105 protein-coding genes, 1 other RNA gene, 9 pseudogenes and 1 riboswitch (1 of these 116 cut by a window edge) are annotated in these 112,329 nt (G+C 37.1%); of the genes and pseudogenes, 97 read left to right on the top strand and 18 right to left on the bottom strand.

Translation table 11 applies throughout. The features are described 5' to 3' along the window. Positions 1-133: 133 nt before the first annotated feature. From B5P37_RS11770 to ccpA, 5 genes and pseudogenes are all read left to right on the top strand, one after another. Positions 134-769: a hypothetical protein gene (locus B5P37_RS11770; RefSeq protein ID WP_085236241.1), complete on the top strand. Its 636-nt coding sequence runs from the start codon at positions 134-136 to the stop codon at positions 767-769. A 454-nt stretch (positions 770-1,223) separates the two neighbouring features. Further along, a complete protein-coding gene (gene aroA, locus B5P37_RS12240; protein ID WP_244898616.1) occupies positions 1,224-1,616 on the top strand; it encodes a chorismate mutase in 393 nt (130 codons plus the stop codon). Between the two features lie 48 nt (positions 1,617-1,664). After that, positions 1,665-1,766 (top strand): hypothetical protein, encoded by a 102-nt coding sequence (locus B5P37_RS12400; protein ID WP_244898656.1) that lies wholly within the window; start codon positions 1,665-1,667, stop codon positions 1,764-1,766. Between the two features lie 7 nt (positions 1,767-1,773). Further along, positions 1,774-2,311: pseudogene (locus tag B5P37_RS12395) on the top strand (bifunctional 3-deoxy-7-phosphoheptulonate synthase/chorismate mutase). A gap of 402 nt (positions 2,312-2,713) precedes the next feature. Next, positions 2,714-3,709, top strand: a complete 996-nt coding sequence (gene ccpA / locus B5P37_RS11760; protein ID WP_085236237.1) for a catabolite control protein A — start codon at positions 2,714-2,716, stop codon at positions 3,707-3,709. A gap of 160 nt (positions 3,710-3,869) precedes the next feature. On the opposite strand, the pseudogene B5P37_RS11755 reads toward ccpA, so the two are convergent. Both B5P37_RS11755 and B5P37_RS11750 read right to left on the bottom strand, forming a co-directional pair. Beyond that, positions 3,870-5,026: pseudogene (locus B5P37_RS11755) on the bottom strand (acetoin utilization protein AcuC). A gap of 16 nt (positions 5,027-5,042) precedes the next feature. Next, positions 5,043-5,673, bottom strand: a pseudogene (locus tag B5P37_RS11750) (GNAT family N-acetyltransferase). A gap of 164 nt (positions 5,674-5,837) precedes the next feature. On the opposite strand from B5P37_RS11750, the pseudogene acsA reads away from it, so the two are divergent. The 3 genes and pseudogenes from acsA (at position 5,838) to B5P37_RS12390 (ending at position 9,546) form a co-directional block, all read left to right on the top strand. Then, positions 5,838-7,542 (top strand): annotated as a pseudogene (gene acsA / locus B5P37_RS11745) (acetate--CoA ligase). Positions 7,543-7,828: 286 nt separating this feature from the next. Continuing rightward, positions 7,829-9,137: pseudogene (locus B5P37_RS12280) on the top strand (formate--tetrahydrofolate ligase). A gap of 61 nt (positions 9,138-9,198) precedes the next feature. Further along, entirely contained in the window at positions 9,199-9,546 is a 348-nt protein-coding gene (locus tag B5P37_RS12390; protein WP_425319117.1) for a formate--tetrahydrofolate ligase, read from the top strand. A 214-nt stretch (positions 9,547-9,760) separates the two neighbouring features. On the opposite strand, the gene B5P37_RS11735 is transcribed toward B5P37_RS12390, so the two are convergent. After that, entirely contained in the window at positions 9,761-10,666 is a 906-nt protein-coding gene (locus B5P37_RS11735) for a transglycosylase domain-containing protein (RefSeq protein WP_085236226.1), read from the bottom strand. Positions 10,667-11,016: 350 nt separating this feature from the next. Between B5P37_RS11735 and tyrS the strand changes: the two genes are divergently transcribed. From tyrS to gcvPB, 3 genes and pseudogenes are all read left to right on the top strand, one after another. Continuing rightward, a complete protein-coding gene (tyrS, locus tag B5P37_RS11730) occupies positions 11,017-12,282 on the top strand; it encodes a tyrosine--tRNA ligase (RefSeq protein WP_085238383.1) in 1,266 nt (421 codons plus the stop codon). Then, positions 12,230-13,021, top strand: a pseudogene (gene gcvPA / locus B5P37_RS11725) (aminomethyl-transferring glycine dehydrogenase subunit GcvPA); the annotation flags it as partial. The gene tyrS and the pseudogene gcvPA, both read left to right, overlap by 53 nt. Then, the gene (gene gcvPB / locus B5P37_RS11720; RefSeq protein WP_085238381.1) at positions 13,011-14,486 is read left to right on the top strand and encodes an aminomethyl-transferring glycine dehydrogenase subunit GcvPB; all 1,476 of its coding nucleotides are present in this window, start codon (positions 13,011-13,013) and stop codon (positions 14,484-14,486) included. The pseudogene gcvPA and the gene gcvPB, both read left to right, overlap by 11 nt. A gap of 173 nt (positions 14,487-14,659) precedes the next feature. On the opposite strand, the gene B5P37_RS11715 is transcribed toward gcvPB, so the two are convergent. Continuing rightward, complete coding sequence (locus B5P37_RS11715) at positions 14,660-15,046, bottom strand: rhodanese-like domain-containing protein (protein ID WP_085238380.1); 387 nt, start codon at positions 15,044-15,046, stop codon at positions 14,660-14,662. A 150-nt stretch (positions 15,047-15,196) separates the two neighbouring features. Between B5P37_RS11715 and B5P37_RS11710 the strand changes: the two genes are divergently transcribed. Continuing rightward, the gene (locus B5P37_RS11710; protein WP_085238379.1) at positions 15,197-16,027 is read left to right on the top strand and encodes a lipoate--protein ligase family protein; all 831 of its coding nucleotides are present in this window, start codon (positions 15,197-15,199) and stop codon (positions 16,025-16,027) included. Between the two features lie 248 nt (positions 16,028-16,275). Here the strand turns inward: B5P37_RS11710 and B5P37_RS11705 are convergent, their stop codons facing one another. Continuing rightward, a complete protein-coding gene (locus tag B5P37_RS11705) occupies positions 16,276-16,491 on the bottom strand; it encodes an SA1362 family protein (RefSeq protein ID WP_240622373.1) in 216 nt (71 codons plus the stop codon). Between the two features lie 25 nt (positions 16,492-16,516). Then, on the bottom strand, positions 16,517-17,116 hold the full coding sequence (locus B5P37_RS11700) for a hypothetical protein (RefSeq protein WP_085238377.1): 600 nt from the start codon (positions 17,114-17,116) through the stop codon (positions 16,517-16,519). A gap of 92 nt (positions 17,117-17,208) precedes the next feature. Between B5P37_RS11700 and B5P37_RS11695 the strand changes: the two genes are divergently transcribed. From B5P37_RS11695 to B5P37_RS11585, 21 genes are all read left to right on the top strand, one after another. Further along, on the top strand, positions 17,209-18,279 hold the full coding sequence (locus B5P37_RS11695; RefSeq protein WP_085238376.1) for a M24 family metallopeptidase: 1,071 nt from the start codon (positions 17,209-17,211) through the stop codon (positions 18,277-18,279). Positions 18,280-18,297: 18 nt separating this feature from the next. After that, positions 18,298-18,855, top strand: coding sequence for an elongation factor P (gene efp / locus B5P37_RS11690; RefSeq protein ID WP_085238375.1), 558 nt, complete (start codon positions 18,298-18,300; stop codon positions 18,853-18,855). 347 nt (positions 18,856-19,202) lie between these two features. After that, a complete protein-coding gene (gene accB, locus B5P37_RS11685) occupies positions 19,203-19,661 on the top strand; it encodes an acetyl-CoA carboxylase biotin carboxyl carrier protein (RefSeq protein WP_085238374.1) in 459 nt (152 codons plus the stop codon). A 1-nt stretch (position 19,662) separates the two neighbouring features. Next, positions 19,663-21,018, top strand: a complete 1,356-nt coding sequence (gene accC, locus B5P37_RS11680) for an acetyl-CoA carboxylase biotin carboxylase subunit (RefSeq protein WP_085238373.1) — start codon at positions 19,663-19,665, stop codon at positions 21,016-21,018. 20 nt (positions 21,019-21,038) lie between these two features. Beyond that, complete coding sequence (locus B5P37_RS11675; protein ID WP_085238372.1) at positions 21,039-21,404, top strand: Asp23/Gls24 family envelope stress response protein; 366 nt, start codon at positions 21,039-21,041, stop codon at positions 21,402-21,404. 30 nt (positions 21,405-21,434) lie between these two features. Continuing rightward, entirely contained in the window at positions 21,435-21,827 is a 393-nt protein-coding gene (gene nusB, locus B5P37_RS11670; RefSeq protein WP_085238371.1) for a transcription antitermination factor NusB, read from the top strand. Between the two features lie 8 nt (positions 21,828-21,835). Beyond that, positions 21,836-23,176 (top strand): exodeoxyribonuclease VII large subunit, encoded by a 1,341-nt coding sequence (gene xseA / locus B5P37_RS11665; RefSeq protein ID WP_085238370.1) that lies wholly within the window; start codon positions 21,836-21,838, stop codon positions 23,174-23,176. Beyond that, positions 23,166-23,390 (top strand): exodeoxyribonuclease VII small subunit, encoded by a 225-nt coding sequence (locus B5P37_RS11660; protein ID WP_085238369.1) that lies wholly within the window; start codon positions 23,166-23,168, stop codon positions 23,388-23,390. Before xseA ends, B5P37_RS11660 begins: the two co-directional genes overlap by 11 nt. Beyond that, positions 23,371-24,252 carry a polyprenyl synthetase family protein gene (locus B5P37_RS11655; RefSeq protein ID WP_085238368.1) on the top strand — a complete coding sequence of 294 codons (882 nt, stop codon included), beginning with the start codon at positions 23,371-23,373 and terminating at the stop codon, positions 24,250-24,252. The genes B5P37_RS11660 and B5P37_RS11655 overlap by 20 nt, the downstream gene beginning before the upstream one ends. Before the next feature lie 68 nt (positions 24,253-24,320). After that, positions 24,321-26,207 carry a 1-deoxy-D-xylulose-5-phosphate synthase gene (dxs, locus tag B5P37_RS11650; protein WP_085238367.1) on the top strand — a complete coding sequence of 629 codons (1,887 nt, stop codon included), beginning with the start codon at positions 24,321-24,323 and terminating at the stop codon, positions 26,205-26,207. Between the two features lie 1,161 nt (positions 26,208-27,368). Beyond that, positions 27,369-27,821, top strand: coding sequence for a transcriptional regulator AhrC/ArgR (gene ahrC, locus B5P37_RS11635; RefSeq protein ID WP_014613844.1), 453 nt, complete (start codon positions 27,369-27,371; stop codon positions 27,819-27,821). A 13-nt stretch (positions 27,822-27,834) separates the two neighbouring features. Beyond that, complete coding sequence (gene recN / locus B5P37_RS11630; RefSeq protein WP_085238365.1) at positions 27,835-29,517, top strand: DNA repair protein RecN; 1,683 nt, start codon at positions 27,835-27,837, stop codon at positions 29,515-29,517. A 6-nt stretch (positions 29,518-29,523) separates the two neighbouring features. Continuing rightward, on the top strand, positions 29,524-30,423 hold the full coding sequence (locus B5P37_RS11625; protein WP_085238364.1) for a phosphate acyltransferase: 900 nt from the start codon (positions 29,524-29,526) through the stop codon (positions 30,421-30,423). 57 nt (positions 30,424-30,480) lie between these two features. Beyond that, positions 30,481-31,536: a butyrate kinase gene (buk, locus tag B5P37_RS11620; protein ID WP_085238363.1), complete on the top strand. Its 1,056-nt coding sequence runs from the start codon at positions 30,481-30,483 to the stop codon at positions 31,534-31,536. 10 nt (positions 31,537-31,546) lie between these two features. Continuing rightward, entirely contained in the window at positions 31,547-32,965 is a 1,419-nt protein-coding gene (lpdA, locus tag B5P37_RS11615; protein WP_085238362.1) for a dihydrolipoyl dehydrogenase, read from the top strand. 21 nt (positions 32,966-32,986) lie between these two features. Further along, positions 32,987-33,985 carry a thiamine pyrophosphate-dependent dehydrogenase E1 component subunit alpha gene (locus B5P37_RS11610; protein WP_085238361.1) on the top strand — a complete coding sequence of 333 codons (999 nt, stop codon included), beginning with the start codon at positions 32,987-32,989 and terminating at the stop codon, positions 33,983-33,985. Continuing rightward, entirely contained in the window at positions 33,978-34,961 is a 984-nt protein-coding gene (locus B5P37_RS11605) for an alpha-ketoacid dehydrogenase subunit beta (RefSeq protein WP_085238360.1), read from the top strand. The genes B5P37_RS11610 and B5P37_RS11605 overlap by 8 nt, the downstream gene beginning before the upstream one ends. A 12-nt stretch (positions 34,962-34,973) precedes the next feature. Beyond that, a complete protein-coding gene (locus tag B5P37_RS11600; protein ID WP_085238359.1) occupies positions 34,974-36,272 on the top strand; it encodes a dihydrolipoamide acetyltransferase family protein in 1,299 nt (432 codons plus the stop codon). 207 nt (positions 36,273-36,479) lie between these two features. Next, positions 36,480-36,917, top strand: coding sequence for a bacilliredoxin BrxB (gene brxB / locus B5P37_RS11595; protein WP_085238358.1), 438 nt, complete (start codon positions 36,480-36,482; stop codon positions 36,915-36,917). A 10-nt stretch (positions 36,918-36,927) separates the two neighbouring features. Next, the gene (locus B5P37_RS11590) at positions 36,928-37,920 is read left to right on the top strand and encodes an aromatic acid exporter family protein (protein ID WP_085238357.1); all 993 of its coding nucleotides are present in this window, start codon (positions 36,928-36,930) and stop codon (positions 37,918-37,920) included. 158 nt (positions 37,921-38,078) lie between these two features. Continuing rightward, on the top strand, positions 38,079-39,398 hold the full coding sequence (locus tag B5P37_RS11585; protein ID WP_085238410.1) for an ISL3 family transposase: 1,320 nt from the start codon (positions 38,079-38,081) through the stop codon (positions 39,396-39,398). A 224-nt stretch (positions 39,399-39,622) separates the two neighbouring features. Here B5P37_RS11585 and prli42 read toward each other — a convergent pair whose 3' ends face one another. Further along, a complete protein-coding gene (gene prli42 / locus B5P37_RS12010; protein ID WP_420852999.1) occupies positions 39,623-39,709 on the bottom strand; it encodes a stressosome-associated protein Prli42 in 87 nt (28 codons plus the stop codon). A gap of 187 nt (positions 39,710-39,896) precedes the next feature. Here prli42 and B5P37_RS11580 point away from each other — a divergent pair, with 187 nt between their 5' ends. Then, positions 39,897-41,039: a tripeptidase T gene (locus B5P37_RS11580; RefSeq protein ID WP_085238356.1), complete on the top strand. Its 1,143-nt coding sequence runs from the start codon at positions 39,897-39,899 to the stop codon at positions 41,037-41,039. Between the two features lie 46 nt (positions 41,040-41,085). Then, positions 41,086-42,489 carry an NADP-dependent phosphogluconate dehydrogenase gene (gene gndA, locus B5P37_RS11575; RefSeq protein WP_085238355.1) on the top strand — a complete coding sequence of 468 codons (1,404 nt, stop codon included), beginning with the start codon at positions 41,086-41,088 and terminating at the stop codon, positions 42,487-42,489. Positions 42,490-42,750: 261 nt separating this feature from the next. On the opposite strand, the gene B5P37_RS11570 is transcribed toward gndA, so the two are convergent. Continuing rightward, positions 42,751-43,608, bottom strand: coding sequence for a helix-turn-helix domain-containing protein (locus tag B5P37_RS11570; protein WP_085238354.1), 858 nt, complete (start codon positions 43,606-43,608; stop codon positions 42,751-42,753). 138 nt (positions 43,609-43,746) lie between these two features. Continuing rightward, positions 43,747-45,231, bottom strand: a complete 1,485-nt coding sequence (zwf, locus tag B5P37_RS11565; protein WP_085238353.1) for a glucose-6-phosphate dehydrogenase — start codon at positions 45,229-45,231, stop codon at positions 43,747-43,749. A gap of 156 nt (positions 45,232-45,387) precedes the next feature. On the opposite strand from zwf, the gene rnz reads away from it, so the two are divergent. Beyond that, positions 45,388-46,305 (top strand): ribonuclease Z, encoded by a 918-nt coding sequence (rnz, locus tag B5P37_RS11560; RefSeq protein ID WP_085238352.1) that lies wholly within the window; start codon positions 45,388-45,390, stop codon positions 46,303-46,305. A gap of 140 nt (positions 46,306-46,445) precedes the next feature. Here rnz and proC read toward each other — a convergent pair whose 3' ends face one another. Then, the gene (gene proC, locus B5P37_RS11555) at positions 46,446-47,267 is read right to left on the bottom strand and encodes a pyrroline-5-carboxylate reductase (RefSeq protein WP_085238351.1); all 822 of its coding nucleotides are present in this window, start codon (positions 47,265-47,267) and stop codon (positions 46,446-46,448) included. 92 nt (positions 47,268-47,359) lie between these two features. On the opposite strand from proC, the gene B5P37_RS11550 reads away from it, so the two are divergent. Further along, positions 47,360-48,121 carry an SDR family NAD(P)-dependent oxidoreductase gene (locus B5P37_RS11550; RefSeq protein ID WP_085238350.1) on the top strand — a complete coding sequence of 254 codons (762 nt, stop codon included), beginning with the start codon at positions 47,360-47,362 and terminating at the stop codon, positions 48,119-48,121. Here the strand turns inward: B5P37_RS11550 and B5P37_RS11545 are convergent, their stop codons facing one another. Beyond that, a complete protein-coding gene (locus tag B5P37_RS11545; protein WP_085238349.1) occupies positions 48,122-49,033 on the bottom strand; it encodes an aldo/keto reductase in 912 nt (303 codons plus the stop codon). A gap of 83 nt (positions 49,034-49,116) precedes the next feature. On the opposite strand from B5P37_RS11545, the gene B5P37_RS11540 reads away from it, so the two are divergent. The 3 genes from B5P37_RS11540 to xerD all read left to right on the top strand — a co-directional run bounded on the left by B5P37_RS11540 (position 49,117) and on the right by xerD (position 51,146). Continuing rightward, positions 49,117-49,659: an NUDIX hydrolase gene (locus tag B5P37_RS11540; protein ID WP_085238348.1), complete on the top strand. Its 543-nt coding sequence runs from the start codon at positions 49,117-49,119 to the stop codon at positions 49,657-49,659. 104 nt (positions 49,660-49,763) lie between these two features. Further along, complete coding sequence (gene fur / locus B5P37_RS11535; protein ID WP_085238347.1) at positions 49,764-50,213, top strand: ferric iron uptake transcriptional regulator; 450 nt, start codon at positions 49,764-49,766, stop codon at positions 50,211-50,213. 45 nt (positions 50,214-50,258) lie between these two features. Continuing rightward, positions 50,259-51,146, top strand: a complete 888-nt coding sequence (xerD, locus tag B5P37_RS11530; RefSeq protein WP_085238346.1) for a site-specific tyrosine recombinase XerD — start codon at positions 50,259-50,261, stop codon at positions 51,144-51,146. Positions 51,147-51,484: 338 nt separating this feature from the next. On the opposite strand, the gene B5P37_RS11525 is transcribed toward xerD, so the two are convergent. Further along, the gene (locus B5P37_RS11525; protein WP_169710818.1) at positions 51,485-51,988 is read right to left on the bottom strand and encodes a DUF309 domain-containing protein; all 504 of its coding nucleotides are present in this window, start codon (positions 51,986-51,988) and stop codon (positions 51,485-51,487) included. Positions 51,989-52,086: 98 nt separating this feature from the next. Between B5P37_RS11525 and B5P37_RS11520 the strand changes: the two genes are divergently transcribed. The 6 genes from B5P37_RS11520 (at position 52,087) to B5P37_RS11495 (ending at position 57,608) form a co-directional block, all read left to right on the top strand. Next, entirely contained in the window at positions 52,087-52,815 is a 729-nt protein-coding gene (locus B5P37_RS11520; RefSeq protein WP_085238344.1) for a segregation and condensation protein A, read from the top strand. Continuing rightward, a complete protein-coding gene (gene scpB, locus B5P37_RS11515) occupies positions 52,805-53,347 on the top strand; it encodes an SMC-Scp complex subunit ScpB (RefSeq protein WP_085238343.1) in 543 nt (180 codons plus the stop codon). Before B5P37_RS11520 ends, scpB begins: the two co-directional genes overlap by 11 nt. Continuing rightward, the gene (locus tag B5P37_RS11510) at positions 53,348-54,085 is read left to right on the top strand and encodes a pseudouridine synthase (RefSeq protein WP_085238342.1); all 738 of its coding nucleotides are present in this window, start codon (positions 53,348-53,350) and stop codon (positions 54,083-54,085) included. 114 nt (positions 54,086-54,199) lie between these two features. Continuing rightward, complete coding sequence (locus B5P37_RS11505; protein WP_085238478.1) at positions 54,200-54,922, top strand: response regulator; 723 nt, start codon at positions 54,200-54,202, stop codon at positions 54,920-54,922. Beyond that, on the top strand, positions 54,909-56,648 hold the full coding sequence (locus B5P37_RS11500; protein WP_085238341.1) for an ATP-binding protein: 1,740 nt from the start codon (positions 54,909-54,911) through the stop codon (positions 56,646-56,648). Before B5P37_RS11505 ends, B5P37_RS11500 begins: the two co-directional genes overlap by 14 nt. A gap of 213 nt (positions 56,649-56,861) precedes the next feature. Further along, positions 56,862-56,999, top strand: a riboswitch (FMN riboswitch). A gap of 63 nt (positions 57,000-57,062) precedes the next feature. Then, positions 57,063-57,608, top strand: a complete 546-nt coding sequence (locus tag B5P37_RS11495) for an ECF transporter S component (protein ID WP_085238340.1) — start codon at positions 57,063-57,065, stop codon at positions 57,606-57,608. Positions 57,609-57,969: 361 nt separating this feature from the next. Here B5P37_RS11495 and B5P37_RS11490 read toward each other — a convergent pair whose 3' ends face one another. After that, a complete protein-coding gene (locus B5P37_RS11490; protein ID WP_014613875.1) occupies positions 57,970-58,218 on the bottom strand; it encodes a ferredoxin in 249 nt (82 codons plus the stop codon). 104 nt (positions 58,219-58,322) lie between these two features. Here B5P37_RS11490 and B5P37_RS11485 point away from each other — a divergent pair, with 104 nt between their 5' ends. The 7 genes and pseudogenes from B5P37_RS11485 to B5P37_RS11450 all read left to right on the top strand — a co-directional run bounded on the left by B5P37_RS11485 (position 58,323) and on the right by B5P37_RS11450 (position 65,937). Then, complete coding sequence (locus B5P37_RS11485; protein WP_085238339.1) at positions 58,323-59,270, top strand: helix-turn-helix domain-containing protein; 948 nt, start codon at positions 58,323-58,325, stop codon at positions 59,268-59,270. Then, the gene (locus tag B5P37_RS11480) at positions 59,263-60,639 is read left to right on the top strand and encodes a RecQ family ATP-dependent DNA helicase (RefSeq protein WP_085238338.1); all 1,377 of its coding nucleotides are present in this window, start codon (positions 59,263-59,265) and stop codon (positions 60,637-60,639) included. The genes B5P37_RS11485 and B5P37_RS11480 overlap by 8 nt, the downstream gene beginning before the upstream one ends. Positions 60,640-60,809: 170 nt before the next feature. Further along, positions 60,810-62,024 carry a LysM peptidoglycan-binding domain-containing protein gene (locus B5P37_RS11475; RefSeq protein ID WP_085238337.1) on the top strand — a complete coding sequence of 405 codons (1,215 nt, stop codon included), beginning with the start codon at positions 60,810-60,812 and terminating at the stop codon, positions 62,022-62,024. A gap of 306 nt (positions 62,025-62,330) precedes the next feature. Beyond that, positions 62,331-63,313, top strand: a pseudogene (locus B5P37_RS11470) (YpdA family putative bacillithiol disulfide reductase); the annotation flags it as partial. A 167-nt stretch (positions 63,314-63,480) separates the two neighbouring features. Further along, positions 63,481-64,338, top strand: a complete 858-nt coding sequence (locus B5P37_RS11465; RefSeq protein ID WP_085238335.1) for an Rgg/GadR/MutR family transcriptional regulator — start codon at positions 63,481-63,483, stop codon at positions 64,336-64,338. Between the two features lie 427 nt (positions 64,339-64,765). Continuing rightward, on the top strand, positions 64,766-65,122 hold the full coding sequence (locus B5P37_RS11455; protein WP_085238333.1) for an MFS transporter: 357 nt from the start codon (positions 64,766-64,768) through the stop codon (positions 65,120-65,122). Next, entirely contained in the window at positions 65,068-65,937 is an 870-nt protein-coding gene (locus B5P37_RS11450) for an MFS transporter (RefSeq protein ID WP_145951850.1), read from the top strand. The genes B5P37_RS11455 and B5P37_RS11450 overlap by 55 nt, the downstream gene beginning before the upstream one ends. Before the next feature lie 137 nt (positions 65,938-66,074). Here the strand turns inward: B5P37_RS11450 and B5P37_RS11445 are convergent, their stop codons facing one another. Beyond that, on the bottom strand, positions 66,075-67,043 hold the full coding sequence (locus B5P37_RS11445) for an asparaginase (RefSeq protein WP_085238331.1): 969 nt from the start codon (positions 67,041-67,043) through the stop codon (positions 66,075-66,077). Positions 67,044-67,116: 73 nt separating this feature from the next. Between B5P37_RS11445 and cmk the strand changes: the two genes are divergently transcribed. From cmk to B5P37_RS11320, 25 genes and pseudogenes are all read left to right on the top strand, one after another. Further along, the gene (cmk, locus tag B5P37_RS11440; RefSeq protein ID WP_085238330.1) at positions 67,117-67,776 is read left to right on the top strand and encodes a (d)CMP kinase; all 660 of its coding nucleotides are present in this window, start codon (positions 67,117-67,119) and stop codon (positions 67,774-67,776) included. 88 nt (positions 67,777-67,864) lie between these two features. Further along, positions 67,865-69,049 carry a 30S ribosomal protein S1 gene (gene rpsA / locus B5P37_RS11435; protein ID WP_085238329.1) on the top strand — a complete coding sequence of 395 codons (1,185 nt, stop codon included), beginning with the start codon at positions 67,865-67,867 and terminating at the stop codon, positions 69,047-69,049. Between the two features lie 292 nt (positions 69,050-69,341). Continuing rightward, a complete protein-coding gene (gene der, locus B5P37_RS11430; RefSeq protein WP_085238328.1) occupies positions 69,342-70,652 on the top strand; it encodes a ribosome biogenesis GTPase Der in 1,311 nt (436 codons plus the stop codon). A 15-nt stretch (positions 70,653-70,667) separates the two neighbouring features. Continuing rightward, positions 70,668-71,665 (top strand): annotated as a pseudogene (locus B5P37_RS11425) (NAD(P)H-dependent glycerol-3-phosphate dehydrogenase). Between the two features lie 172 nt (positions 71,666-71,837). Continuing rightward, the gene (locus B5P37_RS11420; RefSeq protein WP_085238327.1) at positions 71,838-72,110 is read left to right on the top strand and encodes an HU family DNA-binding protein; all 273 of its coding nucleotides are present in this window, start codon (positions 71,838-71,840) and stop codon (positions 72,108-72,110) included. Positions 72,111-72,359: 249 nt separating this feature from the next. Beyond that, positions 72,360-72,926, top strand: coding sequence for a heptaprenyl diphosphate synthase component 1 (locus B5P37_RS11415; protein ID WP_085238326.1), 567 nt, complete (start codon positions 72,360-72,362; stop codon positions 72,924-72,926). A gap of 13 nt (positions 72,927-72,939) precedes the next feature. Then, positions 72,940-73,653: a demethylmenaquinone methyltransferase gene (locus tag B5P37_RS11410; RefSeq protein ID WP_085238325.1), complete on the top strand. Its 714-nt coding sequence runs from the start codon at positions 72,940-72,942 to the stop codon at positions 73,651-73,653. Positions 73,654-73,670: 17 nt separating this feature from the next. Further along, positions 73,671-74,627 carry a polyprenyl synthetase family protein gene (locus tag B5P37_RS11405; RefSeq protein ID WP_085238324.1) on the top strand — a complete coding sequence of 319 codons (957 nt, stop codon included), beginning with the start codon at positions 73,671-73,673 and terminating at the stop codon, positions 74,625-74,627. Between the two features lie 80 nt (positions 74,628-74,707). Continuing rightward, positions 74,708-75,157: a nucleoside-diphosphate kinase gene (ndk, locus tag B5P37_RS11400; RefSeq protein WP_085238323.1), complete on the top strand. Its 450-nt coding sequence runs from the start codon at positions 74,708-74,710 to the stop codon at positions 75,155-75,157. A gap of 289 nt (positions 75,158-75,446) precedes the next feature. Then, entirely contained in the window at positions 75,447-76,616 is a 1,170-nt protein-coding gene (aroC, locus tag B5P37_RS11395; protein WP_085238477.1) for a chorismate synthase, read from the top strand. A 17-nt stretch (positions 76,617-76,633) separates the two neighbouring features. Next, positions 76,634-77,707: a 3-dehydroquinate synthase gene (gene aroB / locus B5P37_RS12075; protein WP_085238322.1), complete on the top strand. Its 1,074-nt coding sequence runs from the start codon at positions 76,634-76,636 to the stop codon at positions 77,705-77,707. Then, positions 77,708-78,997 (top strand): 3-phosphoshikimate 1-carboxyvinyltransferase, encoded by a 1,290-nt coding sequence (gene aroA / locus B5P37_RS12070; RefSeq protein ID WP_085238321.1) that lies wholly within the window; start codon positions 77,708-77,710, stop codon positions 78,995-78,997. It begins immediately after the preceding gene. A gap of 1 nt (position 78,998) precedes the next feature. Beyond that, positions 78,999-80,239, top strand: a pseudogene (locus B5P37_RS11380) (tetratricopeptide repeat protein). Between the two features lie 12 nt (positions 80,240-80,251). Then, positions 80,252-80,794, top strand: a complete 543-nt coding sequence (locus B5P37_RS11375; protein WP_085238320.1) for a YpiB family protein — start codon at positions 80,252-80,254, stop codon at positions 80,792-80,794. Positions 80,795-80,839: 45 nt separating this feature from the next. Continuing rightward, positions 80,840-81,436 (top strand): DUF1405 domain-containing protein, encoded by a 597-nt coding sequence (locus B5P37_RS11370; protein ID WP_103322049.1) that lies wholly within the window; start codon positions 80,840-80,842, stop codon positions 81,434-81,436. A gap of 38 nt (positions 81,437-81,474) precedes the next feature. After that, entirely contained in the window at positions 81,475-82,170 is a 696-nt protein-coding gene (locus B5P37_RS11365) for a zinc metallopeptidase (RefSeq protein WP_085238318.1), read from the top strand. A 347-nt stretch (positions 82,171-82,517) separates the two neighbouring features. Beyond that, positions 82,518-82,844 carry a nucleotide pyrophosphohydrolase gene (locus tag B5P37_RS11360; RefSeq protein ID WP_103322048.1) on the top strand — a complete coding sequence of 109 codons (327 nt, stop codon included), beginning with the start codon at positions 82,518-82,520 and terminating at the stop codon, positions 82,842-82,844. A gap of 15 nt (positions 82,845-82,859) precedes the next feature. Then, positions 82,860-83,984, top strand: a complete 1,125-nt coding sequence (gene bshA, locus B5P37_RS11355) for an N-acetyl-alpha-D-glucosaminyl L-malate synthase BshA (protein ID WP_085238316.1) — start codon at positions 82,860-82,862, stop codon at positions 83,982-83,984. 3 nt (positions 83,985-83,987) lie between these two features. Then, positions 83,988-85,190 (top strand): CCA tRNA nucleotidyltransferase, encoded by a 1,203-nt coding sequence (locus tag B5P37_RS11350; protein ID WP_085238315.1) that lies wholly within the window; start codon positions 83,988-83,990, stop codon positions 85,188-85,190. Beyond that, positions 85,174-86,145, top strand: coding sequence for a biotin--[acetyl-CoA-carboxylase] ligase (locus tag B5P37_RS11345; protein ID WP_085238314.1), 972 nt, complete (start codon positions 85,174-85,176; stop codon positions 86,143-86,145). Before B5P37_RS11350 ends, B5P37_RS11345 begins: the two co-directional genes overlap by 17 nt. Positions 86,146-86,170: 25 nt before the next feature. Then, complete coding sequence (locus tag B5P37_RS11340; RefSeq protein ID WP_085238313.1) at positions 86,171-88,867, top strand: helicase C-terminal domain-containing protein; 2,697 nt, start codon at positions 86,171-86,173, stop codon at positions 88,865-88,867. Between the two features lie 75 nt (positions 88,868-88,942). Further along, complete coding sequence (asnS, locus tag B5P37_RS11335; protein ID WP_085238312.1) at positions 88,943-90,235, top strand: asparagine--tRNA ligase; 1,293 nt, start codon at positions 88,943-88,945, stop codon at positions 90,233-90,235. A gap of 142 nt (positions 90,236-90,377) precedes the next feature. After that, complete coding sequence (locus B5P37_RS11330) at positions 90,378-91,067, top strand: DnaD domain-containing protein (RefSeq protein ID WP_085238311.1); 690 nt, start codon at positions 90,378-90,380, stop codon at positions 91,065-91,067. Next, positions 91,060-91,731 carry an endonuclease III gene (gene nth, locus B5P37_RS11325; RefSeq protein ID WP_085238310.1) on the top strand — a complete coding sequence of 224 codons (672 nt, stop codon included), beginning with the start codon at positions 91,060-91,062 and terminating at the stop codon, positions 91,729-91,731. The genes B5P37_RS11330 and nth overlap by 8 nt, the downstream gene beginning before the upstream one ends. Next, positions 91,728-92,066, top strand: coding sequence for a YpoC family protein (locus B5P37_RS11320; RefSeq protein WP_085238309.1), 339 nt, complete (start codon positions 91,728-91,730; stop codon positions 92,064-92,066). The genes nth and B5P37_RS11320 overlap by 4 nt, the downstream gene beginning before the upstream one ends. An 85-nt stretch (positions 92,067-92,151) precedes the next feature. Here the strand turns inward: B5P37_RS11320 and B5P37_RS11315 are convergent, their stop codons facing one another. Together B5P37_RS11315 and recU are read right to left on the bottom strand one after the other, a co-directional pair. After that, positions 92,152-94,338, bottom strand: a complete 2,187-nt coding sequence (locus B5P37_RS11315) for a transglycosylase domain-containing protein (RefSeq protein WP_085238308.1) — start codon at positions 94,336-94,338, stop codon at positions 92,152-92,154. Beyond that, complete coding sequence (gene recU / locus B5P37_RS11310; RefSeq protein WP_085238307.1) at positions 94,335-94,961, bottom strand: Holliday junction resolvase RecU; 627 nt, start codon at positions 94,959-94,961, stop codon at positions 94,335-94,337. Before recU ends, B5P37_RS11315 begins: the two co-directional genes overlap by 4 nt. A 195-nt stretch (positions 94,962-95,156) precedes the next feature. Here recU and B5P37_RS11305 point away from each other — a divergent pair, with 195 nt between their 5' ends. The 8 genes from B5P37_RS11305 to B5P37_RS11270 all read left to right on the top strand — a co-directional run bounded on the left by B5P37_RS11305 (position 95,157) and on the right by B5P37_RS11270 (position 103,736). Continuing rightward, positions 95,157-95,498 carry a DUF1798 family protein gene (locus B5P37_RS11305; protein WP_085238306.1) on the top strand — a complete coding sequence of 114 codons (342 nt, stop codon included), beginning with the start codon at positions 95,157-95,159 and terminating at the stop codon, positions 95,496-95,498. Next, complete coding sequence (locus B5P37_RS11300) at positions 95,491-96,048, top strand: SLOG family protein (RefSeq protein WP_085238305.1); 558 nt, start codon at positions 95,491-95,493, stop codon at positions 96,046-96,048. The genes B5P37_RS11305 and B5P37_RS11300 overlap by 8 nt, the downstream gene beginning before the upstream one ends. A 19-nt stretch (positions 96,049-96,067) precedes the next feature. After that, positions 96,068-96,403 (top strand): cell division regulator GpsB, encoded by a 336-nt coding sequence (gpsB, locus tag B5P37_RS11295; protein ID WP_019167624.1) that lies wholly within the window; start codon positions 96,068-96,070, stop codon positions 96,401-96,403. 40 nt (positions 96,404-96,443) lie between these two features. After that, an RNA gene (gene rnpB, locus B5P37_RS11290) (RNase P RNA component class B) lies at positions 96,444-96,830 on the top strand. A gap of 172 nt (positions 96,831-97,002) precedes the next feature. After that, complete coding sequence (locus tag B5P37_RS11285; protein WP_085238304.1) at positions 97,003-98,124, top strand: THUMP domain-containing class I SAM-dependent RNA methyltransferase; 1,122 nt, start codon at positions 97,003-97,005, stop codon at positions 98,122-98,124. A gap of 90 nt (positions 98,125-98,214) precedes the next feature. After that, on the top strand, positions 98,215-99,066 hold the full coding sequence (gene rarD, locus B5P37_RS11280; protein ID WP_240622391.1) for an EamA family transporter RarD: 852 nt from the start codon (positions 98,215-98,217) through the stop codon (positions 99,064-99,066). A 325-nt stretch (positions 99,067-99,391) separates the two neighbouring features. Then, positions 99,392-102,850 (top strand): dynamin family protein, encoded by a 3,459-nt coding sequence (locus B5P37_RS11275; RefSeq protein WP_085238302.1) that lies wholly within the window; start codon positions 99,392-99,394, stop codon positions 102,848-102,850. Positions 102,851-102,854: 4 nt separating this feature from the next. Next, positions 102,855-103,736: a 5'-3' exonuclease gene (locus B5P37_RS11270; protein WP_085238301.1), complete on the top strand. Its 882-nt coding sequence runs from the start codon at positions 102,855-102,857 to the stop codon at positions 103,734-103,736. A gap of 65 nt (positions 103,737-103,801) precedes the next feature. Here B5P37_RS11270 and B5P37_RS11265 read toward each other — a convergent pair whose 3' ends face one another. Continuing rightward, complete coding sequence (locus B5P37_RS11265) at positions 103,802-104,200, bottom strand: ribonuclease HI family protein (protein WP_085238300.1); 399 nt, start codon at positions 104,198-104,200, stop codon at positions 103,802-103,804. A 62-nt stretch (positions 104,201-104,262) separates the two neighbouring features. Next, positions 104,263-104,961 carry a queuosine precursor transporter gene (locus B5P37_RS11260; RefSeq protein WP_085238299.1) on the bottom strand — a complete coding sequence of 233 codons (699 nt, stop codon included), beginning with the start codon at positions 104,959-104,961 and terminating at the stop codon, positions 104,263-104,265. 251 nt (positions 104,962-105,212) lie between these two features. Here B5P37_RS11260 and B5P37_RS11255 point away from each other — a divergent pair, with 251 nt between their 5' ends. The 11 genes from B5P37_RS11255 to B5P37_RS11205 all read left to right on the top strand — a co-directional run. Then, positions 105,213-105,371, top strand: coding sequence for a zinc-finger domain-containing protein (locus B5P37_RS11255; RefSeq protein WP_085238476.1), 159 nt, complete (start codon positions 105,213-105,215; stop codon positions 105,369-105,371). A 33-nt stretch (positions 105,372-105,404) separates the two neighbouring features. Next, positions 105,405-106,520 (top strand): conserved virulence factor C family protein, encoded by a 1,116-nt coding sequence (locus B5P37_RS11250; RefSeq protein WP_085238298.1) that lies wholly within the window; start codon positions 105,405-105,407, stop codon positions 106,518-106,520. 23 nt (positions 106,521-106,543) lie between these two features. After that, the gene (gene brxA, locus B5P37_RS11245; protein WP_085238297.1) at positions 106,544-106,984 is read left to right on the top strand and encodes a bacilliredoxin BrxA; all 441 of its coding nucleotides are present in this window, start codon (positions 106,544-106,546) and stop codon (positions 106,982-106,984) included. A gap of 182 nt (positions 106,985-107,166) precedes the next feature. Then, positions 107,167-108,120 (top strand): thymidylate synthase, encoded by a 954-nt coding sequence (locus B5P37_RS11240; protein ID WP_085238296.1) that lies wholly within the window; start codon positions 107,167-107,169, stop codon positions 108,118-108,120. Positions 108,121-108,152: 32 nt separating this feature from the next. Further along, positions 108,153-108,632 carry a dihydrofolate reductase gene (locus B5P37_RS11235; RefSeq protein ID WP_085238295.1) on the top strand — a complete coding sequence of 160 codons (480 nt, stop codon included), beginning with the start codon at positions 108,153-108,155 and terminating at the stop codon, positions 108,630-108,632. 18 nt (positions 108,633-108,650) lie between these two features. Beyond that, entirely contained in the window at positions 108,651-109,502 is an 852-nt protein-coding gene (locus tag B5P37_RS11230; RefSeq protein ID WP_085238294.1) for a DegV family protein, read from the top strand. A 17-nt stretch (positions 109,503-109,519) separates the two neighbouring features. Beyond that, positions 109,520-110,044 (top strand): peptide-methionine (S)-S-oxide reductase MsrA, encoded by a 525-nt coding sequence (gene msrA / locus B5P37_RS11225; protein ID WP_085238293.1) that lies wholly within the window; start codon positions 109,520-109,522, stop codon positions 110,042-110,044. Next, the gene (gene msrB / locus B5P37_RS11220) at positions 110,041-110,469 is read left to right on the top strand and encodes a peptide-methionine (R)-S-oxide reductase MsrB (RefSeq protein ID WP_085238292.1); all 429 of its coding nucleotides are present in this window, start codon (positions 110,041-110,043) and stop codon (positions 110,467-110,469) included. The genes msrA and msrB overlap by 4 nt, the downstream gene beginning before the upstream one ends. 13 nt (positions 110,470-110,482) lie before the next feature. Continuing rightward, positions 110,483-110,983 (top strand): PTS sugar transporter subunit IIA, encoded by a 501-nt coding sequence (locus tag B5P37_RS11215; protein ID WP_085238291.1) that lies wholly within the window; start codon positions 110,483-110,485, stop codon positions 110,981-110,983. Then, the gene (locus B5P37_RS11210; protein WP_085238290.1) at positions 110,983-111,204 is read left to right on the top strand and encodes a YozE family protein; all 222 of its coding nucleotides are present in this window, start codon (positions 110,983-110,985) and stop codon (positions 111,202-111,204) included. The genes B5P37_RS11215 and B5P37_RS11210 overlap by 1 nt, the downstream gene beginning before the upstream one ends. A gap of 105 nt (positions 111,205-111,309) precedes the next feature. Then, positions 111,310-112,329 carry the 5' portion of a S41 family peptidase gene (locus B5P37_RS11205; RefSeq protein WP_240622389.1) on the top strand. It continues 408 nt past the right edge of the window, so only the first 1,020 of its 1,428 coding nucleotides appear in the window; its start codon is at positions 111,310-111,312; its stop codon lies off the right edge, out of view.

The raw sequence follows: 112,329 nt of genomic DNA, 5'->3' as shown, positions 1-112,329 counted from the left end.
ATACAACATTGAATGACATAGATTCAAATCGTCAATAAGTGTTGGTCAGTTTAAATAAGCTTTGAACGAAATGCACTTAAATGAGTATCATACTTGATTTAAGTGCATTTATTATAGGAGGCTATGAAGAACGATGGAAAAATATAATCGAGATTTGTATACAAAAGGATTAGAAAGCTATGAAGTTCCTCAATATGAACCAGGTTATAAACCTTTAGACTTTGTATTCGGATTTGTGGCAGGGGCAATCTTGGGAAGTGCATTAGGATTCATCTTAAAACCGAATATTGCACAATCCAAACGTACGAAAAATCAATTTTATGGACGAGAACACGCTCAGAAATTAAGAGAAGATGCAATTCGTAAAGCGGAAGCATTGAAATCAGAAGCGAGACGCATTAAAGATGAAACAGCTCAAGCATCACCTGTTGACGAAGGAACTGTTTCCGAGCATGCTGCCCAATTACGTGCAATTCGTAGTGAAGTGGACTCAGATCGTCTACAAGCGCCTTCTGTTCCGAATCAGGCGTCAAAAAACGACGAAATCAAGCAAGAACCGAGCGAAAAACAAAAAGAGGCAAATCATATAGATACGGAGCAACAGGGACATCGTCAGGCGGTTTTTGAAAATGGTGTTATCACACATGATATTGAATCACAACAACAGACTGCTCAAAAAAAGACTGAAACGACAACGGTAGACAAACAAAAGTCAGAAGATGTAAAAAAATTGAACAAAAAAGTAGGCAAACATACATTTAACGATTAAGATGCACTGAGAGACGTATGAGTAATGACATTGAGGACTTATGAGGTGACTTCATCTCATAAGTCCCAATTTTTTTGACACTTTTTAAGTACATTTTAATAGTGAACAAATGAGCGGTGTGAATGATAGGAATCTTATATATTTGATTTGAATGATAGACTTACTTGTAATGATTCATCATTTGCCATATATTAACACATATACAGATTCAAATTTGTATGTTGCATACGCGAATGAATCGTGATTTAAATCCACTCGCGCCATATGACTTTTGATGAATCTGTTTCGTCTCGTATCATCAAATAACATTAACTTAAACATATCAATCAAGTTCTGTGTTATTTTAACTCGAAAAGGGTTGAAATAACTAAATTTTACTGTTAGTATACTCAGTATCAACCTTTAAAATTTTATCGCTTTAAAGCGAGTCAGAAATCGCTGGGGGGAAATTAAGATGGTAAGTAATTTAGAATTATACAGAAAACAAATTGAAGATATTAATGATCAAATTTTAGATTTATTATCAAAACGGGGAGAGTTAGCTCAAAAAATCGGTGAGGAAAAACGTAAACAAAGTACGGTGATTTATGACCCTCAACGAGAAAAAGAAATGCTAAACACACTTATCGATAAAAATAAAGGTCCGTTTAATGATAATGTCATCAAACAATTGTTCAAAGAGATTTTCAAAGCATCCACAGACTTACAAAAATCAGATAACGAAAAACATTTATATGTCTCACGTAAATTAAAACCAGAAGATACCATGTTCAATTTGATAATGGGGGGATCATTGGTGAAGGTCAAAAACATTTGTCTTCGGCCCATGCTCAGTAGAATCATATGAACAAATCGACGCTGTTGCGCGAGATTTAAAAGCGAAAGGTGAAAATTCATTCGTGGGGGTGCATTTAAACCACGCACATCGCCTTATGATTTCCAAGGTCTCGGTGGAGAAGGTTTAAAAATATTAAAGCAAATTAAAAGATCAATATGATTTGAATGTGGTGAGTGAAATTGTTCATCCAAATGACTTCGAACTGGCTGATCAATATTTAGATGTCTTCCAGATTGGTGCACGTAATATGCAGAACTTTGAATTGCTGAAAGAGGCGGGGCGCACACGTAAACCGATTTTACTAAAACGGGCCTTTCTGCTACAATTGAAGAATTTGTATATGCAGCAGAATACATTGCTTCTGAAGGGAATCAAAATATCATTTTATGTGAGCGCGGTATTCGGACTTATGAAAAAGCCACACGTAACACACTTGATATTTCCGCAGTCCCTATTTTAAAACAAGGGACGCACTTACCTGTGATGGTCGATGTGACACATAGTACAGGTCGCAAAGATATCATGTTACCAGCGCGAAAGCGGCATTGGCTGTCGGTGCAGATGGTGTAATGGCAGAAGTGCATCCAGAGCCTGCTGTGGCGTTAAGTGACAGTGGTCAGCAAATGGATTTAAATGAATTTGATACGTTCTATAATGAACTTAAGCCACTTTCAGAAATGTATAACCAAAAACAATTGAAGTAGTACACCGTGACAGTATAAGGATAAATTGTCGTAGCAATACGATTGTTTATCCTTTTTTACACGTTGAATGATAGGAAAATCATGGACGCGCAAGCAGGGATGCACGTATACTCGCGATACATTTGAAGAAGTAGAACTTTGCATTTCATTGAAAAGAAAAACGTGACTCAGCTGGAAAGAAACGATAACAAGATGTCAATCATATGTGATTAACGATAACCAATACATAAAAAAGGCTTAAATGTAAAATGGTAACTTTGTCATTTAGAGTGATATAAATATGACAAATCCATGACAAGAAAGCGTTTTAGATTACTTAACATGTCGAATTATGATACACTTTGAAAATGATATGAAAACTGATAACAATCATAAATAAAGTGTTTTCAAGGAGGAAGAATTATGACTGTAACCATTTATGATGTTGCTCGAGAAGCAAGAGTCTCTATGGCAACGGTATCACGGGTAGTGAATGGGAATCAAAACGTAAAACCTGAAACAAGAGATAAGGTAAATGAGGTCATCAAACGATTGAATTATCGTCCTAATGCAGTAGCTCGTGGTTTAGCAAGTAAAAAAACGACTACAGTAGGTGTAATTATTCCGGATATTTCTAATATTTATTACTCACAATTGGCGCGAGGGTTAGAAGACATCGCAACAATGTATAAATATCAAACAATTATTTCAAATTCTGACGATGATCCTGAGAAAGAAAAAGAGATTTTCAACAATTTATTAAGCAAACAAGTGGATGGGATTATTTTTCTCGGCGGTACATTAACAGATGATATTAAGGCGCAAATCAGCCGCGCATCAGTTCCAGTTGTTGTATCAGGAACGAATGGTAAAGATGATGGTATTGCGTCGGTGAATATCGATTTTGTGCAAGCAAGTAAAGAAGTAACACAACAATTAGTTGAATCAGGCGCAACGAAAATTGCTTTTGTAGGTGGTGGATACTCTAAAAAAGCACAGGAAGATGTATATGAAGGTTTGAAATCCGTGCTCGAGGCGCATCAACTACCTGTAGATGATCATTTGTTATATCTTGGAAATGAAACATATAAAGATGGTTTGCGTTCATTTGAAAAATTAAGTCAATATCAACCGGATGCTGTCCTATCAATCAGTGATGAGCAAGCGATTGGAATCGTCCATGCTGCATTAGACCACGGTTTGAAAATACCGGAAGATATACAAGTCGTAAGTTTTAATAATACACGGTTAGTTGAGATGGTTAGACCACAGTTATCAAGTGTCATTCAACCGTTATATGATATTGGTGCGGTAGGGATGCGTTTATTAACGAAATATATGAATAATGAAGACATCGAAGAACCGAATGTCATACTTCCGTATCAAATTCAATACCGAGGTACAACAAGACCTTCATAATCGAGGCGCAACCAACATGTACGGGTAGCGGTATGATGAATCTCAATGGATGTCCCCCACGTTTGCAGAGCTTTTTGTCAGCGCAAGTGGGGATTTTTATGTTTTAATTGATTACATTTTAATACGAGTCATATTGATTCGTTTTGCCACGCTGAATTGATTAAAACCAGTTTAATATATTTGACGCGACTTGAAGGTTTTGTTGGCTGATTTCTGATCGCCGTGGAATGACCTGATAATCTTGAAATTGTTCTTCCCAGTATTCGGGAATAGGAACCGGGCTGTACTGTTTCCATTTGTTTAGCCATTTTTCAGGTAAACGACCTGTTAATCGTGGCTGATGTATCAAACTGAAATAAATGTGACTCCATGCTCTGGGAACAACACGCCAAATATTATAGCCGCCCCCGCCTAACATGATGACTTTTCCATTACAATATGTTTCAGCGATATCGGTTATGATATAAGGAATATCGTAAAGCGTATTTAAATTGCAACTCATATGTGTTAAAGGATCTAAGTAGTGTATATCTGAGCCAATCACACTGACAATAAAGTCTGGCTTGAAAGAATCAACGACTTGATAAAGTGTTTTAGTGAATACTTCTATAAAGGAATCATGTTCTGTATAAGGCTCAAGAGGGAGATTAATACAATAGCCAAATCCTTCTTCTGCCCCGCGTTCTGTATAGTGCCCGGATCCGGGAAAAGAAATTTACCCGTTTCATGGATGGAATAATTCATGACTTGATTAGACGTGTAGAAAGACCATTGGACACCGTCTCCATGATGTGCATCCGTATCAATATATAACACACGTTGATGATATTTTTCGTTGAGATATTTGATATAAATCGCTGCATCGTTATAAACACAAAAACCACTGGCACGTCCTTCATGTGCATGATGGAGACCACCACCTAAATGACAGCCATTGCGGAATTTTCCAGACATGATGGCATCGATTAAATTTAATCCACCTCCAATGATCGTTGCTGTACTTCTGTGTATGCGTGAAAACACGTGGGTGTCCTCATCGCCTAAACCATATTTTTGTTGTTCATCAGGGCGTAAAAGGTTTTTTTCTCCTCTTATAACTGCTTGTATATAATCATATTTATGAATCGTAGCAATCTCGTCTACTGTTGCTTGCCTAGGGACGATAATTTGGTCCTTTGAGAGAAAGCCTGTAGATAACAATAATTCAGTCGTCAATTTTACACGCATTTGATTAAACGGATGCTTATTATGGAACCGATAGCGCAACAATGAATCCGCATAGACATAGCCTGTTTCTCGTTTTAACTGATTTTTCATATGACCTCCCCCCCCTTTAGAAAAAGAAACGATTCATAAATCTTATATTATCAAACGCTTCCATTTGTTCAACTGTGATGTTTTTACCGATACGTGCCATTAAACAATTTGCAGGGTGACTCGTAATTTCTGGATCGTCAGTGGCAAATACTTCTAACCCGCCACTGGCCATCATTCGTTGCATGAGTTTTTTATATTCAAATACATCGAGTTGAGAATTTTTCAAATCCAATGCCAATAATATTCAGTCGTCATTATAATATAATCCTCTAACTCGGGACTTCTTGTGCTGACTTTGAGCAAAATGCGTCCTAATCCGAGGCCACGGTAAGCTAAACTAATTTCAATTGCCCCTAGTTCTAATAGGTAAGGGAGCTGTCCTTCAGACCATCGCTCAAGTGGGTCAGGGTATAAATATGTGACATAACCAACTATATGCTTCTCTTTTCTAATTATATAAATACGTCCTTCATCCAATGTACTAATTTCTTGTATCGCCTCGAATTGCTCAATAGGGATACGAAATGCGTCAAGACCATCATCAAAAGTCATTTCCTGTAAGTATGTTTTAGAAACAGGTCCTCAATAACAAATGTTTGCCCGTCCACTGTATAACGTTCCTTTTCATATGTTTTAACGTGTTTCATACCGCCATCCCCTTTCTCATATGATTTCACTATTTTTATTATAATGTATGACTCATGTATTTTCATCTGAATTCTGAATAAGTACAATTTTTTGAAAACAGCATACTGATAAGGTATAATAACATTAGTTTTGAAAGCGATGACAATACAAAGGGGGATTCGTGATGAAAGTCGAAGTTTACAAAGGGGAACAAGGAAACTTTAACCTCAAGATTATCAAACAACATATGACCAATTCGATTGGAAAGAAGTAGAAAAAGTCTTTTCTTGTATGAAACTGGCAAAGTCAATATGGCCTATGAATGTATTGATCGCCACGTTAAAGATGGGAAAGCAGACAAAATCGCGTTAAATTATAAAGATCAACAACGTAAAGAAAGTTATACTTTTAAAGAGATGCAGGAAAAATCAAACCAAGCAGCCAATGTACTAAAAGATAAAGCCAACGTACAAAAAGGTGACCGTGTATTTATTTTTATGCCAAGAACACCGGAGCTCTATTTTGCATTATTTGGTGTTTTAAAATTGGGAGGCATCGTTGGTCCATTATTTGAAGCATTTATGGAAAAGGCGGTGAAAGACCGTTTAGAAAATAGTGAAGCCAAAGTCATCATTACAACGAATAGTTTGCTCTCACGGATTCCTCAAGATCAGTTGCCACATTTAGAAACCATTGTCGTAGTGGATGAGACTGTTGAAGATCAGTATGTTGATTTCAATCAAGCGATGCAAACAGCCGATACTGCGTTTGATATTGAATGGCTTGGACGTGAAGACGGCTTAATTCTTCACTATACTTCTGGTTCAACTGGACAACCGAAAGGCGTGTTACATGTACAAGAAGCCATGTTATTACACTATATTTCAGGGCGGTATGTATTAGATTTTCATGAAGATGATGTCTATTGGTGTACTGCGGATCCAGGTTGGGTGACAGGAACGTCCTATGGGATTTTTGCTCCGTGGTTAAACGGGGTCACAAACTGTATCGCAGGCGGCCGATTCTCACCGGAAAACTGGTATGCGATGATCGAAGACTTTAAAGTAACGATTTGGTATACAGCACCAACTGCTTTGAGAATGTTGATGAGTGCAGGCGATGATCTCGTTGAAAAATATGATTTGACTTCATTAAGAAGCATTTTATCCGTAGGTGAACCTTTGAACCCAGAAGTGATTAAATGGCGAAAAAGGTGTATCATAAACGTGTACTCGATACATGTGGATGACTGAAACAGGTGGACATATGATCGTCAATTATCCATCTGAAGACATTAAATTAGGATCAATGGGGAAACCACTTCCAGGTATTGAAGCGGCAATTATAGATAATGAAGGTCATCGTTTACCACCGAATCGTATGGGTAACTTAGCGATTAAAAAAGGTTGGCCTTCGATGATGCGTGAAGTATGGAAAAACCCCGAAAAATATGCCTCTTATTTCATCGGTGATTGGTATGTATCAGGAGATTCGGCGTACCAAGATGAAGATGGTTATTTCTGGTTCCAAGGACGTGTCGATGATGTTATTATGACTGCAGGTGAACGTGTGGGTCCATTTGAAGTGGAATCTAAATTAGTAGAACATAAAGCCGTTGCAGAAGCAGGGGTTATTGGTAAGCCAGATCCGGTTCGTGGTGAAATCATTAAAGCGTTTATTGCGTTACGTCAAGGTTATGAGCCGACTGACGCACTTAAAGAAGAGATACGATTATTTGTAAAAGAAGGTCTTGCAGCACATGCGGCACCAAGAGAAATTGAATTTAAGAGAAATTACCTAAAACACGTTCAGGTAAGATTATGCGTCGCGTGTTAAAAGCTTGGGAGCTTGATTTGCCGACAGGTGATTTAAGCACAATGGAAGATTAATACGGCTGATAGTATACGATTTTAATCTTATCTGTTATCCCGTAACGATGCATTTACGATTGTTAATATCACAAACGAAAGGCTGAGACATTTGATGATACACGACTTTCGAAATTGTTGAAAGGTGTATCGGAGGATTGTCTCGGCCTTTTTTGTTGGATGTATACGATAATTGAGAATCAATACATAGGATAAAATGAAAGGATATAATGATTGAGCATGTTTTGTTCGACAACCTTGCACGAGTTCGTTATCATTAATAATGAGCAACGTGCTTTAACTCTAAATGTATGCGTTTACATCGCATGCGTATTATAAAACGATGAAGGGGTTGAATTTTGTGGGTCATTTAACAGATTTAGAAATTGCAAATCAAGCGACACTCAAACCAATTAAAGAAATTGCAAATAAGGCCGGTATTTCCGAAGATGCTTTAGAACCTTACGGACATTACAAGGCGAAAATTGATATTTCTAAAATTAAAACAAAAAATGGTAAGGGAAAAGTCGTCCTAGTCACTGCAATGAGTCCGACACCAGCTGGAGAAGGTAATCAACTGTGACTGTGGGATTGGCGGATGCCTTTCAACAAATTAATAAAAATGTCATGGTGGCATTACGAGAACCTGCATTAGGTCCGACATTTGGTATAAAAGGTGGGGCTACGGGTGGCGGCTATGCCCAAGTCTTACCGATGGAGGATATTAATCTCCACTTTAACGGTGATTTCCATGCCATCACGACTGCAAATAATGCATTGTCTGCGTTCATAGACAACCATATTCATCAAGGTAATGCGCTTGGAATTGATCAACGTCGTATCGAATGGAAACGGGTATTAGATATGAACGACCGTGCATTACGTCAAGTTATCGTAGGTCTAGGTGGACCGACGCAAGGCGTGCCTCGAGAAGATGGCTTCAACATCACAGTGGCTTCAGAAATTATGGCTATTTTATGTTTGAGCACAGGCATCAAAGATTTAAAGAAAGTATTGCGAAAATTACGATTGGTTATACGCGAGAACGTCAACCCGTTACTGTTAAAGACTTAGGCGTACAAGGTGCACTCGCAATGATTTTAAAAGATGCGATTAAACCAAATCTTGTCCAAACGATTGAAGGGACACCTGCACTTGTACATGGGGGACCTTTTGCGAATATTGCACATGGTTGTAATTCAATTATTGCTACAGAAACGGCACGTGATTTAGCCGATATTGTTGTGACAGAGGCAGGCTTTGGTTCTGATTTAGGTGCCGAAAAGTTCATCAATATTAAATCACGTAAAGCAGATTTCGAACCTGATGCCGTTGTGGTTGTAGCGACTATTCGTGCGCTAAAGATGCACGGAGGCGTTTCAAAAGACCATCTTAAAGAGGAAAATGTGGAAGCTTTAAAAAATGGTATAAAAAACTTAGAGCGTCACGTAAAAAATATTCGTAAGTTTGGTGTTGAACCTGTGGTCGCATTAAATGCATTCATCCACGATACAGAGGCTGAATTTGAATTTGTAAAACAGTGGGCAGAGCGCAATAATGTACGGCTATCACTGACTGAAGTTTGGGAAAAGGTGGAAAAGGCGGAACGGATTTAGCAAAAAAAGTCCTTGAAGTGATCGAAACACCGCATCAATTTAAACGTTTATACGATTTGGAATGCCACTTGAAGACAAAATCGAAAAAATAGTAAAAGAGATTTATGGTGGAAGCAAAGTCACGTTCACTACGAAAGCACAAAAACAATTAGCACAGTTTAAGGCAAACGGTTGGGATCACTATCCGGTATGTATGGCTAAAACGCAATACTCATTTACAGATGACCAAACGCGTTTAGGCGCACCGTCAGATTTTGAAATTACGATTCGTGAACTTGAAGCGAAAACAGGGGCGGGCTTCATCGTTGCATTAACAGGTGCGATTATGACCATGCCAGGATTACCTAAGCAACCTGCTGCATTAAAAATGGATGTCACTGATGATGGACACGCCATAGGTCTATTCTAGTTTATGTGATATAAAAGAATGACTGATGATTAAAAGTTATCCCATATTTTAGGGGGTTATCATCAATCGGAAGGGTGGAACGAATGCGTCGATTTCACTTTTCCGATTTTTTTATGAAAATTCAAATTTTAAGTTATTTTATATCTTGTATGTTAAAGGGTGCGATCTATAACGTGGTATCATTGCAGTTTATTCCCCATTCACCACGACTATTTTATTTGGATGGATGGTATAAATGTGAATAAATATCCTCATTCAGTGCATTGACATACGCTTGTTGACTAATCTGACCTTCTACACGCATTCGTTTTAGGACATAATGTTGTCGACGAATGGAAATTTGAACATCATCCTTACTTTTAAGTGTGCCATCTTGATTGAATGGCGTATAGACATATGGGCTTTGTAATAGACCAACGAGATACGCGGCTTCTGAAATGTTTAACGATTTGGGTGGTTTCCCAAACAGTCCATAGGAAGCAGAGGCAATACCGGTGATATTTTGACCATTCGTATCTAATCCAAAGGGGACAAGATTCAAATACGTATAGATAATTTCATCTTTTGTCAAAATATGTTCAATTCGAATCGCATACATGATTTCCTTTGCTTTACGATCATATGTGCGTTCTTGTGACAGGATTTGATTCTTTACCAGTTGCTGTGTGATGGTACTGCCACCTGTTGGAAATTGGGTGTCAAAAACATCTTGAAACATAGCTCTTAAAATGGCTTTGGGTAAAACGCCGTTATGGACGTAAAAGTCAGCGTCTTCTGAAGCAACGAGGGCTTTCGTTACATAGGGTGAGACTTCTGCTGGTCCAGCAATAAGGCTCGGTTCTTGCTCATTATAGATTGCAATTAAGTCCGCTTTTTCTGGATGAGCGACTTTCAGTTCAGGGAGGTGTGTGACCTGTTGTGTCAATGTTTCATCATCCAAAGTTTCGGATTTTGAAATAATACTCGCAAAATAGCCTAATAAAAGACCGCATAAAAACATACAGCCAATGAGAACAAAAAGAACAAATGAAGTTAATATTTGTTTAATTCTACGCATATAAAAGTCATAACGTTTAAAAAATGATGTATCATTGTTTTGAGATGATTCTTTCGATTTCATTGACCATAAACCTCCATTATTTAAACACAGTATATCACATTTCAATTTACTGAGTATGTCGGGCAAAAGAATGATTGATTTGACATTAATTTTATAAATCTATATAATGAATAGCAATTACATGATTTATTGAAATTGAGGACAAGTAGTTTGGGTGCAGATTTTAAGAGAGTCAGTGGTCGCTGTGAACTGATAATCGCGTCTTTATGAATACACCTCGTTACCATTTCAACGTTGGCGGTGAACGTATCATCGTAAAAGTCCCAAGTATGGTGGTACCGTGCAAATGATTGCGCCCTTACGTCTCATGATGTAAGTGGTGTTTTTTTATTTTTAGAGGAGGTTAAGTTATGACAAATGCATTATTAGAAGAGTTGAGTTGGAGAGGCCTAATTTATCAACAAACAGATGAAGAAGGAATAGAAGCACTCCTCAATAAAGAGGAAGTGAAAATTTACTGTGGTGCAGATCCTACAGCGGATAGTTTACACATTGGTCACTTGTTACCGTATTTAACATTACGTCGTTTCCAAAATGCGGGTCACCGTCCAATTGTTTTAATCGGTGGCGGCACAGGGATGATTGGGGATCCATCAGGTAAATCGGAAGAACGCGTATTGCAAACGGAATCGCAAATTCAAAAGAACGTGCAAGGGATTCAAAAACAAATGACGCAACTGTTTGATTTTGATGTAGAAAATGGACCGATTTTAGTCAATAACTATGATTGGTTAAGTCAAATTTCATTGATTGAATTTTTACGTGATTACGGTAAGCACGTAGGTGTGAACTATATGTTAGGGAAAGATTCAATACAGTCACGTTTAGCAACAGGTATTTCATATACGGAATTTACGTACACGATTCTTCAAGCGATCGATTTTGGTCATTTAAACCGTGTCCATGACTGTAAAATTCAAATTGGCGGATCGGATCAATGGGGAAATATTACGAGTGGTATTGAGTTAATGCGACGTATGTATGGCGTGACGGATGTTTACGGATTTACGATTCCACTTGTTACGAAAGCAGATGGTAAAAAGTTTGGTAAGTCAGAAACAGGCACAGTATGGCTTGATCCAGAAAAGACGACACCATATGAATTTTATCAATTTTGGATTAATACAAGTGACGATGATGTCATTAAATTCTTGAAATACTTTACATTTTTAAGCAAAGACGAAATTGAGGCATTGGCACAATCCGTTGAAGAAGCGCCTCACTTACGTCAAGCACAACGAACGTTAGCTGAAAATGTGACGCGTTTAATTCACGGCGAAGCGGCTTTAAATGATGCACAACGAATTTCAGAAGCATTATTTAAAGGTGATTTAAAATCATTATCTGCAGATGAGATTAGCGCAAGCTTTAAAGATGTACCACAAGTGACTGTATCGAGTGATATGACAAACTTGGTAGAGCTATTGGTAGAAGCAAAAATATCTCCATCTAAACGACAAGCGAGAGAAGATATTACTAATGGCGCGATTTATATTAATGGTGAACGTCAACAAGATTTAGATTATACACTTGTTGCGGAGGATCGTTACGACAATGCATTTAGTCGATTTAGAAGGCACAATCACAGATCTCAAAAAACTAGAAGATGCCATTGATGATAATACTGCTGCTGTTGCGGTACAATATCCAAACTTCTATGGCTCGATTGAAGATTTAGAAGCGATTCAACAATTAATCGCAAATAAAAAAGCGTTGTTTATCGTCTATGCAAACCCATTGTCTTTAGGTCTACTCACACCACCAGGTGAATTCGGTGCAGATATCGTTGTCGGAGATACACAAGTATTCGGTATCCCAACACAATTTGGAGGCCCTCATTGTGGCTACTTTGCAACAACTAAAAAATTAATGCGTAAAATCCCTGGTCGCCTCGTTGGTCAAACAACTGACAACGAAGGAAATCGCGGATTTGTTCTTACGCTACAAGCACGCGAACAACATATTCGTCGTGAAACGGCAACTTCAAATATTTGTTCTAACCAAGCGTTAAATGCGCTTGCATCATCAATTGCAATGTCAGCTCTAGGAAAACAAGGCCTTCAAGAAATTGCAATTCAAAATATGGAAAATGCAAACTATGCTAAAACACAGTTTCAACAACAAGGTTTTAGTGTGCTTGAAGGCGTTTCATTTAATGAATTCGTCGTTCATTTTAACCATCCTATTTCAGAAGTTAATCAACAATTACTTGAAGCGGGAATCATTGGTGGTTTTGACTTGAGCGTCGTTGATCCGCAATATAAAAATCATATGTTGATTGCAGTGACAGAACTTAGAACAAAAGAAGAAATTGATACATTTGTACAGAAAGCCGGTGAAATCAATGCTAAGTAAATCGAGTCCACTTATTTTTGAACGTTCAAGAAAAGGTCGCTTTGCGTATTCGTTACCAAAAAGAGAAATCGACAACGATGTAGCGAATCAATTACTTGATCCTAAATTTATTCGCAAAAACAAAGCTGAATTTCCTGAAGTCTCAGAACTTGATTTAATTCGTCATTATACGGAACTCTCAAATAAAAACTTTGGTGTCGATACCGGTTTTTATCCATTAGGATCTTGTACGATGAAATACAATCCTAAAATCAATGAGAAAGTCGCACGAATTCCTGGTTTTGCAGAAGCACATCCACTACAAGATGAAAACCAAATTCAAGGGGCTTTGGAAATCATATACAGTTTACAAGAAGAATTGAAAGAAATTACAGGCATGGATGAAATCTCTCTACAACCTGCAGCGGGTGCACATGGAGAATGGACTGCCCTTATGATTTTCAAAGCGTATCATATTCAAAACGGTGATACTGAGCGTGATGAAGTGATTGTTCCTGACTCTGCTCATGGTACGAACCCTGCTTCTGCCGCATTTGCTGGTTTTAAAGCGGTAACCGTTAAATCTAACGAAAAAGGGGAAGTCGATATTGATCACCTAAAAGAGGTAGTTAGTGAAAAAACCGCTGCCATCATGCTCACTAACCCAAATACACTGGGGATATTTGAAACAAATATTATGGAAATCCGTGATATCGTCCACGAAGCTGGCGGACTTCTGTACTATGATGGTGCAAATTTAAATGCAATTATGGATAAGGTAAGACCTGGGGACATGGGCTTTGATGCTGTCCATCTGAACTTGCACAAAACATTTACTGGTCCTCATGGTGGGGGCGGTCCAGGATCAGGACCAATCGGTGTAAAAAAAGAATTACGTGACTATTTACCAAAACCGTTAGTCGTTAAGCATGGCGATCGTTTCGAATATGATCAGCAAATCAAACATTCCATTGGACGTGTAAAACCATTCTATGGCAACTTTGGTATTTACTTACGTGCTTATACGTATATTCGTACAATGGGTTACCAAGGTTTAAAAGAAGTTTCTGAAGCTGCAGTATTAAACGCCAACTACATTAAAGCAAGATTAAAGGATACGTTTGTTATCCCATTTGATCAATATTGTAAACATGAATTTGTACTCAGTGGAACAAAGCAGAAAAAATTAGGTGTCCGCACTTTAGATATGGCTAAACGCTTACTTGATTTTGGGGTGCATCCACCGACTGTCTATTTCCCATTAATTGTTGATGAGGGAATGATGATTGAACCGACTGAAACCGAATCAAAAGAAACATTAGATTATTTTTGTGATGCGTTAATTCAAATTGCAAAAGAGGTAGAGGAAGATCCAGATAAAGTTTTAGAAGCACCACATACGACGTTGATTGATCGCCTTGATGAAACAACAGCGGCACGTCAACCGATCTTAAAATTTGAAAACTTAAAAGAAGAAAAAGAATAGCAATTGCTTAAGGACTATATATGATTTGCCATCTATTACGAATATGTGCATCATTTGTTACGCATGATGCACATATTTAAGATAGGTGGCATTTCATTTGTTTCAAATACTTAACCCCCTTAAAATATAAAAAGCTAGACACCTTATTTCCAAAGATGTACTAGCTCCATTCACTACTTTTTAGACTTTATTTTGCCTGTCCATTTTTTATAGCCGCCTTTTAACATATACAAATCTGTGTAACCTTTTTTCTTAAGTGTACGTGCTGCACGATAGCTAGCAATACCATTAGCATCCACGAGATAGATGGGTTGGTCTTTTCGTAAGCCTTGATAACGCTGACGAAACATTGTCATTGGAATATTTCTTGCACCAATAATATGACCATAATCGTAATCCGCTTTTTCTCTTAAATCTATGACTTGGGCTTTGCGAATACCCTCTTGAAATTCTTCTTGATTTAATTCTGTTACAGATTTTTTATTAATTATAAAGTTTGTAATCATCCAAACGATGACGGCAGCTAACACAATTAAAACAACTAATGTCATAGTACTCATCTTGCATCCTCCCTAAATTACCGATATTATTATTATAAGACTGATAGACTAATTTATCAAAATTTTTATGTGTGACATATGTTGATTATTTAAGGTGTTTTTATATACGGCATATGCCCAATGATATTTCATAGGGAGGCTTTACGACAAATGACTGAAACTTGGTATTTTATGAATACGGGGGAACACGATCCATTCTATAATATGGCAATGGATGAGGCATTACTCAACTTTGTATCTAGAGGTGAAATTGATCCAGTTGTAAGGTTTTATACATGGAATCCACCCACATTGTCTATAGGCTATTTTCAACGCTTAGAGAAAGAAATTGATATAGCAAAAGTAAAAGAGAAGGGTTATGGCCTTGTAAGACGTCAAACGGGGGGACGTGGCGTTTTACATGATAAAGAGTTAACATACAGTGTCATTGTTCCTGAATCTCATCCTGACATGCCTCAAACGGTGACTGAAGCGTATCGCGTCATTTCAGGAGGATTACTAGAAGGATTTAAAGCGCTAGGTTTCGATGCATACTTCTCGATACCACGCTCACAAGAAGAACGTGAAAAACTTAAACAACCGAGAAGTTCGGTTTGTTTTGATGCACCAAGCTGGTATGAACTCGTCGTTGAAGGCAAAAAAATTGCTGGAAGTGCTCAAACAAGACAAAAAGGGGTCATACTCCAACACGGTTCAATACTACAAGATGTTGACGTAGATGATTTATTTGATATGTTCATCTTTAAAAATGAAAGACTAAAATTAAAAATGAAAGAAGCGTTTGTTGACAAAGCGGTCGCTATTAATGATTTATCAGAGACAACGGTCACTTTAGAAGAAATGGAAATTGCCTTCAAGGAAGGATTTAAAAAGGCGTTAAATATTGAATTTAAACCTTTAACTTTAACTGCAGCACAACAAGATGAAGTCAAAGCCTTGGAAGAAAAATACCGTTCTGACGCTTTTTTATACCGAAAATAGTGACGGTTATTAATCATCAATCATATTACGGCGTCTTGTCGATAGACACCTCATACGACAGAAAATCACTATTTTTGTAACAGCATGTTAAAAATTAATTATCACTCAAAATGGTGAATGATATGACAAAACATAACCACGCCCTCATCAATGGCTACGAGGGCGTGGTTGTAATATGTTAATGCGACTTGATAAATGACAACGTGCACTTCCAAAGTACTGACTTCAATGTTTGGTTACAACAACCTTTATCTATATCTTTTCATTTTGTTTTTCCAAACACGCTTTTTATACTCACGTTGATCAGGTGTTAAAAAGAAAAAGAAATAGATTAAATAAATCACACCAATAATCACGGCTAAGTTAATGATAGTTTTAAAAATACTAAATAGAATGGCAACAAAATTCAGTGCGAGACCTATCAATGCAATCACCAAGATTACACCGAATATAACTTTTTGTATCATCGTCATTTTAATGACTCCCTTTTCAATTTTTATTAGTGGATTTGACATTAATGTGCTTGAGATTTTGACGTCCTTGTTGGATAAGTTGTAAATCCTTTTTTTCATAACCTTTTTTAATTTTGGATAGTGCATTTTTAATCTCTTTTTGCAATTGTTTAATCTCTTTATCTTGTGTTGTCACTGTCTTATCTTTTTTTAATTCTTTCATATTGTGGACATCATCGTCATAGCGACTCACCGCATTGTCATGATCTTCGACAATTTGATCCAGTTGATCCTGTATTTTACTACTTTTTTTATTTTCAACAACTTTTGTATCAATCTGTTGATAGTCATTAATAATCTGCGTCACGGCTGAATAATACTCTGAACTTACTTCTAAATAATTGGCCTTTTTCTGATTGGCTTTCGCTTCACTTGTATTTTCAGAGTCTTTTTTTAATGCATCCACCTGTTTTTGTTTTTTCGAATTTTCGTTTTTTAATTGTTGATTTTCCAATTTGATGTCATGGTTTTTATCGCTTAAATTTGTGCTTTTCTCTTCTAATGGCAACAAATTCTGACTTCCACAAGCGGATAATAAAATTGCTACACTTAAACTTGCAACTGTTATCTTCTTCATAATAAACCTCTAATCACACATTGTTTTTTCACTACACATGTATACATTTTAAGGTATCATGTAACTAAGTACAAATATAAGGAGGAAAAATAATGAAAAATAGACTTCAAAAAATAAGAACATTAATACACGATAAGCACCTTGATGGTATTGTTGTCTTATCCGACTTCAATCGTCGCTATTTATCAGGCTTCACAGGTACAAGTGGGGCATTATTGATTACAGAAGATAAAGCCTTACTTTTGACTGATTTTCGTTATACTGATCAAGCTGCACAACAAGCGACTGAATATGAAGTTGTTTTACAACAAGGTGATTTATACACGTCCATTTTACAACAATTTACAACACTACAATTACAGGATATCGGATTTGAAGGGCATCTCGTTGCCTATGACGCTTTTTTAAAATTAAATCAAGGTCGTCACGATTTAATTTCAATTGGACAAGCCATTGAGACGATTCGCGAAACAAAGGATGAAAGTGAAATTAAAGCGATTCAGAAAGCAGCTGACATTGTTGATCAAGCATACGAGTATATCTTAACTGTGGTGAAACCGGGTATGACAGAAAAAGAGGTAAAAGCGCATTTGGAAAGTAAAATGCTTCATTTAGGCGCTGATGACACTTCCTTTGATACGATTGTAGCATCAGGGGTAAGAGGCGCAATGCCGCACGGTGTAGCCTCTGACAAAGTGATTCATGCGGGCGAAATGGTGACGTTAGACTTTGGTGCATATTATCAAGGGTATTGTTCAGATATTACGCGTACATTTGCGGTAGGTCAGCCCTCAGAAGAAATGATAAAAATTTATAATATTGTTTTAGAAAGTCAATTAGCCGCCATCGAAGCAATACGTCCTGGCATGACATGTCGAGAAATGGATCGCCTCGCTCGAGACATCATTACTGAAGCGGGTTACGGTGAAAATTTTGGTCATTCTTTAGGACACGGTATCGGACTGGATATCCATGAGCAACCTGGACTTTCTCAAAAATCTGAGTCAGTACTCAAAGTCAATCAATGTGTGACAATCGAGCCAGGAATATATGTAGAAGGATTAGGTGGCGTACGTATTGAAGATGATATTTTAATCACAGAAAATGGGGGACAACGCTTTACTAATTCACGAAAAGACCTTATTATTTTAAAAGAAGAGTGATTCTGAGGAGGAAACTGAATGATTTCTGTAAATGATTTTAAAACAGGTTTAACAATTTCTGTCGACAATGGCATTTGGAAAGTCATTGAATTCCAACATGTGAAACCTGGTAAAGGGTCTGCGTTTGTTAGATCAAAATTACGTAATTTAAGAACGGGTGCAATTCAAGAAAAAACATTCCGCGCAGGCGAAAAAGTTGAACCTGCAATGATTGAAAATCGTCGTATGCAATATCTTTACGCAGATGGTGACAATCATATTTTTATGGATAATGAAACTTTCGAACAAACGGAACTATCAACAGATTACTTAGAATATGAATTGAAGTTCTTGAAAGCCAATATGGATGTGCATATCCAAACATACGAGGGTGAGACAATTGGTGTAGAACTACCAAAAACTGTTGAACTTGAAGTGACTGAAACTGAACCAGGTATCAAAGGGGATACAGCAACAGGTGCAACAAAATCTGCAACAGTTGAAACGGGTTATACATTAAACGTTCCTCTTTTTGTTAATGAAGGGGATACATTGGTGATCAATACAACAGACGGCAGCTATGTCTCACGTGCATAATCAAGTACAGTCATCATTTTAAATTATGCGGATTTTGCTTTTGAACAATAAAGTCAATCCGACACTTAGACTAATAGGGCAGTTATGTCCTGTTAGTCTTTCTTTTTGACAAATTGTAACTCATGACTATGAAAAAGTGCTCAAGCCTTTGGTGTGACCATGATGTGATCCGGTCTTTTAAAGCGAATGACTTCTTATTTACTTAAAACAGATTGTATTTCTCATTTTTAAAGTCGAATTTTTCCATCTATTGTCTCATGGTGTTATTTACGTATTTTCTTGAATTGCCCCATACACTCAAGTAAAATAGTAAGGTAGAAATAATCAATCATAAGGGAGTAACCAAAATGAATTTTAAAGAGATTAAAGAATTAATAGATATTCTAGACAACTCTAACCTAACTGAAATAAACATTGAAGATAAAGGGACAACGGTTAATCTTAAGAAAGAAAAAGAAATCATTACACAGCAAGTGGCTGCACCGCAAAGTGTTGCGACACAAGTCACATCAAGCCCATCGGTTCAACCTGCTGCACAAGTTGAGCTGCCGTCATCTGAGGTAGATGAAACACTTAAAACGATAACCGCTCCAATGGTCGGTACTTTCTATAAATCACCATCTCCAGAAGAAAATGCCTATGTACAAGTCGGCGACCAAATTACTGCGGATACTACCGTTTGTATTTTGGAAGCAATGAAGTTATTTAATGAAATTCAAGCAGAAGTGGCTGGTGAAATCGTTGAGGTTCTTGTTGAAGATGGACAAATGGTTGAGTATGGCCAAGTCTTATTCAAGGTGAAATAATATGAAAAAAATACTTATTGCAAACCGTGGCGAGATTGCAGTGCGCATTATCCGCGCATGTCACGAATTAGGCATCCAAACAGTAGCGATTTATTCTGAAGGCGATAAAGATGCATTACATACTCAATTAGCTGATGAAGCCTACTGCGTGGGACCTAAGCAATCAAAAGACTCGTATTTAAATATCCCAAACATCTTGTCTATTGCGACTTCTACAGGATGTGATGGCGTTCACCCAGGTTATGGTTTTCTAGCAGAAAATGCAGATTTTGCCGAATTATGTGAAGCTGTACAGTTAAAATTTATCGGTCCGAGCTATGAATCAATACAAAAGATGGGGATCAAAGACATTGCTAAAGAAGAGATGAAACGTGCAAATGTTCCGGTCGTTCCTGGAAGCGAAGGACTTGTGAATACAATTGAAGATGCCATCCAAACCGCTAATCTCATTGGTTATCCCGTCATAATAAAAGCAACTGCTGGCGGTGGAGGTAAAGGCATTCGTATTGCACGAACAGAAGAAGAATTAATCAATGGCTATAAAATGACCCAACAAGAAGCTGAAACGGCATTTGGTAATGGGGGGCTTTATTTAGAGAAGTTTATTGAAAACTTCCGTCATATAGAAATTCAAATCTTAGGTGATGAACATGGCAATGTCATTCATTTAGGTGAACGCGATTGTACGATTCAACGACGGATGCAAAAACTTGTTGAAGAAGCACCTTCACCAATATTGACTGCAGAAAAACGTGAAGAGATGGGGAACGCCGCTGTAAGAGCAGCGCAAGCAGTTCATTATTATAATGCGGGTACGATAGAGTTTATTTACGATTTGGATGAGGACCAATTTTACTTTATGGAAATGAATACACGTATTCAAGTTGAGCATCCAGTAACTGAAATGGTGACTGGAATTGATCTCGTAAAAATGCAAATCAAAGTCGCAATGGGCGAAAAATTGCCATACACGCAAAAAGATATACAAATCAACGGGCATGCGATTGAATTCCGTATTAATGCAGAAAACCCATACAAAAATTTTATGCCTTCACCAGGTAAGATTGAACAGTACCTTACACCTGGAGGCTTTGGTGTTCGCATCGACTCTGCATGCTATACAAACTATAGGATTCCACCTTATTATGATTCAATGGTTGCAAAATTGATTGTTCATCAACCTACGCGTGCCGAAGCAATCCAATTAGGATTAAGAGCATTAAATGAGTTTGTCGTCCTCGGTATTGACACAACTATTCCGTTCCATATTCGACTGTTAAATCACCCTGTCTTCAATAAAGGTTTCTTTAGCACCAAGTTTCTAGAAATTTACGATATCATGAATGAAGAAGATTAATTTGAAGGGAGGTCACATGCATGGCAAAGTCTATCGAACATTTCAATCCTAACCTTGGCAATGTTGAAATTGTACCCGAAGTTATTTCTGTCATTGCGAGCATCGCTGTATCTGAAGTAAAAGGGGTTGAGGGCGTATTCCCCGATTTCAAAAATTCAACATTAGACCGTTTGGGTCGTAAAAATTTAACAAAAGGAATCAAAATTTTAACTGAGGATAATGAAATCATTATCCATGTGTATTGCGCTTTAAATCATACTGTTAAAGTGTCAGAAACTGCTTTAAAAGTACAAAAATCCATTCATAGTGCATTAAATACGATGCTTGCACTGACGCCAAAACAAATCAATATTCATATTACGCATATTGAAATGGCAAAAAAATAATCGTAATTAAAACATGAACGGAGAATGAAAATGAGTAGAAAACAAGCACGGAGTCAGGCTTTTCAAACATTATTTCAACTTGAAATGAAGCATACAGAATTAACCATCGATGAAGCCATGAACTTCATTAAAGATGACCATCCTGATTTAGATTTCACATTTATTAAGTGGCTTGTTTCAGGTGTCAAAGATCATCAAGACGTATTGGACGAAAAAATCAGCCCTCACCTTAACGGATGGACAATTCCTCGCCTTCTTAAAACAGATCGTATCATCTTAAGAATGGCGACTTTTGAAATCGATCATAGCGAGACACCAGAGAAAGTAATCATTAATGAGGCAGTTGAGCTCGCAAAACAATTTAGTGATGATGATCATTACAAATTTATTAATGGTGTATTAGGTCAAATTAAAAGAAATTGAGTGATTGTATGGAAAAATATTTAACAATTTCTGCATTAACTAAATATATTAAATATAAATTCGATCAAGACCCTCATCTTCAAAGCGTTTATATCAAAGGCGAACTGTCTAACTTTAAACGTCATAGTAGTGGTCATTTATATTTTGCTGTTAAAGACGAAAATAGCGTCATCGCTGCAATGATGTTTAAGTCCCAAGCCGCTCAGCTTGACTTCAATCCTAAAGAAGGGGATCAAGTTTTATTAGAAGCACGTGTTTCAGTATACGAGCGTCGTGGAAATTATCAAATTTACGTTAATCAAATGCAACTCGATGGCGTTGGTAATCTCTATCAGAAATTTGAACAACTTAAAATAAAATTGACTAAAGAGGGGTACTTTGATCCTTCAAATAAGAAAAGCATTCCGAAATATCCTCAAAAAATCGCAATACTTACTGCCAATACAGGGGCAGCCATTAGAGATATCCAAAATACTTTGAATAGCCGCTATCCCCTTGCTGAACAGATTAAAATCAGTACACTCGTTCAAGGGGCACACGCTAAAAATGATATTATCGAAAAACTAAAAATCGCGGATGAATCAGGTGCAGATGTCATCATTCTTGGTCGAGGCGGCGGTTCCATTGAAGATTTATGGAATTTTAATGAAGAAGACGTTGTAAAAGCGATATATTCTTGTAAAACACCTGTCATTTCTGCTGTTGGTCATGAAACAGATACGACTTTAAGTGATTTTGTAGCAGATTTACGTGCAGCTACGCCTACACAGGCTGCGATGTTAGCGACACCTGATCAGCAAGAACTTAAACAAGTTTTACTGAAGACAAAAGTTTATTTAGATCGCTTTATCAAACAACAGTTAAAACATTTAACACAGCAATTAAAGCAATTGCAGTCTTACTATAAATTTAAACAACCAGGATTATTGTACGAACAGCAAACCCAAAAAAGAGATGATCTCGATCGCATGTTACACCAAACCATGCTCATGCGTTTACAAAATGAGAAACAACAACTCATGTTGATGCAACAACATATTCGATTACAACATTTTTATGAAAGTGTCCAGCGTCAAAAACAAAACTGCATCACTTTAAGCACACAATTAGACAAACAAATTCACCGTGTCCTAACATCCCAAAGACAGCAATTGGAGCATCGACTCCTGTCATTGGACAACTTAAGTCCGACAAAAACGATGTTAAGAGGGTATTCTATTGTGAAAAAGGATAATCATGTATTAACGAGTAGTCGTGGTGTCAAAAAAGGGGATCATATCGAAGTCACGATGAAAGATGGTACGATAGCAGCAAAAATTGAAGAAGTGAGGTGGCAAACTGATGACTGATAATCAATCGTTTGAAGAAATGATGAATGAGCTTGAAACAATCGTGAACCAACTCGATAACGATACAATATCATTAGAAAAATCATTAGAACTATATCAAAAAGGCATTGCACTCTCAAAATCATGCGAAAAAACATTGAGTGATGCAGAGAAGAAAGTTTCTCAACTAATGGATAAAGAGGCAGATGAAAGTGATGAATCAAAGTCTGAATGAGTTATTAAAACAATTTGATACACATTTGAAGCATGCGATTAAGGATACTTCATTAGGAACGCCCCTAGAAGAAAGTATGCGTTATTCCCTTGAAGCTGGAGGTAAACGAATCCGCCCATTGCTGATGTTATCAACGATTAAAATGCTAAATCATCACGTCTTACAAAGTGGATTTAACGTCGCATTGGCTTTAGAAATGATTCATACCTATTCTTTAATCCACGATGACTTGCCGGCTATGGATGATGATGATTTGAGAAGGGGCAAACCGACAAATCATACTGTATACGGTGAGTGGCTTGCAATCCTTGCTGGGGATGCATTGTTAACCAAAGCGTTTGAGGTTATCACACAGACTCCGGATATCACCGCTGATGCCAAAGTAAAATTAATTCAAAAATTAAGTCAGGCAAGTGGTCATTGCGGCATGGTCGGGGGACAAACACTAGACATGCAGAGTGAAAACCGAACAGTCCCACTTGAACAATTAGAACAGATTCATATACACAAAACAGGGGCTTTAATCCAATTTTCCATTGAAGCAGCAACGATAATGACTTCGGCATCGCCATCAACGACGAGTCAACTTATAGAATTTTCTCGTTATTTAGGTGTTATTTTTCAAATAAAAGACGATTTATTAGATATTTGCGGTGACGTCGATAAAATCGGAAAACCTGTTGGAAGTGATGCAACAAACAATAAAAGTACATACGTGACGCTGCTTGGTGTCACAGGCGCTGAACAACAGCTGCAAGAATATATTCAAAAAGCCGAAACCATTTTAAAAACGCTCTCGCACCAGTATGATACAACAGATTTAAAATGTTTGCTCGCGCTTTTTTATCAACGCCAAAGCTAGGTTTTGCCTATCTAAGTTGTAACTAAAGTGTTATAATCATTACGATATAATAGTTAAGGGTGATTTCAATGGACGTTAGAAATATACAGAATCCTTCATTCTTAAAAAGTCTTTCTGTAAAGGAACTTGAAGCATTGAGTCACGATATGCGACAATTCTTAATTCAAACTTGTGCAGTAACAGGTGGACATATTGGTGCTAATCTCGGTGTGGTTGAATTAACAATCGCTTTGCATAAGCATTTCAATAGTCCGGAAGATAAAATTATTTGGGATGTTGGCCATCAAAGCTATACCCATAAAATTTTAACAGGACGCGGTCACCAGTTTGATACGTTAAGACAGTATAAAGGGTTATGTGGATTTCCAAAATTAAGAGAATCTGAGCATGATGTGTGGGAAGCTGGACATAGTTCAACCTCCTTATCTGCTGCGATGGGCATGGCAAAAGCACGAGATATATTAGGCAAACATCATCACATTGTGCCAGTCATCGGTGACGGTGCACTAACTGGAGGAATGGCGCTTGAAGCGTTGAACAATATCGGACACGATCGAACAAACATGACGATTGTGTTAAACGACAACGAAATGAGTATCGCGCCTAATGTAGGGGCGATGCATAACATGCTCGGGCGTATTCGTATGAACCAGGGATACAACCGCCTTAAATTTGATGCAGAGGCGATGCTCAGTCGATTACCAGGGGGAAGCCGATTACGTGAATCAGCAGACCGCATTAAAGATAGTTTAAAGTACTTATTAGTGGATGGCGCTTTTTTTGAAGAGCTTGGTATTCGTTATATTGGTCCTGTTGATGGTCATAACTTTGAGGAACTAGAAAACGCTTTAACTGCAGCGGATTCAATCAACAAGCCGGTATTGATTCATGTTGTTACAAAAAAAGGGAAAGGCTATCATCCTGCTGAAAATGATAAGATTGGGACTTGGCACGGGCTAGGACCTTATAAATTGGAAACTGGTGAACAAATTAAAGGACAACCTCAGGGGCCTTCTTGGAGTCAATTGATGAGTGATGAAATACTCGGATATGCACGACAAGATCGCCGTGTGGTTGCTATTACACCTGCAATGCCTGTCGGATCAAAACTGACGAAATTCCAATCAGAGTTGCCTGAACAATTTTTTGACGTAGGTATCGCAGAACAACATGCGGTAACGATGGCTGCAGGATTAGCGGTTGAAGGGATGAAACCTTATGTTGCCATCTACTCTACATTTTTACAGCGCGCCTACGATCAAGTTTTACACGATGTTGACCGACAAAAATTAAATGTTATTTTTGGTGTAGATCGATCCGGGCTGGTCGGTGCCGATGGTGAGACGCATCAAGGTGTATTCGATGTAGGATTCTTAACGCAATTTCCTAATATGATTGTAATGATGCCTAAAGATGAAAATGAAGCAAAAGACCTGATTTACACGGCAATGCATTATGAACAAGGACCTATTGCGATTCGTTACCCTCGTGGGAATGGATTAGGTGTTGAAATCTCAGATCATCGTAAGCATATCCCTATTGGTCAGTGGGAAAATATGACATCTGGTGACGATATCGTATTAATCAGTTACGGTCCAACATTAGTCACGCTGTTAGAAGTAGCAGAAACACTATCGCAATTCGATATTCAAGCACGCGTCGTCAATGCCCGTTATATTAAACCAATGGATACAGAGTTGCTGAACGACATCGGTAAAAGTAACATTCCAATCGTAACGGTTGAAGAAAGCATGCTCAATGGCGGATTAGGTAGTCAAATTGCAAACTTTATGACAGACCATGGGTATACCAACCGTATCAAGCGTCTTGGTATCGATGATGAATATATAGAACATGGAGATGTTAACCAAATCTTAGAAGACCTCGGTTTAACACACGCACCATTAGTTCAAACAGTCCAACAGTTTTTAAAGCAAGATAAAAAACACGAGTAGCCTATGCACTCGTGTTTTTTGGCTCTTTGTCAACATCGGTTGGTGATGAAATATCGTACGAAGTGGTAAGTTTTTGTTGCTTAATACGTTTTTGATATTCACTCACATATCACCTTGAAATGATTAAAATTTATTTCTGCAGAATCGTCGTCAAATAGAGGAACTGGAATAAATGTTTAGCTGGTTTTGTGCTGATGATATTGGATGAATTTTACTAAATATAATATATAAGCAATGTATACAAATGAATTAGCCATTAACACTTGTGTAGTGCTCATATTACCAAATTTTATACTTATGATTGTCCATGATGTTATGACTAAAAATAATAATAGACATAGCCGCACATTGAAAATTTTTTCATCGTATCACGCCTGTGTTATTAGCAGAAAGTTGCTCCTCTAGTTCGTCCACCACCAACAGCGCCGCAAACAGTACCAACTCCCACGCCAGCAAGACCTAAAGTAACACTTCCTGTTACAGCACCAACTACTATGCCAGATAAGCATTTTCCTACTCCTCTAGTTTGTACAGCGCTTTATGCGTGTACACCTAAATTCCCGTCATTTTCAAAGTATATTAAAGAAATATCGTTGCTATTTTTATCTTTTCTGTACTTTGGTAAAACTTCTGTTTTGTTTGTATTGTTATCTTTTGATGATATTGTATGATGATCGACAACATTTGCATGATCGTCAGTAAATCCTATGCTCATTGTAAGGTCACTTGCTATTGCTAGTACTGCTAATCCCTTAGTCAGTTTTGTTGTACGTTTTTTAAGTTTTCCATTTTTCTCGCTCCTAATTAAGTCATTTAGTTTTTACCTATAATTTGCAAAACAACCATTTTGAAGACGATTTAATCGCTTCGTCTGAAAGGAATCATTTTTTGATAGCTGAACTAGCGATAAATACTGCGTTATTTTCATGTGTGATAACATGGATAAGCAGACTAACAAAAAGCGATTGCGATCGGTATCTATGTGATGGATTACGCTCAATTCAACTTGATATAATACGTAGATTTACAAATTAAATGTAGTGTTTGTATGTGACGCGCGCATTAATCAGTGATGCCTTTCATCGATGATAGCTTATGTGAGTAAATAGCATAAGAATATGGTAGAATTAATGTATAAATATTCGTTATGAGGTGTCAATTATGCCTAAAAAATCTGTGAGACATATAAAAATCAGAGAAATCATTTCAAATGAACAAATCGAAACACAAGATGAGTTGGTTAAAAGATTGAATGACTACGATATGAATGTGACCCAAGCCACTGTATCGCGAGACATTAAAGAGTTACAATTAATCAAAGTGCCAGCTCCGAGTGGGCAGTATATTTACAGTCTACCTAATGACCGTAGATATCATCCACTTGAAAAACTAGGCCGTTATCTGATGGATTCGTTTGTTAAAATTGATAGCGCCAATAACCTACTCGTTCTTAAAACATTGCCGGGAAATGCGCAATCTATTGGCGCAATACTGGATCAAATCGATTGGGAGGAAGTATTAGGTACGATTTGTGGTGATGATACTTGTTTGATTATTTGTAGAGATAATCCTTCAGCTGACGAAATTAAGGAAAGAATTTTCAATATGTTATAAGGATGGATGTTAGATGTTAGAAAGCCTCTCTATTAAACAATTTGCAATCATTGATACATTAGATATCCAATTTTCGGAAGGTCTTACGGTGCTCAGTGGTGAAACAGGTGCAGGAAAATCAATTATTATTGACGCAATAGGACAACTGATTGGTATGCGTGCATCTTCAGAATTTGTCCGTCATGGTGAGAAAAAAGCAATCATTGAAGGTATATTTGATATTGATGACGCAAAAGAAGCCATCCTTGAACTCAAAACATTAGGAATCGATATTAATGAAGACTTCTTAATTGTTAAAAGAGAGATTTTCAGTTCAGGTAAAAGTATTTGTCGTATCAATAATCAAACCGTAACGCTGCAAGATTTGAGGAAAGTCATGCAAGCATTATTGGACATTCATGGTCAACATGAGACACAAACATTACTCAAACAAAAATATCATGTCACATTACTTGACCGTTATGCAGATGGACAATATGCGCAAGAACTTGAAAATTATGCACATGCCTATCAACAATATCAAGATAAAATCAAAACACTTGAAGCGCTAGAATCAGAAGATCAAGCATTATTACAACGTTTAGATTTGATGAAATTTCAATATGATGAATTGAAAGAAGCACAATTAAAAGAAGGCGAGATTGAACAATTAGAAGTTGAGATAAAAAGAATTCAAAATTCCGAAAATTTAAGCTTGGCGCTTAATGCGGCATATGTCACATTAACCGATGAGCATGCGATTACAGATCGTCTCTACACCTTGAGTAATGAACTACAAACAATCGATCAAATTTTACCCAACACGTTCCAAAAATTAAAAGAAGAGGTCGATCAGTTTTATTACACTTTAGAAGATGCAAAACATCAAATCTATGAAGAAATTAATCAAACTGAATTCGATGAACAATACTTAAATACGCTCGAGTCTCGCATGAACTTGCTCAATAATCTAAAACGTAAATATGGTAAAGACATTGCTGAGCTTATGATTTACCAAGAAAAAATAGCAGATGAAATAAACAAAATCGAAAATTATGAAGAGAGCACTTCACAATTACGAGAAGAAATTCAACAATTATCGCAACAAGTTGAAAAGAACGGGAAAAATTTATCAAAAGCGCGTAGAATTGTGGCAAGACAGTTACGCGATTGCATTGTTCATGAAATACAAAATCTACAAATGAAAGATGCAAACTTAGAAATTGCATTTAGACCATACGATACACCTCAAAAAGAGGGGCTTGAAAGCATTGAGTTCCTTATTAGCCCAAATAAAGGGGAGCCTTTAAAGAGCTTGAATAAAATTGCAAGTGGTGGGGAATTATCCCGAATTATGTTGGCTTTAAAAAGCATATTTGTGCGTGCAAGAGGGCAAACCGCTATACTATTTGATGAGGTGGACTCTGGTGTATCCGGTCAAGCCGCTCAAAAAATGGCTGAAAAAATGCAAGAGATTGCCTCTGTCATTCAAGTCATTTGTATTTCACATTTACCTCAAGTGGCATCGATGAGCGATCATCATTTGTATATTTCGAAACATGAGAAAGACGATCGCACAACGACAGTCGTGCAGGAGTTGAGCGGTGATGCACGCATTAATGAAATTGCACGTATGATTTCTGGCGCAACTGTCACAGAATTAGCGAAACAAAATGCGAAAGAAATGATCGAACAAAATCAAAAGCATAAAGGATGATGACCATTGCAATTTAAAGCATTGTTTCAAGGAGTTGAATCATTGGATGGTACCATTGCATTGGTGAATGCGACAACTGAATCACTCATCAGTGTAATGGTTGAAGTCTTAAAGCGAACCAACGCGAACTTCAAATTGTATAATCATCAAGATATCACTGTATTGATTCGCACTTTTAACTTAGCACCAGAATTGTTAACGCGAATACAAGTGAATACCTTCGAAACAGAAGAAGCCGCACTCGAACGTTGTTTAGATGATTTAAAGGATAATCAGGCAGACATCTTAATGAAAGGGCAAATCACATCCGCTCAAATTTTATCAGTTGTGTTAAAGCGACATGCTCATGACAAGAAAACTTTCTTAAATCATATCGCACTTTTTGAAATTCCGTCCTATCATAAACTGCTGATGATTTCAGATGTTGCATTAAATATCGAACCAACAGAAAATGATACCAAAGCGATGATTCAAAATATCGTTCATTTTTCAAAACGACTACAGTACAATCAACTGTATGTTGCCTTACTGTCATCTGTAGAAAAGGTCAATCAAAAAATACCCTCTACTGTGAAAGCTGCACAAGTGGTACAACATTTCAAGACACATCCAATAGACGAAAATGTCTACATAGATGGTCCATTTGCATTGGATAATGCGATTGATCAGCAAAGTGCCATTCAAAAAGGGATTCAGTCAGTCGTCGCAGGACAAGCAGATGTACTCATTGTGCCTAGTATTGATGTTGGAAATGTGCTCTATAAATCATTGACATACTTTGGCCAAGCTAAGGTCGCAAGTCTCATTTTAGGCGCGCAATTTCCAATTGTTTTAACATCTAGAGCAGATCGCATCGAAAACAAAATCAATTCCATCTTAATTGCATTAAAATTAAAAGCGTGTTGAATGATATAAAAATAGTACATATCCATGTTTTAATTTGTTTTTGAAAGAAGGGATGAAATGGTCAGCGTACTTGTATTGAATTTAGGGAGTACCTCTAGTAAATATGCCATTTATGAAGATAATCAATGTAAAGTGAGTCAAAATATAAGTCATACCAAATCAGTATTGAATAGAGCTATGACAGAACAAGAAGGCTTACGTCAAGAAATAATTGAAGCTGCGATTGAAAATAGTGGGTATCAACTCAATCAAATTGATGCCGTAGCTTGTCGCGGAGGGATATTGAAACCTCTAATCGGCGGTACATATGTTGTAAATACGAGAATGTATGATGACTTAAAACAGTTCAAATATGGAACACATGCCTCTAATTTGAGTGCAATGATAGGTTATCAACTCGGACAAAAATATCATATTCCGGTTTTTACGACGGATCCAGTCGTTGTCGATGAATTGATAGATGAAGTGCGTTATACGGGAATTCCTGAAATTAAACGTCGAAGTATTTTCCATGCACTCAATCAAAAAGCCGTGGCACGCCAATACGCTAAAAAAACGAATCAATCTTATGAATCTCTTAATGTTATCGTGATTCATATGGGTGGAGGAATAAGCATTGGTGCACATGAACAAGGACGAGTCATTGATGTCAATGAAGCACTTTACGGCGAAGGCCCTATGGCAACAGATCGTGCTGGCAGCCTACCTAATGACTTGTTAATTTCTTATATGGAAACACACCAACTGTCTGTTGAAGACGTTAAATACAAATTAAGTCGTCATTCAGGACTAAAAGCGTATTTTAACACAACTGATTTAAAACAATTGATGACGCGCTATGATGAACCAGAAGTTAAAATCATTATTGATGCCATGATTGTTCAAATTGCAAAGGCGATTGGTGAACGTGCTGCTGTATTGAAGGGACAAGTCGATCAAATCATTTTTACAGGGGGAATGAGCCACAGTACGATGCTTGTGGACGCCATTGCAAAGTATATTGATTGGATTGCACCTATAACTGTTTTCCCTGGAGAACACGAAATGGACACATTAGCTGAATGCGCACAGTCCGCTTTAAAACAAGAAATCAAAATTCAGACTTATCAGTAGGAGATTGAATATGACAAAAGAAAAATATGATATCGTTATTCTTGGCGGGGGAATTGCGGGATACTCTGCCGCCATTCGTGCAAGTCAACTTGGTAAATCCGTAGCAATTGTTGAAAAATCAAAATTAGGTGGAACTTGTCTTCATCAAGGCTGTATTCCAACTAAAACGTTTCTTAAATCAGCCGAAGTATTTCAACTGATTAAAAATGCAGAAAAATATGGCGTCACTTCTGAAAATCCTGTTCTTCATTTCCAAGACGTCATGACACGTAAAAATAATATTGTTAATGCCATGTATCAAGGGGTTAAAAGCTTAATGAAGCGTCATAAAATTGACGTTTTTGAAGGTGTGGGACGTTTAATGGGGGCTTCCATATTCACACCACAAAGTGGTACGGTTTCTGTTGAGTATGAGGATGGTACTTCTGAACTACTCCCAAATGACTATGTGTTAATTGCAACCGGGTCCAAACCAATGCCACTTCCTTTTTTACCTTTTGATCATCAACAAATTTTGAGTTCAGATGACTTAATGCAGTTAGATGCATTGCCGCAATCCATCACGATTATTGGTGGCGGCGTCATTGGCTTAGAATTTGCATCTTTTTTCAGTACAGTCGGTGTTGAAGTTCATATCATCGAATCAGGTGAACGCATTTTACCGACAGAAACGGCACAAACCAGCCAGATGATTCAACAAAAGTTAGAAGAAATAGGCGTTCAATTTCACCTGAATACGCAATTACAAGAAAAAAATATCAACAAAGACGCAGATGGGGTTTCATTTAATTTGGATACCTCGTTTACTACTGAAAAAGTGCTTGTTGCAATAGGCCGGAAAGTTCAAACTGATGATTTAGGGTTAGATAATACAAAAGTGGTCAGAAATGATAGACAAGTGATTGAAACCAATGCCTACATGCAAACTGCAGATGCACATATTTATGCTGCAGGTGATGTCATTGGTCAACTTCAACTTGCTCATGTCGGTGCAAAAGAAGGCGTCACAGCAGTTGAACATATGTTTAATCAGTCACCGCTTCCTATAGATTATGATGCTATGCCAAGATGCGTTTATACGTCTCCAGAGATTGCATCCATAGGTCTCAATTCTGAAACAGCAAAAGCACGTGGAATGAATTATAAAGTTGTAAAAGCACCTTTTAAAGCGAATGGTAAAGCAATGATTACTACAGCTACAGTACCTGATGGCTATGCTGAATTATTGTTCGAAGCACCTTCAGGAACACTGCTCGGTGCCTCATTAATTGGTCCAAACGTGACAGAGCTCATTAATGAATTAAGTGTACTTCAATTTATGAATGGCTCGGCAATTGAGTTAGGCCTTTCCACACATGCCCATCCGTCAATTTCAGAACTCTTAATGGAATTAGGCTTAAAGTTTGACCAACAATCTATTCATATATAGCGATCAAGGAGGAAAATAGATATGAAAGCATATCAAAGTGTTGGACTTGAAATTGAAGATTTAAAAAAAATGTATCGTGCGATGGATTTAGGTCGAAAACTAGACGAAAGAATGTGGTTGCTCAATCGTGCTGGTAAAATTCCATTCGTTATTAGTTGTCAAGGGCAAGAAGCCACTCAAATCGGTACAGCTTATGCACTACAAAAAGGAGATATTACGTCACCTTATTATCGTGATTTAGCACTTGTGACATATCTAGGTATGACCCCATTGGAAACAATGTTATCCGCTTTCGGTAAGCGAGATGATATCAATTCTGGAGGGAAACAAATGCCGTCTCATTTTAGTAAAAAAGAAGTTGGCATTATGTCTCAAGGGTCCTCTGTTGCAACTCAAATTCTCCATGCTGTTGGCGCTTCATTAACTTTTAAAATGGATCAACGCCCACATATTGCATTAGTCACTTTAGGAGAAGGGAGCTCCAACCAAGGTGATTTTCACGAAGGGCTAAATTTTGCAGGCGTTCATGACTTACCGTTTATTTGCCTGATTGAAAATAATAAATATGCCATCTCTGTTTCTAAAGAATTTCAATACGGAGCAGAAAAGCTTTCTGATCGCGCAATCGGATATGGCATGTACGGCGAAACAATCGACGGCAATGATCCTATCGCTGTATACGGTGCGATTAAAGCCGCACGAGAACGCGCAGTTAATGGAGAGGGCGCTTCACTTATCGAAGCATTATGTACACGATTAACTGCACATTCCTCAGATGATGACGACCGTTATCGTACTGACGAAGAAAAACTTATAGATAAAGAAAATGATTGTAATTTAAAATTCAAAAATTATCTAATTGATGAATCATTGGTTGATGCCGATTGGTTTGATGCCATCGAAAAAGAGAATCAACAAATTGTTAATGAAGCAACAAAACAAGCGGAGGCATCACCATATCCAGATCCGTCCGAAACTTACTTGCATGTTTACGAAGAAGGAGGACTTCAACATGGCTAAAATCTCTTATCTTGAAGCGATTAAACAAGCGCTTGATGTCGCATTAGAAACCGATCAAAATACGATGATTCTTGGTGAAGATGTCGGCAAAAAAGGAGGCGTATTTGGTGTTACGGCTGGCCTGCAAGAAAAGTATGGCCTATATCGTGTTTTAGACACACCATTGGCGGAGTCCAATATCGTAGGTTCCGCAATTGGCGCAGCGATGATGGGGAAACGTCCCATTGCAGAAATTCAATTTGCGGAATATATTTTACCTGCTACAAATCAAATTATGAGTGAAGCAGCGAAAATGCGCTATCGCTCTAATAATGATTGGCAAGTCCCGTTAACTATTCGTGCACCTTTTGGTGGTGGAATTCATGGTGCGCTTTATCATTCCCAAAGTATCGAAAGTGTATTTGCGTCAACACCAGGTCTCACTGTTGTGATTCCATCTACACCTTATGATGCAAAGGGCTTACTTCTTGCTTCCATTGCTTCAAATGATCCTGTACTCTTTTTCGAACATAAAAAAGCGTATCGCTTATTGAAAGAGAACGTACCAGAAGGTTATTATACCGTGCCTTTAGGTCAAGCAGATGTCAAACGTGAAGGCCAAGATCTAACCGTATTTTCATATGGACTTGCTGTCAATTACTGTTTACAAGCAGCAGATTTATTAAAAGATGAGGGCATTGATGTAGAAGTGGTTGATTTGCGTACAGTATACCCGCTTGATCAAGATACGATTATTCAATGCGCCCGCAAAACAGGGAAATGTTTATTAGTGACCGAGGACAACAAAGAGGGGAGTGTCATGTCAGAAGTGGCAGCCATCATTGCTGAAAATTGCTTATTTGATTTAGATGCACCCATTATGAGATTAGCTGGCCCTGACGTACCTGCCATGCCGTTCTCACCCCCTTTAGAAGACGAATTTATGATTAACCCTGACAAAATTAAAAATAAAATACGTGAATTGGCGCATTTTTAAGGAGGTCCACAAATGGAAATCAAAATGCCAAAACTTGGAGAGAGTGTGCATGAAGGGACAATTGAACAATGGCTCGTTAAAGAAGGGGATCATGTAGAAGAATATGACCCAATCTGTGAAGTGATTACAGATAAAGTCACAGCCGAAGTCCCTTCATCTTATACAGGTACGATCACTAAACGCCTCATTGCTGAAGGTGAAACTATCGAGATAGGAACAGTGATATGTGAAATTGATGTCGATGGAGAAACAGAAACGACACCTTCAAGTGGTAACATCAGTACGTCAACTGCGACGGAATCCAATAAAAACGAAACAATAGAAGACAACACACAAACAGCACATCATACAGGGCAAACAACACCTAAAAACAATGGGCGTTATTCTCCTGTTGTATTTAAATTAGCCTCAGAACACCAAATTGACTTAACTGAAGTAACCGGTACAGGATTTGAAGGACGTGTCACAAAAAAAGATATTGAACGTTGGATTGAACAAGGGCATACACCATCCAATAAGCGTCCTCAACCGAATCAGCAAACGGAGACATCGCCACAACAAAAATCGGAAACAACACAATCGGCTTCAAAACCGACGATTTCAACTAATCAAAGAGACACGATGATTCCAATTAATGGTGTACGTCGTCAAATCGCAAATAAAATGGTTCAAAGTGTGCATGAAATTCCACATGCATGGTTATCCGTTGAAGTCGATGCGACAGAATTGACACGCACGCGACAACATTACAAAAACCAGTTTAAAGCTCAAGAAGGTTACAATTTAACCTACTTCGCTTTCTTTATCAAAGCTGTTGCTGAAGCACTTAAAAAATATCCGTTTCTCAACAGTACTTGGCAAGAAAATGAGATTGTTATACATTCAGATATCAATATTTCAATTGCCGTCGCTCATGAAAATAAATTATTCGTTCCAGTTATTCATCATGCAGATGAAAAATCAATAAAAGGTATCGCCCGTGAAATTCATGAATATGCACAAAAAGCACGTCAAAACCAATTGTCATACGAGGATATGCAAGGGGGAACTTTTACGGTAAACAATACGGGAACGTTTGGTTCAGTGAGCTCGATGGGCATTATCAATCATCCACAAGCTGCAATCCTGCAGGTGGAGTCTATCGTAAAAAGACCTGTCGTGATTGATGATATGATTGCGATTCGTGATATGGTCAATTTATGCCTTTCCATCGATCATCGCATATTAGATGGCTTCTTAGCCGGACAATTTTTAAACGAGGTGAAACAACGTATACAAAGCTATACGGTCGATCACACGCAAATTTATTAAAAATTAAAATCGGCTTTCATCTATCCACGATGGCTTAAGGACTAGGGATACGTCTTTATGATGACCTAGTCCATTTTCATAGGTGTTCTCTGTTGATTTTAAGTCATTGGCACACCGATTAATCATACAACTGCCGATTCTTTGCAGTTGTCATTAACCTTTAGTAAAATGAAATTATCTGTCAAACGATATTGGAGGAATGTTGAAATGGATTTAAATTTCGATCTTTACATGAATAATATTGTACAACAAGCACGATCAGAAATGGATCACGCTGGATATGAGCAATTGACAACTAAAGAAGAAGTCGATAATGTGTTTAAAAAACAAGGGACAACGTTAGTAATGATTAATTCAGTATGTGGTTGTGCAGGCGGTATTGCACGTCCAGCAGCGACCCATGCGCTACATTATGATAAACGCCCTGATCGCTTAGTTACAGTCTTTGCAGGACAAGACAAAGAAGCGACACAACGTGCTAGAGATTATTTTGAAGGATATGCACCATCCAGCCCTTCTTTTGCTTTGATGAAAGACGGTAAAATCACTGAAATGATAGAGAGACACCAAATAGAAGGTCATGACACTATGGATGTGATTACACAGCTCCAAAGTCTTTTTGATCGTTATTGTGACGAGAAATAAGGCGCACATGATGTTACGTATAAATCCATATCGTATCGGGTTTAGAACGATTAAAACCGCAATAGGGATGGCACTAGGTGTAATTATCGCTCAGTTATTAGGGCTAGATAATTATGCTTCTAGTGCTATTTTAGTCGTCCTTTGTATTAAAGACACTAAAATGCATTCTGTACACGCGATTGTGTCTCGTTTTATTTCTTGTTTGATTGCTATTGGCTTTGGTTGGCCGATCTTTTCACTTTTAGGTCAACACGCTTGGGTGCTCGGCTTAATCGTCCTCTTTTTTATCCCCGTCACGGTCATGATAAACATGCAAGAGGGCGTTGTAACAAGCATTGTCATCTTACTCCACTTTTTCAACGCAAGTACCATTAATGGCGCATTAGTCATGAATGAAATCATACTTATCAGCGTCGGGTTAGCTATTGCTTTTATAATGAATACCATTATGCCTAACTTGGACCGTCAATTACTGAAATATAAACGAGAAATAGAATCCCAATTCAAAAGCATTTTCTACGCATATAGTTCTGCCTGTGCCCTTCACAACAATCGCCCCGATGTTACTTTTACATCATTAGGACGTACAATACAAGAGGCGAAATCGTTAGCGTTTAAAGATGTTAAAAACCATTTTGTACGGAATGAAAATAGCTTTTATCATTATTTCGATATGAGGGAAGATCAATTAGAAATTTTAAAACGCATTAAAAATCACATCGAACATATTTCTGCAGATGATGTGATGAGTTGCCGTGTTGCACAATTATTTACAGAAATGGCTGAAAATGTGAATGAAAAAAATTATACCGCCTTACGATTACACACGTTATATCAAATTCGGCTTGAAATCGATCAACTTCCATTACCTGAAACACATGACGCATTATTAACACGTTCCAGTATGATTCAGATCTTATATGATACTGAAGAGTATTTAACGCTCAAATCTAAATTCGGTTCATTAAAAATGCATCATGAAATAGAGAAGAAAGTCCTTTGATTGTCTTTAAGAAACACCGTAAAAGTTTGGTTCTATACTTTTAACGGTTGGTGAGTTTTTCACTGGCCGTTATTTTTGTTTTAAATACAAAAATAGCACAAATACCTCTATAATTGTAAGTGACTAAACCAACAAATTAAGGAGAGATATTCGTGCCTATGTATAATGATATATCAGAAATGATTGGAATAAAAGTATCAAATTTAAAAATCACTGAATGTTTAGGTATTCAAACCTTCAAGAACGTTCAATCATTGTTTTATAAAGGGATGTTAACTTATCAACCTAAAGGTTGTGAGTGTTGTGGTATCAAGAATGAGCAACACACAGTTATTAAAAATGGCTTTCGCAGTACAAGAGTGTATATGGGGCTTATTCTTGAAAGACCTAGTTATCTTGTTTTAAAAAAGCAACGCTTCTATTGTAAAGCTTGTGGTCAAACTTTTACGGCTAAAACACCATATATAGAACCGCGTTGTACAATTTCTAATGACGTAAAACTAATGGTGACGAGAAAGCTCGCCACTGTCATATCTGAAAAAGATATAGCGAATAGTGTTTTAGTTTCACCTTCAACTGTTCATAGATATTTGAAAGACCTAGGGGAAGCAGTAAAAACACAACCTAGTGATATATTGCCCCAACATTTATCCTTTGATGAATTTAAGTCAACTAATGATGTCGACAGCTCTATGAGCTTTATATACTGTGATAGTATCACGCATGATATTATTGATATCTTGCCAGATCGACGTAAGTTCAAGTTGGAAGAATACTTTTTAAGATTCTCAAGAAAGCAACGTGAAGGAGTTAAAAGTGTTTCTATTGATATGTATCCACCATACATGTCGCTAATTCAATCATTATTTCCCAATGCAGATATTATCTTAGACCGTTTTCATATTGTTCAAGCGGTTAACCGTGAAATCAATCACAGTCGCGTTAAAACAATGAATAGTTTTAAGACTAGAGAAAAACCCAAGTACAATAAATTAAAACGGTATTGGAAGCTTTTATTAAAATCTCCAATTGAATTAGACAGAGTCCATTATCACTCGTTCAGACTTTTTAATACATGGCATAGTCAGTATAGTTTAGTACAATTCTTGTTAACTTTTGATGAAGAATTCCAATTAACGTATGAAGCAGGACATCATATTCTAGAAACTCTAAGATCAAATAACATTGAACAATTAGAGGAAGCATTACAACGTTCGAAGAGTTTAAATATTTCAAATGGACTCAAACGTGTTGTTAACACACTCATAAAATATATACCTTATATTTCAAATACGATTCAAAATCCTCATTTGACCAATGGTCCAATTGAAGGTATTAACAATAAAATAAAGCTTATTAAGCGTGTCTCTTATGGTTATAGAAATTTTTATAACTTTAGAAATAGGATTTTAATTATTTCAAGGTTATACGTGAGTGAATATAAAAAACGTACTAAGCAACAAAAAATTGCCACTTAGTACGATATTTCTTCACCAACCGACGTTGACAAAGAGCCAAAAGTTTGGATATCAACCTCAACATAAAAAGAAATGACTGTGCCTAACACTTTTGCTCAGTCATTTCTTTTTGTTTATTGTTTCGAAAACCATACTTTAAATCTTTTTTGATGCGATTTATAGTATTTCAATGAACGTTTTAATATGCCCCAATTCTTTTTTAATTACGACATACGTGTACACATTTACATATTTAATAATGGTGCGACACCTGTCAAAATCAATGCAAGTACGATGGCAACTAGCATGACGATAATTAACACTTTCCGCATTTTTTTGTTTAACACGATTTTTGCCTCCAACTCTTTCTTAAAACATATTATTTCGAATTAAACAAATTATAACATTCATTTTAACGAACGCCAAAGGTTATTTACAATATGATTAATAAGTAACCTTGTTTTGCATTCTCCTCAAATTCCGATAAAATTAATATAGAACATGTGAGAAGGTGAAATGATGATAAATAAGGAAAGATTAGTACAAACGTTTTTAGAACTCGTTCAAATTAATTCAGAAACAAGTCAGGAAGGAGAAATTCAACCCATTTTAAAAGAAAAGTTTCTCAATCTGGGCTTAACTGTCATTGAAGACGATGCAAAAGAAAAGACTGGTTTTGGAGCCAATAATTTAATTTGTACATTGGCGGCGACTCAAGATAATGCGGATAAAATATATTTTACCAGTCATATGGACACAGTTGAACCTGGTCAAAACGTTAAACCGATAATCAAAGAAGATGGCTATATTTACTCAGATGGGACGACAGTCCTCGGTGCAGATGATAAAGCAGGATTAGCTGTCATTTTTGAAGTGTTACAAGTGATTCAAGAACAACAACTCCCACATGGCCAATTACAATTCGTCATTACAGTCGGGGAAGAATCAGGGCTCGTTGGTGCAAAAGCGCTCAATCAAGCAGATTTAGATGCGGATTACGGTTTTGCGATTGATTCTGCGGTCCCTGTTGGTGATATTACCATTGGTGCACCATACCAAATGAAAGTGAATGCAACGATTCATGGCAAAAAAGCGCATGCTAGCACACCTAAAGAAGGTATCAGCGCAATCAATATTGCCGCTCATGCGATTAGTCGAATGAACCTCGGCCAAATTGATGAAGTCACAACTGCAAATATTGGGAAATTTCAAGGCGGTGGCCCGACAAATATCGTGACGGATTTAGTCCAGATTTGGGCAGAAGCACGCTCTCACGATAAAGGCAAACTCGACGCACAAGTGGATCATATGAAGAAGACATTTATGCAAGCGGCTGAATCACATGGGTGCCATGCTGAGGTTGAAACGGAATTATCTTATCCAGGTTTCCGCATTGAGACGACAGATAGGGTATACAAAGTGGCTGAACAAGCTTCAAAAGCATTGGGATTTGATATGCATGCCGATATCGGCGGTGGAGGATCAGATGGCAATATCATCAATCAATTGGGAATTCCAACAGTGATCTTAGGTGTAGGCTACGAAAAAATTCACACGACAGATGAACGCATTTCGAAACAATCCTTATATGATTTAACGCATTATATTCTTAAAATTATTGAAACGGTTTCACAAGCTAATAACAGATTTCAGACACAATAATGTGGTACAATGAAGCCATAATTTATTATAAGAGAGGTTACGTATAATGACACAACAAATCGGCGTAGTAGGTTTAGCCGTAATGGGAAAAAACCTAGCATGGAATATTGAATCACGAGGTTACAGTGTATCTGTATACAATCGTTCTGCTGACAAAACAGATTCGATGATTGAAGAATCAAAAGGGAAAAACATTGTACCGACTTATTCAATTGAAGCGTTTGTCAATTCTTTAGAAAAGCCACGTAAAATTTTATTAATGGTCAAGGCTGGAGAAGCAACTGACAAAACAATCGATAGCTTATTACCTTTATTAGATCACGACGATATTTTAATTGACGGTGGTAACACGAACTACTTAGATACGATTCGTCGAAATAAAGCATTATCAGAAAGTGGCATCAACTTTATTGGTATGGGTGTCTCTGGTGGAGAAGTCGGCGCATTAACGGGGCCATCATTAATGCCTGGTGGTCAGGAAGCTGCCTATCACAAAGTGGCAGATATTTTAGAATCTATCTCGGCTAAAGCTAAAGATGGAACACCTTGTGTCACTTACATTGGTCCAAATGGTGCAGGCCACTATGTTAAAATGGTGCATAATGGGATTGAATATGCAGACATGCAGTTAATTGCGGAAAGCTATATTATGATGAAAGATTTATTAGGCATGTCCCACAATGATATTGCTGAAACATTCCAATCATGGAATGCTGGCGAATTAGAAAGCTATCTTATTGAAATCACTGGTGATATTTTCACAAAACTTGATGAAGACGGAACGCCTCTTGTAGAAAAAATTATGGACAAAGCTGGACAAAAAGGGACAGGAAAATGGACGTCTATTAATGCATTAGAGCTTGGTGCCCCATTAACGATTGTGACAGAATCCGTTTTTGCACGCTTTATTTCTTCTTTAAAAGACCAACGTGTAAAAGCATCACAAGTTTTAAATGGTCCTACTGCGACATTCAACGGAGATAAAACGGCATTTCTTGAAAATATTCGTCGTGCATTATACATGAGTAAAATCTGTTCATATGCGCAAGGTTTCGATCAAATGAAAACAGCGAGCGAAATGAACGAGTGGCAACTTCAGTTAGGTGAACTTGCGATGATTTGGAGGGAAGGTTGTATCATCCGTGCACAATTCTTGCAAAAAATTAAAGATGCGTATGATAACAACCGTGATTTGCAAAACTTGTTATTAGATGACTATTTCAAAGGCATCGTTACAGAATATCAAAGCGCACTTCGTGAAGTTGTGGCAACAGGGGTTCAAAATGGTATCGCGCTCCCTGGATTCGCTGCAAGTATCAATTATTATGACAGTTACCGAACAGAAAACTTGCCTGCAAACTTAATTCAAGCGCAACGAGACTATTTTGGCGCGCACACTTATCAACGTAAAGATCAAGAGGGAACATTCCATACACATTGGACAAAATAAACCCCTTTATGCGAAATTGAGTTGAAGCATCGCCATTTATTGGTTATTCGTTCTCTCATACCACCGAGCATCCAATTCCGTCCTCGGTGGTTTAATCGTATTACACAATAGTAAGGAAGAGGTAACGCCTCATCTAGCGCACCTAAAAAACCAGCGAAGACGTCTTAACAACACCTTCGCTGGTTTTATGTTTGGTTACAATCAAATCCCTATTTTTAATGATACAAACAAAATAGGGCATCCATCACACGTAACCAACAGTTAATTTTCATCAATATTTACAGGAATACATAATTGCACTTTTGTAAATGCATCTTCAAAAGAAATGTCTAATGGGTAAATTTCTATGTAAAGTGCATCACGTTCAAAAGGGAGTAACAACTGTAGAGAAGTCTCAATATAATGCCATGCTTCACTTGTCACAAAATCAATTTCACCTTGAAGATTAAATAAAGCGTATTGACGATGCGCTAAATAACGATCTTCTAAATGACCTGGAAAACGTTCACTCGGAACCCCAACAAAAATCTCTAGACCCTCATCAAGTGGGCAACTAATCACAAACAACTCATGGGGTGCACGATCGTTATATCGTATCATATCCTTTAAAGTCCCATCGACTTTCAAATCTTCAAGAAAATCCGGAATAATAAAATGATTTTCTAATTCAGCTGATGGAATAAAACGTGAGCAACCAACCAGTGAAAAATCACCGAGTTCCTCTAATCGATAAGGATAGGGCTTTTGTGCGGTCGTAGATAACTTCAAATAAAGTCGTTCCTGCATTTTGAGTTGCTCTTTTTTTAATTTAGCTTGTAAAGGGGAGACCCCGTGATAATCACTAAAATCATGCGCAAATGCATTCGTGTCTGAATATTGATACCGTTTGGCGAGATCAATCAACCGATTCGCACCATGTATCAAATCTTTTGCAGCAAGCGTTAATCGTCTCGCTCTACAATATTCCTGTGGCGTTTGTCCAATGATCATCGTAAAAGATTGTTCTAAATGATAAGGAGAAATTTCAACGTACTCGCTTAACGTTTGTAAATCAAACGGTTCTAAAAGATGATCTTCAATATAAACCATTGCGCGTTGTAAATGTTTGATGACGTCCAAAATTTTCACTCCCTATAATCGTAAATCTGTTCCGTTGATCATATATCTAATTATTGATTATATAACAAAAAACAGCTAAGCGACACTAAAATATGTATCACTTAGCGATTGATTGAACGACGATGACTCACATTTGATTTATTGAATATCATTCCACCATTTAAAGCCATCACGACTTAAAAGTAAATCACTTTCTAATGGACCATTTGTACCTGAATCATAGTTTGGAAATTCTGGTTCAAAATGATCCCATGCTTCTTGAATGGAATCAACAAACTTCCAAGTTGATTTTAATTCTTCCCAATGCGTAAAGTTTGTGGCGTCACCTTTTAATACGTCATATAATAAGTTTTCGTAAGCATCTACCGTGTTCATTTTATCTTGTGCACTCATCGCATAAGACAATTGGACAGGTTCCGTTTCAATGCCTTGGACATATTTTTTTCCATTCAGATGTATCGATACACCTTCATTGGGTTGAATATTAATAACTAATAAGTTTGAATCTAAATGCTTATCTTTTTGGTAATACAAGTTCATCGCGACTTCTTTAAATTCAACGACAACTTGAATGGATTTTCGTTTCATTCTTTTACCTGTACGAATATAAAATGGAACGCCTGCCCATCTAAAGTTGTTGATTTCAACTTTTCCTGATACAAATGTAGGTGTTTTTGAGTCAGATGCAACCTTATCTTCATCACGATAAGCGCTCACTTCTTTCCCATTGATAAACCCTTGATCATATTGTCCTCGAACAAATTGATTTCTCACTTCTTCCGGTTGTAAAACATGCAATGACTTTAGTACTTTGACTTTCTCAGCACGAATATCGTCACTATTCAAACTGATTGGTGGTTCCATGGCTAACAGTGCGACCATTTGTAACATGTGATTTTGCACCATATCTTTCAATGCACCGCTCGTTTCGTAATAGCCACCACGATCTTCTACACCTAATATTTCTGATGAGGTCACTTGAATGTTGGAAATATATTTATTATTCCAAAGCGGTTCAAACATCGCATTACTAAAACGTAACACTTCAATATTTTGTACCATGTCTTTACCTAAGTAATGATCAATCCGAAAAATCTCTTCCTCTTTAAAAGAGCCTCGAATTTGTTCATTTAATTCTTCGGCCGATTTCAAGTCACTGCCAAAAGGTTTTTCAATGACCAAACGTTTGAAACCCTCTGTATCCGTTAAACCTGAAGACTTTAAATAATCTGTAACGACACCAAAAAATCGAGGCGCCATCGCTAAATAAAACACTCGGTTGCCTTCCAACGAAAATTCACGATCGAGTGACTGACTCAATTCTAATAATTTTTCGTAGCTGGCCTCATCACTGACATCATGAGGTTGATAGAAAATATGCTGCATAAATTTATCCAAATGTTTTGTATCTTGTACGTGGGCCTGAATAGAAGATTTAACTTGCGCTCTAAAATCATCGTTTGTTAATTCACGTCTTCCGATACCAATAATCGCAACTCTTTCATCTAAATTATCTTGTTGATATAAGTGAAAAAGTGATGGAAATAATTTGCGGTGACTTAAATCGCCGGTTGCACCGAATATTGTAATAAGTGCTGGGACATGATTGTTTGTCTTATTCAAGATTCAAAACCTCAATTCTTATTGTTAATTCACAGTTTTTTTATGTGTTTATTATAAATCATATCCCACATTTGGTCATATATTCTGCCTTAAACTTAAAAATTTAGCGCTTCAAAGTTCTTTTATGTTAATATAGCGCTAAAGGAGGAACGATGTATGGAAATTACATTTTTTGGTACAAGCGCCGGATTACCTACAAAGGAGCGCCATACGCAATCCATCGCATTAAAACTTGAACCGTATTCTACTGACGTATGGTTGTTTGATGTCGGAGAAGCAACGCAACATCGCATTTTACACCACTCAATTAAACTTGGCCGTGTAAGTCACATTTTCATAACACATATGCATGGCGATCATGTCTTTGGTTTGCCCGGTGTGTTGACAAGTCGTTCTTTTCAAGGTGGTGAGTCGAAACCACTGACCGTTGTCGGACCTAAAGGAATAAAAGCGTTTATTGATCAAAACCTTGCATTAACATACGCACATTTGAATTATCCGATACATATAATAGAAATCGACCAGCAACTCGATTTGGTTTTGAATCATTTCGAAGTCATGGCACGCCCACTTAATCATGGGATCCCTTGCTTTGGCTATCGTATACAAGCCCCACATACGCCAGGGACGCTCGATGTCGCGAAACTTCAAGCGATTGGCATGCCACCGGGACCATTGTATCAACAAGTCAAAGTACAAGATACATTCGAATTTAATGGTCAAATTTACGATGCCCATCTGTTTAAAGGTCCAGAGAAGAAAGGGCAGGTGATTACAATTTTTGGCGATACCAAACCGAGTCAACAAGCACTAGCATTAGCCAATCATGCCGATGTCCTCGTACATGAATCTACCTATATTGACGGTGATAAAACATTAGCAAATAGTTATCATCATAGTCATATTGACGATGTGCTGACTTTGGTGGAAGAAGCAAAGGTGAAGCATGCATTGTTAACCCATATCAGCAATCGATATACTAGAGAAGATGTCGCGCGAATTGAATCTGAAATTAAAGCCAAATCCACATTATCATTCCAGTTTGTAGAAGATTACGATTGTTATCAATTTTAATTCTCTATTATTCATAGTAGATGTCAAAGTGAAGGACCAAATTGAGGCAACAAAGCATATAAAAACAAAAGAAGTGACACCGTTTTACATCATATTTAACGGCGTGACTTCTTTTATTTTCACAAAATAAGTTTGATCATTTATGATGAGGGGTCTTCTTGATTCGCTAATTCAATACTTCTATTGACAGCCGCAGTGAGACAATCTGCAAAAATCCCTTCAATATCATACTGCGACAATGCGTTAAGTCCTGCTTGAGTAGTGCCACCTTTAGATGTAATATTTTTCCTTAATTGCTCCATACTTAAGTCCGACCGCTCAATCATTTTACTTGTTCCGATGATTAACGCTTTAATCGATTCTTCAACTTGCGATTTTTCTAAACCGAGCTGTGTGCCTGCATGAACATATTTTTCAAAAACGTGATACAAAAAAGCTGGACCGCTTCCTGTAATTGCAGTGACTTGATGTAAATGCGCTTCTTCAACTTCAATAGCCGTACCAAATGCATTGATAATTTCTAAAATTTCATCTTTTGATTGCGCCTCAAAATGAGGTGAAAAGCTCACACCTGTGACAGAATGACCGACATGCGCATTCGTATTCGGCATAATGCGCGCAATAGGTTGAGTCGTATTAATTTTTTCTTCAATATATGAGATAGGGAGGCCCGCCATAATCGAAATAAATTTATTGTTCGGTTGAATGTGATTTTTTATTCTTTCAGCTAATTGATTAAAATCATGAGGTTTCGAACCTAAGAACACATAATCCGCATCTTTTAATAATGAAGCGTCATCATAGCTGTAACGTACCCCTAAAGATTCTGCATACGACTTTAACATCTCTTCGTTTGAACGATTCGTTAAATAAATGTTTTCGGCAGGTACAATTTGCGCATTGACAATACCTGTAAAAATTGCATGCGCCATATTCCCAGAACCATAAAATACAAGCTTCATATCAGTCATCACTTCCTAAAAGTATTTTCTTAATTTATAGTAACATATAAGATGTTAACATTGATTTTGAATTTAAATGGGGGACTAAAAAAATGAAACAAGGCCATTTTTTACTCACTGGTGCAACAAGTGGATTGGGCTTTGCAATTGCTCAATCTTTATTGAACGCGCATTATACTATTACACTGATTGTCCGTGATGTAAACAAAGCGCGAGCATTATTTCCAAACCAAGACCTTCAAATCATCGAATGCGACTTAACAAATATGCATGACGTCCTTAACCTTACGCAATATTTCAATTCGGAGACACGATTCGATGGGATGATTCATTGTGCTGGTTTAGGTTACTTTAAAAGTATACTCGCACACGAACCACACGAAATTTTACAAACGTATCAAGTCAATATGATCCATTTCTCACTGTTACTCAATCAATGCGCCCCTTATTTGGTTAAAAATCCATCCATTGTTGGTATTAGTAGTCAAGCTGCATTTGCTACACAACCCTATGCTGCACATTATGGCGGAAGTAAAGCCGCGTTAAACCATATGTTGAATGCATTGCGGATCGAACAACCCCATTGGCATGTGTTAAGTGTCAATGTCGGACCTATCCGCACGCCTTTTCACGAAAAAGCGGATCCTTCAGGTCAATATGCTCAAAAAATGCGTCACATCATGCTTGATACAGATCAATTAGCTGGCCAAATCTTACAAGCGATACAACAGCGTAAATCAGAATTGAATGTCCCCAAAGTCATGCACCTACTTTTAAAACTATATCAACTGGCACCACGTTTACTGGAGAAATACGGACGTCAATTTTTCTTAGGTAAACGTAGAAAAGAATAATTACATCTCCCAATGCGCTTCATATTGTAATGCTTTCACACTTCGCTTCGCTTGATCTAATCGGTGCGTTGGCACCTCTGCTCGATATGATTGTGCGTTTTGTCGAACTTGTTCAACCGAACTTGCGCCAACAATGATCGATCCGAGAACATCAAAAGATTTTAAATACTGCATTGCAAGAGGGGTTAATGCTTCATTCATTTCTTTTAATGTAGTGACTGTAGCTGAAAGTGCATCATAGCTATAATCAAACACCCCGTTTTGAAATTTTTGTGCTAATACACGATCAGCGTTTGGGGTTAATAATCCTTTAAACACTGGACCTCGTGCAAGTAACTTCACACCGCATTGTTGAACTTCATCTAATAATGGCAATGGACGATTGTCAATCAAATTAAATTGCGACATTAACGTTTCGATTTGACTATGTTGCAAATAGTAACGAATGACGTTAGGGCGAATAGAAGAGAGGCCATACGCACGAATCACACCTTCTTGTTTTAGTTCATCAAAAGCACTAATCGTCTCATCCAGTGGATCATGGATTGTTCCACCGTGTAACATATATAAATCCAGTGTCTCTATCCCTAAACGTCGCAAAGAATTTTTTACATTTTCTTTAATGTAACGTTTAGAAGGATCCCAAAATGTTTCACCATTCTCTTTTAAATGATTCCCAACTTTAGTTCCGACGACAATATCCCCTCTATTTTGATATTTTTTTAGAGCACGGCCCACAAGTGTTTCGTTGATACCTTTATCATAAATATCAGCGGTATCAAAGTAGGTGATTCCTTCTTCGATAGCGGCATCAATGATATGCATGGCTTGTGTCTCATTCGTTCCTAAGCTCATACAACCTAATCCGAGTTCAGATATTGCTATCCCACTTTTTAATACATTTTTTTGCATGATGAAACTCCTTTCGATAGAATTCATATATATATATTTATCATAGCAAACCAAATGACGAATTGAAAAGGAGCATCATAACTATGCAATTTGAAGAAAAAACACTGTCAAAAGAATGCATTTACAAAGGGAAGATTATAGAAGTTGAAAAACATAAAGTGACTTTACCAAATGACGCCACTGCATTTCGAGAAGTCGTGAAACACCCCGGTGCCGTAGCCATTTGTGCACTCACACCTCAGCGTGAAGTGATTCTCGTCAAACAATACCGTAAAGCAATGGAGCAAGTCCTATTAGAAATCCCTGCAGGAAAGCTAGAACCTGGGGAAGATCGGGTAGAAGCAGCGATGAGAGAATTGGAGGAAGAAACCGGTTTTAAAGCTAAAAATATCACTTTAATTGGGGAAGTTTACGGGTCGCCTGGCTTTTCAGATGAGAAAATATCCATTTACTTCACTGATATGCTAGAACAAGGGACAGAAAAATTGGATGACGATGAATTTGTTGAGAAAGTATTTTATTCTATTGAAGCGGTTGAAAAAGCGATTCGTTCGCATCATATTGAAGACGCAAAGACCCTCATTGCTTTTCAATACCTATTATTACATTATAATCATTCTAAATAATAGGAGAAAAATGGTTGCTTTTTTTCTCAATTACTGGTAATTTATAACAAGTAAACCTATCAATTTGTAATAATTATAATTTTCAGTAGAGGAGTGAGGCTTCCGTGGAGGAAAGACTAAATCGCGTGAAGCAACAGTTGCAACAGTCTTCATATAAATTAACACCACAACGTGAAGCAACCGTACGGGTATTAATCGAAAATGAGGCTGACCATCTTAGTGCCGAAGATGTGTATTTAAAGGTGAAAGAAAAAGCACCAGAAATCGGATTAGCAACTGTTTATCGCACGTTAGAATTATTAGCCGATTTAAAAGTTGTTGACAAAGTGAGTTTTGGCGACGGCGTATCACGGTTCGATTTAAGAAAAGAGGGGTCAAAACATTTCCATCATCACCTTGTATGTATGGAGTGTGGTCGTGTAGATGAAATTGATGAAGATTTGCTTCCTCAAGTCGAGGAGCGTGTCGAAAACGAATTTAACTTTAAAATATTAGACCACAGACTAACATTTCATGGTATTTGCGAAACATGTCAAAAAGAGGGAAAAGGCTAACCATCCATTTTCATGAAAGCTGTGGATGAGAATTGAGGTCATCAAATGGAAGAAATACGAGATGAATATTTGCGGTTTATTCAAATAGAAAAAGGCTTATCCCAAAATACGATTGCAGCATATCGTCGAGATTTAAATCATTATTTGTCATATTTGGCCCTTCATAAGGTTACGAATTTAAATTTTGTTCATCGCCAAATGATACAAGAATGGTTTGGTCATCTTCATGATGAAGGGCGGTCTACAAAAACGATTGCACGTTTTACTTCAACGATTAGAAGTTTTCACCAATTTGCACTAAGAGAGAATTACACTTCCCATGATCCTACCGTACTGATTGAAACACCGCAATACGAACGTAAACTTCCTGATGTATTGTCCATTGCCGAAGTTGAGCAATTACTCGTCACACCAGATGAAGGAAGAATCAATGGTTACCGTGATAAAACCATGCTTGAACTGCTATATGCAACAGGCATTCGTGTGTCCGAACTGATTCATATTGAAGTTCAAGACATCAATTTAATGATGGGTTTCGTAAAAGTTTTTGGTAAAGGTAATAAAGAACGCATTATTCCGTTAGGCGAAACAGTGATTGATTGTTTAACCCATTATATGCAACATATCAGACCTCAACTGCTGAAACATACGGTCACCCATGTCCTATTTTTAAACTTGCATGGCAAACCTTTATCGAGACAAGGCGTTTGGAAAATCATTAAACAAACAGGGCTCAAAGCGGGAATCTCAAAACGGTTAACACCGCACACGTTGCGCCACTCATTTGCGACCCATTTGCTAGAAAACGGTGCCGACCTTCGCGCTGTGCAAGAAATGTTAGGCCATTCTGATATTTCCACGACACAACTTTACACACATATCACTAAAAATCAAATACGCAAAGTTTATCAAAACTTTCATCCTCGTGCCTAAATTAAGCAGTATTTTAATGGCCCATTTGAAATATACAATTCGTTTTTTCATGCGGAGGACAGAACAATGAAAACGAGACGTTGACATCCTTTCTACATTTCAAATCGTCAGATGTTAGCACATCGGCACACACAACGATCCCATGAACTTCTGGCGAGTGTCTCATTGTACGCGCCTCCCATTTCACCTTTAATGAAATCTACGCGCAGTGAAGCAAACCGGCTTCCCCCGTACCATCGTACTATAAGCCGAACGGTATCATGCGTTATGACGAATAACAACATATCATGTAACCATACGCCCTATCTTAATCCCGGCTTTCATTCTCAATAGATAACTTATTGTCGACGTTTTTCATATGCAGCCATACGTGCAGCAATAACTTCTGAACGATCTCGAAGTTGATGATGATGTAAAATGAATGGTGTTTGTACAACGTTCTGTGTCACTTCAAAATGTGGGTAATGGTGTTGAATCGTATTCATCATATTTGCGGTCAACGGTAAACAAACTGGATAAAACGGCTTTTGCTGTCCAGCATCTTGTATTAATTGGAGCAGCATCTCGAAATATATCTCAGAGTTCAACCCTAAAATTTCCCACGTCTTCTGAGGGTGTTTGATACTGATTTGATAGGCTTTTTTAAATGATTTATGTGCACCTTTAAAATTTCCCCTACGATAATGATAGCAACCCGTGGCGAGTAAAATTAAACCGACAACGGCATCTCCTTTTGAAAAGGATTGCTGCATTTTCCATGCTTCCTCTAAAATATCATGACAGAGAAAATAATGTTGTTCATAATGAAATTGGTAATAGTAGTGAAGCAAGTCCTCTTCCATTATTGAATCACTCCAATCATTTATTGTTATACATAAAACATGTTATAATATTTTTTGTTATGATGCACATTACACGCGTTATGAAATGAGGTACACCCATGTACGAAGTGAAATTAGATGCTTTTAATGGTCCACTCGACTTATTATTGCATCTTATTAATGAATTTGAAATTGATATTTATGATATTCCTATGCGTGCCTTAACCGAGCAATATATGCAATATGTGCACGCAATGAAAAAGTTAGAAATTAATATTGCGAGTGAGTATTTATTAATGGCCTCTGAGTTGTTAATGATAAAAAGTAAAATGCTCTTACCTGAACCAACACCTGAGTGGATTGATGAGGAAGATCCGCGGGAGGCATTGGTCGAAAAACTCATCGAATACCAAAATTTTAAAGCGTATTCTGAAATGCTTGAAGAGAAACGCTTGGAACGTGAACATTATTTTACAAAACCGCCGACAGATTTTTCACATTATGAACAATCTGAACGGCTTCCAGATCATACAACGTTAGATTTAACAGATTTGATTGTTGCTTATCAGAAAATGAAGACACGTGTTTCATTAAAAAAGCCGACCAGTGTCAATATACGTAAGGAAACGTATACCATTCAACAGTCGACGACGTACATTTATGATAAATTAAAATCTGTACCAAAGCTTACTTTTTTTGACCTATTTTCATTTAATGAGTCAATCGAACATGTTGTCACTCATTTTCTCGCTTTGCTTGAAATGTCAAAAACAGGAATCATACAACTGCAACAAGTACAAGCCTTTCATAATTTTGAAATCATCAAAGGAGTTAACTATGACGCTTAATCTATCTGAGGCACTCACTGCTGTGCTATATGCTGTAGGAGAGGACGGGATTGATGAGTATCAATTAATGTCGACACTTAATGTTGACAGTACCACGCTCAACACAGCGATTGATACACTTAAAATACCAGGTTTGATGATACAAAAATTTGGACAAACCTATGTCCTGACAACCCAAAAAGAGGCTGAACCTTACATTGAATCACTCATCGTCAATAAAGCTTCTGCTAAACTGTCTCAAGCCGCAATGGAAGTTCTCGCCATTATTGCATATAATCAACCTATGACAAGAAATGATATCGAACTCATTCGTGGGATTCAATCTGACGGTCCAGTTAAAACATTGATTGCGAAAGGACTCATCGAAGCACGAACGAATCCTGAATCAAGAGGACAACAATTATTTACTACAGATTTATTTTTAAATGTATTTGGGATGGAAAGTCTTGCATCACTGCCAACGACGGATGACGAGGAAGAAGAGATAGAATCGTTTTTCAGTCAATTGGTTAATCAGAAGGGAGATTCATAAATGAGTCAAGATCTAGAAAGATTACAAAAACGTATCGCAAGTAGCGGTTATACATCTCGGCGCAAAGCTGAAAAGTTAATACAAGAAGGAAAAGTACAAGTCAACGGAGAAACGGTCACTGCGTTAGGTACAAAAGTACGACCATCTGATCGTGTCAGCGTTGAAGGTATTCCGCTTGAACAAGAAGATAAATTATATATCTTATTCTATAAACCCGCACAGGTGATCACAAGCGTTTCCGATGACCGAGGTCGCCAAGTCGTAACAGATTATTTTGATGATCTTGATACACGTATCTATCCAGTAGGGCGCTTAGATTATGACACATCAGGTTTGCTCTTGCTGACAAATGATGGCGCTTTTACAAATTTAATGACGCACCCCCGTTATAAAATACCTAAAACCTATGTCGCTAAAATTGAAGGCTACATTTTGAGAGAACAAGTGAAACAACTTGAAAAAGGGATTCAATTAGAAGACGGGATGACGCAACCCGCAAAAGTGAAAGTTAAAAAACAAAATAAAGAAAAAGCAACTTCATTGGTAGAAATTACAATTACAGAAGGCCGAAATAGACAAATCCGTCGTATGTTTGAACATTTTGGGTTTAAAGTACAAAAATTGTCTCGCGTCTCATTCGGTCCACTAACTTTAAAAGGGTTAGGTGCGGGAGAAGGCCGTGTGCTTTCCCCTCATGAAGTAAAATCATTACGTCACTTAGCTGAAAATGGACAGTAGGGAATGAATGATAAAGGGCAGCATGCTGGCTATTGTTTTATTATATTCCCTGTTATCAATATGATATAATATGTTTTAGTTAGTAATGTCACCATGTGTGGGAGGTATGTCATGATGACTAATGAAATCTTAGTCGTAGATGATGAACATCGTATTAGAAAATTATTAAAGCTATATTTAGAAAGAGAAGGCTATATCATTGACGAAGCCAGTGATGGTCGGGAAGCTTTAGAGATGGCAACAAAGCATGATTATTCATGCGTTTTGCTAGACTTGATGTTACCTGAACTCGATGGACTTCAAGTTGCAGTGAAATTACGTGAATTAAAAGATACACCTATCATTATGCTCACTGCAAAAGGTGAAGAAAACAATCGGGTTGAAGGCTTTGAATCTGGAGCTGATGACTATATCGTCAAACCATTTTCACCGCGTGAAGTCGTCTTGCGAGTAAAAGCGTTATTGCGCCGTACAGAATCTAGTAGAGCCGAGCAAAATGAGCCTCATGCACGTGATATGATTGAATTCCAACATTTAGTCATTGACAACGATGCACATAAAGTTTTAGCGGACGATACGCCAGTCAATTTAACACCTAAAGAATATGAGTTACTGATTTTCTTGGCGAAAACACCGAATAAAGTTTTCGATAGAGAACAGCTTCTTAAAGAAGTATGGCACTATGAATTTTATGGTGATTTGAGAACAGTGGACACACATGTCAAACGATTGCGTGAAAAATTAAATCGAGTTTCTGCAGATGCAGCTAAAATGATACAAACCGTTTGGGGCGTAGGTTATAAATTTGAAGTGATTAAGTCTGATGAAACGACTTAATAATGTTGTCGTAAAACTGTGGTTAACTATTATTTTAATAGTAACGACAGTTTTAATTTTATTAAGCGCTGCGCTGATTACGTTTTTTCAATATTATTTCACGCAAGAAACTGAAAATTCTCTATATAAAAACGCCAAAAATGTCCATCATGTTCTACAAAAAAATGATAATCGCAAACTTGCAATTGAGCATAGTGAAGCTTTATTAGAAGACAATAAAGGATTAATCATTTTACCGGATCGTGCAAATATGAATCAAAATGACGCGATCAAACAAAAAATGTTAAAAGAAATTAGCCAAGGGAAAAATTTCGAACGTGTACTTAATGAAAACAAACCTGAGTTATATCATGTGACATTTGATATCGAAGGGAAAACACATACCTTTATGTTGTTAGGTTATCCTTCTAAAGGGGAGAATCAACAAGCGTCTGTCATCTTTATTTACCAAGATTTAAAAAGTATTGACGACACGACTCATATTATTACAATTATTATATTAATCACCGCTGTCATATTTTTAGCAGTTACAACGGTATTTGCTTTTTTCTTGTCTACTCGAATTACCCATCCTTTACGCCAATTAAAAACACAGGCAAAAGAAGTTGCTCGTGGCAATTATGTCAAACGTGTTCCAATACAAACCCGTGATGAAATTGGTGAATTGGCGATGACATTTAATAAAATGAGCAGAAGTATCCAAACGCATATCGATGCACTCACCACTTCAAAAAACGTAAGAGACACACTGATTAACGCGATGGTTGAAGGCGTGCTTGGCATTAACCATAAACGAGAAATTATTATTTCAAATGCATTAGCTGAGCGCATGCTTGAATCTATGGGCACTGCTGAACGAGAAGTCTTTGATCGACAAGTAGAAGACACATTTTCAAGTCAGAAGACAGAATACAGAGAATATGAAATGCATCAGCGATTCTATGTCATCATTATGAGCCATATTGATAAAATCCAAACCAATGGTCAAGGCGGGCTTGTGGTCATTGTACGTGATATGACGAATGAGCATGAACTTGAACAAGTCAAAAAAGATTTTATCGCAAGTGTCTCACATGAATTACGTACACCGATATCTTTATTACAAGGGTATACTGAATCCATTGTGGATGGTGTAGTGACTGATCCAGATGAAATCAATGAGTTTTTAACGATTGTCCTCGATGAATCAAAACGTTTGAGTCGGCTTGTGAATGAACTGTTAAATGTTGCTAAAATAGATGCAGAAGGCCTTAATGTGACACAAGAAGTTCAACCGATGCAAGAATTAATCAAAAAAATGTCTTCAAAATATCGTTTACAAGCTCAAGAACTTGAATTAAATCTTGACTTTCAAATGGATGGTGAAATGACAGCACCTTGGTATTACGATTTCGATCGAATGGAGCAAGTTTTAACGAATCTTGTCGATAATGCATCACGTTATACGCAACCTGGAGATACCATTTCTATCCAAGCGACTGCAAATAAGGATTACCAAATTTTAACGGTTGAGGATACAGGCGTTGGAATTGCCCCTCAACATCTACAAAAACTTTTCGAACGATTTTATAAAGTCGATTCCGCACGTAAACGGGGGACTCAAGGAAGCGGTCTTGGCCTGTTTATCACACGGATGATCGTCAATGCGCACGGGGGACATATTGAAGTGAAAAGTAAGTTGGGTGAAGGAACGCAATTCACCATTCAATTACCTAAAAAACCGTAAACGCATCACATCAATCTTTCTTACTCGCGTTCAGCAAAGATGTACAATACATCTTACTGAACGCTTTCAATTTGTTCTAATCGTTGTGAAATAACCTAAATCCGTCCCTCCAATATCGTCATTCCCTTTAATGGTGCACCAATGGATATGGATTGCAAATTAATTGTATTCACACCTGTAGTCATGTAAACTATTAAAGAAAATAATAAAAAAATTCATCTTCGGGGTCAGGTGAAATTCCTAACCGGCAGTAAATTAAGCCTGCGACCTGCAATAATGTATGTCATTGTTGCAGCTGATCTAGTGAGATTCTAGAGCCGACAGTTAAAGTCTGGATGGGAGAAGATGGAGGTTTATTTGTGATGCATTAATATACCTCCTATTCAACTCAGATGAATTGATTTGGAGGTTATTATGAAGCAAAAGCAAACGAGACAAATGATTACCATTGGGATGCTGAGTGCAATTGCCATTGTGCTCATGTTTATTAAGTTTCCACTACCTTTTTTACCCCCTTATTTAACGATTGATTTTAGTGATGTCCCCGCTATTCTTGCGACATTCACGCTCGGTCCGATTGCAGGGATACTCGTGGAACTCATCAAAAATTTACTCAATTTTTTCTTTAACATGAGTGATCCTATTGGTCCTATCGCTAACTTTTTAGCTGGAACAAGTTTGTTGTGGGTCAGTTTCCAAATTTATCGTTCAAAAAAAACAATGTCGCAACTGGTATTAGGTTTAGTCATTGCGACACTCGTCATGACAATTGTTTTAGCTATTTTGAACTATTTTGTCCTGTTACCACTGTACGGATTGATTATGAATTTAAGCGATATTACACACAATCTTAAACTCATCATTGCTGCAGGGATTATTCCTTTCAATCTGATTAAAGGGACATTGATTTCGATTATTTTTGTACTTTTATATCGTCGTATTGGGCATATATTAAAATAAAAATCGCATGACATACTTTTGATTCAAAATCAAAGTGTGCATGTCAAAAAGCCACAAAATGCATGAATTTATGCACGTTGTGGCTTTTTATAATAATAGGGGACAAAACCATGTAGGTCTATATGCGTGTCATCCAAGGAGTCAAAAGCTTAGACTTATGCGTGATTAAAAAGGTGAAACACCTTCATAACCGTTAAAGCGTCCTTAAATGACAATCCATTTCAGCAAGCTTATCGATAGTGAATTTCAAGTCCTTTAACATCCCCTACATATGATAGTGGCTTGCCCCTTCATCTTAGTTTACTTAAACCTTTAGTTGTTTTATATTTATATTATAGACATCGTGTCTTTCACTCTATAATTATTCAAATTTTAATGCGTCACCATCAAATGACTCTTCTTCAACTTTAATCGAGTCAGTCGGGCAACCTTCGAATGCATCTTCAAGATCTTCATACAATTCCTCAGGCACTGGAGTTGTCCCTTGGTTGTCATCTAAAATCACATATGCAATCCCTTCATCGTCGTAGTCATAAATGTCTGGAGCCGCTGCACCACATGCACCACATGCGATACAAGTATCCATATCAACAATTGTGTATTTCGCCAATTTAATTCGCCTCCCTTTTCAAAGTACCATACGCACATTATAATTTTATTGTAGTTCTATGGACTTGTTTTTTCAATATATCCGTTTTTAATCGAGGTCTAAACATGAAGCATTTCATTCATTTTTTATATCATCATGCATCAGCCTACAAAACTAAAAAAAGCATCTTTAATATTATCATAGGTAAAAAAACTCATCAAACTTTTTTTGATGCCGTTTCTTTAAATGTACTGTCATTATTTGGTAGTGTACCCACGTTGACACCAGAACAATTCGAAAAGGTGATTCGTTGTGATGATGTACCTCAGCCCATCTTGACGGATAATCATGTTCATTTTCAAACATTAGTAAAAACATTTGAAACATTACAATTACTCGTTCAAACGTATTCCTATATTAAACATGATACGCGCGCTTTTTTGCCAATTACGTCAAATACTGATATTCATCATAAAGTTCGACATCTCTATCATGACATCGTTCATCATGACCAAACAGAAGCATTTGAAAATGAACTATTTAAGCTGTTTGAGACTTTACATTCAACGGATGACACTCCCAAATATGCACATTACCTACTGACGGGATACGATGAGCCCATGTATACGCGTCAACAAATATGTGCCATAGAGTCAATCGACATGGATGACTTATTCGTAGCACTGTATCAAGAATATTTGATGATTTATCGTATATTGAAACAATCATCAAGTTTTCCGATACTGTCGCAATGTATCATGTCTATGGACGTCTCTGAACGTGTCTACAAGACTTATCACTTGTTACAAGACACCCATGCGATTCCTTGGATTGCCAAACAACAGCAAGTCAAAGAGACCACTGTAGAAGATCATATCCTTGATTTATTTATGAAAGAAAAGTTGACCAACTATGCTGATTTTTTTAAATCGCCATACCAACCCTTTGTCACCTACTATCACGCACACCCTTATCAGCGACTTAAAGTTTATAAGGAACGCTTTGAGGCATTATCATATTTCGAAATAAAACTCGCCATTATCGGATATACAAAAGGAGAATTACATGCTTAACGCTGCTTTGAACCGTTATTTTGGTTTTTCAACATTCCGTCCGGGCCAAGAAGACATTATCACCAGTGTGTTAGCCGGGCAACATACGTTAGGAATTTTGCCTACAGGAAGTGGTAAATCCCTTTGTTATCAATTACCAACATATATGCTTAAAAAACCTACACTGATCATCTCGCCCTTAATTTCATTGATGGATGATCAAGTAATGCAAATGAAAATGCAAGGCGAGCAACATGTTGTTGCGATACATTCAGGAATGGATCACACTGTCAAAAAAAGGGCGTTACAACAATTATCACAATCAAGATTTATTTTTGTAAGCCCAGAATTTATTTTGCAATCCCATCATTTCAAACATTTTCAAAATCTTACATTTGGTTTAATTGTATTCGATGAAGTTCATTGTTTATCTGAATGGGGATTTGATTTCAGACCCCATTACGCATTGATGGGGCGCATCACCAAACATTTTAAAAACGCAACAGTTCTTGCGTTAACGGCGACAGCAACACGACATTTACAAAAGGATTTACAACGCATCATCGCACAACCTGTCCACGTCATCGAACATTCCATGGATCGACCCAACGTCTCGCTGTCTGTCAAATTCATGGCATCGTATGAAGAAAAAATAGATTGGCTATTGGACTTTATAGCAACATCAGGACCTACCATTGTCTATGTGTCCTCCAAAAAGGTAAGCTTAGATTTAGCAGAGAAAATTTATCAATCTGGTTATTTAACCGGCATCTATCATGGAGACTTAACTTATCAAGAACGCCATACCGTTCAACAGCAATTTTTAAAAAATGACATCCGTATCATTGTTGCAACGAGTGCATTTGGTATGGGCGTCAACAAGCCTGATATTCGTACTATTGTTCACTTTCACCTCTCATCATCGCCTAGCAACTACTTACAAGAGATTGGTAGAGCTGGACGTGATGGATTACAAAGCCAAGCGATTGCACTATTTCAACCTGATGATCAATATTTAATGGAGAACTTAGCCTTGTCCCATTTAATTCGTGAAGCGGATATCGACTTATATGCGCATGGGCAGATGATTGATACTGAAAAGCTTGAAATTCTTGACATTTTAACAGCATACTATGCCATGCCTGAACTGAAGCAAATTTTCAAAAAAAATGAGGCGTTGAAAAGTCAAGGCTACCGACATATGTATCATTACATCTTTACCCAACAATGTCGACGTCAATTATTGTTGGATTATTTCGGTATGTCAAAAGAAACAACGACACAATGCTGTGATCAATGTGAAGCAATTGTGCCTATTGTAGAAAAAAACAGAAAAAAAGTGAAAAGAAAATTAACGTATGAAGAAAAACTATCCCATTTATTAGAATAGATTCCACGATGCTTTAACTTTTGATTTAAAGTCGTTATAATTTAAAATGAATGGTATCAACATCATACAACACAGCATTCAAAATAAAAATGAAATGAGCAGAGTGAAAATGTCTCGAGGTTTCATTTTCAAAAAAGAACCATAAATTAATAAAGAAAGGATGATTCTTCGTGTCGAAAGATAATTTTAAAGATGAATTTGAACGAAGTCGTCAAGAAATAAAAGCCCATCATCAGGAAGAGACGACAGAAATCAACCACAATGAAGATGAACAACCTCAAGTAACTCAAAAAGAACAACAATTCCCACCACGAAATGCTTCTAGACGTCACAGAAAAAGAGACTTTGGTATAGGAAAGTCAAAATCAACAGAGCAACCACATACGACAAAACAGCCTCAACAAGTGACATCACAACAATCTGAATCAGAGATGACTGAACCGTCAAATGAACAAGACACGCATGGACAGGTGCAAACAAGTACACATCAAGCAGCACCGTCTCAACCCAAAACAACATCTCATTCTAAACCAAAATCTGGAACACGCCAGTCAGCATCTCACGAATCTCAACATAAAAATGAGCGTTCCGATAAAGAGACATCTAAAAATGTAGCTGCATCGACGCAACATCAACAGACTGATAAAAAAACAGAGGCGCATGTGAAAAATGCAGCAGCAACTACTGCCGCAACACACAGTTCAGACATAAAACAGACAAATGACACGAAACATGCATCTCAAAAAGCGGGTGTCGGGGGTGCGACGGTCGCAACTACAGTGGCATCACAGCAACACGAAACAGCGGAAGCAAACACACAAACGGTCGTATCAAATGGTAAGCGTGCTGGATTTTTCAAAAAACTGTTACCACTACTTGCAGCAATCATTCTTTTGGGCACAATCGCGATTTTCGGTGGGATTTATTTATTTAATCAAAATCAACAAAACGATATTTCCAATGAAGTCGCACAAAACAAAGCGGCCCAAAAAGCGTCTCAAAATAAAAAGCAAGAGATAACAAAACAAGATGAGACACAATCAGACAAAGCAAACGAAAACGATTATGCACGTCATAGCAAGACAAATTCTAACGATAAAGCAGATGAAAAATCACAATCTGATGGACAGTCCGAACAATCCGGTGCATCAGATGCCAATAATCAGCCCCAACAAAATCAAGCACAAGGGACACAACAAAACAATCAACAACCAGGGCAAAGTGCTGGAGGCCAAACGCATATCGTGACTGGCAACCAAAATCTGTATCGAATTGCCATCCAATATTACGGAAATGGCTCACCTGAGAACATCGAAAAAATAAGACGTGCAAACGGGATAAATGGTAATAACATTAGTGATGGGCAACAACTCATTATTCCATAACACAACTATAAGATGACCTCTCCGAAATGACACAACCTGATTCGTTAATTGAATAAGGTTGTGTCTTTATGTGGCTTGGATGTTACTGAAACGACACCACTCAATTTGAGGAGTCAATCAGTAAGGAAGCACTGACTTCACAAACTTTTCAATTTTGTATTACCATAAAAATTGGTATAATTATGGACGAATTATCACAGTTCTTATAATATACGGTGCTAGTATTTGAATTAGGAGGCAAAAAAGCGCGTTAAAATAGCATAATATGTGTTTACGAACTAATATTTTTAACGTTCTTGTATAAACATGAAAACTGTAGAAAGTATTATTATCGGTGGTGGGCCTTGTGGTTTAAGTGCGGCCATCGAACAAAAGAAAAAAGGGATAGAGACACTCATCATTGAGAAAGGGAATGTCGTCAATGCGATTTATCACTATCCAACCCATCAAACATTTTTCTCTTCAAGTGATAAATTGAGCATTGGAGATGTGCCATTTATCGTTGAAGAGTTAAAACCTCGTCGTAATCAAGCCCTTGTATACTATCGTGAAGTAGTCAAGTATCATCAGCTTAAAGTGAATGCTTTTGAAGAGGTGCTAACGGTTAAAAAAATGAATGATCATTTTACATTAACGACAACAAAAGATGTGTATCAATGTCGTTATTTAACCGTTGCGACAGGTTATTACGGTCAACACAATACTTTAGAAGTCGAAGGTGCTGAATTACCTAAAGTGATGCATTATTTTAAGGAACCGCACCCTTATTTCGACCAAAATGTTGTCATTATCGGAGGTAAAAACTCAGCAGTAGACGCTGCGATTGAATTAGAAAAAGCAGGTGCACATGTCACAGTCATTTATCGAGGACCTTCATATGCTTCAGCAGTGAAGCCATGGATTTTACCAAACTTTGACTCACTCGTCCGTCATGGCCATATACAAATGCATTTTAATAGTGAAGTGAAAAAGATTACAGAAGGGACCGTTACGTTCGAAAAAGAGGGAGAAACCTTAACCATTGATAATGACTATGTGTTTGCGATGATTGGTTATCACCCTGATTATGATTTTTTGCGTTCTATCGGCATCGAAACACGTACAACAGAATATGGCACACCGCCTGTGTATCATCCGGAGACGTATGAGACAAATATTGAAAACTGTTATATTGCAGGGGTTATCGCAGCTGGTCATGATGCAAACTCAATTTTTATTGAAAACGGGAAATATCATGGAGAAGCGATTGCGAACGATATTCTCAGTAAAAAACAGAACCATTAGAATCATCACCCATTTTCGTTTGTTCAAACACCACTCACATTAAAAGCGCTGTTTGTTTCAGACGAAAACATTTGACAACCTTTGAGCACGATTGTTTTAATCACTCAAAGGCTGTCAATAATCATTCTTTTGTAGTTAAAAATTCCCACATTTGCAAGAGAAGGTGATTTTATTGGAACATTTCGGAAAAATTTTCAAAATCTTCAGAGAATCTCGTGGTTTTAAATTGAAAGATATTGCTGAAGAGGGGATTTCAATCTCACAACTTTCCCGTTTTGAGCATGAAAAAACAGATTTAACAATTGGAAAATTTATATTGGCTTTAAACAACATGAATATGTCTATAGAAGAATTTATGTATGTCATGAGTGATTGTCATCTTAATCAATTGAATGAAACACTCTTGAAATTGAATCAATTGATTTCAAACAAAGATATAGAAGGTATGAAACAGCTACTCATCCATACCTCTACAAATCATGTTTCCCCACCTTACAATCAAAAATTGAATTCAATACTAATCAAGTCCAAACTTCAACAAGTCACCCAAACGCTCTGTTTGTTAGACGAAGATGTACGTTATTTGACAGATTACCTTTTTAAAATAGAGTTTTGGGGCTATTACGAGTTACTAATTTTTGCCAACACTTTTGAAGTCTTAAATCATCGTACTTTCATCATGCTCTCAAAAGAATTATGTAAACGATCAGACTTTTATAGCGCGATACCCGCAAATCGACAACTCATCGCACATATGTTGTTGAATGCTTATCTGACTTGCATCAAAAGAAACGAATGGTTGGATGCCTTATACTTTAAGACGCAAATCAAGGTCTACAATTTTAATGAGACTGAAGTCTATGAACGTCTTATGTTTCATTTTGCATCGAACCTTTATGATTATAAAAAGTATCAATGCACACAAGCGATTCTAGAAATGGAAAAATGTATAACAACGTTAAAAATGATTTCTTGCCTACACCTCGCATCACAATTAGAAAACGAATTAAAAAGCGCGACCACAACGTAACACGATTTGTATATATGACAAATAAATTCATATTAATAAATGCATTGTAATATAAAGATATGCGTATACAAATTCAAAGCGATATCGCATCGGGATCTCATTGTAAAAATTGTATGATTAAATATAGAAATAGCTGCAATAAAAAACGCAAAATCATGAAATAAATATTGATGCTGTTGAGACGACACACCATAAAACTTCCTTTTATTATGTTGATCGCGTGCGCCATCTTTATCACAGCGTATTAAAGAAGAGGCGCCGACATTTTGGCGCATGTGCGCAACACCCATATCAAAATGAAGTTTTAGATTATTAAAATGATAAAGTACCACGTAAATGTGAGAAAGGGGGTTTTTGCTCAGGAGGCTGTTTAATTTCATTGATGATATGATGATTCCCGAAGTCATAAAGTTACTGGAGGCACATTATGAGTCAATCATTTAAATCATTATTAATTGCAGAATCCTGTGCTGATTTAGCAGATGTGTTTTTCAAAGTTGCTGTTATTTCAAACATGTATTTGATTACACAATCCGTTATCTCTACTTCGGTTATTCCAATCATTTTTGGCGTCTCAGGGTTTATTTCCAGTTTTTTTCTACCTATTGTGACAAAGAAACTGAAACTTAATCAAGTCTTATACTATTCTCAATTGACTAAAACCATCGCTTTAACTTGTTTATTTTTGTTAATGCTCACGATGAAAAATCAAATTGCACTGTTCACTTATTGTCTCGTAACCATCATTTGGATGGTTTTGCTAGACCGACGAGTTCAGCATTAATTCCGCGTTATGCTACGGATTTAATTAAAGCCAACTCAATATTAGCCGTTATTTATGAAACGATTCAAGTAGTAGGTTGGGGGATGGGCGGCATACTCTTATTGTTACTTGGCATTAATGATATGATACTCCTTACACTTGTTTTATTTTGGTTAGCCAGTATCATGTGTTATTATCTGCCAACTGTAAATAAGGAAGTTGTCGAAAATGAAACGACGCTACAAAGTGTTTTTAAAGGGTGGAAATGCATCTTTTCAAACACACAATTAAAAATAATTTTAGGTATTAATTTGTTTGAAATTTTTGCAAACTCGATATGGGTCTCCTCAATTATCTTAGCTTTTATATCCATCGTTTTAAAACAAGACGAAACATACTGGGGCTACATCAATACGACACACTCTATAGGCATCATTCTTGGTGGGTGGGGCATCCTTAAGTTTTCGAGTCATTTAAATCATCATAAATCGTTTTGGATTTTTATATCACTGATTTTGACAGTCATCGTATTTTCAATATCATTAGTTTTTATAAATTCAATCATTTTCTTAGTAGCGTCGATATGTATTGGCTTTTTTTCACAATTAAAAGAAATCCCAGAGTCAACAATCATTCAAACGTCCGTCGATGAAGAAGCGCTCGTAAATGTCTATGCAGTGATAGAGGTCGTGAGTACGCTCGCTTTTTCATTGTCACTTGTGATGATGAGTGGTTTAACGGATCTGATTCATGTTCAAAACGTGTTTTGGGTTGCCGTCGCTTTAATTCTAGTGGAAGCAATGATGGTATTCAGCGTGAGAAAACAATTGAACTAACAGTTAAGAAATTAAATACCTTTGATACCTATAAAAAATAGCCGTCCCTCACTTCAAAATGGGGGGGTGGCTATTTACATAACTGCTGTTGATGCGTACACAGCAATCATTGCATCAATGCTTTATAATCACTTACACTATATATTAAAGTAATCTTGAATCTGCTCATGTTGAAAACCATTACTTAAGGCTACGAGTAATTTCAGTCTCGCTTTTTGACCATTAAGTCCATTCGAGAAGATGACACCTTTTTCAAATAATTGGTGGCCACCCCCTTCATACGCATACACTGCACTGACAATCCCATTAAACGATCTGGATACAAGGAGAATCGGAATTTTTTTGTTCAGGCATGCATTTAACCCTGGCATCGCAGTGGGCGGCAGGTTTCCTTGACCAAGCGCTTCAATCACGATGCCATCTACCTCGCAATCCGCATAAAAATTCAGCATTTCGCTACCCATTCCCATATGCGCTTTAATTAAAGGAATATGAAGCAAGGGGTCAATATTTGATAAATATTGTCGCTCATACGGTCGATGGTGAAAATAGACACCTGATTTGGTAATTACACCAAGTGGACCATGATTCGGACTTTGAAATGTGTTGGTATTTGACGTATGCGTTTTTGTAACATTTCGAGCTGTGTGAATCTCATCATTAAAAACGACCATCACACCTTTTCCGGCCGATTCATTTTCAATTGCAACACGAATGGCCGCGATGAAGTTATATAATCCATCTGAGCCGATTTCATTTGAAGAACGCATAGCGCCAGTAATGACGACCGGTTTAGATGTTGAAATAGTGAGATCTAATAGAAAAGCTGTTTCTTCTAACGTATCTGTTCCATGTGTGATGACAAAGCCGTCATATTGTGAAAGATGTTCAGGTTTTTCTATGATGTCCTTTAAAATTTTCACATGGTCAATCGTCATATGTGGAGAGGGAACATTAAAAGGCATGACTTCATCTATGTTTGCATACTGCTTTATGACATCTTGGTGGTGCGTTATCGGGTTGTCATCAGTCGTCATCACACGATTCGATTCATCTTCTGACATACTAATTGTTCCGCCTGTATGGATGACTAATAAATTTTTCATTTCAGTTCCTCCTCGTAAAATGGTTCAACATTATGATAAAATATTGTTAAACAAACGACAAGGAAGGTAACATATGAAAGCGATTAATATTGCATTAGATGGACCAGCAGCTGCAGGAAAAAGCACCATTGCTAAACGTGTGGCTGCACAATTAGGTATGATTTATGTGGACACGGGGGCAATGTATCGTGCAATCACCTATTATTATTTAAATCACAAAAATCAATTCACGCATTTTAGTGAACTGATTGCACAAATCGATTTAAGATTAGGCTATGATGCAACGAAAGGACAACGTGTCTACATCAATAATACTGATGTGACAGATTTCCTACGTGAAAATGACGTCACTCAAAATGTATCCTATGTCTCTTCAATTAAAGAAGTACGTCAATATTTAGTTGAAGCTCAACAAAACCTTGCAGCAAAAAAAGGAATTGTAATGGATGGAAGAGATATCGGGACGACTGTACTTCCTAATGCCGAAGTAAAGGTTTATATGGTCGCTTCAGTAGACGAAAGAGCTGAACGTCGTTTTAAAGACAATCAAGAAAGAGGCATCTCATCATCTATCGAACAACTCAAACAAGACATTGCGGAAAGAGATGCATATGATATGAACCGAGACATTTCACCATTAAGGAAAGCAGAAGATGCCATCGAAATCGATACGACAGGTTTGAGTATCGAACAGGTGACAGATAAAATTCTTGCTTTGGTGAATGCACTGTAATTTATTTTATTCAAACTTATCTAAATTTCTTGACAATTTAAGACTTTTATAAGAAGTTATTATTATGTAGTAGTATAAGGAGGCAATCATGATGACTGAAGAATTCAATGAATCAATGATTAATGACATTAAAGAGGGCGATAAGGTTACCGGAGAAGTACAACAAATTGAAGATAAGCACGTTGTTGTCCATGTTAATGGCGGTAAATTCAACGGCATTATCCCTATTAGCCAACTTTCAACTTATCATGTCGAAAATGCAAATGAAGTCGTTAAAGTTGGGGATGAAGTTGAAGCGTATGTAACTAAAATCGAAGTAGATGATGACAATGAATCAGGTAGTTACATCCTTTCAAAACGAAAATTAGAAGAAGAAAAATCTTATGAATATTTACAAGAAAAATTAGATCGAAATGAAACCATCGAAGCAAAAGTGACAGAAGTTGTTAAAGGTGGTTTAGTCGTAGATGTAGGACAACGCGGCTTTATCCCTGCATCACTCATTTCAACAGATTATATTGAAGATTTCTCTGACTATGAAGGTCGCGTGCTTGAATTAAAAGTTGAAGAACTTGAACCTGAAAAAAACCGCGTCATCTTAAGTCGTAAAGCGGTTGAAGCAGAAGAAAACGAAAAGAAAAAGGCTGAATTATTACAATCCATCAAAGCTGGTGATGTGATTGAAGGTAAAGTTGCACGTTTAACTAACTTTGGTGCTTTTATTGACCTCGGTGGTGTAGATGGACTCGTTCACGTTTCTGAGTTATCACACGAGCATGTCAAATCACCAGAAGAAGTTGTATCCATTGGCGATACAGTTAAAGTGAAAGTGCGTTCAGTTGAGCAAGATTCCGAACGTGTTTCTTTATCAATTAAAGATACTTTACCTAGTCCTTTCGAAACAATTCAAGACAAGTATAGCGAAGGCGACATTGTGGAAGGTAAAGTGATGCGATTAGCCTCATTTGGTGCATTTGTTGAAATTGCGAGTGGTTTACAAGGCTTAGTCCACATTTCAGAAATTAGCCATAAACATATTGGTACACCTGGTGAAGTACTTGAACCTGGTCAAGTGGTACAAGTTAAAATTTTAGGTATCAATCCTGAAGAAGAACGTATTTCGCTTTCTATCAAGGCAGCAACACCAGAAGAGGAAGTATCACAAGCTTCAGAAGAAACAACACAACAATACACGCAATCCACAAATGAAGCTGAAAACAACCCAACTTTAGGTGATGTTTTTGGTGACAAACTTAAAAATTTAGACTTATAATCATACATGATGATTATGCGTAACAATACAAAGTCATATCCTTTTATTGTTACGCTTCATTCGAGCTAGGTGCACGCAAGGTGACCTAGCTCATTTTAATGTTTTCAGTCATGTCATGACATCAAACCTATGGCAACAAATGACGATACAGGAATAAGTCATTTTTACCATTGCTTTTGTTCAACATACTTCACATGCTATAATAGCGTTGTTATGTATTTCGCGATGTGCGTTGTTATTGCATATACTGATATTATATTTATTAAGTTATTCATAGAGAGGAAGAACAATCATGACGAAACCTGTAGTCGCTATCGTTGGACGTCCTAACGTTGGAAAATCTACAATTTTTAACCGTATCGTCGGTGAACGTGTATCTATTGTTGAAGATACACCGGGTGTGACTCGTGACCGGATTTATTCCAGTGGCGATTGGTTAACACATGAATTTAATGTTATAGATACAGGAGGCATCGAAATCGGCGATGCACCATTTCAAACCCAAATTCGTGCGCAAGCCGAAATTGCAATTGATGAAGCGGATGTCATTATTTTCATGGTAGATGTTCGTGAAGGTGTCACTCAAAACGATGAAATGGTGGCTCAAATGTTATACAAATCGAAAAAACCTGTCGTCTTAGCTGTGAATAAAGTTGATAATCCGGAAATGAGAGCGGATATATTCGATTTTTATTCACTAGGTTTTGGCGAACCGTTTCCACTTTCAGGCTCCCATGGCCTTGGACTTGGTGATTTATTAGAAGAAGTGGCTAAGCATTTCAAACCTGAAACGGAAGATCCTTACGATGAGGAAACAATCCGATTGTCACTCATAGGACGACCTAATGTTGGGAAGTCGAGTTTAATTAATGCCATCCTCGGTGAAGAACGCGTTATCGTTTCAAATATAGCTGGAACAACGCGTGATGCGATTGATACAGCTTATAGCTATGACGGCCAAGATTACGTACTTATCGACACAGCAGGCATGCGAAAAAAAGGGAAAGTTTATGAGTCCACAGAAAAATATTCTGTTTTACGTGCATTAAAAGCCATTGAACGGTCAAACGTAGTACTCGTTGTACTTGATGCAGAACAAGGCATTATCGAACAAGATAAACGTGTTGCAGGCTATGCACATGAAGAAGGTAAAGCCATTGTCATTGTTGTCAACAAGTGGGATACATTGGAAAAAGATAGCAATACCATGAAGAAATTTATGGACGAAGTAAGAAAAAACTTCCAATTTTTAGATTATGCACAAATTGCATTTGTTTCAGCTAAAGAACGAACACGCTTACGTACTTTATTCCCATTAATTATTGAAGCAAGTGAAAATCACAAAAAACGGGTTCAAAGCTCAACACTTAATGAAGTCATTACTGATGCCATTGGTATGAATCCGACACCGACAGACAAAGGACGACGTCTCAATATTTTTTATGCCACACAAGTGGCGATTGAACCGCCAACATTTGTCGTCTTTGTTAACGATGTTGAACTCATGCACTTTTCTTATAAGCGTTATCTAGAAAATCAAATCCGACAAGCCTTTGGATTCGAAGGTACACCGATACACATAATTGCGCGTAAACGAAATTAAATGGAGGCGATAGGCATGGCAAACATATCCGTGTTTGGCACAGGGAGTTTTGGTACAGCATTGGCAAATGTCCTCGCAGAAAATGGTCACAATACATTGATGTGGGGGAAAACAGCAGCCACTGTAAATGAAATCAATCATGAACATACCAATTGTAATTATTTAAAAGGGGTTCAATTAAATTCGACAATTCAAGCAACGACTGATATTCAGGAAGTCATTCATCATGCTGATATATTCGTTATTGCACTTCCTACTAAGGCAATTCGAGAAGTAATGTTGCAAGTCAATCAGCACTTAACTTCTAAAAAAACATTGATTCATGTGACTAAAGGGATTGAAAACGAAACTTTTAAACGTGTTTCAGAAATGCTAGCGGACTCGATATCTCCTGAATACAATGCAGGGATTGGCGTGCTATCCGGGCCAAGCCATGCTGAAGAAGTCGTCATTAAACAACCTACAACGGTCTCAGCAGCCTCTGAGCATGCTGAGATACGTCAGCTGATTCAGGATTTATTTATGACTGATTATTTACGTGTTTACACGAATGAAGATTTAATTGGTGTAGAGCTTGGTGGCGCACTTAAAAACATCATTGCGATTGCCAGTGGTGTCATCGCTGGCATGGGATTCGGGATAATGCCAAAGCCGCTTTAATGACACGCGGTTTAGCAGAAATTACCCGTTTAGGGGTTCGATTAGGGGCTGATCCTATCACTTTTCAAGGGTTAGGGGGAATTGGTGACCTTATTGTAACCTGTACGTCTACACACTCCAGAAACTATTCACTTGGATATCAACTCGGCAAAGGAAAAAGTTTGTCAGACATTATGAATCATATGAACATGGTTGCAGAAGGTGTTTACACAACGAAATCTGTCTACCACCTTTCCAAAAAAATGAAGGTAGAAATGCCTATTACTGAAGCACTATATCATGTCTTATTTGAAGGTGAACCGGTAGAAAATGCGGTTAAAGCATTAATGGGCCGTACGAAAAAATCAGAGTAAAATCTAAAAAATAGTGCGATTTCATGTCAATATTTGAAAAAAATCAACAAAATGCGATGAAATCAACGTTTTTCTTGTATAAATCGTTGCAGTGTAGCGTTGGCTTGTGTTAAAGTCATACCATAATGATAATTGAATTATCATTACATAACCTTTGAGGAGGTGAATTGACATGAACAAAACTGACTTAATCAACGCTGTTGCTGACCAAGCTGAATTAACTAAAAAAGATGCTGGTCAAGCAGTTGATGCCGTTTTCGAATCAATTCAAAGATCACTAGCTAAAGGTGAAAAAGTACAATTAATCGGTTTCGGTAACTTTGAGGTACGTGAGCGTGCTGCTCGTAAAGGACGCAACCCTCAAACTGGTAAAGAGATTGACATTCCTGCAAGTAAAGTTCCAGCTTTCAAAGCAGGTAAAGCATTAAAAGATGCTGTTAAATAATTCAATTATTTAAAAAAGCCCTGAATTGAAGTACACTTCAAAATAGGGGCTTTTTTCTATTCACATTCAACATACTCATTTTAAGCCTCGTGAAACTTTAAAAATCAAACAGTGGATTTCATCATCATTAATTTCTCAATAAATATAAAAAATAACTGTTTAGGACTTTTGCTGAAAAAAGTAATTCAGATTTAATTTTTTGTTTGATAATGTTAAGATAGAGAGTGATTAAAATTAGAGGTGTGTCTTATGGAGAATACTTATGAAAGTTTACAACAACAAATCGATAAACAACTATATTTACTCAATCAGCCTAAAAATATACATATCAATCATCATTTGAGTCATTTGTTAGATCAGCTTGACATCCCATTCAATGCAAAACTTGCATGTCTCTCAATTGATACATCTATGAAACATCTCGATCGAATTAGTTATTACCATTACGAACGAGACGCCATATTAATAGGGGATCTACTCAGTGCACATTACTATCAATTACTTGCGGATTTAAAGGATGTTACACTTCAGCTCCAAATGAGTCAAGCCATCGTAAAAATTAATGAATTAAAATCACATGTTCAACACCATGGCACATCACTTTCAAAAACTGAGTTACTTGAAAATATATTACAGATCGAAACGTTGTTAGTGCACATCTTAATCATGTATTATCATCCCGATAAAACATTTAGCGAAGCTCGAAATTTCTTAATCGAACATTTGGAAATTGAACATCTCAGTTATCTTATGGGTTGGAGTCAAGCTGAAATTCGCGATATGATTGCGACATTACAAAACTATATCAAACAGTAAAAGAGGTTTCAAAATGACTAAAAATAAGGCAAATAAAGCACAAGTCCATGAAGTATTTCAAAATATATCCGGTAAATACGATCGACTTAACAATATCATTAGCTTTGAACAACATAAAGTGTGGCGTAAAAAAGTAATGGAAGAAATGAAAGTACAACCTGGCACGATTGCATTAGATGTTTGTTGTGGAACTGCGGATTGGACCATCGCCTTAAGTCAAGCTGTCGGTCCAAACGGTGAAGTTACAGGACTAGACTTTAGTGAAAATATGTTAAAAGTAGGCGAAGAAAAAACGGCACATATGGACAATATACGCCTCATTCAAGGGGATGCAATGGCCTTACCTTTCGATGATGATACGTTTGACTATGTCACAATCGGCTTTGGTTTACGCAATATTCCCGACTATATGAAAGCTTTATCTGAACTCTACCGTGTCGCTAAACCAGGTGGCATGGTCATCTGCCTAGAAACAAGCCAACCTACAATGCCCATTTTCAAGCAAGGTTATAAAATGTATTTTAAATTTATCATGCCATTATTTGGGAAGATATTTGCGAAATCAAAACAAGAATATGAATGGTTGCAACAATCTGCATTTGATTTTCCAGATCGAGAAACATTGAAGTCTATGTTTGAAGCCGTTAACTTTGAAAATGTTAAGGTGCATAGCTTTACAGGTGGTGTCGCTGCAATGCACTTAGCTTTCAAACCCGAAAAGAAATAACTAAAAGGTGATTATGCATGTCAAAATTAAACTTGAATCAAGAAATTAAAAAAATTGAACATACGCTGAAGCAGTTGATTCAATCCGATGATTCAACATTGCAAGATGCTGCACATCACCTTTTATCATCAGGAGGAAAGCGCGTTCGACCACTATTTGTTATTTTAAGTAGTCATATTGGTGAAAATCCTGCAAATGATACGGCATATCGTGTGGCAACCGCTTTAGAACTGATTCATATGGCAACACTCGTTCATGATGATGTCATCGATTTTAGTAATAAACGAAGAGGGAAATTAACGATTGAAAAAAAGTGGGATCAGCCTACTGCCATTTTAACAGGGAACTTTTTACTTGCCCGTGCACTTGAGCATTTATCGTATATTGAAGACCCCCGCATTCACCAAACATTGTCACGCGCGATTATCGAAGTTTGTCGCGGTGAGCTTTTCCAATTTCAAGATCAATTTAGAGCGGAACAATCCATTACGAACTATTTGCGGCGGATTAATCGTAAAACTGCACTACTGATACAACTCGCAACTGAAGTTGGTGCGATCAGTTCTGGGACAGACGATTTAACAATACGCAAAATGAGAGATATGGGTCATCATATTGGGATGAGCTTTCAAATCGTGGATGATGTCCTTGACTTTACAAGTACTGAAAGCGAATTAGGAAAGCCTGTAGGAAGTGATTTGCGTAATGGTCATATGACGCTCCCTGTGCTTTTAGAAATGAGACGTGATTCAGATTTCAAACGAAAAGTTGCCGCATTAACACCCGATTCACCAACAGAAGATTTTGAAAGCTGTATCGATCAAATTCGTCAATCCGAAGTCATTGATGCATCCTTAAAAGTGAGTCAACAGTATTTAGATAAAGCAACAGCAATACTTGAAACATTGCCTAAAAATAATATTAAACCACATTTTAGAAAGTTAATAAAAAGATTACAAAACAGAATGAATTAATCTATATTTTTGTTGAAAGCGTTTTAAAGTAATGTTAGGATATTCTTGTAATACATAAAATACAGGAGGCATTGCTCAACATGGAAAAAAGTTTTGTAATGATTAAACCGGACGCGGTACAACGTAAATTGATTGGTGAAATTGTTCAACGCATCGAACAAAAAGGATTAAAACTTGTAGGTGCAAAATTAATGACAGTGCCTCAATCTTTAGCTGAAACGCATTATGGTGAACATGAAGGGAAACCTTTTTATCAATCATTGATATCATTCATTACATCTGCACCTGTCTTTGCAATGGTTGTAGAAGGTGAAAATGCAGTGGCAGTTGCACGCCATATTATCGGCAGTACGAATCCAACTGAAGCGACACCAGGTTCGATTCGTGGAGATTTAGGATTAACGGTTGGCCGTAACGTTATTCACGGTTCTGATTCAGTTGAATCGGCTAATCGAGAAATATCACTTTGGTTTAAAGATGAAGAAATTAGTTCATATCAATCACCAGATGAAGCATGGTTATATGAATAATTGAAAATATAACATACGACGCATATCTCGTTATATTTATGAGATGAGGAACGTATACCTAGGAGTTAGGACGCCATACACGTCCTAACTCTTTTTGTTGTCCTATCCTCATCCTTGTTTTGGCTTTCACGTCTTTAAATAAAGGGAAACCGACGAAATCACTTTACCACATAAAAGCGTTTAATAAGTAAAGTCTTTCTGTTAATTTCTTTGTCTATTTATGCTATGATATGATGCATATGAATGAAAAGCAAAATTACGAAATGATAAAGTTAGGGGAGTGAAAGTGTTGTTAAGATTTTTAACTTCTGGTGAATCACATGGTCCACAACTCACAGTCATCATCGAAGGGTTACCTTCCAATATGTTGCTCGATATTGATCAACTTAATCAAGAAATGTTTAAACGACAAGGGGGATACGGTAGAGGACGTCGCATGCAAATTGAAAAAGATACCGTAGAAATTGTGTCCGGTGTACGTCACGGATACACGTTAGGCAGTCCTGTGACAATTGTTATTAAAAACGATGACTTTACACATTGGCGAAAAATTATGGGCGCGATGCCCATCTCAAGTGAAGAAAAAGAAAATATGAAACGTGTCATCACAAAACCAAGACCTGGGCATGCCGATTTAGTTGGCGGTCTCAAATATAGTCATCGTGATTTACGTAATGTACTAGAACGCTCATCTGCGCGTGAAACGGCAGCTCGAGTTGCGGTTGGTGCTGTTTGTAAACAATTATTACAACAATTAGACATTCAAATATACAGTCGTGTCATTGAAATCGGTGGGATTAAAGATGATACAGACTATGATATTGAAACAATCATCGCTAATGAAGATAGTAATGATGTCCGGGTCATTAATGAAACCGTGGCGCAAGAAATCCGAAACAAAATTGATACCGCTAAAAAAGAGGGAGATTCCTTAGGCGGAGTCGTTCAAGTTATCGTTGACCACATGCCAGTGGGTATTGGCAGCTACGTTCACTATGACCGTAAACTCGATGGACGCATCGCACAAAGCGTAGCCAGTATTAATGCGTTTAAAGGCGTGAGCTTTGGAGAAGGCTTCAAAGTTGCCGAAAAATTAGGAAGCGAAGTGCAAGATCCTATTATGTTTTCTGAGACACAAGGATATTACAGAGCTTCAAACCACTTGGGCGGTTTAGAAGGGGGCATGTCAAATGGAATGCCCATTATCGTCAATGGTGTAATGAAACCGATACCGACTTTGTATAAACCACTTGCTTCTGTTGATATCGATTCAAAAACACCTTTTAAAGCGACGATTGAACGTTCTGATAGTTGTGCCGTTCCTGCTGCAAGTGTTGTATGTGAACATGCCGTTGCGTACGAAATCGCAAGAAGTATTTTAGAAGAGTTTGGCTCACATGATTTTTCACGACTTGCACAACAAGTCAAAGAAAGACGCGAACACAATCATACTTTTTAATGAACAGGAGATAGACCATGCGTTTGACCACAACATATCCAAATCATAATTATCCGATTATCATTGAAAAAGATGCCTTTGAACAATTAGCCGATTTCACATCATCTTATCAACAAACCTTTGTCTTTGTTGACGAAAAAGTTTATGCAAAATGGCAAAATAAAATCGATTCATTCGTTAATGCACACCAATCCGTCTGCTTTCAAATTCCAGCAGGTGAACAAGTCAAATATATGTCGCATTATGAAGAATATGTTGAAGCCTTGCTTGCACACCAACCGACACGCAATACTTGTATAATCGCCGTTGGGGGTGGCGCGACAGGTGATTTTGTAGGCTTTCTAGCAGCCACTTTACTCAGAGGGGTCGATTTCATTCAAGTCCCTACAACGATTCTCGCACACGATTCAAGTATTGGCGGTAAAGTAGGGATCAATACACAACACGGTAAAAATTTAATTGGTGCATTCCATCGCCCAAAGGCAGTCCTATATGATTTAGCATTCTTAGATTCTTTACCTTTTTCAGAAGTCCTCAGTGGATTTGGTGAAGTCTATAAACATGCATTACTACAGAGCGAGGCAGCAGTCCGTGAACTTGAAAGTGTCTATTCGGACGCGGCGCAACTTCAGCAGCTTCATGAGATCGATCGTTTTTTAATCAGTGGGATTCAAACCAAACTTCAAATTGTGATCAATGATGAAAATGAACGTGGACAACGGCAATATTTGAATTTGGGTCATACATTCGGACATGCAATCGAATATGCACACCAAATGGCGCACGGTCATGCAGTGATGATAGGTATTGCGTTTCAATTTATTGTCGCAAACCATCTACTGCAAACACATTATCAAGTGTCACACGTTTTATCATATTTTAAATCACTCGGCTATCATTTGGATGTCATTGAAAAGTTTGAATTTGAACCGCTTCTCGATTTAATGTTACAAGACAAGAAAAACGATGCGCACGGTATACGTATGGTCCTCTTACAATCGATAGGTGAACCATGCGTACAGCATGTCGACATCCCACTTTTAAAACAAGCTTTACATGAATTAAAAGAACTTTACAAAGAGGTGAAGTAGATGCAAACAATTGATTTAAATGGACCATTACGTGGTGAAGTCAAGGTTCCCGGTGATAAATCAATGACACACCGTGCAATCATGTTGTCCGCTTTAGCAACAGGTCGCTCTATTATACGACAACCTTTGCTCGGAGAAGATTGTTTACGCACAGTTGAAATATTTAAACTGTTAGGCGTCGACATTTTAATCGAAGAGGATCAAATGATTGTCACTTCACCTGGTTATCAAGCGTTCAAAACGCCGCATCAAACGCTGTATACAGGGAATTCAGGAACAACAACCCGTTTATTGGCTGGACTACTTGGTGGTTTAGGGATTCAAAGTGTGCTCTCCGGAGATGCATCAATCGGCAAACGCCCAATGAATCGCATTTTACATCCCCTTCAACAAATGAACGTTAAAATTTCAGCTGTCGATGAAAATTACACACCGCTGATTATCGAACCTAGTCAAGTCACAGGGCTGACTTATGATATGCCCGTAGCAAGTGCACAAGTTAAAAGCGCAATTTTATTTGCCGGCTTGTTTGCTAAAACGTGTACGGTCATTAATGAAAAGGCGTTATCTCGAAACCATACAGAAACGATGTTTGAACATTATGGTATCCCGATACAAACCACTCGATTAACGACAACACTTCCTAGTCATGGCATTCAACATATTCAAGCGACCGATTTTGATGTACCTGGTGATATTTCTTCAGCCGCATTTTTGATTGTTGCAGCTTTAATGACACCTGGCAGTGATATCACTATTCATAACGTTGGTATGAATCCAACGAGAGATGGTATCATTGAAATTGTCGAGCAAATGGGGGGGCATATTACAATTTCAGAGAAGCAAGATGGGGCTGAACCTACTGCGACGATCCGTGTACAATATTCACCCAACTTAAAAGGGGTAGAAATAGGGGGATCGCTTATTCCAAGATGTATTGATGAACTGCCTGTCATTGCGTTACTCTGTACACAAGCTACAGGTTCAAGTATCATTAAAGACGCCGAAGAATTAAAGGTAAAAGAAACGAACCGAATTGATACAACTGCCAATGAATTGGGCAAACTGGGTTTCAAATTACATCCAACTGATGACGGGCTTATAATTGAACCCTCTCATATCAACCAAATTCAACCTGTAGACAGTCACACCGATCATCGTATTGGCATGATGTTAGCGATTGCTTCACTATTAACTCATAAAGCCATCCCAATTCATCGATTTGAAAGTGTCAACGTATCGTTCCCAGGTTTCTTATCGCTATTAAAACAATTAGAAAATGAGGGATAGCATGCAAGATATCTACAAATTAATTGATGATATCAACTTACAAAAATTAGATCAGCTTGATTCACGTGTCCAAGAAGCACTTCAGACAGACAATGATGATACCTTGTTCATTTTAGGAGAAACATTATACCAATATGGGTTAATCCCCAAGGGCTTGAAGTCTTTCGAACACTTTATATGAAATATCCGGATGAAATTGAGATATTAGTTTACTTCATCGATGGTCTCATCTCTGAAAACCAAACGGATGCCGCACTAGAATATTTAAATGCCGTCCCTTTATCAACAGAACGACTCTTGTTAGAAGCAGATTTATATCAACAAATCAATATGATCGACATTGCGATTGAAAAAATAGAACAAGCCATTGAAATGCAACCGTCAGATCCGATTATTCATTTCGCTTTAGCGGAACTCTTATACTATGATGGACAATATTTACGAGCATCCAGAGCATACGATACTGTTCTAGAGAGTGGCGAATATGAAGTCAATGGTGTTAATCTTTTCTCACGTTTGGCGGATAGTAGTTTACAAAGTGGCAACTACTCTGACGCTTTAAAATGGTTTGATGAAATCAATGAAAGAGAACTCACTTCAGACGATTACCTTAAAAAGGCAATTGCTTATGAAAAAAATGATTTAACAAACGAAGCGATTAAATTAATGAAAACATTATTACAAAAAGATCCTGATTTTATCCAAGGTTATTATTATTTACAACAGCTATTCGAGAATGAAAAAGCGTTCGCTGATGCGATTGAAATCGGACAAGAAGGATTAAGACTTAATCAATTTTATAAAGAGTTAATGTATAGTACAGGGGCATTGCAACTGGAACATGGTGATCAAAACGAAGGGGTTCATTTACTTAAACAAGCGCTAGAGGTCGATCCAAGCTATCAAGAACCATTATTAATGTTAGCGGATTTTCTTAGACATGAAGCTGCGTATGACGCTTTAATCGAGTTAGTGCAGTATGTTGATGAAGAGGATATGGACCCACAATTCATGTGGCAGTTAGCCTTTGCACTCGGTCAAGAAGAGCGCGATAAAGAGGCACAGCATTTTTATACATTGGCATATGAAACACTCCATGACAATATTGATTTCTTAAAGGATTACTATTACTATTTGATTGAAACTGGACAAATGCAACAAGCAAAGCAAATTTTAGAACTTCTTCTTCAAAAAGATACTGAAAACCCAGAATGGCTTGCTGAACAAGAGCGCTTACTGTAGGAGATCGCTATGATGATACGGACACCATTAAACACTGATAAACGTCACTTAATTGAATATTTGTTATCACGATACCAATTTAAATCTCGTATTAGTGTGTGGTTGCTTAATTTCATTAAATCAGATGAGACTTTACTGCGACATTTGCGTTTTGTCGATCAAGTCATCACTGGATGTCCAACGTTAGAAATCGCTGTGATTGAATCACCATCCACAGCGATTCATTATCACAATGAATCATGTTCGATCATCAACTCAAACGAAATTTTTCATCACGTCATTCACCACTCATATCCGCTAGACATTAAAATTCACTTCAACCCAACACAACAGCGTGATCATAGAATGGATCAGTTTCTTTTGCATCAACTTCTGTCATTTCAAAGTGAATCACACGACTTAAAAATTTCGGATGCATTCACTTTTTCGAAGCGAACTGAATTGCAGCTGATACGCATGATAGAATCGCAAATTGATTTGAGTTTAAATTTAAAAGATGTACATGCTTTCCAACATTTTAGTAACCTCTTAAATTTTATTAAATTCCGTCAATGAACTGACGCATGATGATAGAGGATTAAATGAAAGGCTTAACAGATGATGTGGACACAAATACAAAATATGCTACTATATCAACGTAATTTTTTAATTTTAATGCTTGTTTGTAATATTTTGGGTACAATTTATGGTTATATTTGGTATGGATCGCAATTAATGCACACGCCATGGTATTTTTGGCCCTTTGTACCTGATAGCCCAACGGCAACGTTATTTTTAGTCATAAGTCTATGCTTAACGTTGTGTAACAAAAAAAGTGCGATTATCGATACGTTAGCATTTGTTACTTTGATTAAATATGGAATCTGGGCGGTCATCATGAACATGATGCTCTTTATAGAAGATCAAACACTCTATATTATGGGGGTTATGTTGATGATTTCCCATGGGATTATGGCCATCCAAGCTTTTATTTTTTTGCCACAGTTCAAATTTACGTTAACCAGTTTAGCTACCACAGTCATGTGGGTTTTTCATAACGATGTGATAGATTACGTTTTTCATCAATATCCAATTTATGGAGGATTAGAACATTACGAAGCGCAAATCGGTTATATTGCATTTTGGCTGTCTGCGTTGTCGATATGCATTGTTTTTGTAATGTTGCATAACAGAAGTAAAAAGATTGACCATGTTTGATGTAACCAGTACAATATGATTATAAAGGAGTGAGCATAATGTCATTAATGTCTTTAATTATTTATTTTGTTATAATTATGATCCTCCCAATGTATGCACAATATCAAGTAAAATCTAACTATGAAAAATATGCTCAAGTTAGATCTACAAGTGGCAAGACGGGAAGAGAAGTTGCATTAGAAATTTTGCACGCAAACGGCATTTACGATGTCGATGTTAAAGAAGGAGAAGGGTTTTTGACAGACCATTATGACCCTAAAAACAAAGTGGTCGTGTTGTCGCCAGCAAACTACAATAAGCCTAGTGTAGCGGGTACTGCGATCGCAGCACATGAAGTTGGACATGCAATTCAACATTATGAAGGATATTTCTTTTTACGTTTCCGCACAACATTAGTTCCGCTTGCCAATTTAGGAAGTTCGTTATCATATTTATTCATTATAGCAGGATTCGTGCTAAGTGCTATGCAATTGGCCATCGGATCTACAGCAATTTGGATAGGCATATTCCTAATGGCTTTTGCAGTTTTATTTTCTATTGTCACGTTACCTGTTGAATTCGATGCAAGTAAACGGGCAATGCACCAAATTCAAAGATTAAATGTCGTCAACGAAAAAGAATATAAACATGCTGGACGTGTTTTAAGAGCAGCTGCGATGACTTATGTTGCAGCAACAGCAGTTGCAGTCGCTGAATTACTGCGCTTCATTCTTATCGCTCGTTCAACAGAATAGTCAAAAAAGAGTTGGGAGATCACTTCCAACTCTTTTTAGTTTTTCCACTTAAGTGCATGAGCAGCGTGCCTTTTGAACCCCCCCCATTATTGAAAGATAGGTTGTGGCTTATTTCTCATACACCGCTCTGTAATGATAGGTACAACCTCAGCCATCAGAAATATGCATTATCCTTTTAAAAAATGGGTTGACCACTGCTACATACAATTTCTACACACGCGTTTCACTTTCCACCGCAAATAAAAAGCAAATATCAACTTTCATACATTATTAAAGTGCATGGATTGCTCAATACCATACATTTCATGTAAGATAAAGAAGAATGAATTTAGAAAGGGTGTCCTATGATGAAACAACAATCACTCTCGGAAATGCAAAAAGAAGTGGACGCATACATCTCACAATTTAAAACGGGGTATTTTTCACCACTTGCCAATCTCGCTCGATTAACTGAGGAAGTCGGTGAACTTGCGCGAGAAATCAATCATTATCACGGTGAAAAAAAGAAAAAAGAGAGTGAAGCTGCCAACACCATCGAAGCAGAATTAGGAGATAATCTTTTTGTTCTACTTTGTCTTGCCAATTCCCTTAATATCGATATGACCGACAGTTTTAACCAAACAATGGAAAAATTCAATCGTCGTGATAAACATCGATTTGAAAGAAAATCGTAAAGGGGGCTAGCATTTATGAAGATTGGAATTACTTGTTATCCTTCTATAGGTGGATCAGGTGTCATTGCGACTGAACTGGGCATTTTAATGGCTGAACGTGGTCACGAAGTGCATTTCATTACATCGAATATGCCATTTCGTTTACAAAAACCTATTCCAAATATCACGTTTCATCAAGTTGAAGTCAACCAGTATGCGGTTTTTCAATATCCACCTTATGACATTGCTTTAAGTACTAAAATTGCAAGTGTCATCAACGACTATGATTTGGACATTTTACATATGCATTATGCGATTCCACATGCAATATGTGGCATTTTAGCACGACAGATGTCTGGAAAAAACGTCAAAATTATGACGACATTACATGGAACAGACATTACAGTATTAGGCTACGACCACTCACTGAGAAATGCGATTAAATTTGGCATTGAGCAAAGTGATATGGTGACAAGTGTAAGTGTTTCACTTAAAGAACAAACAAATGAAATTATTGCACCACAAAAGGAAATTATTCCGATTTATAACTTTGTCAGAGAGTCTGAATTTCCAACATGTTATAACACAGCATTAAAAGCATCGTATGGCATAAAAGAAGATGAGAAAGTGTTAATTCATGTCTCAAACTTCCGCAAAGTGAAACGTATTGATACCATTATCGATACATTCAATCTTGTGCGCCAAAACATCAAAGCAAAGCTGTTGTTGATTGGGGATGGGCCCGAATTGATAGACATGCGCATGAAAGTTCGAGCGTTGAATTTATCGGATGATGTGCTATTTCTAGGTAAACAAGACTGCATCAGCAATTTCTATCAATTATCTGATATCGTACTCTTAATGAGTGAAAAAGAAAGTTTTGGTTTAACATTGTTAGAAGCGATGAAAACCGGTGTTGTCCCTATCGGCACACGTACAGGCGGGATTCAAGAAGTCATTAAACATAATGAAACAGGTTTCCTTGTTGATATTGGAGACAGTCAAACAGCAGCACAGTATGCATTGAAATTACTCACTGATACGTCGTTATATTACACTTTACGTGAAAACATGTTGAAAGATATCGCGCAACGCTTTCATTCAAAAACCATAGCAGATCAATATGAACATTACTATAAACAAATGATAGGAGCATTGTAATGCATGAAGCCAACACAATTTGAATTAGCGCAACCGATATTAGAGCGACTAACGACACATGGATATGAAGCTTATTTTGTTGGTGGGGCTGTGCGTGACTATCTGATGAAACGTCCAATTCATGATGTCGATATTACAACCAATGCGACGCCTGATGAAATTGAGGCATTGTTCGATCATACCATTCCAATCGGAAAAGAACATGGAACCATCAATGTGGTATGGGCGCATGAAAATTATGAAGTCACTACTTTTAGAGCAGAAGCTGAATATGTTGATCACCGACGCCCAACTGAAGTGTTCTTTGTGCGAGATTTATATCAAGATGTTGAACGAAGAGATTTTACAATGAACGCGATTGCGATGGATACACATTACCATCTCATTGATTTTTTTGCAGGTGAACAGGATATCGCACAAGGACTCATTCGAACTGTTGGGGATGCTGTGTCACGATTTGATGAAGATGCATTAAGAATTTTACGCGGTTTACGTTTCAAATCACAACTGGGTTTCAAGATTGTTCCAGAGACATTTGAAGGGATGCAACGTTGTATTTCAGATATTCAATATTTGTCTATCGAACGTCTCATGTCGGAATTGAGCTTGTTAGTCAACGGATCATTCGTTAAAGAGACGTTACCGTTACTTCATCAATTAGAATTATGGAATCATATTCCATTTTTTAAAACAATGAATATCCCATCTATTCAACTCGAGTCTCCGGTGACGATTGAATGGTTCTTGGCACTTATTGACTATCAATTCGGCCCACTTTCGTTTAAACCTTTAAAATTAAGTAATTCACAAAATAAAACCATTCAAAAATTGAGTCACGCACTCCAACAAGTCCAATCCATTGATTCCAAAAGCGCATGCCGTCATTTTATCTATGACTTTGGATTGGATATCGCAATAGAACTCGTTACACAAAGAAAAACATTACATCTAAATCGTATTCATTTGCCAAACATCACTATTTTTAATACACCATTAATACAAGAAATATGGGAACATTTGCCTATCTATGGACATGAAGATATCGCTATTGATGGTAAACAGCTTATGCAGGCATTCAATTTAAAAGGGGGGCCATGGATTAAAGCGGTGCTGCATCGTGTAGAGCTTGCTATCATCGACAATGAATTACATAACGAAACAGAAGCTATTATTGAATGGGTGAGAACAAATGTCAAAATATCGTGATTCAATACTTGAATTAATTACAGAAGCAAGTCCGAACTACATTTCTGGTCAAACGATTGCTGAAAAATTAAATATATCTCGAATGACCGTCAAAAAAACGGTTGATCAACTTAAATTAGAAGGGTTTTCTATTGATTCAATCCACAATAGAGGCCATCGGTTAAATCAATTACCACAAACGTGGCATGCGGGTGTTATGCGTGGACACTTTAAAAATCAATCTTTAGTTGATCATTTTTTAGCATTCGATTCTGTTGATTCAACACAACAAGTTGCGAAAAAAGCAATTCTTGAAGATGATCGAGCAATGTTAATTGTCAGTGATGAACAGACAGCAGGTAAAGGACGATTTAAACGTGTATGGCAATCATCAAAGGGTAAAGGATTGTGGATGTCTCTTGTTTTAAGACCTCAAATTTCTTTTTCAATGTTGACAACATTTAATTTATTTATATCACTGGCGATTTGTGAAGCAATCCAGCCTTATACGACTGCTAAAGTAAGCATTAAATGGCCAAATGATATCTATATCGAGGGCAAGAAAGTTTGTGGTTTTCTGACTGAGATGGTCGCAAATGCTGATGGTATTGAAGCTGTCATTTGTGGCATCGGAATTAATTTAAATCATGATTCAAATGATTTTGATGAAACGCTATCTCATATTGCGACAAGTGTACGGATACACCATGGCGAGACAATCAATCGTTATCTTTTTTTAGAACAGCTCGTACAACAAATTGAGCAACGTTATCATCAATTTTTGACCGTACCCTTTACCAATATTAAAGAAGCATATATCGCTCGTTCAAATATATGGAATAAACAGCTTCGTTTTACAGAAGGCACGCAACAATTCGTGGGTAAAGTCGTAGAAATTGATGATCAAGGCTTTTTACACGTCATTGATCGTAACGGTGATTTTCATCGCCTCATGAGTGCTGATATCGAACTATAACTGATTATATGAAAGGAGGGGGCACATGACGCAACATCCTTGTTATGCTGTCGTCGATCTTGAAACAACGGGCAACCAAGCAGATTATGACGAAATTATTCAAATCGGGATTACCTTTGTACAAAACCAGCAAATTATAGAACATTATCATTCCATGATTAAAACAGATTTAAACATACCCACATTTATCCAAGCATTAACTTCAATTGAACAGGAAATGCTCAATCAAGCGCCATATTTTAAAGAGGTGGCTCGTGACATTTATGATAAAATTAAAGACTGTATTTTCGTCGCTCACAATGTGAATTTCGACTTAAATTTCTTGAAACGCTCATTTAAAAAATGTCATATCCATTATCAACCTAAGAAAGCACTTGATACATTAGAACTATTTAAAATTGCGTTTCCAACTGAGAAAAGCTACCAATTAACCGAGTTAGCAGAATCTTTAGGTATCCCACTCACGCAAGCACATCGCGCTGACGAAGATGCTTATACAACAGCTCGACTGATGATACTCGCTTTTAAAAAATTTGAGGTGCTACCTTTAAACACAAAAAAGCAGCTCTATTATTTAAGTAAACAACTTAAATATCAACTTGATGACTACTTTTTTGAACTTGTCCGACACCATCAAATCGCCAATGAGATGCAAAACTTAAATCAATTTGAACAAATCTATTATCAAGCACCACCTGCATTTGACGATACACGTATTCAGTTTGAAGGCGATTTGTCATCGCTCTATCATACCATTATTCATGCTTGTGGCTACCAATACCGTGACGAACAATTGTATATGGCTCAAGTTGTATTTGAACAACTCATGCACAATCAAAAAGCATTGATTGAGGCTGATACAGGCAGTGGTAAATCTTTAGCTTACCTCGCTGCTGCACTAATGTATTACATCGAAACCGGGGAACATGTTTTAATCTCAACTAATACAAAAATGTTACAAAATCAACTGTTGTTACATGACATTCCTAAAATTAATGAAGCTTTGAACATCACATTGAATGCGACATTGATTAAAAGCAAGCAGGATTATATTTCTCTAGGTTTGATCAGTCAGGTATTAAAGGACGAAACAACGAACTATGATGTGAACGTTTTAAAAATGCAATTATTAATGTGGATTCTTGAAACACGTACTGGGGACATTCAAGAGCTAAATTTACGCGGCGGACAAAAAATGTATTTTGAACAAAAAATAGAAACGTATGTACCTGTACGAAGAGACATTCATTATTACAATCATATTCGAACAAATGCGACTAAAATCCAAATCGGGATTACGAATCATGCGCATCTACTCTATTCATCACCTGAACATACCATTTATCAAATGTTTAAACATTGCATTATCGATGAAGCACACCGATTGCCAGACTATGCACTTGAATGCTCGCTTCACAGTTTCGGCTATGCAGATATTAAATATCAATTAGGTTTAATCGGTAAAACTGAAAATGAAAAGTTGTTAAAACAAGTGGATCAACTTGAACAGCAACGCATCTTAGAAAAACTTGATATCCCTGCGATTGATGTGTTTGGTCTTAAACAAGATCTTTCTGAAATCCATGAAATGAATGAAGCGTTTTTCGATCATATTTATCAACAAGTTCAAGAGGGGCAACTGTATGATGATGAAGCTTCAAAATTACATTATGCCTATGACTTGAATCGGGACGAAATTATCCCATTACTTCACCAATACATTTCGAAAATCAACCTCACACTTGAACACTTTAATAATATGAAACATAAAGTGATTAAAACGATGCGTAAACATTTACTCTACATCGTCGATCAGTTGCGTGAAATTGAAACAGGTTTAAAAGCCGGACATTTGTTTTATATTTCATTAAAAAATATACATCAAAAGTCCACCATTAAAATTCATATTAAAGATGACGCAATAAAAAAACTTTTGACTGACAAGATTATCAACCCGTTTGATTCTATATCCTTTGTGTCAGGAACGTTGACATTTAATCGCTCATTCAAAAATTATCAAAAGTGGTTTGATCAAGACGTTGCATTTCAAACTTATCAAATTTCATCGCAACACCATAAAAAAGGGCATGGCCACATTTTTATACCGAATGATATTAAGCGCTATCATTATCAAAATCAAGATGCTTATATTCAAACAATGGTTGAATATATTGCTCGTTATGTGACAACGGTCAGTAGCAAATGTCTTGTTTTATTTACGAGTTATAAAATGCTCTACAGTGTGATGGATTATTTAAATCAAATGAGTGAATTTGAAGATTATGTTATTTTATCGCAACAGCAAAATCAAAACTATAAAATCGTACAACAGTTTAATCATTTTGATAAAGCGATATTGTTAGGAACAAGTACCTTTTTTGAAGGGTTTGATTACCAAGACAGCGGAATTAAATGTGTGATGGTGGCCAAATTGCCATTCATGAATCACCATGCAGTAAAACCGATGCTGATGTCAAATGAGTTTGATAACGTTTTTAAAGATTATATTTTGCCTGAAGCTGTTTTACGTTTTCGTCAAGGGCTAGGGCGGTTAATTAGAAGTGAAAAAGATCAAGGCATTGTCATATCATTTGACAGTCGACTGATCCATAGTCAATATCGTCACTATTTTCAAAGTACATTAACACATTTTCAACAGCATCAAGGTGATATCGCGCAGTTTGAACAATTACTCGAATCCATGCAATCGAAAGATACGTAACCTACATGATGTGCTAGCAGTTCAGCTTTACTTTTGTTAAAATGAGTACAGTAACAAACAAATAGGAGACTGGTTATGAAAACAACGATTAAAGAAGCAAAAAACAATATCGGCCAAGAAGTAACAATTGGCGCTTGGCTGTCAAACAAACGTTCTAGTGGTAAAATTGCATTTTTACAATTGCGTGACGGTACTGGGTTTATGCAAGGCGTAGTCGTAAAATCAGAAGTGTCTGAAGAGATATTTCAGCGTGCAAAATCATTAACACAAGAATCATCAATCTATGTTACAGGTGAAATCACAGAGGACAACCGTTCTGATTTAGGATACGAAATGCAAGTTAAAAATATCGAAATCATTCACGAAGCACATGATTATCCCATTACACCTAAAAATCATGGTACAGAATTCTTAATGGATCATCGTCATTTATGGTTACGTTCAAAAAAACAACATGCCGTAATGAAAATTAGAAATGAAATCATTCGTGCGACATATGAATTTTTTAATGAACATGGTTTTACGAAAATTGACCCACCCATTTTAACAGCCAGTGCACCTGAAGGGACGAGTGAATTGTTCCACACGAAATACTTTGATCAAGATGCATTTTTATCACAAAGTGGTCAGTTATATATGGAAGCCGCTGCGATGGCGTATGGAAAAGTATTTTCATTTGGCCCTACATTCCGTGCCGAAAAATCAAAAACACGTCGCCATCTCATTGAATTTTGGATGATAGAACCAGAAATGGCATTTACAACACATCAAGAAAGTTTAGAAGTTCAAGAAAATTATGTGACCCATATTGTTCAATCTGTCCTTAAAAATTGCCAAATAGAATTAAAAGTATTGGAACGCGATACTTCAAAATTAGAAAAAGTAACAGCACCATTTCCACGCATTTCTTATGATGATGCGATTAAGTTTTTACACGACGCAGGGTTTGAAGATATTGAATGGGGTGATGATTTTGGGGCACCTCATGAGACGGCCATTGCCAACCATTTCGATTTACCTGTCTTTATTGTGAATTATCCAACTAAAATCAAACCTTTCTATATGCAACCTAATCCTAATAATGAAGATACCGTTTTATGTGCGGATTTAATTGCACCTGAAGGTTACGGTGAAATCATTGGAGGATCAGAACGGATCAATCATCTTGAACTATTGGAACAACGAATTAAGGAACACGAACTCGATACAGAAAGTTATCAATATTACTTGGATTTACGAAAATATGGTAGTGTTCCACATAGCGGATTCGGTTTAGGTTTAGAACGTACAGTCGCATGGATTGCTGGTGTTGAACACGTACGTGAAACATCGCCATTTCCACGTTTATTAAACCGTCTATATCCTTAATCGTGTACAGTTCTGCGATGTATTAAGCAATGCATGTTATACGGGGTGAGAGGATGAAATTCTTTTGAGGAAAGATTTCACGCTCACTCCCTTTTTATTCCATCAATGGGCATAAATCTCCCATAAAGGAGGCGGAAGGTGGATGAATCCTAAAGCGCTACAAGTCAGACCGGTTGTCTTACGATATGAACTATTCGAACACTATCAAGAGTTAGGGCTCAATGAAAATGATTTAGTGATCTTAATTAAAATATTATATGCGAGTGAAGTTTCCAACGAGCAACCTGCTATCGAAGTTTTAAAAAAAGGTACGACAATGAAATCAGCCGAAGTCACGCACACCATTCAAAAGCTAATACAACTTGGCTTACTTGAAATGCATGTCGAAAAAAATAAAGAAGGTAAATTTACTGAATATATTAATCTAGAGGGCTTTTTTTCACAACTCGCCACAATCATCATGCAAAATGAACAATCTCAAAACAATTTATCACAACAAGAAGCATTTAAACAGATATTCCAAAAAATTGAACATGCGTTTGGTCGCGCGTTATCCCCTTTAGAAATTGAACATTTAAATCAATGGATTGATGTCGACCATTATTCAATGGCGCTCATTAATGCTGCCATTGATGAATCACTCGCACATGATAAACTGTCACTCAAATATATTGATCGCATCTTGTTGAATTGGCAAAAAAACAATGTCACGAATGTTAAAGAAGCACAAGCTATACGAGAAAAATTCAAAAAGCAGTCTCAACAACCCACCCAAAAAATAGAACATCTTCCAAAATTCAATTGGCTGAAAGGGGAGAATCCTTTTGATTAGTAAGAAGAAAGCATTAGAGATGATTGATGTCATTGACCAAATGTTTCCAGATGCCGAATGTGAACTGGTCCATAAAAACCCATTCGAACTCACTATTGCAGTCTTATTATCCGCGCAATGTACAGATAATACAGTCAATCGTGTAACAAAGGATTTATTTCAAAAATACCATACACCCGAGGACTATCTCGCAGTTGACCTAGAAGAATTGCAACAAGATATCCGCTCAATTGGACTTTATCGTAACAAAGCCAAAAACATTCAAAAGCTATCACAATCTTTACTTGATCAATTTAATGGCACTGTGCCACAGACACATGCAGAATTGGAAAGCTTAGCCGGCGTAGGTCGAAAAACGGCTAATGTGGTAATGAGCGTTGCTTTTGGTGAGCCTGCTTTAGCTGTGGATACACATGTTGAACGCGTTTCAAAGCGCCTAGGTATTTGTCGATGGAAAGACAATGTGACTGAAGTTGAGCGACGTCTCACTTCCATTATTCCAAAATCTCGCTGGACGAAGAGCCATCATCAACTCATCTTTTTTGGCCGTTACCACTGTTTAGCTAAAAAACCAAAATGTGGTGAATGTCCATTGTTCGAAGATTGCCGCGAAGGACAAAAACGCTTCCGCGCATCAACTAAAAAAACGGAGGCGTTGTCATGAAGAGGACACAAGACATCATTGAGCAAATGACTGCGTTAGAGACGACATTAGACCAACTTGCTCAACAGCGTAAAATAGGGCAGGGCACGTCAATCCAATTGTTAGATCAATACTACGACCTATTTATTTTGTATTTTAATACCATCAATGAGGTGGACAACTTTCGAAAAATACAATTACAACAACTCAAAATTGTACCGATTAATTTTGAAGAACGTTTATCCTACATTGAAGAACGAAAACATCACTACATGGGTTATCAACAAATGAAAACATTGAAGTCCGAGTTGCGCAAAATGTATGCCGCTTATCGCGCACGACATGGTTTGTTTTAATCTCCACTTGGATGTTTCAAAACATTGATTATAAAACATAAAAATGAGGTTGAGTGTCTTGAATGACTCAACCTCATTTTCTGTTTTATCGGCCAAAAAAGTTACCGAAGAAACCATTATTATTTGAATTATTACCTTGTTGTCCGTTATTTCTATTATTTAAATTTTGCCCATTTCCGTTATTGTTGGAATTTGAACCGTTCGAGGATGCAGTAAATCGATTTGTAGTATCCCCATCCGGTGAATTCGCAACGTATAAGCTTTTTCCACTTCCTGCAACCGAATCTGGTCGTTTGAAATCTTCACCATCTCGTGGGCTAATATCGTTCATGACATCTCTAAAGAGCAATTGAGGATATTTCTGTTCACTACTACCGACAAATGAGTTTTCACCATATTGTTTTACTTTGCTAAAGCCCATCCATACCGACATCGTATATTTTGGAGAAAAGCCTGTAATCCAAACATCTTTCGCTGCTGAATCCGGTAAGCCGTATTGTTGATACGTCTCTTCACCATATGTGCCTGTTCCTGTTTTAGCAGCAACATTTACACCCGGTACACTATTACCATAAGCAGAACCATATGCCTCAAATGTTCCTTTTAATATTTCAGAAATCATGTAGGCCGTATAATCTTTCATTGCCTTATGGCTTGAAAAATCAAATTCGACTGTATTCCCATTCGCTTCGACAACTTTTTTAATTGAATGTGCTTTATTGTACGTTCCACCGTTCGCAAAGGACGCGTAGGCAGATGCAAGTTGCGTAGGGGAGAACTCAGATGAAGAGCCACCTAAAACTTCTGAAGGTCCAATGTTTGTATCTTCATATTCCAAACCTACTTTTTTAGCAAAATCAGTTGGCGCGCTATTACCCGCTTGTGATTTGACTTGCTGCCAAGTTTTCAATGCTGGAATATTGAAACTTTGACGTAAGGCATCATACATCGATACTTTACCATGATTTTGTTGGTCATAGTTTCTAAAAATTCCACCGTTAATGTTGTAAGATGATTCGTCTTGAATTGCATGATTCGTCGCCCATTGCATATTTTCAATCGCAGGTCCGTAAGCTAAAAATGGTTTTAACGTTGAACCCGTTGGATGTGAATCTGTAGCTTGGTTACGCTCAACCACATCTCTGTATTGTCGACCACCAGAAATAGCGGCTAATGCACCCGTTTTACTGTCAACAATCGATGCGCCAACCAGTTGATCCGCATTTTTGTAATAACCACCATTATCAACACGATTTTGTAAACTGTTTTGAGCATTCTTATCCATATACGTATAAATCTTAATACCACTATTCAAAATATCAGATAAGTTTTGTCCTTTGAATTCAGGATTGTTCATTAATTCCTGTTTCACAAAATTGATATAGGAATCATATTGTTGTGAATCTTCATCAGGTTTGATTTGTCGCTCTTCCGCAGTTCGCTGTACTAAGTTTTGTGTAATCGGCGTATCTTGTGCCGCTTTTTTCTCTTTTTCAGTAATTCGGTTGTGATAAGCCATTAAGTACAGCACCGTATCTTTTCGTTTTTCAGCTTCTTCAGGATGATCATAAATATTATATGTGTTAGGAACTTGTGGTAATCCTGCAAGATAGGCTGTTTCAGCGAGATTAAGATCCTTTAAATCTTTATCAAAGTAATATCTTGCTGCTGCTTTAATTCCATATACACCGTCTGAATAATATATTTTGTTGAGGTACATTTGGAAGATTTCATCCTTAGAATATTCCTGTTCTAAACGATAAGATAGATAGGCTTCCTGCGCTTTACGTTCGATTGATTTTTGATCGGTTAAGAATGTCCGTTTAACCACTTGTTGCGTTAATGTCGACGCACCTTCCGCACCAAAGCCACCTGTAATATTTTTTAATGTGGCACCGAATAAACGTTTGTAATCGAGTGCACCATGATCATAAAAACGGTTGTCTTCAGTCGCAAGCACAGCATTCTTCATCGTCTCTGGCACGTCTTTTAAATCCACATGTTCCCGTCTCGCGCCATTATCAAGCGTTTTGACTAGTTCATCATTATTATCATAAATCTTTGCTGGACTTGGGTCTTGGAGTTTCGATTCATTAAATGCAGGTGCTTTCCATGCATAATAAGCAAAAAGCAATACTGCTAAAAGTACTAAAATGACGAATGCCAATACCATAAAGCTCAACACTTTAATGATTGTACGCTTGATATTTTTATTCTTTTTTTGACCGGACTTCTTTTTAGTTTGCTTAGAAGCCCCTTTCTTTTCCGTCATAAGCGGTCCTCACTTTCATCTAATATCAACTTATCAACTGCACTGAGGTAATCTAATCTGGGTTGATACTGATAAGGAATATAGTAACCATTTTCTTGAATTTCTTCAACCTTAATTGATTTTTTTCCATCATTGAGATAACTTTCCCAAAACGGAATAAATCGCTTAAACGGTAAAAGGTAGACTTCATTGATTCCTTTGAAACGAAACAATAAAAAGGCTATCCCACCATGTGTTACAACTTGTTTCATATGCTCAATTTGATGCACATGAATATTTTGTAATGGAAAAGATGTTTTGTTTTTTGTTTCTTTTGCCTCAAAATCAATGTAACAGCCCTTGTAAACACCATTGTAGTCCGTAGTTGAAGGCGTTCGAAAATAAGCCTCTTTAATCACAGCTTGACTGCGTTTTGGATAATCAACGCGAACAATTTGTATAGGCGTCGGTTTTTTATGAATAACGGCACGCTGTGTTTTTAAATAATATTGGTTCGAACGTTCAATATCATTTTCCAATGACATCCCACGCCCACCATATTTTATTTTACCTGATGTGTCAGCATTTGAACTTCCGACTTGAGTCCGACTTGGCTTAAAAGGCTTACCATTGGGATAATTCATGTTCTCACCTACAGTCCATGTTTTCCGTCCTATAAACATGATAGGATAAGCACTTTATAAATCGAATCGATTCATAAACTGTCATTATTGTAACATAGATGAGGGTTTTATCGTTACCTTAAATCATTTACAGTTAAAATAATTTAAGACATTGTGATAAAATGAATTTAAGTTTATTGAGAGGTGTTCACGTCTATGCAAGATGTTATTCAAGAACTCATGAATGATTTACAAAACATTGCACAACGCTATCAAAATGTCAGAGCAGGGCGGACGTACGATTTTTATGAAGAAATACAACCTTTTGTTCAAAAAGTAGATACCGATATACACGCTTTAAATCCTCACTTGGATTCGATAATTAAGAACAAGTATTTTACAATGCGAAAAATCATCCGTATGCAATCGATTATTTCAGAACTCGCCGTCAATTGTCATCAAGCCCGAACAAGTAAAGCCATTTTTTTCAGTCAGTTTAAAGTCGTACAGCATGATTTGAAGGGTATGATCAACATAGCGCGTGATTTACATGTATAAAACGATGTATATCACAGGTTATAAATCTTATGAATTACAGATTTTTAATGATAACAGGCCCGAAGTCACTTATCTTAAAAAGTTGATTACACAAAAGTTAATCCAATATATAGAAGAAGGATTAGAATGGGTACTCATTCAAGGGCAGTTAGGGATTGAATTGTGGGCGGCTGAATGTGTGATTGCACTTAAACAAACGTATCCGGAAATAAAGCTTGGTGTCATTACACCTTTTCTCGAGCACACCTCCAAGTGGAATGAGAACAATCAAATGAAATACCAACGCATCGTTGCAGAGAGCGATTACGTTAACAGTGTATTTCAACAACCTTATCAGGGGCCTTTTCAATTTCAACAAGCCGACCAATTTATGTTAGATCATACTGATATCACTGTCTTGATTTATGACGACATACAACCCGCAAGTTCACAATTCTTTAAACAAAAGTTAGTTGATTTTGTTGAAAAAACAAACTATACTTGTGATATTGTGACGTTTGACGAAATTACGAACTTTATCAATGATTTACAGTGGTCAGATGAAATTTAAATCAAATGAGGTGGAACAAATGTCAGATGTTTCGTTAAAACTATCAGCAAAAGACATTTATGAAAAAGATTTTGAAAAAACGATGGTTCGCGGTTACCGTCCACAAGAAGTTGATGCTTTTTTGGACGATATTATTGCAGATTATCAAAAGATGTCCGACTTAAATAATGAAGTCATCAAATTATCTGAAGAAAATCACAAGTTAAAAAAAGAAATTGAAGATTTACGTATCCGTGTTGCCTCTAGTAGACCTCAAGATAATAAGAGTTTCGCAAGTCAAAGTTCAAACCAGAATAATAATGTAGATATTTTAAAACGTATTTCAAATCTTGAAAAAGCTGTCTTCGGCAAATGAGGATTGCTTTTTTATAGAAAGATGCTATAATTTTTAAGGATATTTCGTGTAATCGCTATATGGTCAACATATAGAGGAAAGTCCATGCTCACACAGTCTGCGACGACTGTAGTGTTCGTGCTTGATGAAACCATAAGTCAAGGCAATATGTGAATATTGACGGCAATGACCTAACCTAAGTCTTACGATAAGGTTACATTAATTTGAAAGTGCCACAGTGACGTAGCTTTATTAGAAATAATAAGGGTGGAACGCGGTAAACCCCTCGAGTGAGCAATCCAAATTGGGTAGGAGCACTTGTCTAACGGAATTGAACGTATAGACGAGGAAAAGTATAGCATGCTTTTCAGACAGATGATTACAGCTGAGGTACCAGTGTAACTAGTACACGCGATGAGTACATCAGTACAGAACATGGCTTATAGAAATATCCTTACTAGTACACATAGGGCTGGAACGTCATGTTCCAGCCCTTCAATATGTTTACACTCAAAACGATAGCAATAGACACCGATCGACAGCTTGATTTGTAATCATGCATCGCACTATTATGAAATAAAAACGTTTAATATACCGTATGATTTAAAGGAGGAATTTTCGTGTATCAATTATTAGCAGTGTGCCCAATGGGATTAGAAGCAATCGTAGCGAAAGAAGTTCAGTCTCTTGGATTCGACACACGCGTCGAAAATGGCCGTATATATTTTGAAGGAGATGCTTCAGCAATTGTCAAAACCAATTTATGGCTACGAACAGCTGATCGCGTCAAACTCATCGTCGGTCAATTTGAAGCGACAACTTTTGATGACCTTTTTGAACAGACCAAAAGCCTACCTTGGGAACAATATATTCCTGCAGATGGGCAATTTCCAGTTCAAGGGCGCAGTTTAAAATCAAAATTATTTAGTGTACCTGATGTTCAAGCGATTACTAAAAAAGCAATTGTAGAACGTCTCAAACACGCGCATCAAGTTTCAGGATGGTTAGATGAATCTGGCGCTAAATATCCCATAGAGGTGGTTATCCTTAAGGATCAAGTCCTGTTGACAATTGATACATCTGGCTCCGGTTTAAACAAGCGGGGGTATCGTCTTGCACAAGGGGAGGCGCCTATCAAAGAAACATTAGCAGCAAGTTTAGTAAAACTCGCAAATTGGACTGGCGACACGCCTTTAATCGACCCGTTTTGTGGCTCTGGGACGATTGCCATTGAAGCTTGTTTAATTGCACAAAATATCGCGCCAGGCTTTAATCGTAATTTCGTTTCAGAACAATGGCAACTGATTCCTGAGGGGCTCTATGAGCAACTACGTGCCGAAGCTGACGCATTAGCAGATTATGACAAAGAAGTGACCATTTATGCCTCGGACATCGATCCTGAAATGATTAAAATTGCACAACGCAATGCGGATGAAGTTGGCGTAGGAGATATCATTCAATTTGAGGTTCGAGACGTGAACACATTGACAATTCATCATGAAGGACCTATCGCATTAATTGGTAACCCTCCTTATGGTGAACGTATTGGAGATCGAGAACAAGTTGAAGAAATGTACCGCTACTTAGGGGTACTGATGAACAACCATCCAAGTTTGTCATTATACATTATGACAAGTTATAAAACTTTTGAACATTTAGTTAACCGCAAAGCGACAAAGCGTCGTAAATTATTTAATGGTTATATCGAAACAACATATTACCAATATTGGGCAAAACAATAATTTAAAATACTATAGAAAATAGGGGGGCGTACTTTGCATCAAAATTCATCATTTAAATGCGGTATCTTTTTCGCTTTATTATCTTATGTTATGTGGGGGACGCTCCCATTATATTGGGCACTCATCCATGATATTCGTCCCATCGAAACATTGATGTATCGCATTATATTGTCATTGCTCTTCATGCTTATTGTATTACCACTAATTAAGCAATGGCATCAATTTTCACAAGATGTATCAGTATTAATTGCGCATCCGAAAAAGTTATTCATTATCATTTTTGCCGGGTATATTGTAACACTGAATTGGGGCACTTTTATTTTTGCAATTGATGCTGGATATGTGCTTCAGACCAGTTTAGGGTATTATATCAATCCCCTTGTCAGCATTGTATTATCAATGATTTTCTTTAAAGAACGCTTTAATCGTGTAGAATGGCTTGCGATAACCTTTGTTGTGTTAGGTGTTGTATATATGACGTTTAAAGTAGGCGATTTCCCATATATATCACTTATATTAGCATTTTCGTTTGGCATCTATGGGCTGTTGAAAAAGCTCGTTCCGATGCCCGCACTCAGTAGTATTACGATTGAGTCATTATCAACGGCTCCGATGGCGATCATTTATTTAATTTTTGTAAGCCAAACGTCTCAGCTCAGCCTTGGATGGAATATGTCAACGTTTTGGATCCTTTTTTCGGGTGCAGTGACAGCTTTGCCTTTAATCGCCTTTTCGGAAGGCGCAATTCGTATTCCATTATCTTTAATGGGGTTCATCCAATATGTAGGTCCTACTTTAATTTTTTTACTTGGTATTTTCGTTTTCAAAGAACCCTTTAATATGGACCAATTCATTACCTTTAGTTTAATTTGGCTCGGTATTCTCGTATATGTCATATCACAAATCGTGAAATTGAGAAAACGTCCCCAACAACGCATTTAACTGTGATGTGCATTGCATTCAAAATGATTCAAAATCAAACGCATCTCCTTGTCGTCATGTGGTCGTATGGTCTTAGCCACATTGACTTGTATTTCCTCATTTCCACGGTCGTTTTGATTGGGGCGTTCACCATGCCCCAATCATACGTCACCTCATCATTTGCTTTATTTATCGCCAATTTATCCGGACATCCACCATCGACCCGCAAACGGCATTCCATATTTTAAAAAACATGAACGATATTTTTAAACAACGGCATAGCATTTATTTTGTTAAACTCATATAATAATATATAGACGTTTTTAACAAGGGGAATCAAATATCTATGCATAACGAAAAACAATTGGATATTTTATATAAATTAAAAAAGGAAGTCGAGAAATCTGACCACGCCGCATTAATACATACGATTAATCAAATGATAAAGAAAGTCTATTTAAATCAGTACACGATGTCCTTTGTCGGGCACTTTTCTGCGGGTAAATCTACGGTCATTAACCGCCTCATAGGTGAAGATATTTTACCAAGTTCACCGGTACCAACGACGAGTAACACAGCACTCGTCACTATTGCTGAAGAAACAGGTATAACAGCAAATATCGTCGGTCAACGCTATACACATCTTGATAATTACGAAGCGGTTAAAGAAATGAACCGACAAAACTATGATGTAGAGTCCATTGATATTCGAATTCAAAGCGATATTTTTCACGACGGCTTCACATTTCAAGACACACCAGGCGTTGATTCAAATGTACAATCCCACAGTATGCAGACAGAACAATTTCTTTATACGAGCAACATCGTATTTTATACAGTGGATTATCATCATGTCCAATCTGAACTCAACTTTAAATTTATGAAACGACTGAACCAAACAGGTGTACCTGTCGTCTTTATTATCAACCAAATCGATAAACATGATGAAACAGAAATTCATTTCGAAACGTTCCAGAAACGCGTACAACAATCTATAACAGACTGGGATATTGAATTGTTAGCAACGTTTTACATTACAAAATTTGATCATCCGGCCAACCAATTTGATGAATTGCGTGCGTTTATGATCCGACAAGATCAAAATAGAGAATCCATCGATGTGTACGTTGATCGTATGAAACGATTCATTCAACAACATCAACTTGATTATTTACAACATGAAATGGATGACATCCTTGAACAACTCAACGTTGAAGCAGCACAATTCGATCGTGCCTATCAAGTCCAACAACAGAATGAAGTCCTAAGTGAAGAAGCACAATTACTTAATGATGCTTCAGCTTTAAAACGTTATTTAAAGGACAAACGGCTCTCCATTATCGATAATGCCTATATTATGACGCACGACATGCGAGAATACATTCGATTTTATCTCGAGAGCATGACAAAGGATTTCAAAGTAGGGGGGCTGTTTAACAAAAAGAAAAAGACAGCCGAAGAACGTCAAACACGTTTAAACACTTTAAGAGAAGCACTTCAGGATAAAGTTGATCATCAAATCGGTAAGCCTATGCAAGATGATTTGTCTTTTCTGACTCGCTTTATTAATGATTCATCACTGAATAAACGTATATTAAATCATCAAATTGTACTTCCTACCGAGTTAATAACCTCTAGTTATCAAACTCAAATTCAAATTACAAATCAGTATGTACTCACATATTCGCAAGCATTAATGAAAGCGATTAAACAATTTATTTTAAAGGAAACTGCACCGTTGGATGAATCCATCATTCATAAAGTACATGCAGATGAACATCTCGTAGATGAATCAAATGATGATTCGCTTTTCACACGTTTTGTGACGTTACGGGAATTACAGCATTCATTAAAAACTGAAAATTACCGACATTATTATATTCATATGGAAGATTCTTTAGACCGCTTAATCGATCGTACGGAAATTCAATTCCAACCTAAAAATCACACCCGTGCGATACAAACAGACCAAAAACAACAAGCAGACGTCTTGGATACCGGAACAACACACGCTGTTTCACAATTGTCGAAAGCATTGGACATCGTTAAAAAAATCCCGTTGTTTCAATCGACAGTCCAAGATATTGAAGATACGCTAACTCGAATGCAAAATCAAAAGATTAAAATCGGTGTTTTCGGAACTTTTAGTGCGGGTAAAAGTAGCCTCATCAACGCCATGTTAGGCGGTATGTATTTAACAAGTTCTCCAAATCCAACGACAGCTGCGACAACAGAGATTACGTACGGAGACACACATTTTATTACATTTAAAACACCGGAAACGTTGCTACAAGAAATCAACCATATCTTTGAATTAGAGGGGCTTCATTTCGATCGTATCGAGACATTTTTAGAAAGTGATACAACACGAATAAAATCTAAAATTGAAAAGAGTCATTTAGCATTGATTCAAGCGATTGAAAAACATTATCCTTTATACCAATCCTATATTGCTAAAGGTTTCCAACATGACATTCAAGTTGAAGACATTCAAAAATGGTCTGCCAACGATGAATTTGCAACTTTTGTTCAAACGGTTCATTTAAGACTCCCAATGGATTGGCTGAAAGATAAAATCATCATTGATTCACTCGGCTTACACTCAAATAATCAACGCCATACAAATGAAACGGAGAAAATTTTAACCCGTTCTGATTTAATTGTATATGTAAGTTATTTCAATCATGCATTCACAGATAATGACAAATCATTTATCACGCATATGAAAGCAATGAATCAATTAAAAACTAATCAAGTTTTCAAAATGGTCATTAATGCCACCGATTTGGCTGAAAACGAAAAAGAAAAAACAGCAGTTTATCAATACGTCACTGATGCGCTCAAACAATTACAGTTAGAACCTGAAATTTTTGACGTATCGAGTCGACTCGCATTAACAAAAGGTCATGATGATGGCATTGCACAGCTAAAAGCGAGCATCAACCATTTTTCAGAAGTTGCTTCTAAGCATCTCCTAGAATTGAAAATATATGACCAGTTCCGCTTCATTCAACAGTCGTACAACGAGATGATCCACAATCATATTTCAAACGCAGAAAAAATAGAACGTAATCAACACGCGCTACGACAAATGCGACAAAAAGCGCTTTTTAATCCTCAACAGTTGGATACAATTCAACAAAAAATAATCAATGAAATTGAAGATCAAATGTACCATCTGAATGAACGTTTAAAGATTCAATTGTTGGATGATGTTAAAGCTGTTTATAATTCACAAATGACCAATACATCAAACTTTAATGAAGAAATCCGATTATCTACAAAAATATTTTTAAATCAAATACAGCAAAAATTGTATTTAGAACAGACACTGCTTATGGAAAGAATTAAATATTATTTTAATCAAGCACTCCAACAAGAAACAGCGCCTAAAATCAAGTCATTCCAGCAATATCACATTTTGCTCCCAGAGATCGAACCCGTTGACGTTGCAAATGTAGAAACACCTTATTTAAATTTGGCATTGGAAGAAATGTTAAATGGTTTACCGAAACAACTCACCAAGAAAAATATTTTACAGCCCCACGTTCAAAAACAAATACAAAGTATGATTAAAGATGAGACGATTGCATTATTACAACCAAAATTGGCTGATTTGCGTTATGCACTCGAAGAAATGTTAACAAAATTAACAGCGGGAGCGCTTGAGAAGCTTGAACAAATCGAGTCGATAGCGAGACACGAAATCGATACGACATTAGCTGTAAAAATCGATGCGCCATTAATTCAACAATTGCAAAATGAAACACCGAAATTAACACGTTTATTAAAATTAAAGGATTGAAAACATGACACAGAAACTTTTACTTATCGATGGTATGGCACTATTATTTCGCCATTTTTATGCGACGAGCGTACACAAAAATTTCATGCGTAATACAACAGGCGTTCCTACAAATGGGACTCAAGGTTTTGTCAGACATGTGTATAGTGCTATAAGAGACATTGAGCCAACACACATTGCTGTCTGTTGGGATATGGGGAAAACGACTTTTCGTAATACAATGTTTGACGGTTACAAGCAAAATAGACCTGCACCTCCTGAAGAACTGATTCCTCAATTTGGACAAGTTCAACACATTTCAAATGCATTAGGCTTTTTAAATGTAGGGGTTGAAAACTATGAGGCTGACGATATCATTGGTACGCTCTCACATGCATATGCACAGTCGTCGGATCACCGAGTCTATATCATTACCGGAGATCGCGATTTGTTACAATGTGTAAACGATCAGGTCTCTGTTTGGTTAATAAAAAAAGGATTTAACGAATATCACAAATATGACCTTCAACGGTTCGAGCAAGAATATGGATTACAGCCTAGTCAACTCATTGATGTAAAAGCATTTATGGGGGATAGTGCAGATGGTTATCCCGGCGTAAAAGGGATAGGTGAAAAAACAGCAATTAAATTGATACAACAATATGGCTCAGTAGAAGAAGTTGTCGATAATCTCTCCGCTCTCACAGCAGCTCAGCAAAAGAAAATCACTCAGGATTTAACATCACTTCATTTATCGAAACAACTTGCAACTATCGAATGCCATGTCCCATTGTCGATTTCAAACTTATTCGAACAAATGGCACATCAAGTAGAATTAAATCATGTTCTCTCTGTTTTAGACCAACATGAACTTTTCGTTTCAAAACAATATATTTTAAATTTATAAACATGAAAAATAGCCACTCGGTGTGACTTGATTTGAATAAGACACCTGAAGTGGCTATTTTAATGTTATGACTGATTGAGCACTTTAAATAAAGTATTTTGAGCTAATTGATTCGCTGCTTTATTTTGTGTACGAGGAATCCATTTCACAAATGTGAGTTGGAACGTTTGTGAATCTTGTAAAAAACGCGTTAAATAAGGTTTGAATCTTACATTTTTTACAAATTCACGGTTGACAGCATCTTCTATCAACTGAGAATCTGTAAAAAACAAAGCGTTCTTGACGTTTAAAGTCTGTGCCTGTGATAAAGCAAAAAGAAGCGCTTCCCATTCGGCAGTGTGGTTATCCATTTCACCGAGTTCAGCTGTAAACGTATAACGATTTTCTTCGGTAACAATGACAACACCGCATGTACTTAAACCGGGATTCCCTTTCGTTGCAGCATCAAAATAAATTTTTGCCAATCCGCATACACCACACTTGTATAATTTGTGAGGAACTGTACATCCGCATCAGTTCAATATGATCACCGCACGTCATCTTTTATTTTATGGCGACGATAGAGTGATTTTGCCCAATAACCAAATGGAACGTTTAAAATTGTAGATAATAATTTGAGTAAATATGTCGTCACAAAAATTTCAAAAACGACACCATTGGGTAAACTTCCTGCAAATGCGATTATAACAAAAAGTGCCGTATCTACAATAGAGCTTAATGCCGTACTGCCATAAGCACGAATGATGAATGTTCGATCAGTATAAAACACCTTTTTTATCATACTAAATACAAAGACATCTACATGCTGTCCTATAATATAAGCAATAATTGAAGCAAACGCGATACGTGGCACAACATTAAATATGGATTGCAAAGCATCTTGGGCCATGTCAACATCACTCGGTTGAAATGCTAATGACACTTGCATCACAACGATCATGATAAAAGTCGATGCAAAACCAAGCCAAACTGCTTTTTTTGCTATTTTACGACCATAGATATCATTTAAAATATCCGTTGCTAAATAAATCGATGCAAACATGACATTACCTAAAGTCGCAGAAATGGTAAATATATCAATCGTTTTTATCACTTGAATATTAGCAATTATTGTGCCAATAGCGACCCAAGTATATAATCCTGATTTACCAAATATTCGAAACATCATCACCATTAAAGTAAATGTTACGAAAAATGATACGATACCTAGCCATTCATTATACAATGTAAAGACCTCCTAAATTTTGTTGACGCGGGTGTTTAGAAACCGCATATCATGATAACTCAACTATTATAATCAACTCTAAACGGTTTTTCAATAGTCACTGACTAAAAAGTAACATATCCATGCTCACATTGATGTTGGTAAGTTCAAACACTTCAATGTCCTATTAAATCATGTTACGATAATGAATATTGTACGCACTATATTCAAACGAGGTGATTTTTGTGCGAATTGATACAATAACGAAGGTTATGACTTCAATTGATCGACTATCTGAACAATATTGTGATCAATGCTTGATAAAAACACATCTTCGTAAAGTAAGAAGCAAAACACAAGCACATCACTTTTGCATCAATGAGTGCTCAATTGGCAAACAAATTCAACAACTGGGTAAAGCACTACAATAAAAGGGCTGTAAAGATTTGACGAGGAGGATGAACATGGAGATTATAAAGATCGAACCTACACCTAGTCCAAATACGATGAAAATCATTCTATCTGAAAAAAGACAGGATCAGCAATCGACGACTTATACGACCGTCGCAGAAAATCAACCTCAATTTATCAATGAGATTTTAAAATTAGACGGCGTGAAGTCCATTTTTTATGTCTTGGATTTTCTTGCTGTTGACAAACAACCAAAAATGGACTGGGAAGATGTACTTCCATTAGTGACGGCGACTTTCAATCAACATGAACCAGAAAAAGCGTCACCACTAAAATCTGAGTCACATTTTGGAGAGGTTAAGGTTGAATTACTTAAATTTAAAAACATTCCTTATCAAATTAAGTTAACGACATCAACAGAAGAAAAACGACAACAATTAGGTGACACTTTTGTAAATGCGATGCTCGCGTCCCAAGACCCTCAAGATAATGTCGTTTTTTTACGTAAATGGGAAGCTTTAGGCGTTCGGTATGGCGCACTAGACGAAATAATGATTCATGTTGAAGAAGAAGTGAATGCACTTTATCCAGAGCATGTCCTCAAACAACTCGTACAAGAAGCAAAAGAGACAGATGTCGTCGTCCCAATGAAACATTATGAACATGTGACTTTAGAAACATATCAACAAGTATCAGACTGGAAAGCTCGACTTAGAATGCTAAAATCATTTCCAACTCCTACGACGAATGACTATCCGATTCTCGAATATGCGTTGAAAGAGGATAAAGTACCGTTACGACGTGAAGCCATTGTCTTATTAAGTATGATTGAAGATAAAGCGACATTGCCTTATCTCTATCAGGGACTTCACGATCGTCATCCTGCAGTAAGACGTACTGCAGGTGATAGCATCAGTGATTTAGGCTTTAAGGAAGCTTTACCTGAGATGGAAAAAGCACTGAATGATCCTCAAAAAATTGTGCGTTGGCGTGCAGCCATGTTCATATTCGATGAGGGGGGTCCTGAACAATTATCCACGCTTAAAGCGCATGAAGACGACCCTGCATATGAAGTGAAATTGCAAATTAAAATGGCAATCGCACGAATTGAAAACGGTGAAGAAGCTCTAGGCTCGGTGTGGAAACAAATCGCAAATCGAAATCAATAAATTATTTTAGGGAGTGTTTAACGATGAACGCATATGATGCATATATGAAAGAACTGGCAGCACAAATGAGGGGCGAATTAACACAGAATGGTTTTGAAAGTTTAGAAACTGAAGAAGCTGTAGCGCAATACATGGAAAATGTAAACGCAGAGGACACTACTTTTGTCGTCATTAATTCAACATGTGGTTGTGCAGCAGGCTTAGCACGTCCAGCCGCTGTCGCAGTTGCAGAACAAAATGAACATAAACCGACAAATAAAGTGACTGTATTTGCCGGTCAAGACAAAGCAGCGACATTAAAAATGCGCGAATATATTCAACAAGCCCCGTCAAGTCCGTCATTTGCATTATTTAAAGGCTCACAATTGGTGCACTTTATGCCACGCGAGCATATTGAAGGACGAGATATTAATGATATCGCAATGGATATCAAAAACGCTTTTGATACACATTGTCAAGGTTAACAAAAGGGAGTGTTGCCTCATCCATGGCTTCACTCCTTTTTATTACATGTTCTTTAAAGTAGTTATAATGAATACATTCCGTTTTTATATACGATATATCAATCCGTTTTGAAATGTTGCTTTTATTTCTCAAATCATTGAAAATCGTCTATTATATATACTAAGAGAAAGAGGTGAATGTCATGAATCCGTTTGATCAAGCCTATCATGACTTGTGTAAGGAAATATTAGAAATAGGAAAACATCGTGATGATCGCACTGCTACAGGTACCATTTCAAAATTCGGACATCAGTTACGTTTTGACCTTTCAAAAGGATTCCCTTTATTAACGACTAAAAAAGTTTCTTTCAAATTGGTTGCCACAGAACTGATTTGGTTCATTCGTGGTGATACGAATTTAAGATACTTACTACAATACAACAACAACATTTGGAATGAATGGGCCTTTGAAAAATATGTTCAGAGTGAAGATTACATGGGTCCAGACATGTCAGATTTTGGACATAAAGTACAGCAAGATGCCCAATTTGCCAAAACATATCAAGAAGAAATGGCAAAGTTTAAGCGCCAAATTTTAACCGATGATGATTTTATGAAAAAACATGGTGATTTAGGTCACGTTTATGGAAAACAATGGCGTGATTGGGTGGGCGCAGATGGCCAACGTTATGACCAACTCAAAACGGTCATCGAACAAATTAAAGCGAATCCTAACTCTCGTCGCCATATTGTTAGCGCTTGGAACCCAACAGAAATTCACACTATGGCTTTACCACCTTGCCATACACTATTCCAGTTTTATGTTGAAAATGGACGTTTAAGTTGTCAGCTCTATCAAAGAAGTGCAGATATTTTCTTAGGTGTTCCTTTCAATATTGCAAGCTACAGTTTATTAACGCATTTAATTGCGAAAGAATGTGGACTCGAAGTGGGTGAATTTATTCATACATTTGGTGATGCACATATCTATAGCAATCATTTAGATGCGGTTCGCACACAACTTGCACGTTCAAGTTATGCGCCACCCGAACTCAAAATCAATAGTACACGTTCAATTTTTGAAATTGAATATGAAGATTTGGAAATCATCAATTATAAATCACATCCAGCGATTAAAGCACCTATCGCTGTTTAATTAAAGCTGTATCACTAAAAAGGAGTAATCATATGACACTATCTATTTTAGTCGCACATGATCAAAATCGTGGCATAGGCTTCGAGGGGCAACTCCCTTGGCACTTACCGAACGATTTAAAACACGTTAAAGCACTCACCACAGGTCATACACTTGTAATGGGGCGCGCAACATATGAGTCAATTGGTAAACCATTGCCAAACCGACGAAATGTAGTACTGACACGCAACACCCTTTTCAAACCAGAAGGCGTTGAAGTCATACATGACATTAATGAAATTTCCGCTATTGATGATACACAAATATTCATTTTTGGCGGACAAACGCTTTTTGAAGCATTCATAGACAAAGTAGATGATATGTATATCACAGTCATCAACGATAAATTTCAAGCAGACACATTTTTCCCCCCTTATACATTTAAAGAATGGGAAGTCATCTCTGCCGAGGAAGGGAAAGTGGATGATAAAAACAAATATCCCCACACCTTCTTACACCTTATTAGAAAGTAATTTATGGAGGTTTTTAACATGCAACGCGTAATCGTTACGGATTCAACATCTGATTTAGATTTTTCATTTCTGGAGCAACACAATGTTCATGTCATTCCATTGAGTGTTACAATTAACGGGAAATCATTTGAAGATCAAACAGACATTACATCTGAATCATTTTCTCAATATTTAGGGGATGATCGTTATGATTTCAAAACAAGTCAACCTCCAATCGGAAAATTTATTGAAACCTATGAAAACATTGCAAAAACCGGTGCCGAAATTATAAGTCTGCATCTTTCATCTGGTTTAAGTGGGACGTATCAAACAGCTGTCCAAGCGAGCGAAATGGTAGATGCTAAAATAACGGTTATTGATTCAAAATCAATTTCCTTTGGTTTAGGTTATCAATTGCAACGATTGATTCAATGGGTCGAAGAAGGCTACCCAACAGAAGAAATCGTTTCTAAAATTGAAAACTTACAAAAAGACATTAAATTGTATGTCATCATAGGTCAATTAGATCAACTGATTAAAGGAGGCCGTATTAGCAAGGCAAAAGGCCTTATCGGTAACCTTATGAAAATTAAACCCATCGGTTCACTCATTGATGGAAAGTTAGAAATTATTCATAATGCACGAACACAAAATGCTTGCATTAAATATGTTATCAAAGATTTAAAACCTTTTATTGGCGAAGCTTCCATCAAATCAATTGGAATTTCGCATGCTAAGGCAAAAGATTTTATGGCTAAATTTAAAGAAAAATTAGATGAAACATTTACAATTCAAAATTTTGATTCAGGACATACAACGCCAGTGATTTCTTCACATACGGGAACAGGCGCGATTGGCTTAGTTGTACTTAAAGATTCATCTCATCAATAAAAACGGAGGTGTTCAAAATGGCTTTAGCAACATTAGCAGGTGGATGCTTTTGGTGTCTCGTCAAACCATTCGACACATTTGATGGTGTCAAAAAAGTAATATCAGGTTACAGTGGGGGTACAGTTGAAAATCCCACATATGAGCAAGTTTGTAGCAATACAACAGGTCATGTAGAAGCTGTACAAATTGAATTCGATGAACATGTGATCAGTTATGAAGACATTTTAGATATATATTTTAAGACGTTCGATCCTACCGATAAAAATGGGCAATTCTTTGACAGAGGCGAAAGTTATCGTCCTGTTATTTTCTATCATAATGACGCGCAGAAACAAGCAGCTCATCAAAAAATCGAGGCCTTAAATCAAGCCCAAATTTTTGACAGCCCAGTTGTCACACCCGTTGAGCCTTATACTAATTTTTATCCAGCGGAAGAAGCGCATCAAGACTATTATAAAAAACATCCACTTCACTACGCGCAATATCAGCGTGGGTCTGGACGAAAAGCATTTATCCAAAAGCATTGGGGGAAACAGGCATGATTAAAAAAGATAAAAAAGACTTAACAGACTTAGAGTACCTTGTGACACAAGAAGATGGGACTGAACCCCCTTTTAACAATGAATATTGGAATCATTTTGAAAAAGGCATTTATGTCGATAAAATTTCAGGTAAGCCTCTTTTTACTTCTGATGATAAATTTGAGTCTGATTGTGGTTGGCCTAGTTTTTCAAAAGCAATAGATGATAAAGACATTATCGAATTAGTGGATCGCTCATTCGGAATGTTGAGAACAGAAGTCCGATCTGAAGATAGCAATAGTCACCTCGGTCATGTTTTCAACGATGGGCCAAAAGCACGTGGTGGCTTGCGTTATTGTATCAATTCTGCAGCGATTCAATTTATACCGTACGAAAAGCTCGAGTCATTAGGTTACGGTGACCTAGTTAAACTTTTCGATAAATAAAGGAGTGAGGCTTATGTTTAAGAAATGGTTTGGAAAAAGTGAAGAAGTAAAAAAAGATATCGTCGTTTACACCCCAATGTCAGGAACTTATGTGAATATAGAAGACATTCCAGATCCTGTATTTGCACAAAAAATGATGGGAGAAGGGTTTGGTATTCGACCAGTAGACGGTCAAGTCGTTTCGCCTATTGATGGCGTGGTTGATAATGTTTTCCCAACGAAACATGCTATTGGTTTGAAAGCGGATAATGGCCTTGAGGTCTTGGTTCATATTGGGTTAGATACCGTTCAACTCAACGGAGAAGGTTTTGAAACACGCGTGAACAGTGGCGATACTGTTAAAGTAGGTGAGCCGCTCGTAGACTTTGATTTTGACTACATTGAGCAAAATGCGAAATCAATCATTTCACCTGTTATTATTACGAATACTGATCAAGTGGCATCGATTGACTTCAAAAATGCAAATCAACTCGACAAAGGTGAAACACAAGTGATTGAAGTGGTTATGAAATAATGAAAGATGTCTCATTCTATCAATTTGTATTAACCGTACGGGGACAAAAGGATGATAAAGGAACCTTTGCCGAACAAATATTTCAAGATTTATCCTTTCCAAAGTACGAAAAGAATTTTGATGTCATATCCGCATACATTGAAACAGAAGGGAATTATACATTGCCTATGTCTGTATTTGATGATTTGTATGACGAATATCAAGAATGGCTTCAATTTTGATACATGACTTAAATTTCAAATGTTAAATTTTGAGGGTGTTGGCAGAAATTATGTCTCACCCTTTTCTTTATTTAAATCATTTCACTATAGAAGGGCGGAATACGTTTGAAAGATTCATCAAATAAAGGAAAAACACCGCGTTATATCACACTAAAAACATTTATTTTGAGTTTAATTCTTACTGTTGTTTTGACAGGTTTAATCATGTTTGGCGTATACTCCTATTTTCAACATTTTTCACAAGATAATAAAGTACATGAAAACGCCAAAAAATTAGAAGAAGTGTATGAACTTCTCGCATCAGATTTCTACCAAAAACAAGATAAAGATAAATTATTAAATGCAGCAATTAATGGGATGACTAAGCATTTAAATGACCCTTACACAGAATATTTATCAAAAGAAGAAACAACTGCTTTTCATGAAGATGTCTCTGGCGATTTTGTTGGTATCGGCGCTGAAATGCAGCAAAAAGGACAACAGATTTTGATTACAAGTCCTATGAAAGATTCACCAGCAGAAAAAGCAGGTCTTAAACCTCGTGATGAGCTCATTGGTGTTGATGGCCATTCAATTAAAGGTGAAGCATTAGATGCCATCATCCCCAAAGTACGAGGTAAAGAAGGCACGACTGTCACATTAACGGTGAAGCGTGATGGCGTAGAAAAAGAAATTAAAATCAAAAGAGAAAAAATTCATGTTAAGAGTGTCGAATATAAAAAGCATGGACACATCGGTGTATTTAAAATCAACAAATTCCAGTCGGGGACTGCAGGTGAACTAAAATCTGCAATTCAGCAAGCTCAAAAAGAGGGTGTTAAAAATATTTTACTTGATTTACGAAATAATCCAGGTGGTTTATTAGATGAAGCTGTGAAAATGGCAAACATCTTTTTAGACAAGGATGAAACGGTCGTAAAACTCGAAAAAGGTGATCAACAAGAAGCCATTAAAACCACAAATGCCCCACTTGATCATGTCAAAGATTTGAAGGTCTCAATATTGCTTAATGGCGGGTCAGCGAGTGCTTCAGAAGTCTTTGCTGGTGCATTACACGATTACGGAATTGCTAAAATATACGGTGAAAAATCATTTGGTAAAGGGATTGTTCAAACGACACATGAA

Origin of the sequence: Staphylococcus lutrae (genome assembly GCF_002101335.1) — a bacterium.
GTDB lineage: Bacteria > Bacillota > Bacilli > Staphylococcales > Staphylococcaceae > Staphylococcus > Staphylococcus lutrae.
This window is presented reverse-complemented; position numbering and strand designations above follow the sequence as displayed.

Coding starts and splice junctions, on each gene's coding strand:
- B5P37_RS11770 (WP_085236241.1), top strand. CDS start 134: ATGGAAAAATATAATCGAGATTTGTATACAAAAGGATTAGAAAGCTAT.
- aroA (WP_244898616.1), top strand. CDS start 1,224: ATGGTAAGTAATTTAGAATTATACAGAAAACAAATTGAAGATATTAAT.
- ccpA (WP_085236237.1), top strand. CDS start 2,714: ATGACTGTAACCATTTATGATGTTGCTCGAGAAGCAAGAGTCTCTATG.
- B5P37_RS12390 (WP_425319117.1), top strand. CDS start 9,199: ATGCCACTTGAAGACAAAATCGAAAAAATAGTAAAAGAGATTTATGGT.
- B5P37_RS11735 (WP_085236226.1), bottom strand. CDS start 10,666: ATGAAATCGAAAGAATCATCTCAAAACAATGATACATCATTTTTTAAA.
- tyrS (WP_085238383.1), top strand. CDS start 11,017: ATGACAAATGCATTATTAGAAGAGTTGAGTTGGAGAGGCCTAATTTAT.
- gcvPB (WP_085238381.1), top strand. CDS start 13,011: ATGCTAAGTAAATCGAGTCCACTTATTTTTGAACGTTCAAGAAAAGGT.
- B5P37_RS11715 (WP_085238380.1), bottom strand. CDS start 15,046: ATGAGTACTATGACATTAGTTGTTTTAATTGTGTTAGCTGCCGTCATC.
- B5P37_RS11710 (WP_085238379.1), top strand. CDS start 15,197: ATGACTGAAACTTGGTATTTTATGAATACGGGGGAACACGATCCATTC.
- B5P37_RS11700 (WP_085238377.1), bottom strand. CDS start 17,116: ATGAAGAAGATAACAGTTGCAAGTTTAAGTGTAGCAATTTTATTATCC.
- B5P37_RS11695 (WP_085238376.1), top strand. CDS start 17,209: ATGAAAAATAGACTTCAAAAAATAAGAACATTAATACACGATAAGCAC.
- efp (WP_085238375.1), top strand. CDS start 18,298: ATGATTTCTGTAAATGATTTTAAAACAGGTTTAACAATTTCTGTCGAC.
- accB (WP_085238374.1), top strand. CDS start 19,203: ATGAATTTTAAAGAGATTAAAGAATTAATAGATATTCTAGACAACTCT.
- accC (WP_085238373.1), top strand. CDS start 19,663: ATGAAAAAAATACTTATTGCAAACCGTGGCGAGATTGCAGTGCGCATT.
- B5P37_RS11675 (WP_085238372.1), top strand. CDS start 21,039: ATGGCAAAGTCTATCGAACATTTCAATCCTAACCTTGGCAATGTTGAA.
- nusB (WP_085238371.1), top strand. CDS start 21,435: ATGAGTAGAAAACAAGCACGGAGTCAGGCTTTTCAAACATTATTTCAA.
- xseA (WP_085238370.1), top strand. CDS start 21,836: ATGGAAAAATATTTAACAATTTCTGCATTAACTAAATATATTAAATAT.
- B5P37_RS11655 (WP_085238368.1), top strand. CDS start 23,371: ATGAATCAAAGTCTGAATGAGTTATTAAAACAATTTGATACACATTTG.
- dxs (WP_085238367.1), top strand. CDS start 24,321: ATGGACGTTAGAAATATACAGAATCCTTCATTCTTAAAAAGTCTTTCT.
- ahrC (WP_014613844.1), top strand. CDS start 27,369: ATGCCTAAAAAATCTGTGAGACATATAAAAATCAGAGAAATCATTTCA.
- recN (WP_085238365.1), top strand. CDS start 27,835: ATGTTAGAAAGCCTCTCTATTAAACAATTTGCAATCATTGATACATTA.
- buk (WP_085238363.1), top strand. CDS start 30,481: ATGGTCAGCGTACTTGTATTGAATTTAGGGAGTACCTCTAGTAAATAT.
- lpdA (WP_085238362.1), top strand. CDS start 31,547: ATGACAAAAGAAAAATATGATATCGTTATTCTTGGCGGGGGAATTGCG.
- B5P37_RS11610 (WP_085238361.1), top strand. CDS start 32,987: ATGAAAGCATATCAAAGTGTTGGACTTGAAATTGAAGATTTAAAAAAA.
- B5P37_RS11605 (WP_085238360.1), top strand. CDS start 33,978: ATGGCTAAAATCTCTTATCTTGAAGCGATTAAACAAGCGCTTGATGTC.
- B5P37_RS11600 (WP_085238359.1), top strand. CDS start 34,974: ATGGAAATCAAAATGCCAAAACTTGGAGAGAGTGTGCATGAAGGGACA.
- brxB (WP_085238358.1), top strand. CDS start 36,480: ATGGATTTAAATTTCGATCTTTACATGAATAATATTGTACAACAAGCA.
- B5P37_RS11590 (WP_085238357.1), top strand. CDS start 36,928: ATGTTACGTATAAATCCATATCGTATCGGGTTTAGAACGATTAAAACC.
- B5P37_RS11585 (WP_085238410.1), top strand. CDS start 38,079: ATGTATAATGATATATCAGAAATGATTGGAATAAAAGTATCAAATTTA.
- prli42 (WP_420852999.1), bottom strand. CDS start 39,709: ATGCGGAAAGTGTTAATTATCGTCATGCTAGTTGCCATCGTACTTGCA.
- B5P37_RS11580 (WP_085238356.1), top strand. CDS start 39,897: ATGATAAATAAGGAAAGATTAGTACAAACGTTTTTAGAACTCGTTCAA.
- gndA (WP_085238355.1), top strand. CDS start 41,086: ATGACACAACAAATCGGCGTAGTAGGTTTAGCCGTAATGGGAAAAAAC.
- rnz (WP_085238352.1), top strand. CDS start 45,388: ATGGAAATTACATTTTTTGGTACAAGCGCCGGATTACCTACAAAGGAG.
- proC (WP_085238351.1), bottom strand. CDS start 47,267: ATGAAGCTTGTATTTTATGGTTCTGGGAATATGGCGCATGCAATTTTT.
- B5P37_RS11550 (WP_085238350.1), top strand. CDS start 47,360: ATGAAACAAGGCCATTTTTTACTCACTGGTGCAACAAGTGGATTGGGC.
- B5P37_RS11545 (WP_085238349.1), bottom strand. CDS start 49,033: ATGCAAAAAAATGTATTAAAAAGTGGGATAGCAATATCTGAACTCGGA.
- B5P37_RS11540 (WP_085238348.1), top strand. CDS start 49,117: ATGCAATTTGAAGAAAAAACACTGTCAAAAGAATGCATTTACAAAGGG.
- xerD (WP_085238346.1), top strand. CDS start 50,259: ATGGAAGAAATACGAGATGAATATTTGCGGTTTATTCAAATAGAAAAA.
- B5P37_RS11525 (WP_169710818.1), bottom strand. CDS start 51,988: ATGGAAGAGGACTTGCTTCACTACTATTACCAATTTCATTATGAACAA.
- B5P37_RS11520 (WP_085238344.1), top strand. CDS start 52,087: ATGTACGAAGTGAAATTAGATGCTTTTAATGGTCCACTCGACTTATTA.
- scpB (WP_085238343.1), top strand. CDS start 52,805: ATGACGCTTAATCTATCTGAGGCACTCACTGCTGTGCTATATGCTGTA.
- B5P37_RS11510 (WP_085238342.1), top strand. CDS start 53,348: ATGAGTCAAGATCTAGAAAGATTACAAAAACGTATCGCAAGTAGCGGT.
- B5P37_RS11505 (WP_085238478.1), top strand. CDS start 54,200: ATGACTAATGAAATCTTAGTCGTAGATGATGAACATCGTATTAGAAAA.
- B5P37_RS11500 (WP_085238341.1), top strand. CDS start 54,909: ATGAAACGACTTAATAATGTTGTCGTAAAACTGTGGTTAACTATTATT.
- B5P37_RS11495 (WP_085238340.1), top strand. CDS start 57,063: ATGAAGCAAAAGCAAACGAGACAAATGATTACCATTGGGATGCTGAGT.
- B5P37_RS11485 (WP_085238339.1), top strand. CDS start 58,323: ATGAAGCATTTCATTCATTTTTTATATCATCATGCATCAGCCTACAAA.
- B5P37_RS11480 (WP_085238338.1), top strand. CDS start 59,263: ATGCTTAACGCTGCTTTGAACCGTTATTTTGGTTTTTCAACATTCCGT.
- B5P37_RS11455 (WP_085238333.1), top strand. CDS start 64,766: ATGAGTCAATCATTTAAATCATTATTAATTGCAGAATCCTGTGCTGAT.
- B5P37_RS11445 (WP_085238331.1), bottom strand. CDS start 67,043: ATGAAAAATTTATTAGTCATCCATACAGGCGGAACAATTAGTATGTCA.
- cmk (WP_085238330.1), top strand. CDS start 67,117: ATGAAAGCGATTAATATTGCATTAGATGGACCAGCAGCTGCAGGAAAA.
- rpsA (WP_085238329.1), top strand. CDS start 67,865: ATGATGACTGAAGAATTCAATGAATCAATGATTAATGACATTAAAGAG.
- der (WP_085238328.1), top strand. CDS start 69,342: ATGACGAAACCTGTAGTCGCTATCGTTGGACGTCCTAACGTTGGAAAA.
- B5P37_RS11420 (WP_085238327.1), top strand. CDS start 71,838: ATGAACAAAACTGACTTAATCAACGCTGTTGCTGACCAAGCTGAATTA.
- B5P37_RS11415 (WP_085238326.1), top strand. CDS start 72,360: ATGGAGAATACTTATGAAAGTTTACAACAACAAATCGATAAACAACTA.
- B5P37_RS11410 (WP_085238325.1), top strand. CDS start 72,940: ATGACTAAAAATAAGGCAAATAAAGCACAAGTCCATGAAGTATTTCAA.
- B5P37_RS11405 (WP_085238324.1), top strand. CDS start 73,671: ATGTCAAAATTAAACTTGAATCAAGAAATTAAAAAAATTGAACATACG.
- ndk (WP_085238323.1), top strand. CDS start 74,708: ATGGAAAAAAGTTTTGTAATGATTAAACCGGACGCGGTACAACGTAAA.
- aroB (WP_085238322.1), top strand. CDS start 76,634: ATGCGTTTGACCACAACATATCCAAATCATAATTATCCGATTATCATT.
- aroA (WP_085238321.1), top strand. CDS start 77,708: ATGCAAACAATTGATTTAAATGGACCATTACGTGGTGAAGTCAAGGTT.
- B5P37_RS11375 (WP_085238320.1), top strand. CDS start 80,252: ATGATACGGACACCATTAAACACTGATAAACGTCACTTAATTGAATAT.
- B5P37_RS11370 (WP_103322049.1), top strand. CDS start 80,840: ATGTGGACACAAATACAAAATATGCTACTATATCAACGTAATTTTTTA.
- B5P37_RS11365 (WP_085238318.1), top strand. CDS start 81,475: ATGTCATTAATGTCTTTAATTATTTATTTTGTTATAATTATGATCCTC.
- B5P37_RS11360 (WP_103322048.1), top strand. CDS start 82,518: ATGAAACAACAATCACTCTCGGAAATGCAAAAAGAAGTGGACGCATAC.
- bshA (WP_085238316.1), top strand. CDS start 82,860: ATGAAGATTGGAATTACTTGTTATCCTTCTATAGGTGGATCAGGTGTC.
- B5P37_RS11350 (WP_085238315.1), top strand. CDS start 83,988: ATGAAGCCAACACAATTTGAATTAGCGCAACCGATATTAGAGCGACTA.
- B5P37_RS11345 (WP_085238314.1), top strand. CDS start 85,174: ATGTCAAAATATCGTGATTCAATACTTGAATTAATTACAGAAGCAAGT.
- B5P37_RS11340 (WP_085238313.1), top strand. CDS start 86,171: ATGACGCAACATCCTTGTTATGCTGTCGTCGATCTTGAAACAACGGGC.
- asnS (WP_085238312.1), top strand. CDS start 88,943: ATGAAAACAACGATTAAAGAAGCAAAAAACAATATCGGCCAAGAAGTA.
- B5P37_RS11330 (WP_085238311.1), top strand. CDS start 90,378: ATGAATCCTAAAGCGCTACAAGTCAGACCGGTTGTCTTACGATATGAA.
- B5P37_RS11320 (WP_085238309.1), top strand. CDS start 91,728: ATGAAGAGGACACAAGACATCATTGAGCAAATGACTGCGTTAGAGACG.
- B5P37_RS11315 (WP_085238308.1), bottom strand. CDS start 94,338: ATGACGGAAAAGAAAGGGGCTTCTAAGCAAACTAAAAAGAAGTCCGGT.
- recU (WP_085238307.1), bottom strand. CDS start 94,961: ATGAATTATCCCAATGGTAAGCCTTTTAAGCCAAGTCGGACTCAAGTC.
- B5P37_RS11305 (WP_085238306.1), top strand. CDS start 95,157: ATGCAAGATGTTATTCAAGAACTCATGAATGATTTACAAAACATTGCA.
- B5P37_RS11300 (WP_085238305.1), top strand. CDS start 95,491: ATGTATAAAACGATGTATATCACAGGTTATAAATCTTATGAATTACAG.
- gpsB (WP_019167624.1), top strand. CDS start 96,068: ATGTCAGATGTTTCGTTAAAACTATCAGCAAAAGACATTTATGAAAAA.
- rarD (WP_240622391.1), top strand. CDS start 98,215: ATGTGGGGGACGCTCCCATTATATTGGGCACTCATCCATGATATTCGT.
- B5P37_RS11275 (WP_085238302.1), top strand. CDS start 99,392: ATGCATAACGAAAAACAATTGGATATTTTATATAAATTAAAAAAGGAA.
- B5P37_RS11270 (WP_085238301.1), top strand. CDS start 102,855: ATGACACAGAAACTTTTACTTATCGATGGTATGGCACTATTATTTCGC.
- B5P37_RS11255 (WP_085238476.1), top strand. CDS start 105,213: ATGACTTCAATTGATCGACTATCTGAACAATATTGTGATCAATGCTTG.
- B5P37_RS11250 (WP_085238298.1), top strand. CDS start 105,405: ATGGAGATTATAAAGATCGAACCTACACCTAGTCCAAATACGATGAAA.
- brxA (WP_085238297.1), top strand. CDS start 106,544: ATGAACGCATATGATGCATATATGAAAGAACTGGCAGCACAAATGAGG.
- B5P37_RS11240 (WP_085238296.1), top strand. CDS start 107,167: ATGAATCCGTTTGATCAAGCCTATCATGACTTGTGTAAGGAAATATTA.
- B5P37_RS11235 (WP_085238295.1), top strand. CDS start 108,153: ATGACACTATCTATTTTAGTCGCACATGATCAAAATCGTGGCATAGGC.
- B5P37_RS11230 (WP_085238294.1), top strand. CDS start 108,651: ATGCAACGCGTAATCGTTACGGATTCAACATCTGATTTAGATTTTTCA.
- msrA (WP_085238293.1), top strand. CDS start 109,520: ATGGCTTTAGCAACATTAGCAGGTGGATGCTTTTGGTGTCTCGTCAAA.
- msrB (WP_085238292.1), top strand. CDS start 110,041: ATGATTAAAAAAGATAAAAAAGACTTAACAGACTTAGAGTACCTTGTG.
- B5P37_RS11215 (WP_085238291.1), top strand. CDS start 110,483: ATGTTTAAGAAATGGTTTGGAAAAAGTGAAGAAGTAAAAAAAGATATC.
- B5P37_RS11210 (WP_085238290.1), top strand. CDS start 110,983: ATGAAAGATGTCTCATTCTATCAATTTGTATTAACCGTACGGGGACAA.